General features: G+C 48.3%; 99 protein-coding genes, 2 tRNA genes, 1 rRNA gene and 1 pseudogene (1 of these 103 running past the window's edge). 44 read left to right on the top strand and 59 right to left on the bottom strand.

Features of this window, described 5'->3' with window-relative positions; all coding sequences use genetic code 11:
* Positions 1-105: the 3' end of a diguanylate cyclase domain-containing protein gene (locus BUB59_RS08790; RefSeq protein WP_234980008.1), read on the top strand. Its footprint begins 1,470 nt before the window's first position; 105 of the gene's 1,575 nt are visible here — the last part of the coding sequence; its start codon lies off the left edge, out of view; its stop codon occupies positions 103-105.
* Here the strand turns inward: BUB59_RS08790 and BUB59_RS08785 are convergent.
* From BUB59_RS08785 to BUB59_RS08775, 3 genes are all read right to left on the bottom strand, one after another.
* Complete coding sequence (locus BUB59_RS08785) at positions 102-1,241, bottom strand: acyltransferase family protein (RefSeq protein WP_073228677.1); 1,140 nt, start codon at positions 1,239-1,241, stop codon at positions 102-104. The genes BUB59_RS08790 and BUB59_RS08785 overlap by 4 nt on opposite strands.
* 88 nt (positions 1,242-1,329) lie before the next feature.
* Positions 1,330-2,430 carry a Fic family protein gene (locus BUB59_RS08780; protein WP_073228674.1) on the bottom strand — a complete coding sequence of 367 codons (1,101 nt, stop codon included), beginning with the start codon at positions 2,428-2,430 and terminating at the stop codon, positions 1,330-1,332.
* Positions 2,431-2,594: 164 nt separating this feature from the next.
* Positions 2,595-3,239 carry a class I tRNA ligase family protein gene (locus BUB59_RS08775; protein WP_234980007.1) on the bottom strand — a complete coding sequence of 215 codons (645 nt, stop codon included), beginning with the start codon at positions 3,237-3,239 and terminating at the stop codon, positions 2,595-2,597.
* Between the two features lie 683 nt (positions 3,240-3,922).
* On the opposite strand from BUB59_RS08775, the pseudogene BUB59_RS08770 reads away from it, so the two are divergent.
* The 3 genes and pseudogenes from BUB59_RS08770 to BUB59_RS08760 form a co-directional block, all read left to right on the top strand.
* Positions 3,923-4,498 (top strand): annotated as a pseudogene (locus BUB59_RS08770) (site-specific DNA-methyltransferase); the annotation flags it as partial.
* 431 nt (positions 4,499-4,929) lie between these two features.
* Positions 4,930-6,051: a DNA methyltransferase gene (locus tag BUB59_RS08765; protein ID WP_073228665.1), complete on the top strand. Its 1,122-nt coding sequence runs from the start codon at positions 4,930-4,932 to the stop codon at positions 6,049-6,051.
* Positions 6,052-6,060: 9 nt separating this feature from the next.
* Complete coding sequence (locus BUB59_RS08760; RefSeq protein ID WP_073228662.1) at positions 6,061-9,015, top strand: type III restriction-modification system endonuclease; 2,955 nt, start codon at positions 6,061-6,063, stop codon at positions 9,013-9,015.
* Between the two features lie 26 nt (positions 9,016-9,041).
* Here the strand turns inward: BUB59_RS08760 and BUB59_RS15005 are convergent, their stop codons facing one another.
* Positions 9,042-9,638 (bottom strand): hypothetical protein, encoded by a 597-nt coding sequence (locus BUB59_RS15005; RefSeq protein WP_083540250.1) that lies wholly within the window; start codon positions 9,636-9,638, stop codon positions 9,042-9,044.
* 167 nt (positions 9,639-9,805) lie between these two features.
* Here BUB59_RS15005 and BUB59_RS15505 point away from each other — a divergent pair, with 167 nt between their 5' ends.
* The 7 genes from BUB59_RS15505 to BUB59_RS08720 all read left to right on the top strand — a co-directional run bounded on the left by BUB59_RS15505 (position 9,806) and on the right by BUB59_RS08720 (position 13,796).
* On the top strand, positions 9,806-10,183 hold the full coding sequence (locus BUB59_RS15505; protein ID WP_200778821.1) for a hypothetical protein: 378 nt from the start codon (positions 9,806-9,808) through the stop codon (positions 10,181-10,183).
* An 8-nt stretch (positions 10,184-10,191) separates the two neighbouring features.
* Positions 10,192-10,518 carry a hypothetical protein gene (locus BUB59_RS08745; RefSeq protein WP_073228718.1) on the top strand — a complete coding sequence of 109 codons (327 nt, stop codon included), beginning with the start codon at positions 10,192-10,194 and terminating at the stop codon, positions 10,516-10,518.
* Between the two features lie 32 nt (positions 10,519-10,550).
* A complete protein-coding gene (locus BUB59_RS08740) occupies positions 10,551-10,949 on the top strand; it encodes a hypothetical protein (protein ID WP_073228658.1) in 399 nt (132 codons plus the stop codon).
* Positions 10,940-11,482 carry an RNA 2'-phosphotransferase gene (locus tag BUB59_RS08735; protein ID WP_073228655.1) on the top strand — a complete coding sequence of 181 codons (543 nt, stop codon included), beginning with the start codon at positions 10,940-10,942 and terminating at the stop codon, positions 11,480-11,482. Before BUB59_RS08740 ends, BUB59_RS08735 begins: the two co-directional genes overlap by 10 nt.
* Before the next feature lie 98 nt (positions 11,483-11,580).
* Positions 11,581-12,738 (top strand): ATP-binding protein, encoded by a 1,158-nt coding sequence (locus BUB59_RS08730; RefSeq protein ID WP_073228651.1) that lies wholly within the window; start codon positions 11,581-11,583, stop codon positions 12,736-12,738.
* Between the two features lie 107 nt (positions 12,739-12,845).
* Positions 12,846-13,358, top strand: coding sequence for a hypothetical protein (locus BUB59_RS08725; RefSeq protein WP_073228648.1), 513 nt, complete (start codon positions 12,846-12,848; stop codon positions 13,356-13,358).
* 186 nt (positions 13,359-13,544) lie between these two features.
* Positions 13,545-13,796 (top strand): hypothetical protein, encoded by a 252-nt coding sequence (locus tag BUB59_RS08720; protein ID WP_073228645.1) that lies wholly within the window; start codon positions 13,545-13,547, stop codon positions 13,794-13,796.
* Between the two features lie 379 nt (positions 13,797-14,175).
* On the opposite strand, the gene leuS is transcribed toward BUB59_RS08720, so the two are convergent.
* Positions 14,176-16,863 carry a leucine--tRNA ligase gene (gene leuS / locus BUB59_RS08715; RefSeq protein ID WP_073228642.1) on the bottom strand — a complete coding sequence of 896 codons (2,688 nt, stop codon included), beginning with the start codon at positions 16,861-16,863 and terminating at the stop codon, positions 14,176-14,178.
* A 169-nt stretch (positions 16,864-17,032) separates the two neighbouring features.
* Positions 17,033-17,596: a hypothetical protein gene (locus BUB59_RS08710; RefSeq protein WP_143160301.1), complete on the bottom strand. Its 564-nt coding sequence runs from the start codon at positions 17,594-17,596 to the stop codon at positions 17,033-17,035.
* A gap of 85 nt (positions 17,597-17,681) precedes the next feature.
* On the opposite strand from BUB59_RS08710, the gene BUB59_RS08705 reads away from it, so the two are divergent.
* Complete coding sequence (locus tag BUB59_RS08705; protein WP_073228635.1) at positions 17,682-18,611, top strand: outer membrane beta-barrel protein; 930 nt, start codon at positions 17,682-17,684, stop codon at positions 18,609-18,611.
* A gap of 147 nt (positions 18,612-18,758) precedes the next feature.
* Positions 18,759-19,571 carry a porin family protein gene (locus BUB59_RS08700; RefSeq protein ID WP_073228633.1) on the top strand — a complete coding sequence of 271 codons (813 nt, stop codon included), beginning with the start codon at positions 18,759-18,761 and terminating at the stop codon, positions 19,569-19,571.
* Between the two features lie 553 nt (positions 19,572-20,124).
* Here BUB59_RS08700 and BUB59_RS08695 read toward each other — a convergent pair.
* From BUB59_RS08695 to BUB59_RS08660, 8 genes are read right to left on the bottom strand one after another with little or no spacing between them, the layout of a single operon-like run.
* Complete coding sequence (locus BUB59_RS08695) at positions 20,125-23,079, bottom strand: fused MFS/spermidine synthase (RefSeq protein ID WP_073228629.1); 2,955 nt, start codon at positions 23,077-23,079, stop codon at positions 20,125-20,127.
* Between the two features lie 46 nt (positions 23,080-23,125).
* Entirely contained in the window at positions 23,126-23,596 is a 471-nt protein-coding gene (locus BUB59_RS08690; protein WP_200778820.1) for a P-II family nitrogen regulator, read from the bottom strand.
* Complete coding sequence (locus BUB59_RS08685; protein ID WP_143160300.1) at positions 23,593-24,021, bottom strand: hypothetical protein; 429 nt, start codon at positions 24,019-24,021, stop codon at positions 23,593-23,595. The genes BUB59_RS08690 and BUB59_RS08685 overlap by 4 nt, the downstream gene beginning before the upstream one ends.
* 7 nt (positions 24,022-24,028) lie before the next feature.
* Positions 24,029-25,561 (bottom strand): DUF1538 domain-containing protein, encoded by a 1,533-nt coding sequence (locus BUB59_RS08680; RefSeq protein WP_073228622.1) that lies wholly within the window; start codon positions 25,559-25,561, stop codon positions 24,029-24,031.
* Positions 25,562-25,577: 16 nt separating this feature from the next.
* Positions 25,578-26,198, bottom strand: a complete 621-nt coding sequence (locus BUB59_RS08675) for an ABC-type transport auxiliary lipoprotein family protein (protein ID WP_073228619.1) — start codon at positions 26,196-26,198, stop codon at positions 25,578-25,580.
* Positions 26,199-26,200: 2 nt separating this feature from the next.
* Positions 26,201-27,232, bottom strand: coding sequence for an MlaD family protein (locus BUB59_RS08670; protein ID WP_083540249.1), 1,032 nt, complete (start codon positions 27,230-27,232; stop codon positions 26,201-26,203).
* A 14-nt stretch (positions 27,233-27,246) separates the two neighbouring features.
* Positions 27,247-28,029, bottom strand: coding sequence for an ABC transporter ATP-binding protein (locus tag BUB59_RS08665; protein WP_073228612.1), 783 nt, complete (start codon positions 28,027-28,029; stop codon positions 27,247-27,249).
* A 7-nt stretch (positions 28,030-28,036) separates the two neighbouring features.
* Entirely contained in the window at positions 28,037-29,029 is a 993-nt protein-coding gene (locus BUB59_RS08660) for an MlaE family ABC transporter permease (protein WP_143160299.1), read from the bottom strand.
* 157 nt (positions 29,030-29,186) lie between these two features.
* Between BUB59_RS08660 and BUB59_RS08655 the strand changes: the two genes are divergently transcribed.
* The 3 genes from BUB59_RS08655 to BUB59_RS08645 are packed head-to-tail and all read left to right on the top strand — an operon-like array spanning position 29,187 to position 30,710.
* The gene (locus tag BUB59_RS08655) at positions 29,187-29,765 is read left to right on the top strand and encodes an RNA polymerase sigma factor (RefSeq protein ID WP_073228609.1); all 579 of its coding nucleotides are present in this window, start codon (positions 29,187-29,189) and stop codon (positions 29,763-29,765) included.
* Positions 29,749-30,114, top strand: a complete 366-nt coding sequence (locus BUB59_RS08650; RefSeq protein ID WP_073228606.1) for a hypothetical protein — start codon at positions 29,749-29,751, stop codon at positions 30,112-30,114. The genes BUB59_RS08655 and BUB59_RS08650 overlap by 17 nt, the downstream gene beginning before the upstream one ends.
* Positions 30,114-30,710, top strand: a complete 597-nt coding sequence (locus tag BUB59_RS08645) for a Spy/CpxP family protein refolding chaperone (protein ID WP_073228602.1) — start codon at positions 30,114-30,116, stop codon at positions 30,708-30,710. The genes BUB59_RS08650 and BUB59_RS08645 overlap by 1 nt, the downstream gene beginning before the upstream one ends.
* Before the next feature lie 86 nt (positions 30,711-30,796).
* Here the strand turns inward: BUB59_RS08645 and BUB59_RS15710 are convergent, their stop codons facing one another.
* Complete coding sequence (locus BUB59_RS15710; protein ID WP_255370639.1) at positions 30,797-30,925, bottom strand: hypothetical protein; 129 nt, start codon at positions 30,923-30,925, stop codon at positions 30,797-30,799.
* Between the two features lie 325 nt (positions 30,926-31,250).
* On the opposite strand from BUB59_RS15710, the gene pgi reads away from it, so the two are divergent.
* A complete protein-coding gene (gene pgi / locus BUB59_RS08640; protein ID WP_073228599.1) occupies positions 31,251-32,912 on the top strand; it encodes a glucose-6-phosphate isomerase in 1,662 nt (553 codons plus the stop codon).
* Between the two features lie 116 nt (positions 32,913-33,028).
* Here pgi and BUB59_RS08635 read toward each other — a convergent pair whose 3' ends face one another.
* Positions 33,029-34,486 carry an RNA-binding domain-containing protein gene (locus BUB59_RS08635; RefSeq protein WP_073228596.1) on the bottom strand — a complete coding sequence of 486 codons (1,458 nt, stop codon included), beginning with the start codon at positions 34,484-34,486 and terminating at the stop codon, positions 33,029-33,031.
* A 333-nt stretch (positions 34,487-34,819) separates the two neighbouring features.
* Between BUB59_RS08635 and BUB59_RS08630 the strand changes: the two genes are divergently transcribed.
* Both BUB59_RS08630 and BUB59_RS08625 read left to right on the top strand, forming a co-directional pair.
* A complete protein-coding gene (locus tag BUB59_RS08630) occupies positions 34,820-35,008 on the top strand; it encodes a hypothetical protein (RefSeq protein ID WP_073228593.1) in 189 nt (62 codons plus the stop codon).
* Positions 34,998-35,588: a hypothetical protein gene (locus tag BUB59_RS08625; protein ID WP_073228590.1), complete on the top strand. Its 591-nt coding sequence runs from the start codon at positions 34,998-35,000 to the stop codon at positions 35,586-35,588. Before BUB59_RS08630 ends, BUB59_RS08625 begins: the two co-directional genes overlap by 11 nt.
* Positions 35,589-35,664: 76 nt before the next feature.
* On the opposite strand, the gene BUB59_RS08620 is transcribed toward BUB59_RS08625, so the two are convergent.
* On the bottom strand, positions 35,665-36,081 hold the full coding sequence (locus BUB59_RS08620; RefSeq protein WP_073228587.1) for a hypothetical protein: 417 nt from the start codon (positions 36,079-36,081) through the stop codon (positions 35,665-35,667).
* Between the two features lie 92 nt (positions 36,082-36,173).
* On the bottom strand, positions 36,174-36,533 hold the full coding sequence (locus tag BUB59_RS08615) for a hypothetical protein (RefSeq protein ID WP_073228584.1): 360 nt from the start codon (positions 36,531-36,533) through the stop codon (positions 36,174-36,176).
* 139 nt (positions 36,534-36,672) lie between these two features.
* Between BUB59_RS08615 and BUB59_RS08610 the strand changes: the two genes are divergently transcribed.
* The 3 genes from BUB59_RS08610 to BUB59_RS08600 all read left to right on the top strand — a co-directional run bounded on the left by BUB59_RS08610 (position 36,673) and on the right by BUB59_RS08600 (position 39,767).
* A complete protein-coding gene (locus BUB59_RS08610; RefSeq protein WP_073228582.1) occupies positions 36,673-37,713 on the top strand; it encodes a Gfo/Idh/MocA family protein in 1,041 nt (346 codons plus the stop codon).
* Positions 37,714-37,808: 95 nt separating this feature from the next.
* Positions 37,809-39,191, top strand: coding sequence for an FISUMP domain-containing protein (locus BUB59_RS08605; RefSeq protein WP_073228579.1), 1,383 nt, complete (start codon positions 37,809-37,811; stop codon positions 39,189-39,191).
* Positions 39,192-39,275: 84 nt separating this feature from the next.
* A complete protein-coding gene (locus BUB59_RS08600) occupies positions 39,276-39,767 on the top strand; it encodes a hypothetical protein (protein ID WP_073228576.1) in 492 nt (163 codons plus the stop codon).
* 23 nt (positions 39,768-39,790) lie between these two features.
* On the opposite strand, the gene dacB is transcribed toward BUB59_RS08600, so the two are convergent.
* The 3 genes from dacB to aroA are packed head-to-tail and all read right to left on the bottom strand — an operon-like array spanning position 39,791 to position 44,932.
* On the bottom strand, positions 39,791-41,989 hold the full coding sequence (gene dacB / locus BUB59_RS08595; RefSeq protein ID WP_073228573.1) for a D-alanyl-D-alanine carboxypeptidase/D-alanyl-D-alanine endopeptidase: 2,199 nt from the start codon (positions 41,987-41,989) through the stop codon (positions 39,791-39,793).
* A 6-nt stretch (positions 41,990-41,995) separates the two neighbouring features.
* On the bottom strand, positions 41,996-43,591 hold the full coding sequence (locus BUB59_RS08590) for an extracellular solute-binding protein (RefSeq protein ID WP_143160298.1): 1,596 nt from the start codon (positions 43,589-43,591) through the stop codon (positions 41,996-41,998).
* 21 nt (positions 43,592-43,612) lie between these two features.
* Entirely contained in the window at positions 43,613-44,932 is a 1,320-nt protein-coding gene (aroA, locus tag BUB59_RS08585; RefSeq protein ID WP_073228567.1) for a 3-phosphoshikimate 1-carboxyvinyltransferase, read from the bottom strand.
* Positions 44,933-45,010: 78 nt separating this feature from the next.
* On the opposite strand from aroA, the gene BUB59_RS08580 reads away from it, so the two are divergent.
* Positions 45,011-45,775, top strand: a complete 765-nt coding sequence (locus BUB59_RS08580; protein ID WP_073228564.1) for an acyl-[acyl-carrier-protein] thioesterase — start codon at positions 45,011-45,013, stop codon at positions 45,773-45,775.
* 15 nt (positions 45,776-45,790) lie between these two features.
* Here the strand turns inward: BUB59_RS08580 and BUB59_RS08575 are convergent, their stop codons facing one another.
* Positions 45,791-46,633: a ComEC/Rec2 family competence protein gene (locus BUB59_RS08575; protein WP_255370640.1), complete on the bottom strand. Its 843-nt coding sequence runs from the start codon at positions 46,631-46,633 to the stop codon at positions 45,791-45,793.
* Between the two features lie 207 nt (positions 46,634-46,840).
* On the opposite strand from BUB59_RS08575, the gene BUB59_RS08570 reads away from it, so the two are divergent.
* The 3 genes from BUB59_RS08570 to BUB59_RS08560 all read left to right on the top strand — a co-directional run bounded on the left by BUB59_RS08570 (position 46,841) and on the right by BUB59_RS08560 (position 48,835).
* A complete protein-coding gene (locus BUB59_RS08570) occupies positions 46,841-47,206 on the top strand; it encodes a hypothetical protein (protein WP_073228561.1) in 366 nt (121 codons plus the stop codon).
* A gap of 107 nt (positions 47,207-47,313) precedes the next feature.
* Positions 47,314-47,387, top strand: a tRNA-His gene (locus BUB59_RS08565).
* 269 nt (positions 47,388-47,656) lie between these two features.
* Positions 47,657-48,835, top strand: a complete 1,179-nt coding sequence (locus tag BUB59_RS08560) for an ATP-binding protein (RefSeq protein WP_073228558.1) — start codon at positions 47,657-47,659, stop codon at positions 48,833-48,835.
* A gap of 254 nt (positions 48,836-49,089) precedes the next feature.
* Here the strand turns inward: BUB59_RS08560 and BUB59_RS08555 are convergent, their stop codons facing one another.
* The gene (locus tag BUB59_RS08555; RefSeq protein ID WP_073228556.1) at positions 49,090-50,883 is read right to left on the bottom strand and encodes an FISUMP domain-containing protein; all 1,794 of its coding nucleotides are present in this window, start codon (positions 50,881-50,883) and stop codon (positions 49,090-49,092) included.
* Positions 50,884-50,928: 45 nt separating this feature from the next.
* A complete protein-coding gene (locus tag BUB59_RS08550) occupies positions 50,929-51,762 on the bottom strand; it encodes a TIGR02147 family protein (protein WP_073228553.1) in 834 nt (277 codons plus the stop codon).
* A gap of 358 nt (positions 51,763-52,120) precedes the next feature.
* Here BUB59_RS08550 and BUB59_RS15370 point away from each other — a divergent pair, with 358 nt between their 5' ends.
* Positions 52,121-52,270, top strand: coding sequence for a hypothetical protein (locus BUB59_RS15370; protein ID WP_159433354.1), 150 nt, complete (start codon positions 52,121-52,123; stop codon positions 52,268-52,270).
* Positions 52,271-52,410: 140 nt separating this feature from the next.
* Here BUB59_RS15370 and BUB59_RS08545 read toward each other — a convergent pair whose 3' ends face one another.
* From BUB59_RS08545 to BUB59_RS08535, 3 genes are all read right to left on the bottom strand, one after another.
* Entirely contained in the window at positions 52,411-53,700 is a 1,290-nt protein-coding gene (locus BUB59_RS08545; RefSeq protein WP_159433353.1) for an LlaJI family restriction endonuclease, read from the bottom strand.
* A gap of 40 nt (positions 53,701-53,740) precedes the next feature.
* Positions 53,741-54,781: an AAA family ATPase gene (locus tag BUB59_RS08540; protein WP_073228548.1), complete on the bottom strand. Its 1,041-nt coding sequence runs from the start codon at positions 54,779-54,781 to the stop codon at positions 53,741-53,743.
* Between the two features lie 362 nt (positions 54,782-55,143).
* Positions 55,144-56,148, bottom strand: coding sequence for a DNA cytosine methyltransferase (locus BUB59_RS08535; protein WP_073228545.1), 1,005 nt, complete (start codon positions 56,146-56,148; stop codon positions 55,144-55,146).
* Positions 56,149-56,836: 688 nt separating this feature from the next.
* On the opposite strand from BUB59_RS08535, the gene BUB59_RS08530 reads away from it, so the two are divergent.
* Both BUB59_RS08530 and BUB59_RS08525 read left to right on the top strand, forming a co-directional pair.
* The gene (locus BUB59_RS08530) at positions 56,837-57,847 is read left to right on the top strand and encodes an ORF6N domain-containing protein (protein ID WP_073228542.1); all 1,011 of its coding nucleotides are present in this window, start codon (positions 56,837-56,839) and stop codon (positions 57,845-57,847) included.
* 351 nt (positions 57,848-58,198) lie between these two features.
* A complete protein-coding gene (locus BUB59_RS08525) occupies positions 58,199-58,438 on the top strand; it encodes an ORF6N domain-containing protein (protein ID WP_073228539.1) in 240 nt (79 codons plus the stop codon).
* A gap of 246 nt (positions 58,439-58,684) precedes the next feature.
* On the opposite strand, the gene BUB59_RS08520 is transcribed toward BUB59_RS08525, so the two are convergent.
* The 5 genes from BUB59_RS08520 to BUB59_RS08500 form a co-directional block, all read right to left on the bottom strand.
* Complete coding sequence (locus tag BUB59_RS08520; protein ID WP_073228537.1) at positions 58,685-59,845, bottom strand: sodium ion-translocating decarboxylase subunit beta; 1,161 nt, start codon at positions 59,843-59,845, stop codon at positions 58,685-58,687.
* A gap of 24 nt (positions 59,846-59,869) precedes the next feature.
* Positions 59,870-60,241 carry an acyl-CoA carboxylase biotin carboxyl carrier protein subunit gene (locus BUB59_RS08515; protein ID WP_073228533.1) on the bottom strand — a complete coding sequence of 124 codons (372 nt, stop codon included), beginning with the start codon at positions 60,239-60,241 and terminating at the stop codon, positions 59,870-59,872.
* A gap of 65 nt (positions 60,242-60,306) precedes the next feature.
* On the bottom strand, positions 60,307-61,086 hold the full coding sequence (locus BUB59_RS08510; protein WP_073228530.1) for a hypothetical protein: 780 nt from the start codon (positions 61,084-61,086) through the stop codon (positions 60,307-60,309).
* 65 nt (positions 61,087-61,151) lie between these two features.
* Complete coding sequence (locus tag BUB59_RS08505) at positions 61,152-63,398, bottom strand: histidine phosphatase family protein (protein ID WP_073228526.1); 2,247 nt, start codon at positions 63,396-63,398, stop codon at positions 61,152-61,154.
* Between the two features lie 60 nt (positions 63,399-63,458).
* Positions 63,459-64,946 (bottom strand): acetyl-CoA hydrolase/transferase C-terminal domain-containing protein, encoded by a 1,488-nt coding sequence (locus BUB59_RS08500; RefSeq protein ID WP_234980005.1) that lies wholly within the window; start codon positions 64,944-64,946, stop codon positions 63,459-63,461.
* Between the two features lie 30 nt (positions 64,947-64,976).
* Here BUB59_RS08500 and BUB59_RS08495 point away from each other — a divergent pair, with 30 nt between their 5' ends.
* The 4 genes from BUB59_RS08495 to BUB59_RS08480 all read left to right on the top strand — a co-directional run bounded on the left by BUB59_RS08495 (position 64,977) and on the right by BUB59_RS08480 (position 68,174).
* Positions 64,977-65,393, top strand: a complete 417-nt coding sequence (locus BUB59_RS08495) for a GtrA family protein (RefSeq protein ID WP_073228521.1) — start codon at positions 64,977-64,979, stop codon at positions 65,391-65,393.
* A 39-nt stretch (positions 65,394-65,432) separates the two neighbouring features.
* Positions 65,433-66,200 carry an ABC transporter ATP-binding protein gene (locus BUB59_RS08490; protein WP_073228517.1) on the top strand — a complete coding sequence of 256 codons (768 nt, stop codon included), beginning with the start codon at positions 65,433-65,435 and terminating at the stop codon, positions 66,198-66,200.
* Positions 66,200-67,414 carry an ABC transporter permease gene (locus tag BUB59_RS08485; RefSeq protein WP_073228513.1) on the top strand — a complete coding sequence of 405 codons (1,215 nt, stop codon included), beginning with the start codon at positions 66,200-66,202 and terminating at the stop codon, positions 67,412-67,414. Before BUB59_RS08490 ends, BUB59_RS08485 begins: the two co-directional genes overlap by 1 nt.
* A gap of 121 nt (positions 67,415-67,535) precedes the next feature.
* On the top strand, positions 67,536-68,174 hold the full coding sequence (locus BUB59_RS08480) for a bifunctional 4-hydroxy-2-oxoglutarate aldolase/2-dehydro-3-deoxy-phosphogluconate aldolase (protein ID WP_073228510.1): 639 nt from the start codon (positions 67,536-67,538) through the stop codon (positions 68,172-68,174).
* 209 nt (positions 68,175-68,383) lie between these two features.
* Here BUB59_RS08480 and BUB59_RS08475 read toward each other — a convergent pair whose 3' ends face one another.
* Entirely contained in the window at positions 68,384-69,244 is an 861-nt protein-coding gene (locus tag BUB59_RS08475) for a GGDEF domain-containing response regulator (RefSeq protein WP_073228507.1), read from the bottom strand.
* 67 nt (positions 69,245-69,311) lie between these two features.
* On the bottom strand, positions 69,312-70,133 hold the full coding sequence (locus BUB59_RS08470) for a menaquinone biosynthetic enzyme MqnA/MqnD family protein (RefSeq protein ID WP_073228503.1): 822 nt from the start codon (positions 70,131-70,133) through the stop codon (positions 69,312-69,314).
* 86 nt (positions 70,134-70,219) lie between these two features.
* Here BUB59_RS08470 and BUB59_RS08465 point away from each other — a divergent pair, with 86 nt between their 5' ends.
* Entirely contained in the window at positions 70,220-70,510 is a 291-nt protein-coding gene (locus tag BUB59_RS08465; protein WP_073228499.1) for a hypothetical protein, read from the top strand.
* A 52-nt stretch (positions 70,511-70,562) separates the two neighbouring features.
* Positions 70,563-71,636: a glycoside hydrolase family 5 protein gene (locus BUB59_RS08460; protein ID WP_073228497.1), complete on the top strand. Its 1,074-nt coding sequence runs from the start codon at positions 70,563-70,565 to the stop codon at positions 71,634-71,636.
* Between the two features lie 249 nt (positions 71,637-71,885).
* Here the strand turns inward: BUB59_RS08460 and BUB59_RS08455 are convergent, their stop codons facing one another.
* The 9 genes from BUB59_RS08455 to BUB59_RS08415 all read right to left on the bottom strand — a co-directional run bounded on the left by BUB59_RS08455 (position 71,886) and on the right by BUB59_RS08415 (position 82,359).
* The gene (locus BUB59_RS08455; RefSeq protein ID WP_234980004.1) at positions 71,886-72,350 is read right to left on the bottom strand and encodes a hypothetical protein; all 465 of its coding nucleotides are present in this window, start codon (positions 72,348-72,350) and stop codon (positions 71,886-71,888) included.
* 12 nt (positions 72,351-72,362) lie between these two features.
* A complete protein-coding gene (locus BUB59_RS08450) occupies positions 72,363-73,520 on the bottom strand; it encodes a glycosyltransferase family 2 protein (RefSeq protein ID WP_073228494.1) in 1,158 nt (385 codons plus the stop codon).
* On the bottom strand, positions 73,517-74,005 hold the full coding sequence (locus tag BUB59_RS08445) for a thioredoxin family protein (RefSeq protein WP_234980003.1): 489 nt from the start codon (positions 74,003-74,005) through the stop codon (positions 73,517-73,519). Before BUB59_RS08445 ends, BUB59_RS08450 begins: the two co-directional genes overlap by 4 nt.
* The gene (locus BUB59_RS08440; RefSeq protein ID WP_073228490.1) at positions 73,998-74,441 is read right to left on the bottom strand and encodes a hypothetical protein; all 444 of its coding nucleotides are present in this window, start codon (positions 74,439-74,441) and stop codon (positions 73,998-74,000) included. The genes BUB59_RS08445 and BUB59_RS08440 overlap by 8 nt, the downstream gene beginning before the upstream one ends.
* A gap of 13 nt (positions 74,442-74,454) precedes the next feature.
* A complete protein-coding gene (ftsY, locus tag BUB59_RS08435; protein WP_073228487.1) occupies positions 74,455-75,381 on the bottom strand; it encodes a signal recognition particle-docking protein FtsY in 927 nt (308 codons plus the stop codon).
* A 1-nt stretch (position 75,382) separates the two neighbouring features.
* Positions 75,383-75,964, bottom strand: a complete 582-nt coding sequence (locus tag BUB59_RS08430) for an ATP-dependent Clp protease proteolytic subunit (RefSeq protein WP_073228483.1) — start codon at positions 75,962-75,964, stop codon at positions 75,383-75,385.
* 100 nt (positions 75,965-76,064) lie between these two features.
* Positions 76,065-77,498, bottom strand: a complete 1,434-nt coding sequence (locus BUB59_RS08425) for an SUMF1/EgtB/PvdO family nonheme iron enzyme (RefSeq protein ID WP_073228479.1) — start codon at positions 77,496-77,498, stop codon at positions 76,065-76,067.
* Between the two features lie 9 nt (positions 77,499-77,507).
* Positions 77,508-79,346, bottom strand: a complete 1,839-nt coding sequence (locus BUB59_RS08420; protein WP_143160297.1) for a hypothetical protein — start codon at positions 79,344-79,346, stop codon at positions 77,508-77,510.
* The gene (locus BUB59_RS08415) at positions 79,333-82,359 is read right to left on the bottom strand and encodes a carbohydrate binding domain-containing protein (RefSeq protein WP_083540245.1); all 3,027 of its coding nucleotides are present in this window, start codon (positions 82,357-82,359) and stop codon (positions 79,333-79,335) included. The genes BUB59_RS08420 and BUB59_RS08415 overlap by 14 nt, the downstream gene beginning before the upstream one ends.
* Before the next feature lie 163 nt (positions 82,360-82,522).
* Between BUB59_RS08415 and BUB59_RS08410 the strand changes: the two genes are divergently transcribed.
* From BUB59_RS08410 to BUB59_RS08395, 4 genes are all read left to right on the top strand, one after another.
* Positions 82,523-83,278 carry a type I 3-dehydroquinate dehydratase gene (locus tag BUB59_RS08410; RefSeq protein ID WP_073228469.1) on the top strand — a complete coding sequence of 252 codons (756 nt, stop codon included), beginning with the start codon at positions 82,523-82,525 and terminating at the stop codon, positions 83,276-83,278.
* Between the two features lie 101 nt (positions 83,279-83,379).
* Positions 83,380-83,844: a PTS sugar transporter subunit IIA gene (locus BUB59_RS08405; protein WP_073228465.1), complete on the top strand. Its 465-nt coding sequence runs from the start codon at positions 83,380-83,382 to the stop codon at positions 83,842-83,844.
* Positions 83,845-83,958: 114 nt separating this feature from the next.
* Positions 83,959-84,033 (top strand) — tRNA-Val (locus tag BUB59_RS08400).
* A 120-nt stretch (positions 84,034-84,153) separates the two neighbouring features.
* On the top strand, positions 84,154-85,452 hold the full coding sequence (locus BUB59_RS08395; protein ID WP_073228462.1) for a TolC family protein: 1,299 nt from the start codon (positions 84,154-84,156) through the stop codon (positions 85,450-85,452).
* 76 nt (positions 85,453-85,528) lie between these two features.
* On the opposite strand, the gene BUB59_RS08390 is transcribed toward BUB59_RS08395, so the two are convergent.
* Positions 85,529-88,504: a diguanylate cyclase domain-containing protein gene (locus tag BUB59_RS08390; protein ID WP_073228459.1), complete on the bottom strand. Its 2,976-nt coding sequence runs from the start codon at positions 88,502-88,504 to the stop codon at positions 85,529-85,531.
* Positions 88,505-88,619: 115 nt separating this feature from the next.
* Positions 88,620-89,966 (bottom strand): MATE family efflux transporter, encoded by a 1,347-nt coding sequence (locus BUB59_RS08385; protein ID WP_073228455.1) that lies wholly within the window; start codon positions 89,964-89,966, stop codon positions 88,620-88,622.
* 272 nt (positions 89,967-90,238) lie between these two features.
* Here BUB59_RS08385 and BUB59_RS08380 point away from each other — a divergent pair, with 272 nt between their 5' ends.
* Together BUB59_RS08380 and BUB59_RS08375 are read left to right on the top strand one after the other, a co-directional pair.
* A complete protein-coding gene (locus BUB59_RS08380; protein WP_073228706.1) occupies positions 90,239-90,646 on the top strand; it encodes an Hsp20/alpha crystallin family protein in 408 nt (135 codons plus the stop codon).
* Positions 90,647-90,962: 316 nt separating this feature from the next.
* The gene (locus BUB59_RS08375) at positions 90,963-92,282 is read left to right on the top strand and encodes a CE1 family esterase (protein WP_143160296.1); all 1,320 of its coding nucleotides are present in this window, start codon (positions 90,963-90,965) and stop codon (positions 92,280-92,282) included.
* 106 nt (positions 92,283-92,388) lie between these two features.
* On the opposite strand, the gene glmM is transcribed toward BUB59_RS08375, so the two are convergent.
* The gene (glmM, locus tag BUB59_RS08370; RefSeq protein ID WP_073228450.1) at positions 92,389-93,729 is read right to left on the bottom strand and encodes a phosphoglucosamine mutase; all 1,341 of its coding nucleotides are present in this window, start codon (positions 93,727-93,729) and stop codon (positions 92,389-92,391) included.
* A 144-nt stretch (positions 93,730-93,873) separates the two neighbouring features.
* On the opposite strand from glmM, the gene BUB59_RS08365 reads away from it, so the two are divergent.
* Positions 93,874-95,034: a GGDEF domain-containing protein gene (locus tag BUB59_RS08365; RefSeq protein ID WP_073228447.1), complete on the top strand. Its 1,161-nt coding sequence runs from the start codon at positions 93,874-93,876 to the stop codon at positions 95,032-95,034.
* On the opposite strand, the gene BUB59_RS08360 is transcribed toward BUB59_RS08365, so the two are convergent.
* The 10 genes from BUB59_RS08360 to BUB59_RS08315 form a co-directional block, all read right to left on the bottom strand.
* Positions 95,035-96,066, bottom strand: a complete 1,032-nt coding sequence (locus BUB59_RS08360) for a tetratricopeptide repeat protein (RefSeq protein ID WP_073228444.1) — start codon at positions 96,064-96,066, stop codon at positions 95,035-95,037.
* Positions 96,059-96,703: an energy transducer TonB gene (locus BUB59_RS08355; RefSeq protein WP_073228440.1), complete on the bottom strand. Its 645-nt coding sequence runs from the start codon at positions 96,701-96,703 to the stop codon at positions 96,059-96,061. The genes BUB59_RS08360 and BUB59_RS08355 overlap by 8 nt, the downstream gene beginning before the upstream one ends.
* Positions 96,704-97,108 (bottom strand): ExbD/TolR family protein, encoded by a 405-nt coding sequence (locus BUB59_RS08350; RefSeq protein WP_073228436.1) that lies wholly within the window; start codon positions 97,106-97,108, stop codon positions 96,704-96,706.
* Between the two features lie 9 nt (positions 97,109-97,117).
* On the bottom strand, positions 97,118-97,780 hold the full coding sequence (locus BUB59_RS08345) for a MotA/TolQ/ExbB proton channel family protein (protein ID WP_073228433.1): 663 nt from the start codon (positions 97,778-97,780) through the stop codon (positions 97,118-97,120).
* On the bottom strand, positions 97,781-99,337 hold the full coding sequence (locus BUB59_RS08340; protein WP_073228430.1) for a MotA/TolQ/ExbB proton channel family protein: 1,557 nt from the start codon (positions 99,335-99,337) through the stop codon (positions 97,781-97,783).
* Positions 99,337-100,191 carry a DUF3450 family protein gene (locus tag BUB59_RS08335; protein ID WP_073228703.1) on the bottom strand — a complete coding sequence of 285 codons (855 nt, stop codon included), beginning with the start codon at positions 100,189-100,191 and terminating at the stop codon, positions 99,337-99,339. The genes BUB59_RS08340 and BUB59_RS08335 overlap by 1 nt, the downstream gene beginning before the upstream one ends.
* Positions 100,192-100,230: 39 nt before the next feature.
* Positions 100,231-101,877, bottom strand: a complete 1,647-nt coding sequence (locus BUB59_RS08330) for a hypothetical protein (RefSeq protein WP_073228428.1) — start codon at positions 101,875-101,877, stop codon at positions 100,231-100,233.
* A complete protein-coding gene (locus BUB59_RS08325; RefSeq protein WP_083540244.1) occupies positions 101,861-104,398 on the bottom strand; it encodes a TonB-dependent receptor plug domain-containing protein in 2,538 nt (845 codons plus the stop codon). The genes BUB59_RS08330 and BUB59_RS08325 overlap by 17 nt, the downstream gene beginning before the upstream one ends.
* Positions 104,399-104,503: 105 nt before the next feature.
* Complete coding sequence (locus tag BUB59_RS08320; RefSeq protein ID WP_083540243.1) at positions 104,504-106,609, bottom strand: M6 family metalloprotease domain-containing protein; 2,106 nt, start codon at positions 106,607-106,609, stop codon at positions 104,504-104,506.
* A gap of 115 nt (positions 106,610-106,724) precedes the next feature.
* Complete coding sequence (locus tag BUB59_RS08315) at positions 106,725-107,117, bottom strand: co-chaperone GroES (protein ID WP_083540252.1); 393 nt, start codon at positions 107,115-107,117, stop codon at positions 106,725-106,727.
* 35 nt (positions 107,118-107,152) lie between these two features.
* Here BUB59_RS08315 and BUB59_RS08310 point away from each other — a divergent pair, with 35 nt between their 5' ends.
* Together BUB59_RS08310 and BUB59_RS08305 are read left to right on the top strand one after the other, a co-directional pair.
* A complete protein-coding gene (locus tag BUB59_RS08310) occupies positions 107,153-108,079 on the top strand; it encodes a hypothetical protein (RefSeq protein ID WP_073228419.1) in 927 nt (308 codons plus the stop codon).
* Positions 108,080-108,133: 54 nt separating this feature from the next.
* Positions 108,134-110,014 (top strand): ABC-F family ATP-binding cassette domain-containing protein, encoded by a 1,881-nt coding sequence (locus BUB59_RS08305; protein ID WP_073228416.1) that lies wholly within the window; start codon positions 108,134-108,136, stop codon positions 110,012-110,014.
* A gap of 3 nt (positions 110,015-110,017) precedes the next feature.
* Here the strand turns inward: BUB59_RS08305 and BUB59_RS08300 are convergent, their stop codons facing one another.
* The 3 genes from BUB59_RS08300 to rrf form a co-directional block, all read right to left on the bottom strand.
* Positions 110,018-114,277 (bottom strand): fibro-slime domain-containing protein, encoded by a 4,260-nt coding sequence (locus BUB59_RS08300; RefSeq protein WP_073228412.1) that lies wholly within the window; start codon positions 114,275-114,277, stop codon positions 110,018-110,020.
* Positions 114,278-114,418: 141 nt separating this feature from the next.
* Positions 114,419-114,952, bottom strand: a complete 534-nt coding sequence (locus BUB59_RS08295; RefSeq protein WP_073228409.1) for a hypothetical protein — start codon at positions 114,950-114,952, stop codon at positions 114,419-114,421.
* Between the two features lie 301 nt (positions 114,953-115,253).
* A 5S ribosomal RNA gene (gene rrf, locus BUB59_RS08290) occupies positions 115,254-115,343 on the bottom strand; the annotation flags it as partial.

Here is a 115,343-nt window from a genome sequence, read left to right as displayed (position 1 = left end):
ACCGTCTATCGCGGCATAAACGACTCCATCAACGCCATGCTCAAGCGAGCCGACGAAGCCATGTACCAGAACAAGAAAGAAATGAAGGCAGAAAAGCAGGCTTAAGCAGCCTTCTTTGCACCCTTGATTTTATTGACAATAAAGCTTGCGCAGAAATCAATAATCCAGGCGCAGGCAAAAGACATCCCCAGCACCAGCAGGAACACCAGCACGGATTTTTTCGGAGCGTAGGAGAACTGCTGGAAATAATAGAAGCAGAAGAAGCTGTGAATCAGCCAGATGCCTGTGGATTGATTTCCAATCACTAGCAGGGGTTTCTTGAGGACATTCTGTCGGCACGTCACCATCACGATTCCCAAGCAAAGAGACGCACCATAAAGAGCATCAAACTGGTCAAAACCCCAGACATTAGACTGCACCCAGCCATCTCTCAAAATCAGGGGAAGCAAGATAAAGACAAAGCCAGTCAAGACGCGGGCGACATTCTTCCCCTCAAACCTTGCCATGATTCGTTCCATGATCTCGTACTTAGCCATCCAGGCGCCCAGCATAAACATGGGTAAAAGAATCAAGGTGGGGCTCATCTTGATCCAGATAAAGGATGCACGCAGATAGATCAGCTTATCCCAGGTCAGAACCACATGCAAAAGCACACGTTCGGTAAAGACCGCAAGAATGGTAATCAGCACGATATCGGCATAGAGGGAACTGCGCTTCCGACTAAAGAAAGCCATCACCATCGGTGACATCAATACCAGAATCAAATAGGATGTCAGGAACCACCATTCCGCATTGAAGGTGGAATCAATGAGAAGAGCATTCTTTACCCAGCTTGCCAAATCCTTCGTAATGAAGGGACATTTCAAATACAGCCCCATGGGGATAAACACCAGGAAAACAGGCCATACTTTAAAGTAGAGTTTCTTCAGGCGGCGAAAAATGAAGGAAAGGTAAGCTTCCGTCTTATCCCCATCACCACAAGACTGCAGCTGCTTGGAGAACCCGCGATAAATGCCAAAGCCGGCCATGACCGTAAACATGGCAACGCAAACTTTTCCCAGCAGGGCCAAATGCCAGATGACAGAAGTGCCATCGCTCATGGGAATCATCGGTTCGTAAGAAGCGCCGTTTACCAATCGATAGGGGAATGCAAAAACATGATGGACCAGCATCAACATCACGGCAATGCCCTTTACTGCAGCGGTATCATCCCTACTAACACCAATGTTCCATTTGCTCATAGTTTTTCCAGAAGATAAAATATGAGGGCAAATATAGGAAATCTAAAAAAAACATACAGATGAATAAAAAAAATGTCCAATCTTCAAGCTAAACCAGCACATAGCTAGTGCTTCGGCCGCCGGCATCTTCTTGCTTCAGGATATTCTTTTCCACAAGATCCTTGATATCACGAAGTGCCGTATCCTCGGAGCATTTTGCCAACTTCGCCCACTTGGATGTTTTCAGTTTTCCATCAAAACCGTTCAGGAGTTTATTAATCATTACCCGCTGACGTTCATTGATTTCAACATCCTTGATGCGTTCCCAAAATTCAGCCTTACCCAAAGTTTTCGCTACGTACTGTTCGCTGTTTTCTAAAGCGTGCATTAGGCAATTCAAATACCAGACTAGCCATTCGGTTATATCCGCATCGTTTTGTTGGGTCAGTGCAAGAACGCGATAGTATTCTTTCTTTTCCGCAAGGATTTGCGCAGAAAGGCTATAGAAGCGTTTTTCCGAACGATCAGACTTCGCAAGCAAATAATCAGAGATTGCTCTAGCGACACGACCATTTCCATCATCAAAAGGATGAACAACAACAAACCAGAAATGAGCAACGGCAGACTTTAAAGTCAAATCCATATTGTCGTCGTCATTAAGCCATTTCAGGAATTGATCCATTTCTTTTTTCAAGACGTTCGGCAAGGGAGCCTCATAATGGACTCGTTCTCGTCCAACGCCACCCGAAACAACTTGCATTTCATGCTTACGATATTTGCCAACATCAACCTTATAAATGCCGCTATATCCCGAAGGGAACAAAGACGCATGCCAACCAAAAAGCCTTTTTGCATCAAGTTTCTTTTGGTAGTTCTGGGTCGCATCCAACAACATGGCAACCACCCCATCAATATCGCGACTTGAATTCACCATGCCTGCAAATTCAAGCCCAAGCTGACGCGCGATCGAAGAATGCACTTGCTCATAGTTCAATAACACGCCTTCAATTTCAGAGGAACGAACTACGTTCTCCGTCAAAGTTCTAATCAAAGAATCTTCCTGCTGAGAAAAGCCTACAGCACTCAACTGCCCCAGAAGTTTCCCCTGCAAGTACCTTACATTGCCAAGTAACACCTGGATCTTAGTTTGATCCCAGGTAAAATTCGGCCAGCTTTCATATTGATAGATGTACTTTACAGGTTGACGCATGCGGTAAATATACAAAATATTCACCGCATTTTTGCGGGGAATAGAAATTTAATCACCGCAAAAAAATGTTAATACAAAAAACACCCCGAAGCATTTTGATTTGCTTCGGGGCGTTTTTGTTTAAAAGCCAGATCCTCGATCAGGTCGAGGATGACATCCAGACCTTATTTCACAACAATGTTCACCAGCTTGCCAGGAACAGCGATGACCTTTACCACAGTCTTGCCGTTGGTGAATTCCTTAACGCGGTCGTTAGCCATGGCGAGGGCTTCGAGGGCGGCCTTGTCCATGTCCTTGGCGACGTTTGCCTTGGCGCGGAGCTTGCCGTTCACCTGGAACACGACTTCCACGGTGTTTTCCACAGCCTTAGAAGCGTCGGCTTCAGGCCATGCCACGTTGGTGAGGCTTTCGTTGTGGCCCAGGATGCTCCACATTTCTTCAGCGATATGCGGTGCAAAGGGCTGCAGCAACTTCACGAAGGTTTCGCAAGGTTCGCGGTAGCGCTTGTCCATCTTGATCATTTCGTTATTGAAGATCATGAGCTGGCTAATAGCGGTATTGAAGCTCATGTTCTCAATGTCAGAGGAGACCTTGATGATGGACTGGTGCATAATCTTCTGGATTTCTTCAGGAGCGGCTTCATCAGCGTAAACCGGAGCGCCGGTTGCTGAGCCTGTCGAAGCATCGTCGCCCACAACAGAACGCCATGCGCGGCCCAGGAAGCGGTTCATACCTTCGATGCCCTTGGTCTGCCAAGGCTTGGTTGCATCCAGAGGGCCCATGAACATTTTCTTGAAGAACTGGCGCAAGCGCCATCTGCTACGGCTCGGTCATGTCCGTGAACAAGTTCCCGTCCGCGACACTCGCCTTAGGCAGCAGTGCCGTTCTTTTCTTCCACTTCGTCTGTAAGGCATATTTTTTGCCGTACCCCAGATTCAATCCATCATACCAGCCCTAACAGGGAAAATGCAGACTATTAAACGGACCTTTATTGACCTAAAGGACTGCTTTATGTATATTCGTGTGCAAATAGTTTGAATCGTTCAACTCGTTTCAAACGCATGTTTTTAAGGGTATTTGCTCTTATTCTCTCGACTGAAAAACGACCAAAATTTCAAATCTTCCGAGAATAAGGCAGACGCTCACGTCCCTATTGGGGCGTGGGTTGTTTGTGCTTATGGAAGATTAAGGTTTCTTGGTCGTTACCGCAGTCGATGTAAGCATGAATGATTCCACGCCTTTTTTCGTGGCCATTTAGACTCCAGAGTAAAAGTGATATCCGATCATTCTTTTGAAGGAGCCATCGATGATTCGCCAAATCCAGGAAGCAAACGAGAAAATTAACGCCAATGTAGAACTGCTTAAAGCGTTAAAAAAACTGATTCCCAATGCTATTGGCAAAGACGGATCCATTGATGTGGATACAATTCGCTATTGGGCACAAAAAGCAACCGGTGACAAAAGCCTCGTTACCGAAGAAAGAGAAACGTTCAATTTCTTGGGAAAAGACTACGCACGACTGTTGTACTCGCTGGATACAGAAACTGTGATTGTCCCCGACAAGGAGAACAACAAGAAGTCTGAAAACAAGGACAGTGAAAACCTCTATCTTTCAGGAGACAACCTTGAAGTCTTGAAGCATCTGCGACGTTCCTATGAAGGACAGGTAAAGTGCATCTACATCGATCCTCCCTACAACACTGGGTCCGACGACTTCGTCTATAACGATAGTTTTGATTTTTCCGAAAAGGACATTGAAGAAAAGTTGGGAATCAACTCTGACTCCGAATCCGCTAAACGCATTCACAAGATGATTAGCCGCAAGTCTTCGCGTTCTCATGCAGCGTGGCTTACCTTCATGTACCCGCGCCTCAAACTAGCCCGCGACTTGATGAAAGACGACGGAGTCATTTTTATTAGCATCGACGATAATGAACAGGCAAACCTTAAGATTTTATGCGATGAAATTTTCGGAGAAGAGAATTTTTGCGGAAACCTCATTATTGAAACAGCAACAGACAACAATGCTCGGCAAATCAGCACTGATCATGAGTACATGCTATGCTGATTATTCCGGAATACTTTGAGCCATCAGTCCGGTGTCAGAGAGCCAGTGTTCCGGAGAAAGAGAGCCATAGCTATTAGCAAGGAAAGCTTATGGCAGGATAAAACTAGATGTTGGTCATTCAAAGCATTGCGTGTGCCTTTAAACTGATTGTAGGCAGGCGGCTCGCGCGAATAGGCTTATAAAATCCCGCGCGGTCCCAACATACTGTATTTGACCAAACAAATGAGCTATAAACAGGTGGCTCCACAGGTCCGGAATGATGGCTCCCATTTTTCCGGACTGGCGGCTCCGCCGCTCCGGAATAATCACTATGCTACACCAATGACGTTTTACAGCAAAAACCTTGGGTAAGAAAAAGCGAAAACGCAGAGAAAATCAAACAACAATATGAAAAGTTAAAAGCAAAAGGTCTTTCTGTTGAAAATATTGAATTGGAATTAAGAAAATGGATAAAAACACACAAGGACGAGTTATCTCAAGTAACTCATTATGACAACGTTGATGAGAAGGGCGTTTACCATGATGCAGACGTTGCTAACACAAAAATGGGCGGCTACAAATATGAAATTTTACATCCCGTAACACAAAAAGCGTGTAAAGTACCCGAAAAAGGGTTTCGTTATCCAGAAAAAACAATGCGCGAAATGATAGCAAACAACGATGTTGTTTTTGGCGATGATGAAAATGTCTTGATTAAGCCCAAAAAAAGAATTGAAAACGCAACAGAATTATTACGTTCTGTGATTTACGAAGACGGAAGAGCGGCAACAAAAATTGTGGACAATCTTTTAGCAAAAGGAGTTTTCAACCATCCAAAATCCCACGAACAAATTGCACGGATTTTAGATTTTACCACAACAAAAGACTCCATAGTTTTAGATTTCTTTAGCGGCAGCGCAACAACAGCTCATGCAGTAATGCATTTAAACGCATTGGATAAAGGCTCTCGAAAAATAATAGCTGTTCAACTTCCAGAGAATCTTGACGGAATAGAAAAGCCTAACGACACAACCAAAAACGCAATCAAGTTCCTTGACTCCATCAACAAGCCACATACGCTTGATCAAATTGGCATGGAGCGCATCCGTCGTGCAGCAAAGAAGATTAAGGAAGAAAACCCAGATTACCAGGGCGATTTAGGTTTCAAGCACTTCACCATCCAAAAGCCGGCACAAAAATCCATCGACAAAATTACCAAGTTCGACATAGGCACAAATATCGGCGACGCATCCATTTTAAAGGAATTCGACGCAGAAACCGTTCTCGCCACATGGATGGTCAATGACGGCCACACTTTCAATGCACAAGTCGAAACGATTGACCTTAAAGGCTATAAAGCATTCCGCATCAAGGACTATCTGTATCTTATTGATGAAGGAATCAGCAACGAAAATATCAAGTCTCTCTTTCAGAAATACGACGAAGACAGCAGTTTCAAGCCCAAACACATTGTTGCGTTCGGCTACAGCTTCGGCATGACAACCCTTGAAACCTTGAAGGCCAACATCAAGGGCATTAGCGACATCAACATTCAACTGGAAGTTCGTTACTAGGAGTTCGTCATGGATTTTCAGTTTGAGCAAAACCTTCCCCACCAGCAAAGGGCTGTTGATAGAATCCTGCAGGTAGTAAATTCCATTGAAAGTGAAAATTCTCTGGATTATTCCGCCAACAAAACTTTTCTTCCCAAAGATGATGAAATCAAAAAAGCCCTAGAGGTGCTACAAAAAGATTTTGACAAAGGAATGAAAAAGTTCGCTTCGGCAGAAAATCCCGAAGACAATGCCGAGAATCCCTGCATCTACATTGACGTAAAAATGGAGACCGGCACCGGCAAGACTTACGTCTATACAAAAACGATGTACGAGCTACATAAGCAACATGGAATCAGTAAATTCATCCTTGTAGTTCCTAACCTTGCCATCAAAGCTGGTGCTGCAAATTTTCTCAAGAGTCCCGATATAAAAAGGCACTTTGAAAAAGACTGCGAATACGGCACAGAAATTCGTCTGTTTGAAGGAACAGGGCAGAAAAGCTCCGGCAAAAGAAAAATGTTCCCTTCCGTCGTTTCGGGTTTTTATCAAAATCCCGGTCAGTCCGATAAGTACATTTCCGTATTGCTACTGAATAGTGCTCTACTCATCAATTCCAACTACATCAAGGATGATTTTGATTACGGCATCGGGAACTATTATTGTCCATTAGACGCACTCAAGGCGACAAGACCTATAGTAATTATTGACGAACCCCATCGTTTTTCATCAGAAACGAAAGTCATCAATTCCATCATGAATAAGCTTTGCCCCCAAATGCTTATTCGTTTCGGAGCAACGTACCCCGAAGTCGTTATCGGCAAGGGAAAGTCAAAGCAAATTGTCAAGGATTATAAAAATCTCGTCTATAATCTTGACGCCTATGATTCATTCCAACAGAATCTTATTAAAGGAATCGCCAAGGAACACATACCTCAATCTAAAGATGCTGAGAACATCAAAATCCGCGTGGATTCCATAGATTCGAAAGCAGGAAACATCAAGTTCACCAGGAAGGATGCAACCAACAAAAATAAACAGAAAACGCTGATCATAGACGAACTTCTCTCCGAAATTCATGATGATTTCGGCAACCTAAGAATCGATTCCTTTGAATCCAAGAACTCTGTTCTGCTCTCCAACGGCGTAATCTTGAAAGAGGGCTCGTACATCACTCCAGATATGTACGCAACACCCTATCAACGATCCATGATTCAGATGGCAATCAGCAGACATCTAGAAACGGAACGTCAGAACTTCAAACGAGAAGATAAAATTAAAACGCTAGCCCTATTCTTCATTGATGATATTTCCGCATATCGCGAGAAAAACGGCTACATCAAAAGAACTTTTGAGGAAGTTCTAAAGAAAGAAACCAAGTCCCTCATAAGCAAGTTGGATTCCTCCGAAAAAGAGTATAAAGATTACCTGGAAAGCTCCCTGAAAAACATTGAGGACTCCCACGGTGGTTACTTTGCTGAAGACAATTCTTCTAGCGACGAAGAAATTTCCAAGCAGGTGAATGAAATTCTGAATGACAAAAAGGCCCTTTTGTCTTTTGATAATCCAAGACGTTTCATCTTCTCGAAATGGACTCTGAAGGAAGGCTGGGACAATCCTAATGTTTTCACAATCGCTAAACTTCGTTCCAGTGGAAGCGAAATCAGCAAGCTCCAAGAAGTCGGTCGCGGCCTCCGTCTGCCCGTAAACGAATCCGGTAAACGAATTACCGACGAAGAATTTACACTCAATTACATCGTGGACTATACGGAGCAGGATTTCGCAGACAAGCTTGTTGCCGAAATCAATGGCGAGCGAAGCGAACTCATGTTCATAACAGAAGAACAGCTTCAAGCTTATGCAAAGAAATTTGGTCTTGACGTAGATGAATTATACGATGAACTTTATGGAAAGAAATTCATTGGTCGTCGCAAAGACGATATGCCCGGCTATCCCGTCAATAACGACAATGCCGACGCCTTTGAAAGCGAATATCCAGATTTGTTCAAGCATAGCGCCACAAAGAAAAAGATTGTGGACCGCAACAAACATCCCGAAAAGAAGAAAATCGGAATTCGCAATGAGAACTACAAGGTTCTAAAAGATATTTGGCTCAAGATGAACGAGCATTATATGCTCACTTTCGAAGAAAGCATCAATAACGAACTATCCAAAGCCTTGCCAGGGCTCATCAAACAAGATCTATTCGGGAAAACCGTTCTTACAAGTTCCAGACAAGAACTTGTTACCGAAAATGGTATTGCAACGTTGAAGGACTCCAGTTCCAAAACATACGAAACGGAGAAACCTATTCCTTACGGAAAATTTCTGCAACGTATTCAAGCCAAGGAATCTATTCCTGTCGTAGAAATGCACAAGGCGATATGTGATTTTGCAAAAAATGGCGGCGAGCCAATGTTCAACGAGAAATCGCTTTATAACATCTGCCGCGCCCTCCATGACTGGAAAATCGCAAACTTGATGGGTCGATTCAGCTATCAGAAAATTGAACGAAAGAGAATCAAGAAGACTTCTCTGAATGACGATAATGGCAACGCAGAAAAGTTCATTCAGCAAGGTCTCATCGGAACGCAAGCAGACAACAGTAATGTTCCCGAAAAATACCTCTATGATGCCATAACCTTTGATTCACCCTTGGAAAAGGAAGATATTCAAAACGACATCGATGGTGTAGACGTATTCGGCAAAATCCCTCGCAAGACAATCCAGATTCCAACAATACTTGGCGAAACCTACAGCCCCGACTTTATGTACATAGTAAAGCGAAAAGACAAGAAGGAGCTCAATCTCATTGTGGAATGCAAGGATGTCAAAGACGCAGAAACAGACCTGCGTGGCGGAGAGAAACTTAAAATTGAATCCGCAAAGATATTCTTCGAAAGTCTCTCTTCAGCAGGGGTCAAAGTTCACTTTGAAAAACAGATCAAGACTCAAAATCTGAAAGAAATTATTGAAAACCTTTAAGAGCAAAAAGCACGTAGTCCAAAAGACTACGTGCTTTCTACTTCCACGCTTTCAATTTCGTGTTCAAAATATTCCTGAAGTCCGATCAACGTATCAAGGAGAATTCCCTCTTCGCCATTGTCATTATCTCCAGGACTGGATATACTATCAACCTTCCCCACCAACACATCGCCATCCGTTAATTTCAACTTGATAGTCTTACCAACATATTTGCGATATTTCCATTGGTAAGTGCAAGCCGCCTGTTGTTTTTGCGTCATTCTTTTCTTAGCACGATTCTTTGCTCTAAAAGAGCGGAGATCGTGTTGCCAAGACTTCAGCAACTCGTACAATTCCACCGTGTCAACAACAGTCTTGAATTCTTCTTCCTTAGCATCGTCCTCGTGGAAAAGCTGCTCAATGGTAGTCTTATCCTTATTGATGTCTATAACAGACATATTTGCACTAGGTCCGCCATTTTCTTTCTTGCCATCAATAACTTCTTTGAAGTCATCCATATACCATTTATGGAATTGCCTAAAGTCATCGTTCAACCAATCTTGCAAAACCGGATTTTCATGATCCAACACAGCATCTATTCTTTTTTCGTTGAATAGTTCGTATTCTTCTATATGGTATTTCATCTTTCAAGCTCCAGATATGCGAATATCATTTCATAATCTAATAATATTTTATTGACATCTTTTGTCATTTACTTTTATATAGATTTCAATCAAGGCACAACAGATGTAGGAAATAGAGATAGGTTATGTGACAAGTGCCCGCCAATTATTCTGTGGAGGAATAAATAATGAATATTCAAGCTTTTAAGGATTCAATTAGAGAACGTATGTCCACAGATGATAATTGGGATTTTGCAGTGAACAAATGTAATGAAAAAGAGATTGAAATTCTGTGCGAAGACATTGAAGGCACCGCCGCATACATTGAAACGCAATGCACTGCCGACGAACTTTCCTGGATTTCTGAAATTTGGGACCATGTCGCCGCCAAAACACAAAGTATTAGATTTATCCGCAGCCTCGAAGTGGCCATCAAGAAATATCCTGAAGAGGATGAAAATATCATCTTCGAGAAAACCTTCAATGCGCTTATGGAGCCATTGACGAAGATTTTGAAGCGGAGTTTTAAGAAAATAAGAAGCATTTTACATTCCGTAACTAAATGAGGCTCAAAATGCAAACAGTAAAAATCATGCTCGACTTTTTACAAGGTCCAATTTGGACAAGTGATGTAGAAACAGGCAAACCTCAAACAGGCATTTCTATCATTGATGAAAACGAAGAAATCCGTCAACTGAATTTCAAGATACAAGATATGTTTGACGGGTATTACGAATTCAACTCTCACGATCAAGCTTGCTGGTTTAACAAAGAGCAAGAAAAGGCTGATAAAGAAAAGATGCTAGCCATGATGACAGAACTCATTGAATTGCTGAACAAAATCAACGACGGATCATTCACCATCGATGACCAGGAAACCGAAAGAATTAAGGCATTGTAATTTAGAAGGAAAGGTTAGAAAATGGAGGAAAAATGAGTTTGATCCATTCTTACGGGCGTATCATCAACAGCGAATTGATACAATCTCCGTATAAAGAATCCATTGATTGGAATGCAAGTGGATGGTGGAACGGACACTTCATCGTCATTGACGAAAAAGAGGACATCCTCGTTCTTCAATCAACAAATGAGGCAACAGGGTATGCGACAATTGAAATCAAAAGTGACGGTTTCAATGTTATCGGCAAGCCTTCTTTTTATACAAACGACACTGTAAAAATCAAGGCAAAGAATAAAACAGGGCGCATATACAGCGTTACCTATCATTTCGCAAAGGAATGTTTCCGTTATATGGTAGATTACGGAGATCGGAAATCCACCTGCTGGTACTATGACAACGATCTGGAAAAGGCAAAAGTTGAATGTCCATAAACTACACCGAACTTTCCAAAGAAATTTCCTACGCCCTGCGTCACGCACCTTGGGAATACGAACTTGAATTGGACGCAGAGGGATTCGTTCCCATCAAGCAACTGTTGTCCGCTTTGAATGAATCTGGTCAATACGAGCGAAACATAGTCCAGGCGGACCTCGAACATATCATTGAAACTTCAGAAAAGAAACGTCATGAGATTGTCGGAGACAAAATTCGTGCATTGTACGGACATTCTGTGCCCCAGATGATTCAGAAGATTCCAGGAATTCCACCAGCAATTCTTTATCACGGAACAACGCATAAGGCAATCGCCACAATTATGAGCGAAGGTCTGAAGCCAATGCAACGCCAATATGTTCATCTTTCCGTAGATACCGACATGGCAACGCAAGTGGGAAAAAGACGAGACTCTGAGCCCATCATTCTGCAGATTGATACTGCAAAAGCCATCATTTCAGGAACCAAATTCTATATCGGGAATGATAAAGTATGGCTCTGCGATTTCGTGAAGGCGGAAGCTATAAAATAACCTTTAGGTTATATTTCCCAAAAAATTTATAATAGATTTACATACTATTGACTAATAGATTTACATAAATTATATTAAGAGAAATACATAGGTTTTTTATGTTAAATCGAGATATAACTATCGCAATATTGGACAAGGCAGCCAAATTTCCCGTAATCACGCTTACAGGCGTTCGCCAGTGCGGCAAAAGCACTTTGCTCAAGCAATGTTTTGCGAATTACACTTACGTTTCTTTGGAAGATCCAGACGTTCGCACAATCGCACAGGAGGATCCTAGAGGATTTTTAAAGAATTACGGAACCAATGTGATCATAGATGAGGCACAACGTGTTCCGGAACTTTTTTCGTACATACAGACCGCCGTCGATTCCAACAGCAAATGCGGTCAATACATACTCTCCGGGTCCCACAATTTTTTGTTGATGGAACAGATTTCCCAAAGTTTGGCTGGTAGGGCATGCATTCTGGAGCTAGCTCCGTTCTCAATCGGCGAGCTTTCAAAATCCAATGTTCGCCCACAAACCCTAAATGAATACCTGCTAAAAGGAAGTTACCCAAGGCTGTACGACAAAAAAATATCTTCAAAGGAATATTTTTCATCGTATACGCGGACTTACGTTGAACGAGACGTTCGCCTACTACGAAACATTTCCAATGCCGCAGCATTCACCCGTTTTCTAAAACTTTGCGCCTCACGCGTAGGGTCTGTCCTCAACATTGCAGAACTGGCACAAGATGCAGGCATCAACGTAGCGACAGCCAATGCGTGGATTTCCATCCTCGAAGCCAGCTTTATCGTGTTCAAGCTCCAGCCCTACTACCGCAACTTTTCGAAACGGCTGATAAAATCTCCCAAACTGTATTTCTACGACACCGGTCTGCTTTGCTATTTGCTGAATATTTTCAACGAAAAACAGTTGACCCAATGCGGCATAAAGGGAAACATCTTTGAGTCCATGATTATTGCGGAATGTCTTAAACAGCACAGGTTTGCAGGCATTGAACCCCAGGCTTATTTCTGGAGAGATTCCAATCAGCAGGAAGTGGATTTGCTCATTGAAAACGAAGATGGACTATGGGCCTACGAAATCAAGTCTGGAGAAACAATGAACAGCAAATTCTACGATTCGCTGAATAAGTTCGCAAACCTTTCTGGAATTGAGTCCACCCACACTTCGGTCGTTTACGGCGGCGACAAAATGTTCCGTGGGGAGAAAGCCAACTACATTCCATGGGATAAAGTACAGTTCGTTTAAACGATACAAAAACACCCCGAAGCATTTTGATTTGCTTCGGGGCGATTTTGTTATCTATAGTCGCTTTAAAGAATTTATATTACACTAGTGTAAAACCGGAGTTTCCCATGAAAGAACTTTATGCAGAAACCTATTATATCGAAGACTCTCGAAATAATAGCGAGTGGGATAGAGAGCCAAGCCTAAATAAGGCCAACACAAAGGCCGCCAACGAATTTTTCTGCGATTTCTACAACTTAGTAAGAAAGTTTGAAGATTCATTTCGGTACAGAGGCTTTCAACTAGATATCTTTGAAACTGACAAATCAGAGAATATCTGGACACTCGCCAAAGAATATGCCGGATGCGAACTACCACCTAGTTCCGCCATTTTAAAAGAGATCCCTTTCGCAAACATGTTCAGTCGAATAATTTATTTTGGAGACAACGAAGCACATTCCATTTTAGCCAACAGCTTTAGAGAAAAATTTTGCATTGACGACAAGGAAGAACCTTTTGAAATCTTTGAGGCAAATACATTTGACAATCACAATTCGGCACTTTGGTACATTGTTGAAGGACTTTGGATTTTAAGATTCGAAAAATTTTCCTTGATAGTTTCTCTAGGAACCGATGAATAACATCGTCTACAAGGTTGGAAATTATAACGAGGTCTAAGTATGGACATAAACATTTTCAGCAATATTTCATGGCGCGGCAGGGTCGCATATGCAATCATGTGTTTGGAACAATATCTGATGACAAAAGAGCCAGATAAAGATTGGACACCATTGTCTAGGAAACTTTGGACAATCACAGATGGAAAAATGTTTCTTGACGAGTGGTCCGATAGAATTGTCGACCTGCTTCCGGAATGCATTTTTGCATTCAAGGACTACGCATCTTCCGACTTCACCTATCTTTCTGAAGAAGAATATAACACCTTCAAAAACCTGTATGATGGTTTAGACGAAGACTTCGCTCAACTCATGGAAAACATCCACGAAATGGAAGAAGTCTATGCATACACTGTCATAGACGATAACGGCGAAAATGCGCAGAGGTTCTTGAAGAGATAATAAGCATTCTTGAAAAGAACAACATCCCTCTTCCAGACTACAGCCTTGTTGCATTTTCAAAGTTTGATGAAAAAGAAGGACGAGGAGAAGCATTTGACGGAACAAAACTTTCCATCGTATTAAACAAAAACAACCCGCAATAAAGCCAGGGCGTTACGGGGGCGGCGATTGAGCCCCCGTTAGAAGGGGTAGCGGAAGCCCCTGGGTGGGTGTATAGAAAAAGGCCCGCCGAAGCGGGCCTGATTATAAGGGCGGGAGGGGCTGAAGCGAGGGGGAAACCTCCCCCCCACCTCAAACCAACTTATTGGCGCTCTTCGAGCGCAGTAATCTGCGGCTCGGCAATGCCCACGCAAGCGTGGTCGCTGCACTCGCCTTGCGATTACTTCACAACGATATTCACCAGCTTGCCAGGAACTGCGATAACCTTAACAACAGTCTTGCCGTTAGTGAATTCCTTCACGCGGTCATTTTCCATGGCGAGGGCTTCGAGAGCAGCCTTGTCCATGTCCTTGGCGACATTTGCCTTGGCGCGGAGCTTGCCGTTCACCTGGAACACGACTTCGACGGTGTTTTCCACAGCCTTGCTTGCGTCGGCTTCAGGCCATGCAACATTTGTCAAGGAACCTTCGTGACCGAGGATGCTCCACATTTCTTCGGCGATGTGGGGTGCGAAGGGCTGCAGGAGCTTTACGAAGGTTTCGCAAGGTTCGCGGTAGCGCTTGTCCATCTTCATCATTTCGTTGTTGAAGATCATCAGCTGGCTAATGGCGGTATTGAAGCTCATGTTTTCAATGTCGCTTGTGACCTTGATGATGGACTGGTGCATAATCTTCTGGATTTCTTCCGGAGCGGCTTCGTCAACGAAGATGGGAGCTGCATCGTCGTCGCCTACCACAGAACGCCATGCGCGGCCCAGGAAGCGGTTCATGCCTTCGATGCCCTTGGTCTGCCAAGGTTTCACGGCATCCAGAGGACCCATGAACATTTCGTACAAACGAAGGCTATCTGCGCCGTAGTCGCGAACCACGTCGTCCGGGTTCACAACGTTCTTCAGGGACTTACTCATCTTGGCAACGATCTGCTTCAGTTCGATGTCGGTACCCTTCTTGAAGAACTTGCCGTTCTTTTCTTCCACTTCGTCGGTGGGAACCTTGGAGCCGGCTGCGTCTTCGTAAGCGAAGGCAAGGATCATGCCCTGGTTAAAGAGCTTCTGGAAGGGTTCGTCGGTAGAGACGAGGCCCAGGTCGAAGAGGACCTTGTGCCAGAAACGGCTGTACAGCAAGTGGAGCACAGCGTGTTCTGCACCGCCCACATACAGGTCGACAGGCATCCAGTACTTTTCAAGTTCCTTGGCCAGGAATGCGTCGCCGTTGCAGGCGTCGATATAGCGGAGGTAGTACCAGCAGGAGCCAGCCCACTGCGGCATGGTGTTGGTTTCGCGAACGCCCTTACGGCCGTTCTTGTCTACAACGTTAAGCCATTCGGTTGCGTTGGCCAGCGGAGACTGACCGCCGTCACCCGGCTTGTAGTCCTGCAAGTCCGGCAGCTGAACCGGCAGCTGGTCGTCATCGACGGTAGAGATTTCGCCATCTTCCCAGTGGATGATGGGGAACGGTTCGCCCCAGTAGCGCTGACGGCTGAAGAGCCAGTCACGGAGCTTGTAGTTCACGGTAGCCTTACCGATCTTGTTGGCTTCGAGCCATTCGATTACCTTAGCCTTGCCAGCTTCCTTGTTGAGGCCGTTGAGGCAGAGGGTGTCGTTCTGGCTGTTGATGTAGGTGCCGTCGGCAGCCCAGCATGCTTCGCCAGCGAGAACCTGAGGCTTCACGTCTTCCGGGCAGGATGCGTCCGGTTCCATGATGCAGATAACAGGCAGGTTGAACTTCTTTGCAAATTCAAAGTCGCGGGTATCGTGGGCGGGCACTGCCATGATAGCGCCGGTGCCGTAGCCAGTCAAAACGTAGTCAGCCACCCAAACCGGAATCTTGGTGCCGGTCAGCGGGTTGATGGCGTAGGAGCCAGAGAACACGCCGGTCTTTTCCTTGGCGAGTTCGGTTCGGTCCAGGTCGCTCTTGAGGGCGGCGGCATGAACGTAGGCTTCCACAGCATCCTTCTGTTCCGGGGTAGTGAGGGTCGGAACCAGCTTGTGTTCAGGAGCCACCACCATGTAGGTTGCACCAAACAGGGTATCGCAACGGGTGGTATAAACGCGGAGCTTGTTTTCGGTAGCGTTGCCGTTGGCATCAGCAATGGCGAAGTCCACTTCTGCACCCTGGCTCTTGCCGATCCAGTTCTTCTGCATGTCCTTCACGCCCTGGGGCCAATCCAGCTTGTCCAGGCCCTTCAGCAAGCGGTCGCCATAATGCGGGATGCGCATGAGCCACTGCTTCAGGTTACGGCGTTCCACTTCCTTGGTGCCGCACTTTTCGTGAGAACCGTCGTTCAAAACTTCTTCGTTAGCGCAAACAATCTTGCAGTGCTTGCACCACCAGACCTGAGCGTCGGCGTAGTAAGCGAGACGCTTGGAATCCTTGAACTTGCGAACTTCTGCTGCACCCTGAGCCTGAACGTCGGCGGGAATAGGCAGTTCTTCAATGGGGCGGCCCTTCTGCTGTTCGTCATCGAACCAGGTGCCGTAAAGGCGCTTGAAGATCCACTGGGTCCACTTGTAGTACTTGGGGTCGGTGGTGTTCACTTCCTTTTCCCAGTCATAGCTCAGGCCAAGGCGCTGGATCTGACGGCGGAAATTGTCGCAGTTCTTCTTGGTGGTGATTGCCGGATGAGTACCGGTCTGGATTGCATACTGTTCTGCAGGCAAACCGAAAGCATCCCAACCCATGGGGTGCAAGACGTTAAAGCCCTTGCTGCGCTTGTAGCGGCAAATGATATCCGTTGCAGTGTAACCTTCCGGGTGACCCACATGGAGGCCTGCGCCGCTGGGATACGGGAACATGTCCAGGCAGTAGAACTTGGGCTTAGACTTGTCGGTGCCAGTCTTGAAGGTCTGATGTTCAGCCCAGTAAGCCTGCCACTTGGTTTCAATTTCTTGCGGATTATACTTTGCCATTTTTAAGACACCTCTTGCGAACCATCCTGGAAGCTGGATCCTTCGACTTCATGCCTACGGCATTTCGCTCAGGATGACACGCGGGATAAATTTTACGGCGAAAAGATAGAAAAAAGGAATCCCGCCTAGCAGGACTCCCTTTTTTGAAAGCACATAAACCACTCTGTTGTTATTCTTCCTTGCATTCGCCATTAGCAGCAAGTTGGCAAACGGGTTCCCATTCTCCCGCTTCTGTGTAGACATACTTTACGCTGGTTCCCGCCAATCCAAGGGAGCCTTCGTTTTCCGATGGTCTATAAACAACGCAGGTATCCCCCACCTTCGTATCTTCCTTGGTGCACTGTTCACTTACACTGGGGCCAGCAGGTTTTCCCGTTTCCTTCCAGACTCCGCTATTGCAGATAAAATAATAGTCCGTATGAAATCGGCCGCTATAAACGGTAAAAGTATCCACCACACCTTCGTTTTCTGCAGTACAGGATTCTACAGGATCACGATATTCAGACGGTTGCCATGTTCCTTCTGTACAGCGGTAATACTCATCTGTCCCCCCAACCTTATCGCTCTTAACAGTTTTATAGCTACCCTCTTCACCACATTTTTCCGTGGTTTGGGGAAGGTCATTTGACGCAGAAGATGACGAATCGTCACCACAGGCGGCAAGTGAGAAAACTGCCCCAGCAACAAAAGTTGCACAGGCCATATAATTCAAAAGACTGCGTAATCCTCGCATAAATCCTCCTAAATTTTCATGCAGTTAATATACAAAGCTACCATTTCACACACCACCTTTTACGAAAAAAAGTTATAATTCAAGTATGATGATTCGCAAGTCTTCCAAGTCGGCACTTTCCATTCTCGTCCTCACTCTTTTTGGGGCAGCCTCTGGTGTATTCGCCCAGGGCGTTTTTGAAGGTTCCGGTGAAGAAGAAAGCGAAGTGTCCAATTGCGTCGGAGACGGCTGCGGAATTGAATTCCCCACGGAGCCCGCACAAGAAGACCCGCAAGTGATGAATACATACGGCGAGGATACAACCGCCGTTCAAATCGCAAGCGATTCCCTCCAGCAGGATTCTGTTCCAACAGCTCATCTTGACGACGAAGAAGATGCCCGTGACTATTTCGTCGAGTCCGCCAGTGAATTTAGGGCCCGTAAGGAAGGTTTCTCCCGCCGCATCCGTTTTGGCGTGAGGGCAGGAGGCGGAATCAACATCCCGTTCGGGGATAACGATGGCTGGAAAATAGGCTACGGTTTCGGTGGGGGCATTGCAGCAAGGCTGCCTCTGACCAGCGGCGGCCTTGGAATCGCCAGCGGTATTGAATTCGGCTACCGCCAATTCAATTACGACGGAAAGACCGAATTCAGTAAGGACGAGGCTACTGTCAGCCAATTGTTATTTGAAATCCCCCTCACCTTGCAATACGCCTTTGACGAAGAAGGATTCTTTTTCGGGGTAGGTGGAAACATCCAGCTGAAGATGGCCGGTGAGTCTGATTTTACCCAGAAAATCGATACCGACCAAATCCAGAGCAAGGATAAACGCCATAATACGCTCCCCTCCACAGGCGTTGAGGCAGGCGTCACCGCGGTTTTGGGCTTTACTTTCAACGATTGGAGCCAGCTGGACGTTCGCGGCACCTTCAACTTCACCAACCTGCTGGACCAAGACGTGATTGCGGAGTCCAGCCTGATGGGTACGGCCCTGCACGTTCTCTACGTGAATATAGGATTCACATTCCTCCTTTAAAATCGGAGCATTTAGTTCCAGTTCTACGATTGACGTTTACTTATGCGAGATTCCTCGCATAAGTAAACTTTTTTTTAGGGGCGTTTTAATAGCTAATAAAATATTTTTACCCACAAGTGTGCAACAACCTTTTGTTATTATTTTAGCATGAATTTCTTTAAACTGCCTGTTTTAGCTCCTGTTGTATTGGCTCTGTCACTGAACGCATTCGCCCAGGACGACGATGGAGAATGGGTCTCCGCCGAAAGCGCACCGGAAGCATCTGAATCCGCCCCCGCCTACGACGGCTCTACCGATAGCGAATTCGCAAACGACGAAGAATACGCCAGCGCTTACGCTCGCTACAAGACCCAAACTACAAAGAAAGCCGATATTAACCGTCAGCGTAACGAAGGATTCTCCCGTACAGTGATGCTTGGCGTTCGAGCACAGGGTGGTATCAACACCTTCTACGGAGAAGGTTCCGATGGCTGGGGCATGGGTTTCCAGGGTGGTGCAGGTCTTATGCTGAAGATGAACCTAGGTATCAAGAACTTGAGCCTGGTTCCGGAACTGACCTTCAACTACCGTCGCTACAATTTCGAAAAGGATATGGGCGTCTACACAAACGAATCCCAGATCGACATCTACATGTTCGAAATTCCCTTGATGGTCCGCTACACCTTCGAAGACTACAATCTCTTCGCCGGTCTGGGCGTGAATCTGGGTCTAAAGCTGAAAGGAACTTCCGAATTCAGCAGTAGTGGCGGAACCCGCTACAACACCGTGGCAACCTCCGGTATGGAAGTGGGTGGCGCACTGGATCTAGGTTACATGTTGAGCCGTTTCATTCACATCAACCTCCGCACGGTCGTTTGCTTCACTAGCCTGCTGAACGATGCACTGGTCGCAGAAGAACTGTTCTACGAATCCAAGTTCAACACCATCTATACATCCTTCGGCATAAGCTTCTTGTTCTAACCGCTCACTGGACCACCCAGGACGTTAGAAAAAAGACGACTTTATGAAAATAACCCGTGGATTTGTTCCGCGGGTATTTTTTTATTTCATAAAAAAAAGAGGGGGCAGAGCCCCCATGCATCATAACCCATCCCGAGGTCCCTTCCTTCAATATTTGAGGAGGCGCTTCAGCGTCCCTCAACGAGCAAGGCTAGGCAAGCAAGTGCACAGCGCTTGCGATGCCGACGAATTGCGACGGGGGTCTAGGGGGCAATGCCCCCTACATCATAAACTCCCCGACGATTTATATATGGCTGGATTTGAGTGGAAGCTTCGCTTCCCTCAAACGAGCAAGGCTAGGCAAGCAAGTGCACAGCGCTTGCGATGCCGACGAATTGCGACGGGGTCTAGGGGGCAATGCCCCCTACATCATAAACTCCCCGACGATTTATATATGGCTGGATTTGAGTGGAAGCTTCGCTTCCCTCAAACGAGCAAGGCTAGGCAAGCAAGTGCACAGCGCTTGCGATGCCGACGAATTGCGACGGGGGTCTAGGGGGCAATGCCCCCTACATCATAAATTCCGAAGTTTCTGTAATTCTCTCTTGATGAGTCTGCGTTCAACTCCAAAGAAGCTTTCATTTCCTTCGATGGCATCCTTATAGATAGCCATAGTCAGTTCCGGTTCATTCGCCAGGAGAGACAGCACAATGCAGCTTCTCAAGAACAGTTCGTCCATAGCTCGCATTTCATAGTTGTCGTAGAACTTGGCAATATGGATAGCAGCCTGGGCGTAATCCTTGGCGCGGGCAGCTTCCATGATGTTGAACTCATCACGGAAGGATGCGGGTAGGCCGTTCTTCTGGACCAGCTCACGAACCTTCACGTAGACCGCATTGGTATCGCGAGTTTCCAGCGGAATTCTGCGAATCCATTCCACGTACTCATCACGGAATTTCTGGAACTCCGCAGATTTTTCAAGAGAATCCGCCTTGACGGAATCTACCGCAAGTTCTTCTGGAATACGGGCAGAACTATCCTGCGCTTCCTTCTCAAATTCCTTCAACAGGTATTCCGCATAGCTCAACAGGCCGCGGGCCACAAAGGGATCTGCACCCTGCTTCAGCATGGCTTCCACGCGGGCGGCACGGCGGGGCTCGTTATCCTTGGGGTCAAGGTACTGTTGCCAGCAGACTTCACAGGAGTCGAACATCTGGACAATGTGAGCCTCAGAGTGGGTAAAGCGGGCTTCCTCGGCACGGTTATCCACCATGGGGACGAACACGCTGTTAGGCTCCACGCCATCCAACAGGGCGGAAACCATCTTGTTGGTGAACAGGAAGTTTCTTTCGCCAAAGAACTCAGGTTCGCGATGAATGCGGTTGAATTCCTCCACCAGCTTGGGGTCCGTGCTGAAACGTCCAATGCCCTTCTGGAAAACGGGCTGGTCGCTGGCGATCATGATGATGTCCGGTTCGTCGGTAGACTTGTAGAGACTTACATAGGGGAAGTTCTTGTCCAGAGCCTTCAAGATGTTCAGGAACATGAGATCGTTAAATTCGTAGGTCTGAATCCACTGCACCCAAAGTCCGCCCGGTTTCATGTAACGGCGCATCTTGGCGTAGAATTCATCAGCGAAGAGACCAGCCACACCGCTCACCCAGGGATTGGAGGGCACGCTGATGATCATGTCGTACTGGCGACGGTTAGTATGGAAGAAGGTGGTGGCGTCATCAATAAAGATATGAATGCGGGGATCGTCGTAACCGCGGTTGTTCCAGGGGTAGAAACCCTTGGCCAGATCCATCATGGCTTCTTCAATTTCAACGCAGTCGAAATCCTTCAGCAGCGGGTCAGCCAGCAGGTAATGAGCGCCCATACCGCTACCGAAGCCCACCATGGCGGCATCGTAAGGTTTATCCATCACAGCCATGGGCATGAAGGCGGTGGCAGCCTGAGTCAGTTCGTCACTGGCAATGGGAGCCTCGCGATCCTTACTCATGCTGGCGTCAGCCTTACCATTGGTCTTCACGTAATAATGGACCGGAGATTCATGGAAACTGATGGTCGCGGTTTTTCCATCGATGACTCGAATTTTCTCGTCCGGATGCAAGTTCTTGTATGCACGGAAAGCGCCGGAGGTAATAAGAGAGGGATCGAACTTCACGAATAAAGCGGGTAACACCATCACAGCGGCCACCACATAGAACATAACGCTACGGCGCCAACGCTTGCGGTAGACTGCAATCAGGATAAAGCCGATGGCAAAATCCAGAATAGCAGCAAGAACCAGAGCGCCCTTCAGCTGGAGCAGCGGGAGGAGCAAGAGGCCACCGCCAGCGGAACCGAGAATGGAGCCCAGAGTGTTCCAGCCGTAAACCTTACCGATGGGAGCTTCGCTCTTGAAGGCGCGGGTCAGAATCAAGGTGATGAGCGGGAGCGTCATGCCAGCGAAGAAGCTGGTGGGTACCATCCACAAGAGGGACAGAGCGTACTTAAAGAGACTCCAGCAAACGTAACCATCAGAAGTGGGATTGAAAATCTGGTTGGCCTCATTCATCATGGCCCAGAAAGGCTGATGGAAGTACAGCGTACACAGGGCAAAGAAGGCCATGAAAATCTGCGCCAGAGACAACACGATAAGAGAGTCCTTCTTCAGGAGCTTACCGCTAACAGCGCTGCCCAACGCAAGGCCCAGAATGAAGGCGGAAAGCATCTGGTCAAAGCTATGGCTAGAAGACCCCATGAGCAGGGACAGCAGACGAGTCCAGACGATTTCGTACACGAAGGAAGTCAAGCCCGTGATGGCCGCAATCCAGAGCCAGGTGGTCTTGGGAGGCATGGGCAAGTTATGCTTTGCCACATAATCTTCGTTGGGATCTTCTTCGGTAGCGTCCACCCCTTCGGATTCATGAACGGGAGAAGTTGAAAGCCCGATAAAGCTAAAGATGGCAGCCAGCAGGAAGTTAATGCCGGCGGCAACGCACAAAGTTGCGTGGTTCCCTACGTTAGGAATCAGCAAGTAGCTGGTAGCGAGAATACCGATGGCAGAACCCAAGCTATTGGTGAAGTAAAGCATGGGCAGGGAGACTTCCGCACCGCTCTTGCGCATGAGACCAGCAGCAATGAAGGGGAACGTCATACCCACCGCAATAGCAATCGGCAAGGTGGAACCTGTTGCCAGAAGCACCTTCACGATTTCTGCCCCGCGGGAGCTAAGACCTGCGGTAAATTCCGAAGTGAAGAATATTCCCGTTAAAAGATTGTACAGCGGGTGGTACGCCACACCGCCAATACCGATGGCAAGTTCCACCAGGCCGTAACCCAGGAGGGGGCGCTTGGTTTTCGTCACCAGCCTGCCAGCCACAAAGCTACCGATGGCAAGGCCACCCATGTAAATACACAGGGTCAGAACCTGACCATAGCTGGAATGTCCCAGGAACAGCTTTAAATAGCGAGCCCAGGAACCTTCGTAAATCAGGCCTGCAAAACCCGACAACGCAAATAGAAAATAAATGAGAATATTCATGGCGTAAATTTATACAAATTACGTCACGATAGATGCAAACAAATGTTTATGCGTCTTCTTTCTTATCGGACTTATCAGAGCGAACAATAGAAGCCATCTTCTGAGTCAATCGAGCCGCAATGGAGGCGTCTTCCTTATCGCTCTTTTCGGCTGCAGCCTTTTCAGCAGCGGCGGCCTTAGCGGCGGCAATGGCTTCCTGAGTCCAAGGGGTGAGACCCACCACGTTATCCACGGGAAGAGAGAATGCAATGCCCTGGCCCATAGTGTCGAGACCAGCCTTCTGGTAGAGAGCATGGAGCACGGCATCCTTAATTTTCACATCCACCAGAATCATGACGATTTCCTTTTCCGGCTGGATTGCAATCTGGAAAAGGGATTCCGCTTCCTTATTGGCGGTACCACGAGCATTCAGGATGGTGCCACCGCGGGCGCCTGCTTCCTTGGCGGCGTCCATGACAGCTTCAGAAAAACCAGCGTTCACAATGCAGAAAATTACTTCGTGATTGAATCCGTTCATTTTTCATTTCTCCGAACCGCATCGCGGTTGTCACTTAAAAAATTAAAGATGGACTTGCCAATAACACTTGCCATGGGAATGGTATAGGCAATGCCTTTTCCGCCCACGATGGTATTGAATTTTTCTTCCAAGCTTTCAAGAGCAGCCTTCAGTTTATCTTCACCGATAATGCTGAAAATTGCCGCACGGTCCGATTCCGTGAGGCCCATAGCGGAGGCAATTTCACGAGGGGCAGTGCCCTTACCGTAAATCACCATCTGCATATTGACGCCAAAGCTTTGAATGTGGTCCATATAGAAATCCGCCTTGGCGCGGGTCACCACCGTAATCAGGACCTTAAGTCGGTTCATGGAAACGGCGGAATGTCCATCGGGGACAACGTGTCCTCGCCTTACGCTAGCAAATCTTTTCCCAAAATCAGCCATTTCCTACCTACACAAAATCGATGATCTGTTCGTCATCCGCATCCTGAATGCGGCGCATCATGAGACGGTTACGAACCATTCTGGAAACAACAGCCTTAAAGCCCAATACCTGAATGGTGATCAGCGGAGTCATGGCCACCATGGCCACAATGCCAAAAGCATAATTCAAGACTGAATCCCCTCCACCGTGAATACTGGCGCAAGCACCAATGGCAAGAGGCAAGATAAAGCTGGAGGTCAAGGGACCGCTTGCCACGCCACCGGAGTCAAAGGCAATGGCCGTATAAAGTTTAGGCACAAACAGGGACAGGGCCAAAGAAATAAAGTAACCCGGAATCAGGTAATAGATAATGGGGAATCCCATCTGGATTCGAATCATGGAAAGCCCAATGGAAATGCCCACACCAACGGACAAGGCGATTAACATGGAGCGCTTGGTCACAAGACCGTCTGTAATTTCTTCGACCTGCTTGTTCAAAACGTGTACAGCAGGTTCTGCAAGCACCACCACCATGCCAATGACAAAGCCTGCAATCACAAGAGCCTTAGGCAGTTGAGCCAGCTGCTGGCCCAGTTCAAAGCCAATGGGCATAAAGCCCACCGTCACAGCGGTCAGGAAAATCACAAGACCTATAAATGTGTAGGCAATACCAAAACCAATCTGGACCAGCTTGGACTTGGAAAGTTTCAGCACCGTCACCTGCAAGATGGTAAAGAAAACCACAATAAGGCTCAGGGCCACAATCACTTCCTTCGCCACCGCAAGAATGGTAGGCATGAAATTCTTGCCCAGGCTCGCATCAATGGAATAGGCGCTTTCGCTCAGTTCGTAAGACAGGTCACCCTTGGAAAAAAGGATCAAGCCCATCAAGGCGATAATAGGTCCAATAGAGCAAAGGGCAATGAGGCCGAAGCTATTTTCGTTGGAATTCTTACCGCCAATGGCACCAGCCACACCCACGCCCAAAGCCATGATGAAAGGCACCGTAATGGGACCGGTGGTAACGCCACCACTATCAAATGCCAGCGGAACAAAAATATCCTTGCCCATGGAGACCATCAACATACCCAGCATAAAGAGGGTCATGTAGAAGAAGGTAATCATGGCGGACAAATCGTAACGGAACACCACCTTGAGAATGGCAAAGAGCAGGAACAGACCAACGCCCACACCAATGGTTCCAATCAGCATGGCAGGTGTCACTGCGTTTTTCACCTGTTCGGCCAAAACGGACAAGTCCGGCTCCGCAATGGTAATGAGTACGCCCATGATAAAGCAAATGGACACCAAAAGAATCAAGCGCTTGGATTTTGCAAGACCGGATCCAACATGTTCTCCCATGGGAGTCATGGCCAGGTCCGCACCCAGGTTAAAAAGTCCAATGCCAATAACCAGGAAAATGGCGCTTACGCCAAAGACCAGCAATTCCTTGGGAGTCAAGCTGACTAGGGGCGTAAAGGATACCAGCATGACAATCAGCGTTACAGGTAACACTGATTCAAAGGATTCCTTTAACTTTCCTAGCAAGATCTTGAACATTGCGGAGGCAATATAGCTATTGTGCGCTTTCAGTGGCGCTATTCAAAGCCTGTTGGATTTCCTGAAGTGCGGTCTCGGTATACTGTTCCAGCAATTTGGAAATGGCGGTAGCGAATTCTCGCATGTCATCACCGTCATAAGACTTCTTGGAATCGAAACGCCTGCTCCAGAGGTCGCCATCGCTATCCGTCTTCTTGAAGGACATGTTCATAGCCAGATGAGCTTCGCGGCCGTTGTCCCCGTCGATTTCTTCCACGGCAATTACGTGCATGGAAAGTTCATAGTCGGGCTTAGCCGTAGGGACGCTTTCTACAAACTGGAAAAGTCCAGACTGTTCCAAGCGAAGGCTTACGGCCTGTTCCATCAGGTATTCCGGACGGGTTGCCCAGGAGGAATAATTGTAGAACATGAAATCGTAGGCAGATTCACGATAGACGATGTTATTACGGCGATAAGCGGGATCGATGGAAGCCTTCTTCACCAGGATACGGGCAGGAACAGGCTTATCCGCAACAGCCTTACCAGCGGGCAGTACTACCGTATAGTAGCGCATCGGCTTCTGGGAGCCGAAACATCCCGTCAAAGAAATGGCGATAGCCGCAATGGCACATGCAATAAAGAGTTTCTTAAACTTCATTTTTAGTCCCTCCCGGATTCACCGCTACCGCGAATGAGGCTAGACGGATTATTCTTGATCTTCTGGCTAAATTCGTTGATGTTATCCAGAATTTCGTTCATCTGGCTTACCCCTTCAGAGAAGGAGTTCTGGTTCTTGTAAAGGAACAGGTCGATACGTTTGGACATATCCTGAACGGAATGCAACGTCTTTACCAGGTCATCGTTCATCTGCTTGGTATCCAGAGCGGCGAGCTTCGTCTGGAATTCATCCAAAGTCTTCTTCAGTTCTTCCGCCAGGTGGGCTTCCTTCATTTCTGCAGAAACCGTCTTGAAAGCCTGGGTGATGGAATCCAGATTGTGGATCGGAGCATCCAGAGACTTCACGAAGGCACGACCATCGCCAATCAGCTGGCTGCCGTTTTCCACCATGCGGTTGCTGTTGCTAACCAAAGTGTTGCTGTTCACCACGAGGGTATTGGTATGCTCCATCAGCTTTTTACCACCAGCAGAAGCGTTCTCCAGATTGGAAAGTGTGCGGCTGATCTTGCTTGCATTTTCCGAAGAAAGAATAGTATTCAGGTTGTTCACCAGAATTTCTACACGTTCCAGCATGCTTTCTGCCTGGCCAGTAATTTCGTTAATGCGGTTCTTGCCCACTCGAATCTGGGAGCCATCGGGAAGGTTCGCTTCCATAGCTTCACCACCAGAAAGAATCAGGTAGCGGTTACCCGTTAATGAAATTCCGCTAGTCATCTGCACCGTAGTACCGGCCTTGACGGGAGTCTCGGGATTGACTTCAAACCACACCACCACCTTATTCAGGTTCATGGGATCAATCTGAGTCTTGGTGACGCGACCCACATCAATACCGTTCAGCATGACGCGTGCATCTAGGGACAGACCTTGCACAGATTCAGAGAAAATGGCAAAGTAGGCAATCTTCTGTTGGCGGACCTTCTCCCCAATGAGGTAGCCCGCAAAACCGAGAATACCCACTATACACAATAGCAGGAACAATCCCAGTCTTATTCGTTCAGCTCTTGTAGTTTCCATAATACTCCAGCCTTTTAATCCACAAAATCAAAATCATAGTAGCGAGCGCCAGCGGCTTCGTCAGGGCACTTGCGGTCAAAGAAAGTTCTTATCTCGGGAATATCCGATTCCAGCCCCTGCTTTAGGGTACCATCCAGAAGAACTTCTCCTTCCTTCAAGAAGACGAACTTGTCGCAGATGGTCTTAATACTCTCTAGCTCATGAGTCACGATGACCACAGAAATCTTCAAGTCATCTCGCAAAGTCAAAAGCAGTTCATCCAGGGAGCGGGCGGTAATGGGGTCCAGACCCGCAGACGGTTCGTCGCAGAACAACAGTTCCGGTTCCAGAGCCAATGCGCGGGCGAGGGCCGCACGCTTTTTCATACCGCCGGAAAGTTCCGAGGGATACTTGTTAAAGGCATGCATCATGTGGACCTTTTCCAGTCGATCCGCAATGATTTCGTCCATCATCTTCTTAGGCATTCCGGGCTTGTGCCTCTGCAACGGGAGAGCCACATTTTCCGCCACCGTCAGGCTTGTCAACAAGGCGCCCCCCTGGAACAGAACGCCCGTACGCTTACGGACTTCATCGGGAATGGGCACCGTGGCAGGATATTCCTGGCCGAAGAAGGAAATACTTCCGCCCAGGGGTTTTTCCAGCTGGAGGATGTTATTCAATAGCGTGGACTTACCGCAACCGGAACCGCCCAGAATGACGCGGATTTCACCGGCATTCACCCCGAAGCTTACGTCCTTCAGGATTACGCGGTTTCCATAGCCCGCCTTCAAATGTTCCACTTTCAAAATCTCAGTCATACAACCTCTAGTAGAACACAAAGGAGAACAAGGCGTCGGCAAGAATAATGCCGGCAATGGAATAAACGACACAAACCGTGGTAGCCTTACCTACGGCATCCGCACCGCCGCTGGCCTTAAAGCCGCGATGGCAGGCAATGAGGGTCACGATCCAGCCAAAGACCATGGACTTGATGACACTCTTGAAAAGAAGAATCAGAGGCATGCTGGTGCGCAGGCCTTCCCAATAATTGCGGGGAGAAATTTCACAGAACCAGAAAGCCACCAGAAAACCTGCAACGCAACCAATAATACTTGCCACAAAGGAGAGCAGGGGAACCGCAATGGTCATGGCCTTGAAACGAGGCACAATCAAATACTGGATAGGGTTAATTCCCATGGTGCGCAAGGCCTTGATTTCTTCCGCCACGTTCATGCTGGCAATTTCTGCAGTAATGGAGCTGCCGGAGCGGCCCGCCAGAATGATAGAGGTCAGCATGGGACCAAGCTCTGCAAACATCAAAAAACCAACGCCCACAGAGAGATATTCACCCGCACCGAAGGTATTCAGCTGGGTTGCACTCTGGAGGGACAGGGTAAAACCAATCAGGAAAACCAGCAAGAAAACAATGCCGGCGGCTTCGCTACCCAGGCGCAACAAATGCTTGGAAACGCCACCAAAGGGAAGTCGATGCTTGTCGAACCTGCCAATAAAGGTCCAGTAAATACACTCACTGAGCAGGTAGAAGAGGGTCTTCATGGTTCCGCAGACCGCAAAACCGGCCCCGCCGATCAGTTCCAACGTCCCTGCAGATTCCTTAACTTCTGATTTCGGGATGTCAATTTTGCGAATTTTCGCCAATTCTTCACGAATTTCAGGGGAAAAATGGCTCAGGCGCAATTTTTTGCCCTGACGCTCCGCTTCCGAGGCTACAGCAGCAAAAAAGGCCTTCCCTTCCAGATTCAGGGTCAAATATCCAGACCCATCCAATTCCAGGTCCGATTTTTTAAGTATCCGCACACAACGAGATACCCAAGAATGGCAATCCCTAGGTTCAAATTCGGCAGGAAGAGTTAAAACGACAAATTCGTCCACATTTTAAAGGTAGCAAAACTTTTACATTTGATTGCAACCGATTGTTTTTTGCGTACATCTAATGGGTATAATGAGTTTCAGTATGGCCGAATCCACAATCATCCGAAAACTTAAAGGTGGCAGCCGCGAGGCACTGGCCCTGCTCTGGCAGGATCATAGCGCAAACGTGCTGAACCTTGCGTTCCGTTTCATGAAGGATCGCGACCAGGCAGAAGATATTCTGATGGATGTTTTCGTTCAGGTTCCCAAGGCAATCCAGAGTTTCCAGGGAAATTCCACCCTAGGTACCTGGCTGTTCAAGCTTACCGTAAATGCCTGCCTCATGAAGCTGCGGGCAACCAAGCGCCACGGCGAGCTGGAGGAAGAACATATCGATATCATTATCGAAGATGCCCTGGGTAAAACTGGCGACACCGACCGAGACAAGGTCCAGAATGAGGCAGAACATTTTGACCCGGAACTTCTCGAAATGGGGTTAAGCCAGCTCCCCGCGGAAACCCGCAGCATGCTCTGGCTCAAGGACAGCGAGGACCTAGACATTAAAGACCTTTCGGAAATCTATAAGACGCCCGAAGGAACCATCAAGGCAAGGCTCAGCAGGGCCCGCCACTATATCAAGGACTTTATTAAGGAGCGTATCAGCCATGCAAAACAAGCTTGATTTTTCTGGTCTGGAACGACTTACCCCTAGAGCCGATTCCTGGGAAAAAGTCTGCGCCCGTCTGGACGCGGAATCCCTGTGCATGAAATCCAAAAAGGAATCCAAGCGCAGCAACATCATTCCCTTTCGTCTTTTGAGCGCCATCCCTCTGGCAGCAAGCGTTGCCCTGGTGGGTCTTAGCGTCCTCATGACAGCATTCTCTAACGCATCCGACGAAATCTCTGTCAACAAGGTGACTTCCACTGAAGTGGCCAGCTGGTACAGCAACCTGGGCAATCACCAGAGCGATGATTTCGACACACTGGATGAAAACGTAACCCTCAGCTATTTCTATAAGGAGTCCAAATAATGAAAGGTTCTGTAAAGCTCTTTATCGCAAGCCTGATCGTGTTTGCAGCCGCCATCGGATTCTTCGTTGGATCCGTATGTGTTAAGCCCTGCCCCAAGGGCCCCATGGCCATGGAAGGCATGATGCCTCCCCCGCCCCCGGGATTCAACGGCCAGGTTCCTCCTAATTTCGATGGCAAGATGCCTCCTCCGCCTCCGGGCTTTGACGGCAAGGGCCCCAAAGGACACCACGGTGATTTCAAGGGTCACGGCCCCGAAGGTGAATTCGGTAAGGGTCCCGCCCCCGAAATGATGGATTCCTTGCTGCAGATTACCGCAGACCAGAAGGCCACCCTGGATAAAAATCGTATCACTGTCGAAGAAACCATGAAGGAACTTCGCAAGAACAAGCACGAAGCAGAAAAGGCTCTAGGCGAAGCTCTTGATTCCGAAGACGCAAAGGCTATCGAAGCAGCAAAGGCAAAGGTCCTTGAAGCAGACAAGGCTCTGCTGGACCACCGCATCAATTCCATCAACGAATTGAACAAGATCCTGACCAAGGAACAGCGTGAAAAGTTCCGCGCCTTCCATAAGGATCATATGAAGAAGCGCAAGTAGAAATTCCTTGATAAACCACAAAAGGTCCCGGCGAAAGCCGGAGCCTTTTCTGTATGGGATAAAAATGTGAGTGGCAAAATTGAGAATTAAACGAGATTAGCAATCAGCAGAGCAGCGCTGGTTGCAACCAGCAGCAAGCCACTGAGGATCGCTTCGACCTTGGGACCGTACTGCTTAGAGATCGTACGAGTCTGAGCTTTGTAACGCTGTTCCATAATTTTACCTTTTCCTTTTCACCAAAACAAGTTTATAGGTTTCCCAATCCCTATGTCCTTAAAGTACCTAATCCAGTGTGAGAAAAACCACAGTGTGATATAGGTTTCATGGACGCATTGTCCACGTCTATTTGCACTTGGAATATTCGTCCGTACTTTATTCCCCTCAATTTTATTCCATGTAAGAATATCGTAATAAGGTCGCAAAGTAACTCCGAAGCGGCCCCTCGGCAAGCTTCCAGAAGGTTGGTGAGCCCGTCGAACCATATAACTTTTCTATATTTCCACCCGTATTTAAACACCCGCTTAGCGGAAAGGATAAACTATGTCTAAACTGACTGATTCTCAGGAATGGAAGGCTCTTGAAGCCCACTCCGAAGTTGCAAAGACTTGGCACATGAAGGAACTCTTCGCCAAGGACCCGACTCGTGCTGCTAAGTTCAGCGCTGAAGCCTGCGGCATCTTCCTGGACTACTCCAAGAACATCATCACTGACGAAACCATGGCTAAGCTCCAGGACCTCCTGAAGTCTGCCAATTTCGAAGAAATCCGCGCTAAGTACTTCGGTGGCGAAAAGATCAACACCACCGAAAAGCGTGCAGTTCTCCATACCGCACTCCGCTACAAGGGTAACGATCAGATTTGCGTCGACGGCAAGGACGTTATGCCGGAAGTTCGCGCAGTTCTCAAGCACATGGAAGACTTCACCAAGCTGGTCCGTTCCGGTTCCTGGAAGGGCTTCACTGGCAAGTCCATCAAGTATGTTGTGAACATCGGTATCGGCGGTTCCGACCTGGGTCCGGTGATGGTTACCGAAGCTCTGCGCCCCTATGCTGAAAAGCCGGCTGCAGGCGAAACTTCTCCGGAAGTGTTCTTCGTTTCTAACATCGACGGCACTCACATGGCAGAAACCCTGAAGAAGGTCAATCTGGAAGAAACCCTCTTCATCGTCGCTTCCAAGACTTTCACCACTCTCGAAACCATGACCAACGCACAGACCGCTAAGGAAGCTGTGCTCAAGGCTTTCAATGGTGACGAAAAGTCCATCGCCAAGCACTTCGTTGCTCTTTCCACCAACACCGAAGCAGTGTCTGCTTTCGGTATCGACCCGGCTAACATGTTCGAATTCTGGAACTGGGTTGGCGGCCGCTACTCTCTGTGGTCTGCAATCGGTCTGTCCATCGCTCTGCGTATCGGCTTCGACAACTACATGAAGCTCCACCAGGGTGCTTACGAAATGGATCAGCACTTCAAGACTGCTCCGGTCGAAAAGAACCTGCCGGCTATCCTCGCTTTGATCGGCGTTTGGTACAACAACTTCTTCGGCGCATCCAGCTACGCAATGCTCCCCTACGACCAGTACCTCCATCGCCTGGCTGCATACTTCCAGCAGGCTGACATGGAATCCAACGGTAAGACAGTTGACCGCGACTCCAAGCGCGTGAACTACCAGACCGGCCCGATCCTTTGGGGCGAACCGGGTACCAACGGCCAGCATGCCTTCTACCAGCTGATCCACCAGGGCACCAAGATGATTCCTTGCGACTTCATCGCTCCGGCAAACAGCCACAATCCTGTTGGCGATCATCACCAGAAGTTGCTCTCCAACTTCTTCGCTCAGCCCGAAGCTCTCATGAACGGCAAGACCCTCGACCAGGCTGCAGAAGAACTCCGCAAGGCTGGCAAGTCTGAAGAAGAAATCGCTTTCCTCGCTCCCCACAAGGTGTTCGAAGGCAACAAGCCCACCAACTCCATCATGATGGACTACGTTTCTCCGGAACGTCTGGGCGCTCTCATTGCCATGTACGAACACAAGATCTTCACTCAGGGCGTTATCTGGAACATCAACAGCTACGACCAGTGGGGTGTTGAACTGGGTAAGCAGCTCGCCATGAAGATCCTCCCGGAACTGAAGGCAGACACCGAACTCAAGCACGATTCCTCTACCAACCAGCTCATCAACTGGTTCAAGAAGAATCAGAAGTAATCATTAGGATGTCATCCCGACACTCCTAATGTCATCCCGGACTTGTTCCGGGATCTCCTTAACAAAACAACCCGTCCGGTTTATGCCGGGCGGGTGTTTTTTTTCATTAGGATAGTTCACTTCACGATAACCCAAGTGCCGTTCTTGTTGGCACCATCGCGAGCAATCAGATTCTTCTTGGTTAACGATGCTATTGCACGATCTACAGAAGCGGTAGAACAATTCAACACTTGAGACAAGCTGCTTTTTGTCCAGTTTTTTTGCTGAGACAAGCAATGTAATAGTGAAACTTCCCGAACCGTCAGAGAGGTTGTGTCATAACCCGCCACAACATCACGCAAGCCACTTGCGGTATTTTTTACGTATGCAGCGGCACCACTAGAAGTTCTCCCATTCAAATCTATCGAACAATTTATCACATCACGTTTTTTATTCTTTTTGACGCGATAAAAATTGAATCGAAGTACATTGCCCAATTCAAGAATCTCAGGAAAGTCAACACCAGCTTCCGTACACAAAGTTTGAACACGTTTTAGTCCCGAGCCCCAGCCTTCAACAACGCCAATCTTTTCCAAGGTTCTTGCCAACACCCTGTTGCGGGTAGCGGTCACACCATTAACAGCATCACTGACCGTCAAGGAGCCATAAAGCATTCCCGGCGAAGTAATTTCAACACGATTATCGTATACAGCAACCTGCACTGCTGATGGCAACTGGTAATTACGATGAACAACCGCATTAACAATCAATTCACGTAAAGCAACCGTAGGGAGTTCATACACCTTCTTATGAGTCACTCCTTGAATATCTAACCCCATGTTGATGTGTTCTAGCACAAACTGAAACGCGCCATCAATTTGCTTGCACAACGGACCTTCAAAATCCTTCTTGTCAATAAAGACGGTTCTGTCATTTCCCTTAAATCGGGCACATTGTATTCGTGACGAAAAATCATGTTTTCCAACAAGAATGGCGTAGGCGTTTGTTGCTTGTAAACCACTTTCAAATTCTCGCAGAACCTTAAAGTTCACAAGATCTTTCTTCTGGATGCGGCGTTCCGCACGTTCCGAAAAGTCACGACACAACTCAGATAAATCAGACTTTTTCACAGGAATATCTGGACGAGGGAATTCGTCATAGTGAATATTCTTTCCGCGGAAACGAAGCTCATCTAGGATGGCTTCATCCGCTTCACGACTGGTCGCCCCCATGCGCACAAACGTACCTCGTTCCAACCCATCGCTTTTGATGTGATAAGGCGTTCCATGACCAGGATAAACCTGTATTACGACAATCGTTTTGCCTTCCAGAGATTTCGCATAGACATTGGGAAAAATCATGGGTTCACAGGATGTTGCCACCACATCCACAATCTTATCCTTGAATTCAAAAACATCGATATCATCAGAAATGCCCAAAACACGCCTTTGATCGTCCACGCCAACCACAAGCTTTCCGCCAGCACCATTAGCAAAGGCAACGATAGTCTTTAGCCATTTTCTGGAATCCTGCGGAAGCACCGCTTTAAATTCCAGTGTTCTAGACTCCCCTGCAGCAATTTCATCAAAATTCATAATCCCCTCCACTTATCACATCATTTACCACTTCTTTATCACATCACAATATACAATTTATCACATCATAAAGCAAGTATGATGTGATAAATCGTGATGAAAAACATCCCAAAAATTTTGTTAACTACTGTTTGCAAAAAAGAACAACCGACATACTCATCCCTTGCTTTTATATTCCTCAGATTATATATTTTCTATAGATAGAGAAATCCCCTTACGAGGGGCAAGTTAAACTCTCTGCTTGACGTCGTTGCTTTGCAACAGAAAACCCTATGGGGAGTCCGGCCCCTGGCGCTCAACGTAGGGCACTAATGTAAAAGTCAGGGAGATATTATGGCAACCTCTAGCATTACTCACAACTTTGTGATTGATAATCCCGAAAGCGTTAAACGCTTTGTGGATTCCTTGGATGCTGCAGAAAAATTTGCTGGACAGCCTTTACAACCATTGAACGGGCGCATTTTGACCGAACAGGATGACATCCTTGCTTTTGCAGCAAGGATAAAAAGCAATGCAAAATGACTATTCAGTAATCTCAATAGCGAGATTTATTGAAAATAGTGAAGAACGCTCATCCGATCTTCAGAAACTAATAAACACTTTCGGTTGTCCACAAAATTCTGACGTGGAACATTTTTTGCATTTTAATGCCATTGACTTTTCACGGCGAAAAATGTCTGGAACACATTTGGTATGCAATTCTAATGCTGAAATTGTGGGATACTTCTCATTGGCAATGAAACCAATTGTATTTCATGCAGAAACGATGTCAGGAACTTCCAAGAAGAAAATTGAACGTATTGCAAAATTTGACGATTTGTCAAACACATATACAGCAAGTGCCTTTCTAATCGCGCAACTTGGAAAAAATTACAATCTTCCAAAAGAAAACAGAATTGAAGGGAATGAATTGCTACTCTGGTCAATAAATACAATCAAGCAGCTCCAATACGAAGTCGGCGGAGTAATCGAATTTTTAGAATGCGAAGACAATCCTTTTCTAAAAAATTTTTATGAAAGCAATGGATTCGTTTATTTTGACAGCAGAAATACAAGTGATTTAACTTCGAAAAAATTTTTGCAGTACTATAAATTCGTCTAATTTTTTGCGATTACTTAAAGTCTGCACAAAAAATCACCCCGCCCAACGATGTATTGGACGGGGTTCATGTGCTAGATTACACTGCTAAGTGTTGCAGCAGGGTTTGGGCACAGTCGCCTTCAACGAAATGGAGCTCGCTGACGGGGCGGTACTCAAAGCCTAGATATTTGGTGAGCTGCAGGGCGGCGAACTGGTGATCCTGAGAGTAACAGAGGGTCAAATCGTACATACCATTTTCTGCGGGATGGAGCATTCCCAAATCCTGGGAGACCACCGTCAATTCCATATTGGACATGTGTTCCAAAGGTCTGGACAATAGTTTTTCCAGCTTTTCTCCATCGGTAGGACTAAACTCTAGATCGCAACCTACCACGGGGGAATTCGTGTTTTTGTACAGGACTTTTTCCTTGAGGCCAAAGAAGGATTTCTTGACTGCGATGCAGGATTTTGCGAACAGGGCCTTTGCCATTTCCATATTGTTGATGAGACTCATTTTTCTTTCTCTTTGTTAAGGTGATGCGCACACGCGCGGAAACCGCGATGACATATATCGCGGGATATTTCATGCTGTAAGAGAAAGAACGGCTAACAGAGTATGCGTTCTAGAGTATAGACGTAATAATCCTTGGGGAGATCGAAGGATCGTGTCGGGGCGATACCGCGTACCGCAAGAGAGAGCTGGCTACGTCCGCTGCGGAATCCACTCCAGAAGGAAAGCGTCGGAGGAACGTCACGACCTTGAGGCCCACCAAAAATACGAGCTTCAATAAATGCAGACGGAGAAGAAGGCGCTTCCGCATAAAAGGACTGTTCCTGCGGGGCCTGGATTTCCGTAGGCACATCTCTAGAAAAGCTATCCTGCCCGGATACAAAAAGACCCAGACCCGCCAGCAGCCCGAAGACCACTACCAGAACTGAGAATGCTTTTTTCTTTAGAGACACCATAATGAAGTCACCGTTTTTAAGCCGCCATTAATATACAACATTTTCAAGGAAAAAGCTAGGGTAAATCAACGGGTACATCGGTAAACAGGATTCATAAAAAAATACGGGCGTTTACATACCTACGATTTATATTAAAGGCATGAAAAACATGAAATTGGGCATTCTCGGATGCGGCTATATTGCCGGTAAGATGGCTGAAGCTATTAAGGTTCTGGAAAACAAGGGCATGGGAGTGGAGCTGCACGCTGTTGCCGCTAGAGATTTGAAAAAAGCCCAGGCTTTCGCTGAACAATATGACGTCCCAAAGGCCTACGGAAGTTACAGCGATTTGGCAGCCGACTCGGATGTGGATTTAATCTATATCGCAACCCCTCATTCCCATCATTATGAACATGCCAAACTTTGCATTGCCGCGGGTCGCAATGTTCTTGTAGAAAAAGCTTTTTGCGCCAACGTGAAGCAGGCTACGGAAGTCATTGCCATGGCTCACGACAAGGGAGTATTTTTGTGCGAAGCCATGTGGACCCGTTTCCTGCCGGCAGTTGACGTAGTTCGCGGTTGGATTAAGGAAGGTCGCATTGGCGAAGTACAAAGCGTGGAAGCAGATTTTTCACAGCCGCTCACTCACGTTGACCGCTTGGTAAATCCCGAGTTGGCTGGTGGAGCCCTGCTGGACTTGGGTATTTACAGCTTGACCTTCGCGGATTTATTCATCGGTGCGCCGATCGCCAGTCTGGATGCTCGCTGCATCAAGACGGAAACTGGGGTGGATGCAACCGACTGGATCAACATCACTTACAAAAACGGCAAGAAGGCTTATCTCAAGACGTCCATTGCAAACCCCTGGCATAACGAAGGGATTATCTACGGTACAGCAGGATACATTCGGGTCATAAACTTGAACGACTTGGAAGAGTTGCAGGTTTACGATACCGCAGGCCTGCTGGTGGAATCCGTGAAGCCGGAAAGGATTTGCAACTGCTATGAGTATGAGGTACTGGCTTGTAAGAGGGCCTTGGAAAGCCAGATCCTTCGACGCGCTTCGCTTGCTCAGGATGACATTCGTGTACAAGAATGTCCCGAGATGCCGCACAGCAAGACAATGGAAATGATGGAGTTGATGGATTCCATCCGGGAGCGTTTTGGCGTCAGCTATCCTTTCGAGATTTACGAGAAGTAAGGAATATATTCCAAAATGAAATAATCATGAGGCATTCTAAAGCAACATTTTAATTTAGTTTTTATAGGTTAAAAGTTCTAGCGAAGGAGTTTTTCATGAAATTTCTTGATTTAAAAATCATTGCGCCTCTGACGGCGGCTATGATGGCAGCACTCTCTGCATGTAGTAGCGACAGCTCCAGCTCTGAAGAAAGCGAAGATTTAGATCCCATCGTGGACAGTTATGCCGATCTTCCCACCTGCGATGAAGAGGAGTCAGGCTCCCTTTATATCGTGAGGGACGAGATGGCCGCATACCGATGCAGAAAAGGCAAGTGGACTTACCTTTCCAACTATGAAATTCCCGAGACCATCCGTGACACGACCATCATCCACGATACAACCCAGGTAAACGTTCATGACACAACCTTGGTCAACGTCCACGATACAACGCTGGTAAACAAAAAGGTCTATCTGTGCGGTGAAGATGAATACGATCCTAAGACGCAAAGTTGTCAGGATAATGTTATCATAGATGGGCTTTGCAACAACGATACCAGGGGTTCTATTCAAGCTAGTTCCACCGAAGACAAGTATACCTGTACCGTCGATTCCAAGGGTAAACTCGTTTGGCGTGTGGTCACAGAAGTGGAAGAAGTTCTAAACAGCAACGAATGTGACGAAAGCAAAGCCGGCGAGACGACAACGTTCGGGTACTCCAACTATATCTGTGACGGAGAAAACGGTTGGACATTCGACTATGACAACCTGAAAAAAGGCGAGTTGAAGATTGGCGAACAAGTATACGCAACAGTCGGCATTGGCAAACAGATGTGGATGGCGCAAAACCTGAACTACACAGACTCAGTCGCACATCCCAACTTGAAGGGCGAAGTTTCTTGCTACGGCAAGAACGACGACACCAACTGCGATGCTCTTGGCGCCTACTACAGCTGGACTGCAGCCATGGACTTCCCTGCCGATTACGCTGATTCCGTTGTTGGGGACAAGATCAAGGAACCGCATCAGGGCATCTGCCCCGATGGTTGGCATATTCCTTCCCTCAAGGACTGGGACATGCTAAATGATTTTGTAATCGGCACCAATGCTACAGACACCACCGCAGGAACAGGCCTTAAGGCTCAATCCAGTTGGAGAGACGTAGTCACGAGCATCGACACGACCACCAACGACACAAGCAAATACAGTGGCAACGGAAACAACGCATACGGATTCAACGCATACTCCGGCGGAACAATTAAGTATACAGACGGCAGTTACAAAAGCACCGAAAAGGGAACATTTGCTCTTTTCATCGTCGCTGACGAACTCGTCTGTACATACGACTATATGGACGGCGGCAAGTGCCGAGACTACCTTACCCCCATTCGTGCAGACCTGCGCTTTGACAAGCTCACTCTACGCTATCTGCAGTCCGATACTTACACCCGCAAAACCCGAATGTCGGTACGCTGTGTAGCAGATGAATACAAGGACTAATCCAGTATAACATCTCATACGATTATAGAGTCCCGCTGATTAGCGGGACTTTATTATTTTTATCCATATAGAACGGGACTCCCCATGGAAAATATCGCCGACATCATCAAGAAACTTTCTCCCTTAATGGATGAATCTTCCGAAATTTTTCGGGAGCTGTCCATCTTCTTTGGGGCGGGTTCCAAGGTGGATGTCCACCAGGGGGATCTGGCAAAGTTTCTAGGTCACAAGCGTCTCTATCGAGTGATTAGACTGAAGGGTGAATCCTACAAGGATTGCGTCTACCAGCTGGTGGACGACCATCCCGAATCGATGGAAGCCTTGGGCATGTTACGCTACTATCGGGCTCCCGCAGGAAAAATCAAGTGGGAAGAAATCGAGAAGGCGGAAACCGCCATAGGAAACGAGCTGACCACAAATGCATACGGCTGGATGCCTGACGCATGGACCGTTTTTGAAGCGGATTTAAACAGCAAGATCCCCGATCAAGTCGGGGATGACGGCAATACTCAAGTCGGGGATGACCGTAATACTCACGAGCTTGTAGCCATTCTGGCTTTTGACTTCGGGGATTAGCCCCTCGGCTTTGCTCGGGGGCCTTATTTCTGAATAAATTCGAAGAGGGAAATTCCAGGAAGTTTGCCCTTGCTGGATTTCAGATAATCCACCATATTCATTTCCACCACACGTTTCTTTAAAGAAGAAGCGTGACGGACTCGGGGAAGTTCACCTGGAATGAAAACCACAAAGCCAGTGTGGTAGGCATCGATAATGGATTTCTTGGAAATGAAGGCAACACCCAACACAAGCAGAGGGCCTTCGTAAGGCTTGCTCATGAGCTCCACGGCCTTGTCATAAGGCAAGTAGCGGATGTCCACCTTGGGGTCTTCTGCGGGAACGCCATTTACCAGATACTTCAGGTTCTTCGCCTTGAAGAAAGCGTTCTTCTGCATGGTACGAACAATAGTGGTATCTCCCGGCATTTCAACCACACGGGCGAAATCACCTGCGCCGACCCAGTCCGCAATGAGGTAATGCTTGCGGTAGCTGAAATCAATCTGGCCGTCGTAATAACGAATTTTCTGGTGGGTGCTGAAAATAGAATCAGCGCTTGGAGCAAGAGCCATTGCCAGAGCGTGTTCCACGTAGGTAACGCAATCCAGAGAATCCATGTACACCAGAGGTTTGCTATCGATATTACCCAGATAGCTTTCGCCCATAGGACCAAGCAAATACGGACGTCCAATCAATTTACTGGAGAAGAAATCCAGACGGGCCGGCAAATCACCAATGCCGCGGGCTTCCTGCCACATGGACTTCATTTCCATCAGGGAACCGTAATTGTCATTGGTCTGATTAATGAGACGCATCCACAAAGTGTCCAGAACGTCCTTACTGATGACGTCAGGATTCTTGTTGGTTTCATTCAAGTACATGGCCACCGTCAGGGTATCTCCATCCATGGTCTGGATGTAACCGGCAAGTCCGTGGACTTCGCCAATAAAGCCGGTCTTGAACTGAGTGAGCCAGGGATACTTCAGTTCCTTCATGCGGGAGCTGCCAGAGCCCACACCCGGGCTTGCAAAACTACGGATGTAGTATTCGCCCTTGGGGTGTCTTGCCATGAAGGCCAACAGCTTGGTTTCGGATGAGGGCTTCAGGCGGTTTCTGAAGGAAAGGCCGCTGCCGTCATACACCTCAAAGTCTTCGCCGCTAATGCCTGCTTCTGCCAGGAATTTCTGTTCCAGCGTCTTGCCGCCTTCCACACTTCCATCATTTGCAAGTTCCGCTCCCATATTGCGCAAGAGGGTTTCTGCATGATAGTTCTGGCTCTTCTGATTGATTTCATCCAGAATGCTCAACAGCGGAGCGGCAGAGAAGACGAAACGCTTCTGCATTTTTGCAGCACTATCCGCAGCACCTTCAGGAATTTCAGCAGGAACAAATGTGAGACCGCGATCCTTCAAGGCCTGCTTGAAGGCGGCATCAAAATACAGCACCGGATTACGGATGGGGAATGCCACCTGAGCAGAATCACTTTCAATATCAAAGTCACCGCTTACCGTCACGATGTTACGTTCCGGATCCAGGGCATATTCCCACTTCAGCTTACGGCGGCGCTTCTTAGGTTTCTGAGCGGTCTTCAGTAAGTTGCGAACCTCGGTATACCCGATGTCCGGTTCCACCGTTACAATAGCGGGATCACCCACTTTCTTGCCGGGCTTAATCTTCAGCAAGCCGCAGTTGTCATTGAAATTGAGCGGGGCAATTTCGGCACCATACCAAGCGTCAAAAAAATTCTTGCGCCAGTTGTCCGGATTGGATTTCCAAGGGCCCTTGTAGTAAGAGGAATCCAGGTTGATGTTTCCCTTAATGGAATCAATGCCCAGAGCCTTGATAGAATCCGCCATGGCATAGAGCATGTGAAAAGGATTGGCATAGAAACGGCCGGAGAAATTCGGATCACCCTGACCGCGAACATTCACGACTCCATTAAAAACTTTACCATTCTGCACACCATCCAAGGTGATAAAGGTTTTGGGCTCATAATCCAAGGGCAGGTAATGAATGGCCGTCGCAGTAGTTAGGGTTTTCAAGGTGCTGGCAGGAGTGAACTTTTCGTAGCCGCGAATATTGACCAGTTCTTCCCCGGTCTTTACGGAACGAACAGAAAGTCCAAAGCGGGACTCCGGAACCATGGAATCCACAATTGCTTGAAAATCAGATACATTCAGCTTCGCAAAAGAAGGAACAAACAGCGAAGCACACAGGCCAATCCACATCCAAAACTTTTTCATAACACCCTATTTATTCTTACGCTTCATAATCCTGCGAATTTTCTTGATGCGGGAACGTAGTTTCCACAACATAAACAGGAGGGCAACACCAATCAGGCAGCGAACAACAAACACCTCATGATCTCGAGTATGAGATACCGGAGACGGCTTAAGGTTCAAGTTGGTAGGTTCGATTTCTGCCGGCAAATCCGAAAGACGCTTTGCGATTTCTTCCAGGGAAGGCTGATTCTTAGTGGAATCAACAGGAGCCTTCAGGATATCGTTCACAGCCTTGTCTGCAGCCACCAGCAACTTGGCAATTCCCATGGCGCGTTTCTTTGCGTCCAAGGTCTTAAAGTTCACTCGCCCCACGTCACCTGCAAGATTATTCATCAGAGCTTCGATGGCGCCCCATTCTGGAATGTTCAGGAAGGTCTTGCCCCTTTCCAGATTATTGACCAGCTGGGTATAGCGCATATCCTTCATCCAAATGCGGACCAGGCCCTGGTCTGCGGGAAGGAAGCCAATCTTGCGGGAGAAAGCATCCATGTTATCCGCACGGAGGAGATACACCAGAAGTTTTTCCGCCTGGGCGTGACGGAGAGCATCGCCCCTTTTGGAAAGAGCCAGATGGCTACCGCCCACGAAAGCGGCCTTACCACCAGGACCAATCGGGAAGGGGATAGTCATAATGCCATCTTCTGCGATGGGCGTGGTACGAAGGCCTCCTTCCGACGGGAAAAATTCCAGCAAGCGAATCAGCTCGGAGGTGCCGTACACCATCAGCTGTTCGGAACGAACAAAGCGATCTGTATTTTGGGAAGAGTTGTCCTGCAGGCTGTTGGGAGCCATATCCACATCCCCCATGATGGCGGCGTATACAGCAAATCCCTTCAGGAAGTTGGAATCCAGAAGGCCGCTACGAAGTCCTGCACTATCACGAACGATGAAATCGCCCCCGAAGTTCCAGATTACAGGCGCCATCTGCTGAGCGCCAGACCAGTCCCCTTTGGACGGGAATGCGAAGGGAGCCACCTTCTTTCCAGCGACGTTCTTCAAGTCGCTCTTTCCAATGGCTCGCAGCGTTCCCATGAACTTGCCAATAGAATCCACGTTGGATTCGTTGACGTTCAGTTCTTTCCACAGGCGTTCATTCACAAAAAGGCCGCGAACGTCCATGAACCAGGGCATGGCGTAGTAATTCGTATCCCCTTCCAGATGAGCACTTCTTAGGCCAGCCTCCATAAAGCGACTAAAGTCTATCTTGAAAGACAGGGAATTCAAGGAGCGCAAGCCACCGACAGAGGCGAAGTAAGGAACCCAGGTAGACCCCAGCTGAACCACATCAGGAGAGTCTTCCATGCCTGTCGTATCCAGCAAAGCCTTCTGGATTTTTTCAAACGCATCAATCCATTCCAGGATAACGATGTTAACGGAAACACCAGTCTCCTTCTGGTAATTGCGCATCAAACTTTTCAAGCTCCCCTGAGCTCCAGCGCCATTGTTAATGGCCCAGATGACCAGAGTGTCACTTGAACGCACTGCAGAATGAGTCGGCCCGCCAAAAGACAAGCCAAAACTCACCAGGAGCACCAACAAAACACTAGACAAAAACTTCGTCACTAAAACTCCAACCCTAAACCATTACTTAGAAAGCTTCAAGAAGTCTTCGAAATACTTGGGGTACGTCTTGTTCACGCAAGCCGGATCCAGAATCGTTACCGGCACACCGCCCAAGGCCACCAGACTAAAGCACATGGCCATACGATGATCGTTGTATGTTGCGATGGAAGCATTTTCCGTCGGTTTTTCCGGAGGGGTGATCTCGATGAAATCGTCACCGGCAACCACCTGGGCGCCCACCTTACGAAGTTCGTTGGCGATGGCGGTAATGCGGTCCGTTTCCTTCACCTTCCAGCTGGCAATTCCACTAATGCGGGTCTTGCCCTTGGCAAAGAGTGCCAGAGGCGCAACCGTCATGGCAGCATCCGGAATGTCGTTCAAGTTCATGTCCACACCCGTCAGCGGAGCACCAACGCACTCCACCCAGTCGGGGCCCATGGTCACCTTAGCGCCCATAGCGGTAAGAACCTTGGTAAAGGCAATGTCACCCTGACGGCAGTCAGAACCCACACCCAGCACGCGAACCTTACCGCCAGTAATGGCAGCGGCAGCCAAAGGATAGCTAGCGGAACTTGCATCACTTTCCACCATATAGTCACCTGGGCTTACATAATTACCCTTCGGGACGTAAAAGTCAGTGAGGCCTTCGCGACGCACTTCGATACCGAAATGTTTCATCACATCCAGAGTGAGCAGGATGTAAGGCACAGAAATCAGCTGGCCTTCCACATGAATATGCATTTCGCTTTCGGCGTAAGGAGCACAAATCAAAAGTGCGGTCAGGTACTGGCTAGAGATGTTTCCACGAACACTGACGGTACCGCCCTTCAGGCCATGAGCCTTAATACGAACCGGGGGGAAACCATCCTTTTCCGGATAGGATACGTCTGCACCTAAAGTCTTCAAAGCGTCCACCAGATCGCGGATAGGACGCTCCTTCATGCGGTCAATACCGGTCAGGTTAAACTCGCCTTCGCCCAGGGTCAAAGCAGCACAAAGGGAACGCATGGCAGTTCCCGCATTCCCTAAGAACAAATCCGCCACAAAGTCGCCATCCGCATTTTCCGGAGCGTTCAGAGGGCCACCGTTACCTTCCACCACCGCTTCCGTAAAGTCTTCGGACATCTGGATATTCACGCCCAGTTCCTTGAGAGCCTCGCCCATATAGCGGGTATCGTCACTGCGCAGCAAATTGTGCAGCTTGGTCACACCTTTAGCCAGGGCGGAAATCAAAAAGACGCGGTTGGTAATGCTCTTGGAACCCGGAACGCGGATTTCGCCGTTATAGGAACTAAGGGCCGGCAACTGGATGGATTCAGGACGTGTATTCGAATTAGCCATAGACCGAAAAATTATATAGTTTCAATGAGTAGCCCAAAGATAGAAATTACAGCGCAAGTATTTTTTCGAGAGGTCCCGATGAATCACGAAATCACAGAACTTAAATTTTCTGTACGTTTTTCCGACTGCGACGAATATAGCCGACTTAAGCTTTCAAGACTTTTCCAGTTCACCGAAGAAGCGGCTCTCGCCGACGCCGAACGCAATGGATACGGCCTCTGGAACATGATGAAGGCTGGAGTAGGCTGCGCCATTACCCGCATGAAACTTCGTCTCAATCATTTCGCCCCGCTGCTGGGAGAAAACCTCACCGTTACCACCTGGGCAAAAGAGAACTATAAGGACAAAGTAATATACAAAGACTATATCATTCGAGATGGCCAGGGAAACATCATGGTGGAAGGAACTTCCTCCTGGCTTCTGGTGGATCTTAAAACCGGAAAGGCGCTCCCGCCCTCCGCAAGTCCTTACCCCATTCCCATCATAAAGGAAGAAGCCCTGCCCGAAAAGCTGGACATTCTGCCCATCGGATTTTTCCCGAAGAAGGTGGATCAGGTCCAGGGCAAAAATACGGACATCGATATTAACCATCACGTAAACCACTGCCGTTACGTGGACTGGGTCCTGGACGCCCTGACCAAGGAAGAAATGAAGGAACGCGGAGTCCGTTCCATCCAGCTGAACTACATCCATCAGGTTCCCCTCCACGAAAAAGTGGACATCCTGCGATTCAAGGACAGCAAGCATCACGCCGTCTTCTTCGGCATGAATGCCGAGGACATGAAAGGCAATCCCCTCAAAGCCCGCTGCCACTTCCAAGCCCGCGTCGGCTTCGGGGAGTAAATTATTAAGGTCCCTTTATTCCTTCAAGATACCCACCCCGGGGATGATCTGGTAGGAAACGGTTCCTTCCCGATCAGTCCGTGAGATGGGCGAATCGAGGGTGGAGTCCGTCGGGGCTTCTAGAACGTACTGCAGTTTCCGCAGTACGTTTTCTGTTGGGTGGCCATACCCGTTATGAGACCCCACGCTGATGACCGCCAGACGAGGCGCCACCCGGGAGAGGAACCGCAGTGAGCTGCTACCCGCGGAACCGTGGTGCCCTACCTGCAGCAAATCAGACATCACATCGGTTGATAGCTCCAGCAGGCCCCGCTCTCCCGCGGAGTCCAGATCGCCTGTCAGGAGGAAAGAGGCTTCCTCCGCGGTTCCCCGCAGGACGAGACTCGCCCCGTTGTCCCCTACCCGCATAAAACTTGCAGGCCAGAGCACCTTCAACTTCAAGCTCCCTAGGGAAAGTTCATCCCCACGGTAGAGGGTATCCACGGGAATCTTCAGGCGGTCAGCCACCCGAAGGACACTGTCCCTCACGAAACCGCCGGCAGTATCCGGCCCCACGTACAATCTGCGGACAAAAGGCGCCGCTCCTTGGGTCATTTCCAATACTGAACCTCCGTGATCCCGATGATTATGGCCAATAACCGCCCATTCCAGAGTATCAACGCCACGCTCCCGCAGGGTATCCAGCACCCCCGCGGAATCAGGCCCCATGTCGTACATGGCGAACAGTCCGTCCTGCTCCAGCAGCACCGCCAGCCCCTGCCCCACGTCCAGGAACGTCACCCGCCCAGGCGAGCCCTCCTCCTCCCCCGTCTCGTTGTAACACCCCCACAGGCAAAGTACCAGGGCCGCCACCAGCATCCAACCCACCGTGCAGAACATCACCCAGAAAAAGGGCCCTGCGACCGCTCGACCAGCTCGAAAAATCATGAAAAACCTCGTATCAAAAAAATGTCTCCCTATATACACGTTGTAATGAAGCCATTTGTACGACTTTTTTTCATTTTTTACTATCTTTTAACAAAATGGAAGGGGTCGCACCCGCCTGTTTTCTTAAATGAGGTCTTTATGCAGTTACCTAAGTACAAGAAAAAGAAGCGTATTAAGTTGAAAGTCTGCCAGGAACCGGGCTGCGGCCGCGAATTCTGGGGCCATCCGATCGCCAAGTACTGCGAACTGCACCGCGACATCAAGCAGCGTCAGAAGCAGAAGAAGGACATCGAGAACATCGAGTCCAAGAACATCATCTTCCGCCACAACTACACGGAATCCATGGACCTGACCTTCAAGTGCTGTCTGGAAGGCTGCAACGAGAAGTTCACCATCCGCATCTTCCCCAAGCAGTACATCTACCCCCGTTTCTGCGACGAACATCGTAACGACTTCAAGCGTTCCAACTTCCTGCGCATCATGTCCAAGATGAAAAACGCCTAATTCCTTGAAATTTGGCCCTGCAGGCAGTAAAAGCAGGTTTTTCAAAAAAAAGTATGAGTCACCCTTGAAATTCGGGGTGGCTTTTTTATATTTGGCACACATTCATGGTGGATGTAGCTCAATTGGTTAGAGTCCCAGATTGTGATTCTGGATGTTGTCGGTTCGAGTCCGGTCATCCACCCGAAAAAAGAAGCACTGCAAAAGCAGTGCTTCTTTTTTATCACTCAGGGGCTACGCCCCCGAACCCCTGAGCAATCGCAAAGCGATTGCGAATTCCGGACGTTCATTAGGTTTTTCTTCTTTTCTCCCCTTTACCAAGGGAGGACCGTCCATAACCTGCAACACGTCCATCTGAAAACTTTTCTTCGTATTTAAAAAAGTTTTCACTTCAACTGAAAACTTTTGTATTTTTATTAAAAAGTTTTCACTTTCTTTTCCCGAGGGATTTCTATGATTTTCCGTGAAAAATACATTGCGCCCATACGAGAATTCTACAGCAGCGACCTGGTAAAAATCATCACCGGGATCCGTCGGTGCGGTAAATCGGTGGTTCTCGACCAGGTCAGGGAAGAAATCGGGAAAAAAAGCAAGAACATCATCTACCTCAATTTCGAGGACCGAGCAGTCGCCAACACCATCAGCGATTGTGACTCGCTGCTGGAATACGTAGAGAAAAAAAGACGCAAGGGTTTGTGCTACCTTTTTCTTGACGAAGTCCAAAACGTGAGGGACTGGGCACAGGCATGCAAAACACTTCGCCTACGGGACTGCTCCGTTTTCATCACGGGCTCCAATTCCAAGCTTTTGTCCAAGGAATTTACGAAGGAACTCAGCGGCCGCTACGTTGCTTTTCAAATAAATCCGTTCGTATACAAAGAAATCGTAGAGTACTGCGATCAACTGGGGAAAACGGCCACCATCCCGGACTACCTTGTCTATGGCGGTTTCCCAAAGCGTCTTGAATTTGATTCCGACGACGCTACTCGCCGATACCTGAACGATCTTGACCAGACAATCGTCTTGAACGACATCATTAACCGTTACAAGATCAAGAAACAGGAACTGTTTAAAAAACTAGCCAACTACGTTTTGATTTCCAACGCAAGGATTTTTTCAGCAAAAGCAATCTACAACTACATCAAGGGGCAATTCTCGGAATGCTCCATTAACACGGTCACAAAATACCTCGCCTACCTTAAGGAAGCCTACATCATAAGTTCCATAAGGCAATACTCCACCAAGGCCAAACGGGAACTCAACTTCTTTGAAAAGATTTACAACGCCGACGTAGCATTCAATTCCATCCGCGTCATGGACAACCGCTTTGACCTGACCCACAATTTGGAGAATGTCGTCTACAACGAATTGCTCTACATGGGCTATTCTCTAACCGTTTATTCAGGCAAACAAGAAATTGACTTCTGCGCACAAAAAGGTCAAAAAAAGTACTTCATACAAGTGGCCTATTCCGTCGTTGATCAAGGCACGTACGACCGCGAATTGGGAGCATTCGCCGAACTTGACAATCTCCACGAAAAGATCCTTATCACAAACGACGAAATTGACTATTCCACAAGTACAGTCCGGCACATCAAGCTAAAAGACTTTTTGTTGATGGACGAACTGTAATTTTTCCCGAGCATCACTCAAAGCATTTTAAGCGCGTTTTCGCTAGATATAGCCGCATTATTTCGCGAGATTTCCCTTTTCACAATTTTCGCTTCTAATATTCTACAATCCCGATTTTAATTGTACCGAATTCGGTATAATTAAAAATGCAGCTGCTAAACCAAATCGCCATTTCGCAAATGACCGTTTTGGAGAATGTCGGAGAAAAAATCCCGCGGACGCATCCGCGGGACTCTTCCTCCTAACCAGTTCTTTTATTCCGCCTTGATGCAGCGGACGCCCATCTTTTCGAGTCGGCTTCCATCGTAATAATTCATTCCAACAGAGATCCTCTTGATGGAAGCAATGTTCGAGATGACGTTTAACAATTCAACGTTTCCATCGTCATCCTCACCAGTTTCTCCTCCATTGGGGATGGTCGCATAGAAACCATTGCTAGAAGAAACATTTGGAACCGCAGAAAATTCAATGGCATCGGGCGCCCTCACTTTCATCTGCAATTTGCCATACTCATCTAATCGAACTTTAGTTATCCCCCACTCTCCATCCTTAAGGAGATTCTTGACTGCAAAAACATTCCCTCCCGCATATTCCACTAAAAGCTCCCAGTCCTTTGCCGTAGGAATTCTCCAGCCATCGGGGCAAATGCCTTGGTGGTTTTGAACATTCACATTTTCTAACATTTCCTGATAACGTAGCCCCCATCCCACGCATTCCTTGTAGGCATCAAGACTATCGTATTCTAAAGCATATTCGGAATCATTGACGTAGTCGGCATCATAATACTCTTCCATGTCTTCCCTAAAAAGCTTCAGATTATCTGCAACGCACTGGTTCACTTCTTCTTTATCAGATACATTAGCAACAGAACCATGTCCTTCAATGGGTCCAGTAAAGCCAGTTGTATCCAAAAGCATTACATCTGGCCAGGTGTAAAGGCGGCCATACTTTTCGCAAAGACTGTCGGCGCCCAGCAAGCAGACGGAGCCCTGTAATTCGTACTTCAAGTCTTCTGCCATCCAGGTTTGAACAACACCGTTTACCGTAAAGGACGTAGTCTTATAAACACGACCGTCACGTGAATCCTTCATCGATCCTGCCGTATGTTCAAGTTTCTGGGAGGTCCATCCCCAAAGACCATCTTCGCACACCAAACTATAATCTTTGGCATATCGTAATCTTCGGGCAAGATCACCCGTTATAGGCAAGTTCTCACCTTCGTTTTCTTCATTACAACGGGCAAAATCAGAATACTCCGCTATGTAATTGGACACATATTTTTCCACAAGATTTACAACATCTTCATCGGGACGTTCCACATTCAGATACTGCCAGAAAATAGGACTGCGAACAAAACCAAACAAATAATCAACTCTAACCATTCCAATACTATAGTCCGCAACATTTTCAAATTCACCCGGTTTAGGTAACAGGAAGGTCGCTGCCATCAATACAGCATCAGACCTTGTTCCTCCGCTCAAATCCATTTGACCAAAGGAACTGTATTCTCCGTAAACACCAATCGATTCAAGAATATCGCGTTCTGCATGTCCCATTGCCTGCTCAACTGTGGAGCCGGATTCCACCAGTTTCTGAACCTGATGGTACTTCCAGTCCGTAAGCGTATTCACATTGGCGACGGAAGGATTATTTCTTTCAACAACAGCCTGATAGGCCGTATTTTGTTTCCCCGCCCAGCTTCCGATTACCCTAAGGAGCCCGTATTGCCAATCAACGTTTCCGATTTCCAGACTAAAATCCGTCTGGCCATCCATTTTTAACATCAGGCATTCCTCAGAGACAGCAAATGTTTTGGCGTCCAGAACACAGAATTCAATTTTATCGACCTTGTAGGATTGGACAGCAATGTTCCCGCTAAGAACCAGGGAATCCGGCGAAAGATTAGATGTATCTTCCAAAAATCTAGCCACCTGCACAGATCCACGCAGTGCAATACCCGTTTCTTCGGACACGCCATTGTTGGCCATGTCGCTTCCATTATCCGCACAGCCCATCAGCGCCGCTGTTCCTACGGCAGTAACAGTCATTAGGCCTGCACCTATTTTATTAAACCATTTTTTCATAACATCCTCCTATTTATTTTCCCCAGAAATTTTTTTTGACAACGGAAACAGTTGCAGATTCAAGCGATAGACCCGTTCCATCTTGTCGTCAGCCATAACAATGTCCGCCACACTTTTTCTGAACTCAGCGGTTTTCTGAACAACCTTCTTGTAGGACTTTTCGGAAAGTCCCATGGTAAGTCCAGAAAAGTGACGTTCCTCCTGAGATACGCCCTCGATGGTTTCCAGAGCAAGTTCACCCATCTGACGGTGAAGATTGCGAACAGCCACCGGAGTCACTTCCATGGGTCCCGTCGTCACAAACTGTTCTGTCTGGCGGTAGCTTCCGTCGGCACTCTTTTCCAGAAGACCCGTCTTTACCAAGAAAGCCAGAGTTTCAGAAACTTCAGCAGCCGTAATTTTCGGCAGCACCGCATGCGCCATGGCCAAGGGTTTCGCACCAGCCATAGCAGGAGCGAGTTCGCGAATCACAGGATTCTTCCAATCGCTAAAATATCGGAAGGAATCCCCTTCTACGACGGTCGCCTTGTGGATCGCTGCAATACGAAGCATCTCGTTGAAGAGGTTTCTTCTGGATTCGTCGTCCTTCGCGTGATTCAAGTTGACCAGAGTTCTGAAGTAGTCGACTTCCCAGTCCTTCAGTTCCATAGCAGCGGCAACCCGTTCAACAGCGGCGTCACTCAAGTTATACAAGCCCTGGGCAACCAGCTTTAGATAGACTGGCGAAGAGAATCCGGCACTCTTGGCAAACTCGCGCCAGGTAAATGACCGACGGGTTTTCCGATCCGCATAGTAATCTGCAATGTATCTGCGGTAATCCGTATATTCAATGATTTTTTTCATGAAGACCTCCTAATCTCCAAGAACAAATATACCTAGCAAAATTAAAAAATCAATGTTTTGACAACACACAAACGTTAGATTTTTAAGAATTTTAAAGAAATTTTGTATCGTTAAGAATTTTTTGTTCAAAAATACGATACAAGAACATCAAAAGAAATGCCGGACTTAATCCGGCATAACATCCCCATATCGCAGGTATAGAAGCACCGCTTCCAAGTAACGCCAGGGTAGGCCCCTGCCAGTATTTTTGCAGAATCATCCCATCACATTGTTTTCGATTCGATGGCGACGGCCACCAGAATTTTCACGCATCACGCATAACCGCATTTAGGTCAAGAAAGCATCAAAAGGAGGGCTTATGAAAAAATACGAAGTGATAGACAAGCCTCTTGACGAAGAAGAAAGAGTGCTCATGGAGGCTATCGAAAGAGGCGATTTCAAGAGGGACTACGAGACCGAAGAAAGATTTCGCAAAATGAAATTGGTTGTCAAAGGTCCTAGACGCTGATCAACTCAGTCATCCATCGATACTTAAACGGCGGAATCATCTTAAAGGACGCCATCTAAACCAATCTTATAAAACACAAGAAACCTCGCAGAAATGCGAGGTTTTCTTTTTTTTCACTTAGGGGGCTTGCGGAGTCGCGATTACATAACCACATTTTTTGACACATCATCACTATTCCTTTGACACAAAGCTTCTTTCACGATTTCCGCTAATTTGTATTGCGCGATGTCGTTTCGGCGGTAATCTCGCATTACGGATCTTACGTCTAGTTGAACACCGATGATTTTGTGGTAAGGTTTGGAATTGTCAACCCAGTCGGCATGGGCGGTCCCTAGGAAGTTCATTTTATAGTGGCCGGGGTTCTGCGAGACGTCTTCTCTGTCACAGCAATACGGCAGCAGGAATACGTTGAAAATTTTGTCGGGATTCGCGAAGCCCTTTTGCTCCACAAACTGCGCGTACACGATTTGCTTGCTGATGGAACTCGACGTGGGAAGATTGTTCCTGGTGTAGAATTTCGCATCAACTACAAAGAGCTCTTCGCCAAGCCGCATGATGGTATCTGGACGCATGGCGAATTTCTGGTCGTCTGCATTTCTTGTACCGCCCGCGAGACGCCATTCGCAATGTGGATTGAAATTCTTCTTTTCACATTCAAGAATGTTGCCGAAGATGCGGTCCAGCATTCTTTCCCAGACCGGGGCAAAACTGGATACACCGTAACAATACTCGCTTAAGGCGCCATCAACCGCATTCCCTTGCAAGTATTCTACAATCACTTGCATGGCATGGAAAAGCCGTAGCTTGCGATCGTTAAACGTCTTGGAACATTTTTCGTTGAGTACCGCAGAGAAAAGTTCGTAGTCAAAATCAAGAGTGGGTTCAACATCCGCATCGATGCCATAAAGCGGACTAATCAGCCTTTGCGCCTGGGCCACGCAGAATTCATGAATCAAAGAGACAAGCTGATTTTCATTTTGAGAATTGCAACTTGAGATCAAGTTCAGATAAACTATTTCCGTGCCTCGCTCACTTTCGACAACCTGCGGACGGATATGCTTTATGGTTCGGCTCCAATTGACTTTTCCGTGAACGCCCTGCTTGTAGATTTTTTCCGTTTCCTTGTACAAGCCAAAGTTCAAGTAATAATCAAGGACATAGAAAAATTCCTGGAACGGAAAATCCAGTTTGGCTTCAAATTCAAGAGACGAAGCGTAGTTGGAATTCTCCGCGTCGCTTATCAAGCTTTGATCCGAGAGAACGTTCATCAAGCTGGCGAATGCTTGGCGAAGTTCTTCATCAGAAGGAGCGTTATCGGATACGATTTCAAAATTCTGAAAACATCCGTAGGGGAAATAGATTTGCGGTTTACCTTCCGCAAACTTTACTCCTACGAATCCTTCATTTGCATCCTGCAAATCATTTTGCAAAATGCAAAAGTTTTTGAAACCGACAGACATTTACGTTTTCCTAGAATTCCAGATTTTTGAACACCGCAGGAAAACCACCGCTGGTAAATTTTTCAATCAGCGATTCAACAGACTTGCATTCTTCCTTAAACACTTCCTTACGCTTGTATTTGAAAGCATCGTCCCAAAGATACTCCAGCACCTTCTCGCCAAAGAGTTTCTTCAAAATTTCGCGATAGGTGGTCCCATCTTCCGCAGTCTTTTCTTCGCCCACGATGAAATAGGCGCCAAGGCGTTTGTCTTCGGAGCTGGTCATGGAAGAATGCTTTTCAAGAATCAAATCATTGATTGCTTTCCAGAATTTACCCCAGGTCACTTCCGTGCCTTCAATCTTCGTTTCACGCTGGGCATCATGTTCGGCACCTTCCAGGGAATTCCTGATGAGTTCGGAATCAAAGCGACGCTTAAAGGCGTTATCCAAAGTGAACACATTCTGGTCGCTGGTGTTCATGGTGGCGTAGATGGAAAGATTTGGCGGGAGACGAATTGCCGTATTCGCAGTGAAATTGACGGTCGGCTTTTCTGCGTCCGATTCATACTGCGTGTCTGAAATTTCCTTGCGAATTATTCCGTTCACGTCCACATGATCCACAAAGTATTTGCTCCAGCCCGCCGTATATGTATTGCCGCCTACAGAATCAGACTCACCTTTTTTATGACGGTCCAAAAGCTGGAAAATTTCACCGAAGATAGCAGCCGCATTTCCGCGGTTGATTTCTTCAATAATCAAATAGTACGGTTTAGTAGGATTGGCATAAGCACGAGCAAGAATGCGAGTAAAAGGACCTGCTGCAAAATGATAATCTACACCGCCCGCGGGCTTGACCATCGGCATCACCTGCCCCACAAATTCCGCATTGGTGTATTCCGGATGGAACACCACGCGAGCAACCTGAGTTTCCTCATCGGTAATGTCGCCATGCAACTTTGCAGCCTCAAGCAAATCCGTAATCTTCTTGGACTTGCCGCAGCCAGGAACACCATAGTAGATTAGTTGGGTGGGAGTAAGAGAGCAAGCAGAAGAATTTCGTTTATTAAGCACATCAATAATATCTGGAGTGTGCCTAACAATATTTCTCAAAGATGATGTTTTAACAAACTGTCCTTGAGCGTCATACACATCAAACAAATCATCATCCGTTGGAACACACAATTTTTGAATTGCGCTAGGTAATGGGTCCCTTTCTGTCAGACGTTTCCAACCATTTAAAATGCTATTAGACGCAGGAGAATCTGTCAGTATTATATATTCAGCTTTTTTCCACGATGCTGAATCACGGTTATTCACTTGCTGTGCTAGAAAACTAGCTCCGCTAACAAGGCTATATGTATTAGGGTACGTTTCAGCCTTAGTTTCTCTAACACCAAGACGTTGAAGTAGCGACTCTATTTCATAAGCAGTCATTACGCACCCCACTTTTTCAGATTGTTCTTTCCCTGAGGTTCAGGAGAACTTGCACCAAGCGGGAAACCCATAAGATATTCAGCATTCTTCGGAGATGGCTTTTCAAACACTTTCTTGAAGTTACGACAGCCCTGATGTTTCATCATTGATGGTGCAGAATAATTAGCCATCGTTGTCGGCGTATGAACCAAGCCCATTTCTTCACCATAGGTATCCTTAATCCAAGTTTTCTGAATTTCAAAAACCTTTGCGATTTCTTCGTCAGATACAACTTCCGTATAATTGCGGTTTTCAATATGACGATTTACCAAAACTCTAAACGCAGATGCGGCAACAAACGGAGACTGAGCATTTCCCACACCCTTCAACTGTTCTCGACGATCCGTGACAATGACTTCTTGACCTAATGCATCTGGATTTTTACTCCAGTACTTTCCCTTGAAAACCGGTAATGACAGAATGTGTTTTTTCAAACGTTCAAAAGCATTCTCATCTTTGACAGCCAAAAGCCAAAAACGATTTCTTTGATGGTCGGCTCCCAAATCAGAACAACTTAATCTACAATACTTAACCTTGTATCCAACAGATTCTAAATCTGACTTTGCCTTGCTAATTGCACGCAAGACCACATTTTCGCCAAAGACAATTGGAGCATTAGATTCCTTTACAAATCTGAACATTTCATCCCAAAGGTTCTTCTCTGCAATATTTTTCCCATGCGCAGCAGTGCTGAAGGCCTGACATGGAAATCCACCACACAGGACATCGAACTTTCCTTTATAGTCCTTGCCATTTAAAGCACGAAGATCACCATAAATTTCAAACTCATTCATCCAGCCATCTTTCTGACGCTGCTTCAGGACCTTTTGGCAAAACTCACTAATTTCAACTCCAGCGCAACATTTATGACCAAGGAGTTCTCCTCCATAAATGCCACCACCTATACCAGCGAATAAGTGAAATTCCTTAATGGGATTTTCGTTAGCATCATCCTTGCCTGCCATGTATCTCGTTCCTCGAGTTGAAGGTGAACGAGTTCACCCTCAGTCGGGAGCAAGAAACCGCGATGTCAAAACAAGCAAAGAAAACGCCCGAAAACGCACGTGTGGATACACGCACGAATCCCCCAGGCACTGAATGGATACAATACGCCCAGGGTACAATACGGCCTATGCAATCATAGGTCAACGAACGTTTGTCTTATTCTATGTCCAGAAAGTGTCGAAGTTTCAGCAGCGAACAAGAGCAAACCCAGCAAGAGCAACTCTTGTCGTCATTCTTCCACATCGATTTAAATAAAAAAGGCGTGAGGTTGAATGCACTTACCTACTGAGGCCTTCGACTGCCCGGACAAATAAACGCAAACAACCCACGCCCCAAAAGGGTCGTTTGCACAAGCAGATCTATTAAATATGCGCGTAGCAAAACGATGCCACCAAGCAAAGCCTAGCAGCAAGCGTGAGCGTCGCCTTATTCCTTATCCGTGAAAGTGTCGAAGTTTCAGTAGGGGAACAAGAGCAAAACTCTTTATGTACGTAATGAATATAGATAATCCCAAATGTCAGTAGGTGTCACTGGATTTTTTTCGCCACCCTATTGCCTTTCTTTGTAGTTTTAGTTATATTTTGTGCAGTAGCACATTTGTGCATTTTATTTGTGTTTTTCCGCAGCTTGTAACACAAAGGAGTAACGATGAGTAAAAAACTTGATATCGCGACGGAATCCGGTTCCAAGGTCGCGCTGATTGACGAAAATCTCCTGAAATCAAAGGTCCATACCATTCGTGGAGTCAAGGTAATGCTGGACGCTGACTTGGCTGAGATTTATGGGTATGAAACGAAGCGCTTGAACGAACAGGTAAAATCCAACATAGAACGTTTTGATGAGGACTTTCGCTTCCAACTAACAAGGGAGGAGTATTCAATGATTCTAAGGTCGGAAAAAACGACCTTAGAACAAGGGAAGTATTCAAAATTTACTCCGTATGCTTTTACCGAACAAGGCATTTATATGCTTATTAGTGTTTTGCGAGGGAAACTTGCAGTCTCACAAAGTAAGGCCCTAGTTCGCCTTTTCAAAGAAATGAAGGATTACATTGCCGCCGAGAACCAGCAGTTGCTTGGTTGTGCCAATTGCGCACAAATCGCCGCACTCACCGCTCAAAACACCCGAGAAATTGCGGTCATGCGATCCGATTACGAAATATTGAAAGCCACAACTCAAGAGAATAGCGACTCCCTGAAAAAGGTTATGGAAAACTTCATTGATCCAGCCACTTTCAAACATTTTCTAATTCTAAACGGGCAAAAGCTAGAAGCAGACATCGCCAACTCCCAAATATACAGCATGGCGAAGAGATCTATTTTCGTCATTGACAATTACGTAGATGTCAAGACCCTTGATTTACTCAGGAACGCTCCTGCAAATATCCAGGTTACGATATTTAGTGACCAATACGCCGGCTGCAGAATCACTCAATCCATGGAAAATGATTTTAAGGCCGCCCGTCCGGACGTTTCGTTTGAAATAAAGCCCGCGGGCAACAAATTCCACGATCGCTATGTCGTACTGGATTTTGATACTGAAAGCGAACGCATTTTTCATTGCGGAGCATCTTCAAAAGATGCCGGCGGGAAAATCACCACCATTATGGAAGTTGAATGCCCCGAAGTGTATCACAACGTAATAAGGAGCTTATTGTAAAAGGCCTCCCCCCCCTTAAAAACATGTCTTTGATGTCCAAAAAAATGGGCATCAAAATTTGAGCCAGAGGTTCAAGAAAACTTGAGGTGCAAAAATTCCACCTCAAGTTATGGCAGAATTCGCACCCACAACTTCGCAACAATCCGTCTTTTAATTATACCGAATTCGGTAACATTAAATTATCGGCATTCAATTTCCTCATACATAGATTGAGGTCGATTTTTCCGACCTCGATGCAGACTAAACATTTAAACCCCTCGAATTCGATAGGTTTAGAAAGGCGAAAAGGGGTCGAATTCGACCCCTTTAAAACTTGTGTTTTTCCGCAACTTATAACACAAAGGAGTAACGATGAGCAAAAAACTTGATATTGCGACGGAATCCGGTTCCAAGGTCGCACTGATTGACGAAAATCTCCTAAAGTCAAAGGTTTACACCATCCGTGGAGTCAAGGTAATGCTTGATGCCGATTTGGCAGAGATTTATGGATATACAGTAAAGCATCGCCGCACTCACCGCTCAAAACACCCGAGAAATTGCAGCCATACGTTCCGATTACGAAATACTGAAAGCAGAAACTCAGGAGAATAGCGACTCCCTGAAAAAGGTTATGGAAAATCACCCAGTCCATGGAAAATGATTTTAAGGCCGCCCGTCCGGACGTTTCGTTTGAACTAAAACCCGCGGAAAAATCACCACCATCATGGAAGTTGACTGTCCCGAAGTGTATCACGCCGTTATAAGGAGTTTATTGTAAAACACAAAGAAACCCCCGGTTCATCACCGAGGGTTTCTTAATTTCGAGTGCTTTGACTTGCGGCGATTTGCCGCCACACACTAGCTAAGTCTGCTAATCATGTAACCAGCGCAAACTGCGGTACCGATCACGCCAGCCACATTGGGGCCCATAGCGTGCATCAGCAGGAAGTTCTGCGGGTCGTACTTAGCACCTTCAACCTGAGAAACGCGGGCAGCCATAGGCACTGCAGAAACGCCAGCAGAGCCAATGAGCGGGTTCACCGGATTCTTGGGAGAGCACTTGTTCATGATCTTTGCGAGGAAGAGGCCTGCAGCGGTAGAGAAGCCGAATGCAACCACGCCCATAGCGATGATCATAAGGGTCTGGGGACGCAGGAAGATGTCAGCAGACATAGTCAAGCCCACAGAAGTGCCAAGGAAGATGGTCACGATGTTCATGAGTTCGTTCTGACCGGTCTTGACGAGACGATCAACAACGCCAGATTCCTTGAAGATGTTACCAAGCATAAGCATGATGATCAAAGCGGAAGCATCGGGCACAACCAGGATGCAGACAACCATGACCATGACTGCGAAGGCAATACGTTCGGCCTTGGAGACCTTACGGAGAGACTTCATGCGGATCTTGCGTTCCTTATCATTGGTCATGAGACGCATGATAGGCGGCTGGATCAGCGGCACGAGAGCCATGTAGGTGTAAGCAGCAACGGCGATGGGGCCGATGAGGTGCTTTGCCAGCTTGTTAGCAGTAAAGATGGAGGTCGGACCATCTGCACCACCGATAATACCGATGGAAGCAGCTTCGCCCAGAGTAAAGCCACCGAAAGCAACGGCGCAGAACATGGTAGCGAAGACGCCGAACTGAGCACCACCACCCAGCAACAGAGTACGGGGGTTAGCAATCAGCGGTCCAAAGTCAGTCATGGCACCCACGCCCAGGAAGATGATGGGCGGGAAGAGTTCCAGGTGGATACCCTGGCTGATGTAGTAATAGAGGCCTTCGGTCGGGACAAACATGCCCTCGATGCTCCAGCCACCATCGTAGAATCCCTTGGTGGGGATGTTAACCGCAAGAGCGCCCAGTGCGATCGGCAAGAGCAGCAGCGGTTCGAACTTTTTCACGATTGCCAAGTACATCAGGACGAAGCTGACAAGCCACATCACGATCATAGACGGAGTGATGTAAGCAAAGCCAGTGTCGCCAGCGAACTGGGCAACGGAGCTAAGGATTGAACTCATTTATCTATACCTCAGTGGGCTAAATTAAGCGATGGTGAGGAGAGTCTGGCCGTCAACGACGGTATCGGTTTCCTTGACGGAAACAGAGTTCACGGTACCTGCGCAAGGAGCGACAACCGGGTTTTCCATCTTGAGAGCTTCGATGATTGCGACTTCCTGGTTAGCTTCAACCTTATCGCCAACCTTGACCTTCAGCTTGAACACGGAACCAGCGAGGGGGCTCTTCACTTCGGTGCCACCAGCAACTGCAGGTGCAGCAGCGGGAGCAGGAGCGGCAACCGGTGCGGGAGCAGCGGCGGGAGCGGGAGCTGCAGCAACTGCAACATTGGAATCAAGAACTTCAACTTCTACATCGTAGCTCTTGCCTTCGAAACTGATACGTACGGTCTTCTTCATTTTGTTATTTCCTGGCTATTATAGCCTGTTGAATTTTTAAAGGTTTTCCTGTTTCTTAGACGGAGTTAGACGATGGTCCAAGCAGGAGAGTTAACATTCTTGTAAGCGGTAACGCGGCAGGGCTGACCCAGAACCTGAGTTGCAGCAGCGGTCATGATTACCACCAATTCATCGTTGGTAAGGCCCGGGTGTTCTTCCAGAGCGGCAATTGCAGCAATGGAGAGGAATGCCTGGAGTTGCTTGTTGGTCATACCCGGATGAACGCTCTTAGCATTGGGATCCCAGTCGCAGTGTGCGGGGCCAATGGTGCGAGGAGCGGCAGCAGCGGGTGCAGCAGCAGGAGCGGCGGCGGGAGCAGCCTTGACTGCGGGTGCCGGAGCCTTGTCCACGTTGAGGCCAAGCTTTGCCATGATGAAGTTCATCAGGTAGCAGAGCAAGCAGAGGCCGATAATAACAGCCATCACTACGATAAGGCCAGTTGCCTGGAATTCGGCAAGCTTACCCAGAGTGAAGGTATCCTTTTCGCCCTGGCAAACGCCTTCTACGACGTCGCCATTGCAATATTCCTTGCCCAAAGTAGCCTTGGCAATGGGGAGCACCTTGGCAGATGCATCGTCCTTGGCCTTAAGAGCATTACGGGCGGTTACAGACTGATCATAAGTCTTATAAAGCACCTGGTATCCACCACCGTGAGCTTCGACAATTTCGAAGACAGCGGAATCGCCACCAGGAGTAAGGTCAAGCTGAGCCTGAACCTTAGCAGCATCTGTAGGAGACATCAAGCCGATCTGCTCGTCGAAACGTCCCTTTACCGGTGCAGCCTGTTGTGTTTGCGTTTCATTCATATTGGATTTTATCCATTCTTTTAGGTTTAAGTTTGATAAAAATCAACGTTGGAAATGTAGTATTTTTAAAGTTTCATGGTTCCAGAATCCAAACCGCGGACAGGAACATAACGAACCTTTCCGGCGCTATCGAAAATCACAGCTACGCCAGCCAGGAAATTGATCCAGTTGCGGGTACCCATCACGTCAAAGAACCGCAGGTCCACCTTGCCCTTGGAGGCATATACCGCAAAAGGCAGGATCATTCTATCGTGGGAGATGTAGAAGTTGACCTTCTGCAATTTACTGCGATTGGCCAGGATGTAATCGGAAACCAGTTCCTTACTGCGTTCTTCCAGATCGTAGAAGCTGCCTGCAGGAGATCCCGTGTAGGCCCAGCGGCTCACATCTTCAATAGATGGTTCACCAGACTTCACAAACCACTCGCCATTAAGGCCAGCAAGGCTATCGGGAGATGCGCTTAGGCCTGCGCCAGCTGCAATGCTTTCGCAGGTTTCCAAGGTACGGGTATATCCGGAGTATGCGAAATACATTCTACCGGCACTCTTAAGCTTGGCACCAACGCTCTTTGCCTGAGCCTTTCCGTTATCCGTCAGGTGGCCCTTGGAACCCGTCTCGTTGGTACGTTCAGCATGGCGGAGCACGAACACAACAGATTCGTCTGCGGCCAAGCCCTTGTAAACATCTTCCACATCCGTAAAGTCCATCACGTCATCGCTGGAGGCAAGACGCCATGTGTTTGTAGACTTTTCGTAGATGTAAGTCTTGTCGTTGTTAATGACACCAGGACGGAGAGCGCCATCGTACTTGGAGGTATCTGCACCCAAGCCCACCGTATCCTTTTCGATGTCGGTAGCGGCGCGCCAGCGACCCAATTCTGCATCGCAGGTAAAACGGACCTTAGTCTTGGTGGTATCCTGGTAATTACAACCAAAGTAATTAGACTGGCTGTAACCGATATGAGTTACGACGCCTGCGTTAGACTTGCCACAAGTGGGGAACTGGTATTCGTTGGTCCAGAACTTACGCAAGTGCTTTTCAAAATCAGGTACGTCACCCAAGCCCCAGCTGGACACGTTCTTGCGGATCTTATTAAACTCTCCGTTAATATCCAGAGCCATCAGCCAGTCTGCCAGATGAGCGCGAGAAGTCCAGTCGTCCCAGTTGCCGCTTCCTGCAATCTTTTGGGCGATGGAGTCCGCAAACAACAGCATTTCCTTGCCGGAGCCATGACGCTGGAGCATCACAGAAATTGCCATCAAGGCGCTACTGAATTCGTCCCCGGCAAATAGGCTCACCTCGTCTGCAGTCTTGTTGATGGTCTGTGCCGCAGAGGACTGTCCACCGAAGCCGAAACCGCCTTGGCTCTGGGCAAAGAGGGCGTCGTTAAAGCCTTCGATCTTGATGCCGAATGCATAAAGGACCTTCATCAAGGACTGTTCCTTGAACATGCGGATGGGAGAATTGTAACCACTCTGTTCTACAAGTTTCAGAGTAGGCACAGCCTCCAGATGAGTCAAAATATTCACGTTCACGGAATCACGTTCCGTAAGATCCGTAACGGACTTCAACGTGACGGGTTCAGAAGAAAGACCGCCTGTCAATTCGTTCTTATAGTAACCTGTAGTTTCCACTCGGACGTAGGGAGAAACGATATCGAAAGCATCAAAGCTATAGGAACCGTTGCCGGAAGTAATGCAAGCCTTGTGCTTACGGTCGGAATCAGCCAGTCGTGCAGCACTATCCAGTTCCACCACAGTTACGGAAGCGCCATGACGGAACGGGCCCTTTTCGGCAATGCCGGCTACGACAACTCCTTCACGACGATAGACGATTTCGCCGGTGAGGGTATCAATGCCAAATACGGACTCGGAGGGAACTTCTTCTTCGGCACCGATGGAAAGGGAGCCATCGTTACAGGAAACACCAATCTGTTCAACCACATCGGTACGCCATTCTCCGCTGACGCAGAAATACAGAGCATTCTCGGCAGCCACAAAGAAGGATTCCCCATCGTTGGAAGAGGTACACTTGGGCAGCGCACTGGCATCTTCCACGGCAGTGGTGTCCTCCACCACTTCTTCGTCACCAGAGGACGGGCCTATGGGCTCAATAATTTCGACGCCTTGAGTGTTTTCAGGGTCGTCAGGATCAACCGAATTGGCGGGAGAGTTAGAGCTGTTAGGATCACTGGGGTTACTGGAGTGACCCGAGGAACTGGAAAAGTCCTCATTCAATTCGGACTCGACACCTGTATGTCCTTTACAGGCGACGAAAATAAGGGGCAAAATCAGAAAAACCAAACGATACATTTGTGAGCAATATAAAAATGCACCGTTTTTTTTCCAATAAAAAAAGTTTTTACAAGGCCTTTAAAGCATACTGCCGGTTTCGAGGAACTTCTGGTGCATTTCGAAGGCGCGGTTGATGGCTAGGGGCATGTGGATGCCCTTGGCGTGCTTCAGGCTGTATTCCAGGAAGTCGCTCAGCGGTTCCTTGAAGTTGGGATGAGCGCAGTTCTTGATAATCAGGCGGGCGCGATCTTCGGCAGCCAGGCCACGAAGGTCCGCAAGACCCTGTTCCGTCACGAAAATCATGGTGTCGTGATCCGGATGGTCCACATGGCTTACGTAGGGAACCACAGAGCTGATGGTGCCATTCTTCGCCACAGAAGGCGTCATGAAGAATCCCAGCAGGCAGTTGCGAGCGAAGTCTGCAGAACCGCCGATGCCGTTCATCATGGCAGAACCCGTCACAAGAGAACTGTTCACGTTACCGAAGATATCCACTTCAAGAGCGGTGTTCATGGAGATGACGCCAATACGCTTGATGACATCGGGGCTGTTGCTCACTTCCTGCTGGCGGATTACCAGATGTTTCTTCCATTCTTCAGCATTAGCAACGAATTCCTTCTGGGTACTTTCAGACAAAGTAAGAGCGGTACCGGAGGCGATGCCCAGTTTGCCGTTCTTCAACAGCGGGAGAACCGCTTCCTGGATGACTTCGGTGTAAAGATCAATCTGGTGGAGGCGATCATCGGCGGCCATGGCGCTCAGAACCGCATTGGCAACCTTACCTACGCCACTCTGATAGGCCAGTCCCTTCAGGAGGCGACCGCGGTTTTCCTCATAGCGAATGAAGTCCAGAATGCGTTCGCCAATATTGCGGGAAATTTCATCCGGTTCCACAAAAGGCGTGACTTCGTCAAAGCGGGACTGCTCCACAATGGCAAGGACCCGATTGGGGTTCACGCGGGCAAAGGTTTCACCTACGCGATCGCCGGCGGCATCAATAGCCAAGGCCTTGGCGTGAGGAGGCAATTCCGGAAGAGCCACGTCGTGAATACCTACGCAGGCATCCCCAAAGCGAGTATTCAATTCCAGAATGACCTTTTCTGCGGACTCCAGGAATGTGACGGAGTTACCGCCGGATGTAGAAAGGCAAACTCGACCGTCAGGCAAAATGCTGGTGACTTCAATAATGGCAACCGTAGGACGGGGCAGTGCGCCCGTGCGGATCCAGTAGCCCATCTTACCAAGGTGGGCGTCAATGTACTTGATGGCACCGGAGTTAATGGCCTTACGGAGAGCGGGATTGGACTGATAGGGCATGCGGAAGCTGACGGCATTTGCGCGAGCAAGGGCGCCATCGCAGGAATCGCCGGTAGAGGCTCCGGAGAAAAGAGTTACCTGGAAGGGCTTTCCCTCGGCGTGGAGTTTTTCTGCACGAGCCGCAAGCGCGGTAGGCACCACCTTGGGGTACCCTGCCAGCGTAAAGCCGGAAACACCAAGAACATCACCATCGTTAATCAGGAGAGCAGCTTCTTCTGCGGTACACTTTTTGTCTTCAATCCAATTCATGATGCAACAAAATAAATATTTTTTCACCCAATGCTTCATTTCGTCAAGTACAATCTCATTGGAATTATGAATACCTTGATCACCCTAGTGGTGTCCTGGGTGCTTTTTGAAATACTGGACTGTAGCCTCGTGCTATCCAATTTTCTGGGCTTTATCGCCGGCGGAATCAACAGCTACGTGATGAACCGCATCTGGAATTTCAAGAGCAACAACGAAAAAAAAACCGAAATGATTCGGTTCCTTGTAGTCTTCCTTTGCGCCTACGGGTTGAATCTGCTAGTATTGAAAGGCTGCGAATACGCTCTGATCAACTTCAGCATTTTCGATGGGATCTGCCAATTTACCGCACGATTTACAAAGCCCACCTTCCTTGCGAACATCGTGGCAAACGTGGTCTACGTGCTGGCAAGCTACACCCTGTACAAGAAATGGGTTTTCCGAAAGTAACTGCAACCTAGTTACAGAATCGGGCATCTAAAAGGTACTATGGAAAAATCCCCTATTTTATCAATCCAGAACATCCGTCGCGACTTCAAGATGGGCGACGAGACGGTCCACGCCCTGCGCGGAGTCAGTTTTGATATTCACGAAGGGGAATTTGTGACCATCATGGGTACCAGCGGCTCCGGCAAATCCACCATGCTGAATATTTTGGGATGCATGGACAAGCCTACATCCGGCCACTACATCCTGGATGGGGAACATACCGAAAAATTGAAGAGGGACGCTCTCGCAAAGATTCGAAACCAGAAGTTGGGTTTCGTATTCCAGAGCTACAACCTGCTGAGCAGAACTACCGCTCTTGAAAATGTGGAACTGCCCCTCCTGTACAATTCCAAGATTTCTGCAACGGAACGCCACAAGCGGGCAATTCGAGCTCTGGAAATGGTGGGACTTCAAGACCGCATGAATCATTTGCCCAACCAAATGTCCGGCGGTCAGCAGCAACGTGTGGCCATCGCCCGCGCCCTGGTAAACGACCCGGTGATTATTTTGGCAGATGAAGCTACCGGTAACCTGGACACTCGTACCAGCTACGAAATCATGATGATTTTCCAGGAACTGCACAGACAAGGCAAGACCATCGCATTCGTGACTCACGAGCCGGATATCGCTACCTTTAGCGGCCGCACCATCACCCTGCGGGACGGCCTCCTGAAAAAAGATGTTTTGAACGTGAATGTGGCCGACGCCAAGGCCGCCCTGGAAGCATTGCCTCCTCCAGAAGTTTTTGACGATGAGGAGGATGCCTAATGAGTCCGTTATCCCTAATTAAAGTTGCCCTGAAGGCTCTTTTCCGCAATCGCATGCGCACCTTCCTTTCGGTGCTGGGCATCGTCATCGGTGTTGCCGCCGTGATCGCCATGGTGGCTATGGGCGAAGGTTCCAAGCAGTCCATCAAGGACCAGATGACCTCCATGGGTACAAACGCCATTATCATCATGCCCAACAGCAACCGCCGTGGCGGCGTGCAGATGAGTTCCGACAACTCCTCGGAATATCTCGAAGAGGAAGATGTTAAGGAACTTCGCGAAAAAGCCCAGTACATTAACGCGGTCTCCCCCATGATCAGCGCCAACGGCCAGGCCATTGTGGGCAATAACAACTCCCCCACACAGCTCAGCGGCATTTCCAGCGACTACCTGAAGATTCGCAACTACGAGATTGCCGACGGCGTCATGTTCGATGACGATGCAGACCGCATCGCGAAAGTCTGCGTCATCGGCCAGACCGTGGTGAAGAACCTGTTCCCTGATACAGACCCCATCGGAAAGACCATCAGGTATAAGAGCATCCCGCTGAAAGTCATCGGCGTTCTAAAAGGAAAGGGCAGCGGCGACTTCGGCCAGGACCAGGATGACGTGATCTTCACGCCTTACCAGACAGTGATGAAACGCTTTAATGCCACTACGGAAATCCGTCAGATTTTCGCCAACTCCATCGGTGAAGGCTATGCGGAAAAAGCCACCGAAGAAATTATGGGCATTCTCAAGGAACGTCGCAGCTGGACCAAGCCCACAGATCCCTTCCGCATTTTTACCCAGGAAGAAATGATCACCATGATGACCACCACTTCCGACATGCTTTCCCTGGTGCTTACGGCAATTGCAGGCATCAGCCTTCTGGTGGGCGGCATCGGCATTATGAACATCATGTACGTTTCCGTTACAGAACGTACTAAGGAAATCGGCCTCCGTATGGCTATCGGCGCCCGCGGCCGCGACATTCTTCTGCAGTTCCTTTTTGAATCTGTCGCCATCAGCCTGCTGGGCGGCCTCATCGGCATTGCCCTCGGTATCGGAGCTTCAGAAATCGTGAAGAACGTCCTGAACTGGCCTATGAGCGTTTCCATTACAAGTGTCGTCGCAAGCTTTAGCGTTTGCTTCATTACAGGCGTATTCTTCGGCTGGTATCCGGCACGTAAGGCAAGTAGGCTCGACCCCATTGAAGCGTTGAGATTCGAATAAGCCTCTAAAGTTACATCAAGTGTAAAAAGTGCCGGCGGTCAAACGTCGGCATCTTTGTTTTTATGAAATTGTAAGCATTTTTCTCTGAACAAAAACATTCATTATCGTTTATATTTGAAATATGAATCTACTTGAATTTTTAAAAGACATGCCGGTCATCGGCATCCTCCGCGACATTCCCCGCGGTTCCGAAGAACTGTGTGCCAAGACTGCCGCCAAATGCGGTTTGAAGGCAATTGAAGTCACCATGAATACAGATGGTGCAGCAGAAATCATTACTTCCCTGAAGGCAGCTTGTAAGCCCTATGATATTACCGTAGGCGCAGGCACAGTACGTCATGACAAGGATCTGGAAAGAGCGCTACTTGCAGGAGCCGCATTCATTGTCACGCCCAATACCCGCACCAACATTATCCGCACGGCAGCAGGGTCCAACACGCCTATCATTCCAGGAGCGCTCACTCCCACGGAAGTCCAGAAGGCTTATGACCTAGGGGCAACCGCCGTGAAAATCTTCCCGGTGGATTGCGTTGGCGGTCCCAAGTATATCAAGGCACTTCGCGGTCCTTTCCGTGATATTCCCCTGCTAGCTTGCAGCGGCGTGAATGCAGAAAATGCAGGTGAATACCTGAAGGCAGGCGCCAACCTGCTGGCCTTTGGCGGAAGCATCTTCAGCGCCAAACTCATGCAGGAAGGCAACTGGGATGAAATCGGCAAGCGTCTGACGGAACTCCTAGACGCTGTCCGCAAAGCCCTCTAATTACTAGCAGAAACAATTACGGAATAAGCAAAAGACATCGGTAAACCCGATGTCTCTTTTTTGAAACCATACGCACTCTTATCTTGAATACAATTTGAGGAGGTACTTTAGTACCCCTCAAACACGAGAAAGCTAGCCGAACAGGCAACGCCTGTGATGGCGACGTGAGCGAGTGGGGGTTCCAAGGGGGCGGTAGTCCCCTTGCATCATTATTTCTTCATCTTCTTCTTGCATTCGTACATGGATACATCCGCACTGTGGAGCATGTCGTCCATTTCCGCATAATCTTCGGAAGAGTGAGCAATGCCATAAGCGAAGGAAACCTTCTGGTCCACGATGGTAATATCGTCCACCGCCTTACGCATACGATCCACGCAGATGAATGCGCCCTTCTTGTCCGTTTCGGGACAGATGATCATGAACTCGTCACCGCCCATACGGAACAGCAAATCGGATTCACGAAGAAGAGCCTTTACGGAATTCACTACGGAACGGAGCAGCAAGTCGCCCGCCTGGTGGCCATAGCGATCGTTCACCACCTTCAGGCCGTTTACATCGAAGTAAATCAGGGAGAAACTATTTCCGTAACGACGGCTGCGGGAGAACCATTCCCTGAGGGAATACATGCCATGACGACGGTTGTAGCAGCCGGTCATATCGTCCGTAAGGGAAATGTCACGGAGGTGGCGCAACGCACGAGCCAGACGGATATGCACGTTCACGCGGGCAAGAAGAACGTCGGACATTGCATTCTTGCTTACAAAATCGGAGGCGCCGGAATGGAAGCCCTTGGTAATACTATCGGTGTCTTCGCGGCTAGTCAGGAAAATGATGGGAAGATCATCCAAGGCAAAACGCTGGCGGATGCGCAAGCACACTTCGAAGCCATTCATGTTCGGCATGTTGATATCGAGAAGGACCAGGTCAACTCGGTTGCTGTTCAGGAATTCCAGAGCTTCTTCGCCGGAAGTACAGCAGGTCACATTGTAACCTACGTGGGATAACAGTTCAGAAGTCTGATTCAAGACTTCTGCATTGTCATCGACAATCAGAATTTTTTCTTCAACCATGTATTTACCCTTTCCCAGAATCCACACACCAAATGGACCTGGTACAAAAATATAAAATTAAGGGGTTTTATGGATGTAAAAATTCCAACACAGGAGCAGACCCCACCAGGCCCAATTTTTTCGATAATTCAAAGAATTTGCTTAAGGAATTCTTACGTTCTTCTGTAAAACGATAATCCAAAGCACTATAATAATTTTCCACCACCGAACGCGGCAAGTTTACGGGATACTTGGCAAGCCATTTATCCAACGCGCGAGACGGATTGTTGCGGAATTTTTCAATGCTTATTTTTGTGGCCTCAAGATATCGATGCAAGGATTCCAAGTGTTCCGCATCCAAGGCAGTCTTGGAAATAATCCAGGCGCCAAAAACGAAGGGGGCTCTCTGCCATTCCTGCCAGAGAGTTCCTAAATCGTAATCATAGGAAAAACGGTGGCGTTCATTTTCTTCAAGAGCCTGATCTCCAATCAGGAGGCAGGCGTCATCCCCATCCTCGTAGGCGCCATCCACATAAACAGGCTTCACGCCGAAGCGCTCTTCCAGAAGGATACGCAACAGAGTTACCGAAGTCTTGCTCTGGGCGGTCATCCGAATCCGCTTACCATCTAAAGAATTTATCTGCAATTTAGAGAACAACTTAACGGAACGAACTTCAAAGGAACAGGAGGTGCAAAGATCCGGCGACAGGACAAATGCGCCCGGTTTTTGTGCAAAAGTAATGGAAGAAGCCGGAGAAAGATGGATTGATCCATCCTTCAGCCCCGCACAATGGGCGCTGGGAGGTCCATCCACAAACTCAATGTCACGAAATTCCGATTCACGCCCAATAAAATCATGAAAAAAGGGCGCACAGACTAAAAAAGGAATTCGTCCAACTCGTAAAGTCATGCAAAAAAGTTAACTTTTCTTGCCGTGATCAAATTGTGATCATAGAGGAAATAGAAAGAAAACAAAAGATAATTGGCTAAGGTATAATGGCTGTATTCCACGTTAAGAAAACATCGCTCGGTGAAGATCCTAATACTCTGGTTTTCAAGGGCAAGATTGTTGAAGGCCCCATCAGCAAGGGCATGACCATTGAAATTCCCGTCACACAGGAAGCTGTGGTTTCTATGAAGATTTACGATGTCGTTCTTTTTGAAAAGCAGAAGGACGACGAGAAGAAGGTCGGTCTGGTGATGGACTTTGACGGCCTTCCGGATGACATGGAAGTCATCATGGGTCTGAACATCGCCGAAGAAGACCTGAAGATCGTTAACGAATAAGATTTCCTAAAACGGCGGTCAATTCAGGCCGCCAAAAAAATGGGATGGTACCATGAAAAAAGAAAGACTACGGGGAGTGAATTTGGGTGGCTGGTTCAGTCAGGTTGACTGCATTCAGGAAAAAGATCCTGTAGGTTTTCCTGGACTAGTACCTCACATCCAGACCTTCCTTAGCGCAAGCGATTTCAAGCGCATCCGCGAGGCGGGGTTCAACCACGTTCGCGTGCCGGTGGACTACTTCAACGTATTCAACGGCCCTGAACTCAAACCCAACGAAGAAGTGTTCGGACTTCTGGACAAGGCCCTAAAGGAAATCCAGGCAGCAGACCTGGACGTGATTCTGGACCTCCACAAGTGCCCCGGACATGACTTCCATCTGGCTAGCTACGAAGAACAGGCTTTCTTTGTCAGCGCAGACGCCCGCAAGGACACCAACAAGGTGTGGTCCTACATGGCAGAGCGCTATAGCACTGAGTCTCGCGTCATGATGGAGCTGTTGAACGAGCCTGCCGCCGGCGACTCCAAGGTTTGGGACAAAGTAAAGGATGAAATTTTCTGGACCATCCGCAAGCACGCCCCCAAGAACACCATCGTGGTGGGCGCCAACAAGTGGAACAGTGCCCGCGAATTTGAATTCCTTACCCCGCTGGACGACGACAACGCCATCTACAGTTTCCATACTTACACTCCGGTGACCTTCACTCACCAGGGTGCCGAATGGATTCGCGATCCCTTCTTCAAGATTGAACGTCCCTGGCCCGGCGACTACGCCGCTCCTGCCGATGACGGTTGTACCCGTCTGGATGTAGAGTTCGGTAAGTGGGACAAGGCCCGACTCCAGGCAAGCATCCAGAACGCTCTGGATTTCCGCGCCAAGTACGACCTGCCCGTCGCCTGTAACGAATTCGGCGTCTACGTTCAAGTCGCCCGAAAGTATCAGTTAGCCTGGATGCGCGACTTCCTGGACATTCTCCGTGAAGCCGACGTAGGTTACAGCTACTGGAACTACAAGAACCTGGACTTCGGTCTGGTATCCAAGGGCGAATCCCTCCATAACGATCTGCCCCAGTACAACAACGCAGACCGCCTGGACACCGAACTCATGAACCTCATCGCTAAGGGGTAATTAGTTGCAAGGGGCTCTGCACGTCCACAAAGTGGATAATTCTCACTAAGGGCTAAAGCCCTAAGTGTTCATTTACCTTGGAACCCCGAAAAAAGGAGCGCACCATCGCAAGCCAAGCTTGCTTGATGCGCTCCTTTTTTGTTTGAGTGGAGGCAAAGCCTCCTACTCAAAATCTGCCCGATAATTATCTCAGAATATTTCTTGCATTCTATTTTGAAGAGGCGCTTTAGCGCCCTTCAAACGAGCGCCTTATATTTCGATTAGGATGCCGGCCTGGATGTAGGCGTAGCCTTTTCCGTAGTGGTCCAGGAATTCGTAGCCGCCCATGACCATGATGGAAGACAAATCCCCATTCTTAATATCCAGGCCGCCGCCGGCACGCCAAAACATCTGGTGATCGCTTCCGATGAGATAGCCGAAGTCACCTGTAGCTACAGGCAGGACCGTGCGACCGAAGGGCAGGCGAACCCACAGGCTTCCGGACACCGGAAACAGCCTGACGTTATCGATTTCCTGATAGCCCGTTCCCACGCCTACGAAAAGCATCTGGTCAATGGGATACCACCAGTGGCCATAGACATTCAAGTTGAACTTACTGATTTCGCTGACGTAGTTCACCACACCGCCTTGTAAATCTAGCGTAAACGCACCGGCGGGGGCACCGCCGAAGGCTAAGGCGAAAAGAACTGCAGCAAAAACTTTCTTCAACTTCATAAAACCACTCGATTACGCGTCGTCGTCACTGCGGGCTTCGCGTGCCCAGCCACCGCTCTTTTCGCGGGTGAAAGACAGGAAGAAGCCCTTCAGCAAAGCCACATTCATCAGCAGGAAATAGTAGCCCGCAGGAATAAGCTTAAAGGCAAATGCCAAGAGACCCAAGGTCATGAGGCCAAAGAAAATCTGGTACACCAGACCGCTGGTCAAAAGCAAGCCGCAACAGATGTACAGCAAGATAAAGATGTGGGGAGAGAACCAACGCAGAATCTTGTGGGAGAAGAACAGATAAGCCGTCAGGGGACGGAAGGGATTCAGCAAAGGCAGATAGGAGAGCAGGAAGTTGTAGTTTGCACGGCCAATGCGAACCTTACGGCGGAATTCACCGCTGGATTCCTTGGAGGTCTGTTCCGTACCGATAGCGCTGGAAACGAACGTACAGAAGAATCCCTTCTGCAGAACCTTCGTCGCAATGAAGAAGTCATCCATGACGCTCTTCTTGACGGGCAGTTCCGTATAGAGGCTGCGACGGATGGCATAGAGAGCGCCGTTACCGCCCACCAGGCGATCCAGGATACCTTCGAACTTCTTGATTTCAGATTCCAGATCCCAGTAGGAACTTTCACCACGACCCAGCACGCTTCCGCTCTTGTCGGAAAGGATCAAGTGACCACAGGCGCAACCAATCTTCTTGTCCTTGAACGGCTGCACCAGCTTACGTACCACGTTGGGGAAGAACATAGTGTTGGCGTCGCAGAACAGCAGGATGTCGTTCTTTGCAATGCCGTGGAGGCGGTTCAGCATGGCAGCCTTGCCCGCATTCTTGGGAGCCTTCACCAAGGTGATTCCCTGGTCGGCATAGCTGGCGATAATTTCGGCGGTACGGTCTGCGGAACCGTCATCGCCAATAAGAACTTCCAGCTTGTCCTTGGGATAATCCAGTTCCAAAATGTTCTGGATCTTACGTTCAATCACCGCCTCTTCGTTGAAGGCGGAAATCAGGATGGACACCGTAGGCAGTTCATCGCTTTCGTCCAGGTCCCTCTTGCGGCGCTTGAAAAGTTCGCTAATGAAGGGCAGGGAAACCAGGAACAGGAAATAGCAGTGGACCACCAGGAACAGCAGAACCCAGAAAGCTATCTGTACGTAAAAAAGGAATTGTTCGTTCATCGTGCAATCCACTCCTTCTCTTTTGAAAGGAACTGATTCAGCAGGTAAAGCATATCTTCCACAGTCATGGACTGGGTAACCGTAAGGATGGACATTCCCTTAGGCGCCACCAGCACAAAGGAGGGCAGGGCCTTCAGTTCCCATACTTCGGAATAACATTTCTGAACAGTCTTCTTCTTGCCATCGCAGGTAATCTTTTCCTGAGAATCGGCATCCAGCTTTACGGGAAGAAAACGCTCATTCAAGACTTTTGCAACAGCGGTGTCGCCATAGACGTTTACGTCCATGATCCGGCAGGGCACACACCAGTCCGCATACATATCCACAAAGATCAGCTTCTTCTGGACCTTGGCAAGATTGAGGGCCTGGTTGTAAGAGAACCAGTGAACCGCCGAACTGTCCGCAGCCTTGGGAGCCTTTTCCGCGGGAGCGGCAAGAGCCAGAGAGGCGAACAGCGCAAGGAGAATGAAGACGTGCTTAATCACCTTCAATTACCCCCTTACGAGTCCGGGGCGGTGTATTAGGAGCAGGCTTCATAGCCGGAGCAGAGGGGCCGGACTTGGGCACGGAAGGCTTCGCCTGTTCCATTTCCTTTCTAACAGCAAGCAAGGTATCGATGCGATCGTTTACAGCCTTCTGAAAAGGAATCCACTGGTCCGGATCGTCCAGTATTTTATTGACTTCGTCCAGATACTGTTCGCGGGTATAGCCAGCCTTCTTGAGAATGTCCTGACGGGAAAGTCGAGCCATGGGAGAGTCTCCCCCATAGGCCATATCCATCAGGCGCAGTTCCACAAAGGTGTCCACCAGCTTCTGGTCCACCACAACTTCGCCGGAACAGCCCACACCCAACAATAAGGCAAAGGCGAGACAGCCGAGCCGCCCCACCCTAAAGCACTTGTTGTTGAAAATGCCTGCCATCTTAAAGAAGTTCCTAACTGTCGGACTTCTCTTCCAGAGCGTTCTCGAAAAGACCTTCCACGTATTCAGACTTGCTGAAGGGAACCAGCTGGTCGATGCGTTCGCCCATACCAATCCAGCGGATAGGAATCTGCAGGGAGCTGGCGATGGAAAGTACTGCGCCACCGCGGGCGGTACCATCCAGCTTGGTCACCACGAGACCCGTCAGCGGGAAACTCTGGTTGAAGATCTTGGTCTGGTTGATGGTGTTCTGTCCGGTATTGCCATCGATGACCAGCCACATGTCGTGAGGCATGCTGGGGTCCACCTTCTTGATGACGCGGACAATCTTCTTCAATTCTTCCATCAGGTAGTCTTTATTGTGCAAGCGACCAGCAGTATCGATCAGCACTACGTCGCAACCACGGGCCTGTGCGGCCTGGCAGGCGTCAAAGGCAACTGCTGCCGGGTCGGAGCCTTCCTGATGTTTCACAAATTCTGCGCCAGAACGTTCAGCCCAAGTTTCCAGCTGGTCAATGGCTGCCGCACGGAAAGTATCGCAGGCGGCAATCATCACCTTCTTGCCTTCGCCAATGAGACGTGCGGCAAGCTTACCGATGGTTGTAGTCTTTCCAGCACCGTTCACGCCAATGACGAGAACCACATGGGGCTTCCCCTTCAGTTCAAAGGGAGGAGGATCCTTCAGAAGACGTTCCGCTTCGGAGCGCATAATGTCCAAAACCTGTTCGGTAGTGAGGGACTTGCCCAAAGCATTTTCGCGGAGAGCATCCGTCAAGAGGAATGCGGCTTCTACGCCCACATCCGCCTTGATCAGGTGTTCTTCCAGTTCTTCCAGAGTATCGTCAGTAATCTTGCCTGCACCGACAATGCCCTTCAGTTCTCCCATAAGGGCGTCGCGGGTCTTGGCAAGACCGCTCTTAATCGCAGAAAAAAATCCCATATTACAGCTTGCTTTCTACAACGTCCACCAGGCCGTAAGCCTTGGCTTCTTCTGCAGACATAAAGTTATCACGTTCAGTGTCGCGGTCAATTTCTTCCATGGTATGGCCGGAAGTTTCAGCCAGGATCTTGCCGGTGATACCGCGGATACGCAGCATTTCTTCGGCCTGAATCTGGATGTCGCTGGCAGGAGCCACAATTTCACCGTGAATCAAGGGCTGGTGAATCATGATGCGGGCATTGGGCCATGCATAACGCTTGCCCTTGGCACCAGAAGTCAACAGCACAGCGCCCATAGAGGCAGCCTGGCCACAGCAAACGGTCACCACATCACTCTGGATGGCGTTCATGCAGTCATAAATAGCAAGACCGCTGGAAATGACGCCGCCCGGGCTGTTGATGTAAAGAGTAATATCGTCGTGGTTCAAGGAATCCAGATAAAGAAGCTGCTTCACGATGCGTTCCGCACTTTCGTCATCCACACCGCCCCACAGGAAAATGCGGCGGTTATTGGCCAGATATTCTTCGGCCTTCTTGATCATGTCCGGATTCTGAGCTTCTTTCTTTTCGTTACAATCTGCCATAAATAGCATCCTTTATCTTGTTCGTCGGTTAATGTAGAAACATTCCTCATCATATATCGTCATAAAAAGGCAAATTGTACAATAATTAAGAATATTTTTTTCAATTCAATTTCCGTACTAAACGTAGGCCACGAAAAATGAAATCATTTGAAACTTTATAATCACAATGCGCACCAAGATTCAATGCACCTAACGAATCCGACATAAACCCACCTTTACATGTCAAAACTTCATTGTCAAAGATGCTTTTCCCAGGCAACATCACGCTTTCACAAACCAGCCCAGAAATATCGTAAAGTCCAAAATCATTCGGTTTTAGCTTTCCTACCGGACGAGAGCTTTGTAACCAACGTCCGCAAGAATTCTTCAACCACTTTCTTTCATAAGGTTTCTTCGGATTTATTTTTTTTAAAGGATCTTCAGAATCTTGAATACCAAACCATGCATATTCTAAAGCCAAAGAAGAGTCTATTTCATTACCCCAAACGAATTCAGCATTCGCGTGTCCTCCACGAGCCAAAGCCATCCATTCATCGTAATAGGGTAATCTATAGCCATTTGCTTTTTCATCCACCCTAACAACAACATATCCTGAAACATCGCTATTATCCAAAGCAAAGACCTCATGTTTTATACCAAATCGTCCGTCATCAAAAAATTTTAATGAGCGCCAATCTTTTGAGAAATCAAAGCTATATACGGGAACCAATCCATCACGACGACTTCGTTCATTTGCATAAAGCAATGCATAATAAGGTGAAATCCGTATTGCAGCGAAGTCATGTGCGTCACAGGCCCCCTTTGTCATTCCCTTTTTTACTGAAATCCAATAATTTTGATTTGCAAATATATCAGGCAACAATTGATTTGGAATAGAGTCCCACAACATATTGACAAACTCACATTCCGTCACTTTGTACTCATCAACAGCAAGAACCTCCTGAATACGTTCAAATCGCAAAGAATCAAGATAACCACCTTCTGCATACTTTAAGCCTATGTTTAAAACACGGGAAGACGCATCCTTTTTTTGTTTCCTTTTTTCCGATCCATTGTATCCCAACAAATGTTCTTTTTGTGAAAGATCTATATATTTCATCCCTACCAAAACGTTAATATTAACAACCTCCTCTAATGAACGATCGTACCTTACGACGGCAGATTTAACAAAACTACCAGACTGCAACAATACACAATCTCCTTGCCTCTCAAATAAGATATTTTTTACATTCCACTGTCCATCACCAAAAGATTTTTCAAGACAAATCGAATAATTTTTATTTTTTTCTAATTCAATCCATTGAACTCTCTTATCTAAAACAATTTCAACTTTGTTCTGTGAGTAAACAAGAGAATCCAAGGACTTTGTCATTTGGCGATTATCCAACACAGACACAATCGCTTTAGGGCCGTTCGTTTTATTTTGAGAAACAAAAGGTCTACCATCTAGCTCATAAGTTTTTTTTTCGCCCGAAAGAGCAACATTGAAAGCGATTAACAAGACGCAAGTGACTTTAATACTGAGACTGAACATTTTTAACCCCTATTGATACACACACTTTGTTCTATCTCGCATACATAACCATTGACTTTCTGTAGCATATTTTCCATTTTTCTTAATTCTTTCATTTTTTGATGTGTAGACAACCTGTTTAGGTCTATATGCTATTTTGGGCCCTATGGGAGTAGCATAATTCATTAAATTCGTTTCTTCTGTTGACTTATAGATAAACGGATCGTCATTAGACATATACGCATCGGACATTCCATATGTATGAGCGATTTCATGATTCAAAGTATTGTACGAATTTTGCCCGCTAGTATGGGCTCCCCAGACAAGACCTCCAACAACCGCAGAGGGCCCATCCTTTCTTGGGAAACCATTTACAAAAGTACCCGGAATCTGCGCTGCATATGCAACAGCATATGGAAAACCAGGAACAATCGGATAGACATCGGCAACAAGAGTATAGCGATAATGGCCAGAACCGCTTCCTACATTGTACAATTTCAACAAAAAAGAATTTGATTCCTTATCAAAATCAACCATTTCAGCTTCAATACGCTTTTGTTGAATATTGGGATCAGAACTCACCAAATACATGGGAAAGCGTTTATTCAGACACCCCTCATCATAAGTCAATTTATAATACTTTGTACATACATTATTGTAATCACTATAATTTTGCAAAACAATAGTTCCTGACAACGCATTTGACGGTAAATCCCATCCAATCGACATCTCATTGATTCCCAAAACCACATTGACGCTCCAGTTATCAATATGAGATACAGTCATAAAACTCAAGTGTGCTGCTTCAATTTTTTTACGCAACGATTGAATTTCACTGTTCATCGACACAATCTTTCTTTCTAATGGCTCACAAGCATATTTAGACGAATTTTTGTCATAACATTCGTTTAATTCTACTTTTTTTTCATCACGCTGCACAATTTTTGCACTTTGTTGTACCATATATTTTTGATAAACTTCATATTTACTTTTCATATCTGGATTTTTTTCCATAACGATTTGCGTAACAACGTCCGATAAATAATCGTTAAGATTCATTGGTTCCGTCAAATCTACATACAAAACATCATCGAGTTTAAAATCTGATGGTTTCCGCTCAACAAAGCGTCCTCCAACTACCGCCTGCGAGAACACTTCGTTAAAACTTTCCTCTACGTTATCCCTATTGTAACAGCCATTTTCTTCTCCAAAAAAACAATTTGAGTTATCTGCGTCACCATACTGCACGAAATCAATATTTTTTTCATCTTTTGAAAATTCAATAACATGGACATATCTCTTTTTATCAACATTCCCATAGTACACAGCATAATCACCTTTAGACAGTTCAATTTCTCTAAGACAAATGTCCGCAACACAAATGTCCCCTCCCTGATAAACATCTGAAGAGATAATCTGTTTTTTTTCATCAATTTGATGAAGATGAAAATCGTCTTTTATCTTAGGATCTACTCGTATTCTTAACTTGGCAAGCTCTCCACGTTTTACAGACATATAAACATCTTGTCCCCTTTCAACATTATCTGGATAAAATGCTAAAGGGTCCACATCAAAACCATAAAGATGATCATACGACTTAAGAAACCATGATACCGTTGTTTCCCAATCAATTTCTTCAATTTCTCCGTTTCCAAAAATGGCATTGTCATTAGAAACTCCTCCAACAGGTCCGACTAGAGGATTAACTTCAGTACAACTAACAACCTTATTTTCTTGGTGACACTGCAAAGAATTCCTTCCCGCATACGCATCGCCACGTTCAACATCATCACACGCAAAGACGCCCCATAAACATAGGAAAAACAAAAAAAATCTCAGCATGCTTTTCCTTTTTTTATTGAGCTTCATAATAAAAATAATCCGAAACAGAACTCATGTATATCACTATTGCCTCATCAAAATTTCCCGCGTCCTGAGGGCGTTTCGTAAATAATACCGGTTTGCCTGCATTTTTTGTCATAGTTTGAAAAACATATTGGCCATGTTCTTCACCATTTTTATAAACATCAAATTCAATAGGTTTCTCATCTATTTTTTCCCCATCCCTATTTTTCACCCACAACTTTACCCTTGCCCTCTCCTTATTCGTTTTTTTATGTTTTTGTACAAAAACCTTCCAAACTCGCGAGTAAGGAGTCGAAGCGATATACTCTCTGTAATACGCTCCAGAAACCGCGGTAATCAAAGGTATTGCAGGCATCTTTTCAACCACATTTCCATCATCATCCAACACGCCAAAAAATGCATTGCTTAATGCATTTGCATAGGCGTAGGCTCCCAAAGCAATTTCATCGTTAGGGCGATTCATATTCAAAATATCAAACCTCAGCATACTTGTACTTTGTATGCCAGCTTTTAAAAGAACGGACTCTTTGCTTAAATTAATGCCAGCATCATAACCCATATACATATTTTCACCAGCAGGTTTACTTTCATCAATGAACTTCGGATCACCAGCGAAGTTATTTGTACCAGGATAAGCCTTCGTGAAGGAAGAGCTCACTGCAGAATAACCGGAAACGACTTCTCCACCACATTCCGCAGTGTTGCAACCAGCAGTATTCTTCCAGAAAATAGAGTTTCCAATCACACCATTCGCAGCACCACCAATAGCACCATTTGCAGCGCTAGCCTTATTTGCAAAGAATGTCGCATTCCAGAGATTCAGTGTTGCACCAGAATTGTAAAGAGCACCACCATTAACATCAGCACCATTGCTATAGAAAATGGCATTTGCAATATATGCATCAGCAGCATACACAGAAATTGCACCACCATTCTTTGCCGCTGAATTACCAAGGAATAGCGTATTGATCGCGCTAACCTTTCCTGTTGAAAATACAGCACCACCATTTTCTGCGGCATAGTTGTTCGCGAAGCGAACATTTTCAAGATTAAGTGTATCCATGGAAAAAATAGCACCGCCATTTTTTGCAGACCCAGAATTAGAAATCAGCACATTCTTCAACGATATTTTCTGATTACCTGTATTCAAGGCGCCGCCATTTTCAGAGTTGATGCCATCGGTCACGCGAAGCCCCTTAAGGCTGCGGGGAGATTCTCCTTCTATCTGAATATGAGAAGTTTTTCCCAGGTTAATCATTGGCAAATCATTTTCAGAATTCAATTCCCAAAGGTCCGTGGTATTACCGACAATTTCAAAACCTACCATCCATGGAACTACGCCATCTTTGTAGTTGTCAGCCGCATTCCAAGTACCACCAGCCATATTGATTTCCCTACCAGTAGATTTGGCGATGGAGAGAACGGTTTCAAAATCACCAATCGCAGTTGTTGCAGAGGAGCCATCACAGCCCTGTTTGCACAGAGTTTGAGGATTCCAATAAACCCTATAGTTAGAACTCTTAGAGAAATCAAAGACATAGTTACTATAGGAAGCCTCCACCGGAAATCCAGAAATCATATCACGAGTAAGAGACACTACGACAGACTGATTCGGAGAAGAAAGTTCCACCAGCTTGGAAGAGCCACCATTCACCTTCACATTCACATCATCTGCATACACAAACATTTCAATATTGGAAGTTTGGGTCGAAACAACAGAATTGTAGCGGTATACACCAGAGTTAAAGAACGGGCCAAAATGTTCTTCGCTATGGGAAATTTCGTCAGCACGAGGCTCCTGCGATACCGTAGACTGAGGTTCCATCAAGAACTTATTCGCATAGACTCCACCGACCAAATGAGTTCTAGACGGGATACGCACAAATGCATTCGGAGCAATAACCTTACCAAAATACAAGCCATCAGTACCGAAATCAACCGTTTCACCAGCGACATTCCAAGTTATTTCACTTGGATTTCCTCCAACAATGGAGATTTTATTTCGATCACCGAACCTGACATTACCGGCAACGGCAATGGAAATCGGACCAGAGGTCATGTCAAAAGCGATTTCTGCATCCGGTTCTGTATAGAAGTTCTGGAAAGAGTATGTTCCCGCAGAAAAGCGCACCTTTGCACGCGTATTTGCATAAAATGCGCCATAGTTACCCGGAACAAGCTGCAAAGAGCCGTCAAGATTTACAGACACTGGCGTGGTTCCCAGGACAATCTCAGGCAACTGAACAGAAGGCTTTTGGACACCCGCCTTTATTTTTGTCGCAGCATAGACATCATTCTGCTCTGTACACGAAGTTGCGAAACGCAAATCACCAACAACGTAAGCACGCTCACGCAAGAAACAATTGTCAGAAACGCTTACATCACCGTAAATTTTTGATTCAACACCTAATTCTACATCCCCACCGACAACATTGCCCAAGGCTTTGGAATTATCGCGAAAATCGATTGTATTTGCAACAACAACATAATCTAAATAACCGGATTCTGTTTGTTCCGTGCTAGGCTTACTGGGTGTGACAACCGTATTTCCACAATCGAGACAATTAAGACTTACGTCCGAAAAATAGACGGATCCGGCACTCTTACCAAAATTGAATTCCAAACGAGCATTACTTACATTGCCAGAATTCATCCTAAAGGTCTTGGTAACCTCACGGCCGTTCACGGTAGCAACAACTTCACCAAATTCAGCAAATGCATCATAAGGGAAGCCATCTCTGCCAATACGGATTTCTGTATAACGACGTGCACTGACGCCCTGCAAGAAAAACTTCACTTCATATGTTTTACCAGATTGAAGTTCAATATTCTTACGCGTTAGCTGAACATTCCAATAATCAGATCCACCATTATTAATAGAAACTAGACCATCACTGAACGTTGCAAAGGCACCATTATAGTTTGCAAGATTCCATTCTGAATACGGGAAATTTGCAGCAAGAACGCTTACTGACAACACACCGCACAACACAAGATAAGTGAAAATCTCTTTCACTTCGCCTCCTAGCCCTCAAAAATCAAAGGGAAATAGTAAAAATCGGCGAACCATTTGTCAATAAAAAAAGAAATTTTACTATCATTGCACACTAGGCAGGGACATCTCCATCCTGTCTAACACAAAGCAATTTGTCACAGTTCACTCTTTTTTCTTTGTCTCCATGAACGAAAAGTACCTCGTAGGCCTCATCGGGCCCGAAATTCTGGAAGCTGCCGAAAAGGATTCCATGCACCCGGTCCACCTGGATCTAGGCGCCTGCACCTCCCTGGAAATCCGCTACGATTTCTTTGACGAAAAGATGTGGCCCGAACTTTCCGCAAGAGTTGAAAAAGTTGCCCCCGGCAAGTTGCAGATTGGCACCATCCGCCTCAAGCGCGATGGCGGCACCTTCCCCGATGCCCGCGAGATAGAACGACTGGACCTCTGGAAAAAAATCCTGGAAGCACCTGTAGTTCCCCAGTGGCTCGACCTGGAGCGCGATTGCCTCCATCAGTTCGAAAATTTGAACAAATTAACCGCAGGCCGCAAGGTTCAGTTATTGATTTCTGAACATAACTTCTCTCGGGTTCCAAGTGATTCCGAGCTGGAAAACTTCGCCAAGGACGTTCTCCGTTTCAAGGCTCCGGGTTTGAAAATCGCCGCCATGAGTAACGACACCGAAGATTGCGGTCGACTGTATAAGTTTATCAAGAAGAATTTCAAAAAATTCAAGCTTTTTGCCGCCTTCGGAATGGGCGAAACGGGCAAGGCCAGCCGCCTCTGGTCCCTGAAGGAAGGGGCGAATTTGACCTACGGAGCCATCGGATGTGCCCACGCCCCTGGTCAAATTGACGTCATGACCATGAAAACCGCCCTAGACCAATGGGAATCATTCCAATCCGAACTAGAATTATCCGCTTTTTTAAGCAAATTTTAGCGTTTTTTGATATTTTGAGATTACATTAGGTTTTTGACCCTCCCCAAAATTGAAATAATTGCTAAAATATTCTATTAGTACTTAATAAAGGATCGGTAAAAATGCGTCTTTCCGAAAGGTTTGTCGACAATTGCATCATCATTAACTCTTCCAGCACCACCAAGGAAGCTATCCTGAACGAGCTGGTAGATACTCTTTGCAGTGCCTACAAGCTGGAACACCGTAACGAAATCTTTGACGCCGTCTGGAGCCGCGAACAGAGCCGTTCCACCGGTATCGGTTGCGGTCTTGCCGTCCCCCACGCAAAGATTGACTATGTAGACCGCATGTGCATGGTAGCCGCTACCATCGAGAACGGCCTGGACTTTGCCTCCTTCGATGGGGAACCGGTCTATTTGATTATCCTCATCGTGAGCCCGGGCAATACCGTAGGTCCTCATCTGAAGGCCCTGTCCTCCGTCAGCCGTCTGCTGGCCGATGGCGGTGTCCGTAAGGACCTGATTGCCTCCAAGGACCCCTCCGAATTCCTGACCATCCTCAAGGCCGCCGAAGACAAGTATTTATAATGATGCAGAGGGGAGCTGAAGCTCCTCCTCAATTACCTCAAGAATTTCTCTGAGGAGGGACTTTAGTCCCCCTTGACAGATTATCCTGCGCATTCTATATTTGCACCCACGCTTGGACGGTTAGCTCAGTTGGTTTAGAGCGCTGCTTTCACACGGCAGAGGTCACTGGTTCAAATCCAGTACCGTCCACTAGAAAAGGTTTGGTTCCACCAAGCCTTTTTTTGTTTCCTTACAAGTAACGTTTTTTCTATTTTGGGCGTAACTTAAGCCTAATGGCAACGAATTCACCTTATCAAGCATCAAAAGGGCATGATCAAGTCTAGAGCAACATTATTTGGAATCCTTGCAGCGGCATCCGTTGCCATGGCAGGTGAAACCTGGACGTTGGAACAGTGCCTGGATAAGGCCAAGAAGTCCAGTCTCTCCCTGGAAGCCGCCAAGCTGAAGGAACAGTCTGCTGAAATTTCCGTAAAGCAAGCCAAGTCCAGCGGCGGCCCCACCGTCAGCGCCAACATCGGCAATACCCTCTACGACTATCCCCTGGCAGCTCATCCCCAGGACCATTACCGCTTTAGCGTTGGCATTTCCGGTTCCTATACCCTGTGGGACGGCGGATCCACCAAGCTGAATACGGAAGCTACCCAGTTATCGAAGGAAGCTACAATCCTCGCTACCAAGCAGACGGAACGCACCATCCAGGAAAGCGTCCTGAACGCCTATATCAACTTGCTGGCCGCCCAGGAAAAGCTCCGTACGGCAGATGCTTCCGTAGAGCTATCCCAGGCAGAATTCGATCATTACTCCAAGCTTTTCGAGGCAGGCTCCATCACCAAGAAGGACCTGACCCAATCCCAGTCCAACGTTCTGCAAAAGCAGGTGGCACAGCTTACCGCCCAGCTGAACGTGAACACCAGCAAGACGACCCTGCGCCAGCTCCTGGAACTGGACGCAAGCGACAGCATGCTGGTCTCCGCACCGGAAGCAAACATTTCCTCCCCGGACTCCCTGGAACCGCTTCCCGCATACGCCCAGCTGATGGACGATGCCCGAGCCGCAAATCCGGGACTCAAGTCCGATAGCATTTCCGTGAAGGCTGCCAACAAGAATGTGGAAGTAGCCGGCAAGAACAGTTCCGTCACCGTGACTCTAGGCGCCAATTCCTCCACAGGCTTTACCGCCTGGGAATCGGACCGTTACGCCCGCCAAATGAAGAACGGTTGGCAGAACTCCATCTCCCTAAATATTAACATCCCCATTATCGACAACGGCTCCACGGAAAACAAGGTCCTCCAGGCGCAAGTCAACGAAGCCTCCTCCCAGGTAGCCCTCCAGGAATCCTCCAAGAATCTGGAAAATAACATGGAGAAACTCTATCTCAACGCCATGAGCGCCGATATGCAATGGAAGGCCGCCATCCTCCAGGTGGAAGCGGAAACGGAAGCCCTGGCAGTCGCCGAAGAACAGCGCAATGCAGGCGCCATCACCTACACGGATTACCTGACCCAGAAGAACAATCTGGAAAGCGCCCAGGTGACACTCACCAACGCCAAGTACACAAGTCTCCTGGCCCGCAAGCTCCTGGAACTTTACCAAGGCAAGTTAGACTAACCCCGCAGGGAACTAGAACAAGTATAAGCAAAAAGGCGCGGCATAAAGCCTCGCCTTTTTGCATATCCATAAAGCCCTAGAAAGACAGGCGGGCACGCCCTGCTTCCTTGGACTTGTACAGCAACTTATCTGCAGCCTGGTACAGGGCGTTGAAGTTATTCATGGTCATGTTGGCTATAACTGCACCCATGGAAATACTGGTGCTATTGGCAGCCACCTTCAAGGACATGGTAATCTTGTCGAAAATCTGCTGGGCACGCTGGTACATAAACTCATCAGTACAGGCGGGATCGAAGAACAGTGCGGCGGCAAACTCCTCACCACCCATACGTCCAGCAATATCATCGCGACGCAAGGTAGACAGTAAGGTCTGCCCCACCAGCGTCAGGAATTCATCCCCTTCAACGTGTCCGTGGTTATCGTTGTATTGCTTGAAATGGTCTACGTCCAACATTAAGAGCATGACCTTGGTCTTGCCTTCCAGAAGCTTGTATTCCGTATCGCTCTTGAAGGCGGAACGATTCAAAAGCCCCGTGAGGGAATCCTTACGGAAGGCATTTTCCCACTGTTCCTGCTGGATACGAGCCTTGTTACGTTCGGTACTTACCATGACTCGCAGGGAGTAGGTGTCAGACACGTCTGCCACCACGATTTCTGCACGGCCCGCCCGAACTGCGGAATCGAAGTAGCGGCGACCAAAGCACAGCACGTAGATTATCGAGCCATCCTTACGACGGATACGATGTTCAAAGAATGCCTGGGGAGCTCGGCCCAAATGTTCCATCATCTGGGTCACGTATTCCATACGGTCTTCTTCGGGAAGCAAGTCCACCTGGTTCATATGGCGGGCTTCAATATCTTCCTTGGTAAAGCCAGTCAACTTTTCAAAGTCACCATCAATGCCTACAATGAAGTTCTGTTCGTCCAGAGTATAGCGGACATACTTCAGAGCATGTACCGTATTCACCACACTTGCCACCACCGTATCGCCCTGGGCGATTTCTTCACGAACCAACTCTCTAGAAGGTTCGTCTACAGTGGATACCTTTTCAGTGGAAGGCATGGAATCCAGCATCTGGATAAATTCCGAAACGATGTTGGGGTCAAACTGGGAACCCGCACAACGTTTCAGTTCATCGATGGCAACCCTCTGAGGTAATGCCTTGCGATAAACACGAGTGTTGACCATGGCATCATAAGCATCCACCACTGCAATAATACGAGACAGCAGAGGAATGGCTTCACGAGATAGGCAATCAGGATAGCCTGCACCATCCCAACGTTCGTGATGATGCAAGATCATATCCGCAATGCCCTTCAGTTCCTCAGAGCTATTGGCAATCTGGAAGCCCTTTGCGGTATGAGTTCGCATGACCTCCCATTCCTCATTGGTGAGTTTGCCAGGCTTGTTCAGGATTTCAAGAGGTACGCCAATCTTGCCGATGTCGTGTAGCAGGCACAGCAAGGAGAGGTTACTCTGATCCACGTCAGAAAGACCAATGCGACGCCCCAGTTCTGCACCTAGGGTCTGCGTGCGGCGAACATGTTCTTCCGTATCGGAATCGCATTCCTGCAGGGCCTGCACTAGGGAGTTCAGCACCACAGAATGGGCGGAGTTACGGTCCAGAAGTTTCTTCTGGCGAACGCCCCTGACTGCAACGGCAATGGATTCCAGCAAGACGGCATCAGGCTCACAGACACTTACCGCATACTGAATATTATGTTCAAAGTCCTTTCCAATCTGGTCAAGCAATTCCAGAACGGAAGCTTCCTGACCGCGAATGCAAAGGGCGATCAGCATGGCATCCTGGCCGCGGATGAAGTAAGTTCCAGAGGGGAACTTCTCGCGGAACTTGTCAGACAGATTCTTGATCATCTGGTCGCCCGCATGATGGCCCTTGGAGCTATTCAATACGGAAAGGCCCACAATATCACAGGCTGCAACCACCAAGCTTTCGCGACGAACGTTCTTAGTTTCATCTGCATAAACACAGAAGTCGTCCCAGTTATGGAAACCGGTCAGAGGGTCAGTGGTAAGCACTGCGTTGGAGAACATAAACAGATGGCCAATGACACGACGGCGCTTATTCTGCAAAGTTCTAAAGTCACAGCGAAGGGGCCTGTTCACGTCGCCATCCTTGGCATAACACTGGACCACCATGTTTTCGCAGCCCTCGTCCATGCGAATTTCACACTTCCTAAGGAAGTCGTCCATACGCATGTATTCCTTCAGTTCTACCTGAGGAAGAAGGGTATGAACCATATCGTTGTGAAGAATCATCCTGCCATCGTAATCAAACAGAACAAGACCCTGATCCAGATTTTCAAAAACGCTCATCTTGAACAGTTTCAGCATGCCCTTGGCGGAATACTGGAAACAAGCCCAATAGAAGATATAAGTGCCAATACTGTAGGCAAGAATGGAGTAATCCAGGAAATTATAGAGCTGTAGACCAGGGGCAAACAGGAAAATGCCATTTACACCGACGATGACCACAATACCAGTGATTGCATAAACATACTGACGCTTGTATTCCATCGGAAGCACAATCAACTTGTGGACCAGGAGCGTAATAGCAGCAGCCACCATCGCATAGCAGAAGAACAGGTGCACGTAGTAAAGTGCATGCATATCATAGCTGAACTTGGCAAACTCCGATGCGCGGGGGACGTAGCTAATGACAAATTCCTTGAAGGGATTAATGCCAAAAAGAACCACTTCGATACAGGCGTAGACGACACAGAACTTAAGGGCAAATCCCCCAACCTTATTCACCTTTCGCCTGGTAAAACGGGTCAGGAAGAACAGCAGGCACACCAGCATGGCATCCACACAGACAAAGTAGATGCTGGACATGCAGGAATTCACAAAATAGTCTTCACTCCAGATACTGGCCAGATAGCTCAGATCCACAAGGGCGCAGCCTACACAAGTCGCAGCTAGACTTTTTCCCAGCACGCCTTTCTTGCTAAAGGCAAGTTTTGCCACCACCAAGTCGATAACGGCAACCACCAGGGAAATTACCGAATAATAAAGCAAAAAAGAAGACAAAGATCCCTCCAGGGAACGTCAAAACCATACACGAAAAACCCTTCCGCGGAAGGGAGCCCTCAAAAAATATATTCGTTTTATATAAATGGAAAAGAATTATTCCGTTGATGTGCTTTTAGTTACGTATTTTTCGGCGACGTTCGATGACCAGGTATACTCCAAGACAGATTATTACCGACAGGAAGGAGCCGCTCAGAGTGGCAATACCCATGGGGAACAATGTATCGGGATACCAAATGGATGCCAGATAGGCGCCAGGCACACGCATGGTCACGATGGAAATGGCATTATGGATAAAGGAAACGAGGGATAGCCCGCAAGCGCAGAAATACCCGCTAAAGCAGAAATGGATGCCCGCCACCATACAGTCAAAAACATAGGCGTGAAGGTACTGTGTTCCAAAGGTAATGACCTGCAGGTCGTCCGTAAACAGGGCCAGCACCGGCTCCGAGACAAACTGGAAGAGGATTCCGCAAACAAGGCCAAAACCGGCGGCAATTCCCATACCGCTGTAAAGCGTCTGGCGAGCTCGATCGTAGCGGCCAGCCCCAATGCACTGGGCGCTGATGGCCGATACAGAGGACAACATGGCGGATGGTACCAGAAAGAGGAAGCAGATAATCTTTTCCACAATGCCAACGGCGGCAGCGATTTCCAGCCCGCGGGAGTTTGCGATGAGGGTAATGAACAGGAAGGAGACCTGAATGAACCCTTCCTGACAGGCGATGGGGAAGCCGATCTTCGTCAAGGACCAGAGAAGAGCCTTGTTGGGACGTAAGTCACGGCGGGAAAGGGTAACGCCAAAGTGGACCCGCTTTACCCACTTGATGGAAGCCAGGGTAAGAGCGATGCAGAAAACCTGGGAGAGGACCGTGGCCAGAGCCGCACCAGAGGGGCCCATCCCCAGGGGACCTACAAATAGGAAGTCCAGCCCGATGTTTACCACGCAGGCGGCAGTGACGAAATACATGGGGCTCTTGGTATCGCCTAGCCCGCGGAAGGCGGCCGCCACCACGTTATAGGCCGTAATGAAAGGAACGCCCATAAAGCAGATCACCAGATAGCGGATGGTACCTTCTACGGCTTCCGTCGGGGTGGACAGGAGGGAGACTATCTGAGGAGCGCAGGCCAGCAGTACCGCCATGAGGAGGATGGACACCACCGTAAAGATCACTATGGTATTTCCCAGGATGCGACTGAGACTTCTGTGGCGCTTGCCACCTACAGCCTGCCCCATAAGCACCGTGGTACCCATGGTAAGCCCGATGAGAATCACCGTCACGAAATGCATGACCTGGCTACCTACCGCTACGGCGGTAATCCCGGCGGCATCGGTAAACTGTCCTATAATAAATAGGTCGGCCATGCCATAAAGAGTCTGCAGGAAGTTCGCGATCAAAAACGGGATGGAGAAAATCCCGATATTCTTTAAAATGTTTCCTTCGTACAGATTTCTTGGCATTTTTCAATGAACAATTTAGAAAATGGTTCGGCAAGCTCACCAAACTTGCAAAACGAAACATCCTGTGTTGCAGGGGTGAAACGGTCTGCGTTTCTAATTGAAATTCCTACCCCGAATCCGCGGTTTATTCCTGCCAGTTTTTAAAATACTAGCCTATTTTTCCCGCTTTTCAAAAAGTTGGCACGGCATTTGCAATAGGGGGTATGTAAAACAAGAAAACAATGGATCACGAATCAAAAAACGGATCCGCAACTCAAAACGAGGTAAAAATCATGATGAACGCAAACGTAATCCCCACCGCTTTCTATGGTCTTCAGAACCTGATCGACAGCCTGAACAACCTTAGCGCCAACGAAAAGGCAGACAAGGCTGAATGCGTCAAGCGTGAATACACCTACAGCCCCAAGGCAGACTTCTACGAAGTGGAAAACGGTTTCACCCTTGAAGTGGAACTCCCGGGCGTCAAGAAGGAAGATCTGGACATGCAGATCGAAAAGAATATCCTTACCGTCAAGGCCAGCCGCGCCCGCAAGGACAACAAGGTCAACTACGAACGCAGTTTCCGCCTGGCCGACGACATCGATACCGAAAACATCCAGGTTTCCCTGGAAAACGGCATCCTTTCCTTCGGCCTCACCAAGAAGCAGCAAGCTGCAGCCCGCAAGCTGAACGTGGTTTAATCCACACCTCTCATTTTAGACATCTCTTCATTACTCCTCCTTAAATCCACCCAAAGGGTTCCTCTCACGAGGAACCCTTTTTATGATGCAGGGACTCCGCACCTGGCCCCCAAAAATTCATTAGCAAATTGCTAATGGAGTTGGCGAAATTTCGCAAAAAACGGCAATCATGGACATAATGTCCACAGCAAAAATCAAAAAAATCGCTTTCTGAGGGAGGCAGAAGGTATATATACCCTTGGCGTGTTTTGGCTTTGTACTCAAAACATAAAGAGTGTGTAACATCAATCTCTTCCGTCTTAAAAAAGGAGATTATATGAAGAGACGTTTTTTGGGATTAGCCCTGTTAACAACAGCAGCTATCTTTATGGCTTGCGATGACGATTCCGGCGTTAGTCCGAAGACCGACGAGCCGATTGTTTCCCTTGAATCCTCCAGTTCCGTGGACATGGGAATCCCCGGTTCCAGCGCAACTGATCCAAACATCGGTGGTGACCCTATCGTTGCAAACTCCAGCAGCGATGCCTTGGTTCCGGTCCCCACTTCCAGCGCTACCATTCCGGGCTCTAGCGCAACCGTCCCGGCAGTTTCCAGCAGTTCTGTCGCTCCCGTAGCAAGCTCTGGCAGCATTGCCCCCGTGGCAAGTTCCAGCAGCAAGACTGTGGTTGCAAGCTCCAGCAGCGCCAAGGTAACCCCGTCTAGCAGCAGCGCAGCTCCCGTTCCTAGCTCCAGCAGCGTTGCTCCCATGGCAAAGATCGAAGGCGTTTACGATTACCAAAAGGGAAACGCAGCTGCACCTTCTAGAGGTTGCGGCAAGAATTCCACCCTTCAGAAGACCAAGAGTGTCGAAAACGGCGACCGTTTCGAAATGAACGTCAACGGCCTGAACCGTGAATTCTTCATCACTCTCCCGAAGAACTACGACAACACCAAGCCTCATAAGTTGCTCTTCGCCATGCACTGCATGGGCTCCAATGCCGAAGACTTTGTACACCATTCTCCGGATCAGGACCATCCGTCCCCCTACTATGGCCAGCAGAACCTGGACAAGAATGGTGACTATATCTTCGTTGCTCCCCGCGGCGATACCGATGGTTCTCCCTGGGCAACTGCCGACGATAAGGACCACAAGTTCTTCGACAAGCTCCTGACCACCATGGAAGACAACTACTGTATCGATACTTCCCGCGTATTCGTTACCGGCTTTAGCTTCGGCTCCATGATCACCAACTCCCTGGCACAGGTTTTCCAGCACCGCATTCGCGCCGCTGTAACCTACGCCGTGGCAGACTGGAACATTTACATCCCCACCAACAAGGGCAAGCCCATCGCTTGGATGGACGTTCACGGCACTCAGGACAACCTCTGCTCCTACAGCCGCTTGAGCAGCTCCATCACCCGCATTCTTAAGAATAACGGTCCTAACGGTACTGACGTCAGCAGCGAAATCAACGATTGGCAGAAGTATACCGGTGGTAACACTCACGTATGCTATGACTTCAAGAAGGTGGACCCCAACCATCCCGTACGCGTATGTACTTGGGGCGGTGGCCACCAGTGGACCGCTAATGACAATGGCGGCTGGCAGAACACCTGGGTTCCCGAAGACGTCCATAAGTTCCTGGAACAGTTCTAAGACGTTATAGTTTTCTCTATCTAGAAACCAAGAAACCCCTGCCGAATGGCAGGGGTTTCTTGTACACCTCGGCGAGAGCGGGGCGAGCGACGCACTATCGCGACGATTAGATGAGCTTTTCCACCTTGGAGCAGAGGGCTTCGGCCTCTTCTGCAGTGGGAGCTTCGGCAATCACGCGGATGACGGGTTCGGTATTGCTTGCGCGAACGTGAACCCAGGACTTTTCGGAACCAAGCCATAGGCCGTCACGTTCATCCATCTTCCAGCCGGCAAATACTTCCTTCACCTTGGGGAGAATGTCAGCCACCTTCTTGTCACCAAGTTCGAACTTCTTCTTGGGCATGACATAGGCGGGATTTTCAGCCACAAACTTTTCCGGACCACCATCGTGATGAGCCATCCAGGAAAGGACGAGAGCTGCAGCCACCAGAGAGTCACGACCGTAGTGGAGAGCAGGCAGAATCACGCCGCCATTGCCTTCGCCACCGATAACGCAACCGTTATCAATCATCTGGAGGCTAACGTTAATTTCGCCCACCTTAGCACGGCTGAATTCACAACCATACTTGGTTGCCACATCTTCGTTCATGCGGCTGGTGGAGAGGTTTACGCAGACGGAGCCCTTCTTCTGGGAGAGCACTTCTTCGGTAGCGATTGCCAGAGTGTATTCTTCGCCGATGCTACGGCCGAGGCCATCCACCAGAGCGCAGCGGTCTGCATCCGGATCTACAGCGAAGCCCACAGCGCAACCGTTTGCCTTTACGGCTTCACGCAGGTCGCCCAGATTTTCGGGGAGAGGTTCTGCACCGCGGGGGAACGTACCATCGGGTTCGCAGTGTACGCGAACCACTTCGCAGCCCAACTGTTCCAGCAGGCGGGGCACAATATAGGAACCGGCACCGTTGACGGCGTCTACGGCAACCTTAAACTTCTTGGCCTTGATGGCTTCTACGTCCACAAAGGGAATCTTCAAGGTGCCATCAATATGGACGCCATCAGCATCGGGAGCCACTTCGTACTTACCCATAGTGCGGTAGTCGGGATAGCTAAACTGGTTTGCATCAGCCAGTTCAAAAAGCTTCTTCACGTCATCGGGACCTAAGAAAAGGCCCTTGTTGTTCAGGAACTTCAGGGCGTTCCATTCCAGGGGATTGTGGCTAGCGGTAATGATAATGCCAGCGTCAGCCTTATTTTCGGTGGTAAGGATTTCCACAGAGGGAGTGGTAGACAGGCCCACGTCCACAACGTCTACGCCGGAGAGACGGCAAATGCCTGCCACATACTGGACGATTGCATCGCCGGTGGGGCGGCTATCGCGACCGATGACCACCTTCTTTGCCTGGGTGATTTCCAGGAAGGCACGAACGTGAGACTGCAAAACCTGAGGGGTCAAGGTATCGCCTACAATACCGCGAATACCCGAAATAGAACGCATTAACTTAGACATAAAGTTCCTTTTTGACTCTTTGTTCCAAAATATAATAAGCGTGTCCCCCTTCTAGCCCCCGTTTATATGAAAAATACAAGGTTTTCCTTCCCGATGGGTAAAACAATTATTTAGTTTTTTAGCGGATGGGATAAAAGGAGTTTTATGACATCGGGAATTGACATCAGGAACGCACTGGGATCAGACGTCATCGGCATGGTCCTGGTGGTTGCCATGATTATTGGAAACATTTGGCGTCTTCGCTTGAAAAACCGCGAAAGCAGGGTATTAATTGCCATGCTGGCTATTTGCTTCGTCTGCTGCCTTTCCGATTTACTCTCTTTCGCCTGGGATGGCGGCGCCAGTGTTTATTCCAGAGTGATGGTCCATGGTGCCAACACCTTGCTTTTCGCAGCCAATGCAGCCTGCGCCTTTAGCTGGTTCGTCTTCCTGAAGGAGCATTTCCAATTTGAAGTTGGAAGCACCCAGCGCTGGATCCTGTTTTTCACCATGTTCACCTTGTTCGCCCTGCTGGCGGCCAACCTTTTCGAGCCTGTTCTTTTCTATGTCAACGAGCACGCCGTATACGAGAGAAGGTCTGGTTACTGGGTCTATATCCTGGTGAACTACGGAGTGATCATCAATTCCCTGGCCTTGTACTTCAGAAATTTCCGCCAGGATGGATTTATCCGATTCTTCCCCATCTGGCTGTACGTCATTCCCATTGTGGTGGCAACGGTGGCCCAGACCTTGTGGTACGGCGTCTCCCTCATGGCTCCCAGCTTTGCAGTGGCTATTGCAGGTGCATTTACCAGCCTGCAGAACGAACGTGTTTTCAGAGACCATCCTACCGGCCTTTTCAACCGAACCTTCCTGGAATACGTCCTTAACCTTTATTCCCAGAGGGGACGCAGGGCCAGCGGCCTCATGATTAGCCTCCGTGGGTTCGAAGAGATCAACGAGAAGCATGGTCACAACGTCGGCGATTTGGCCCTGTGCAAGGCTGCCGATCTCATCAAGGCTTCCGTTGGGGACTGGGGATCTATCCTACGTTACTCCGGCGATGAATTCATCATCGTTGTGGACTCCCAATACGACGAGCATATTTCCAACTGCATTGAAAAGCTGAACATGAACTTCGACAGGTTCAACAGAACCACTCTTGGTCCCTACAAGCTGATTGTCGCCATTGGATATAAAAAGTACGACGAGAAAAAGGAGAACGTCGATACGTTCCTCGACGGCCTGAAGGCTGCCGTAAAGAAAGCTAGAGTTGAACAGGACCAAGCCAAACTGGAACAGGCTGAAGCAGCCCAGGAAGCCTAATTACTCTTCTGACATGCTCAAAATGTCCGCCTTTAAAGTGGCGTCATCGGGATAATACTTTTCAGCGATTTTTAAAATACGCAGGGCCTCGTCGTCTCGCTTCTGGGCGTGGGCGTCGTAAGCCATATTCTTGAATCCGAAAATAGCTTCGGCATTGCCGTTCTTTGCGGCAAGCTCATAGGCAAATTCCGCACGTTCCAGGAACTTGGCGTCATAAGCCAGATTTCCTAGGAAGATGGCTGCATCCGTAAAGTCCGGCTTGATCTGGAGAATGCTATTGAGAATGTCCATAGCGACAAACTGCTTTTCGTCTTCCACAAGAACGTCTGCCAGCTTGTACATGGTAGCCACATCGTCTGCCCTGAGGGAAAGGGCCTCGCGATAGGCGCCAGCGCTCTGCTCGTACTGTTTTTCCAGACGATAGACATCTCCCAGATAGACCAGAAAATCGATTTCTTCGGGATTGGTGGCGTATCCCTCACGGATGACAGCAACCGCACGGTCGAAATCATCTACGGCAATATTTGCTTCGGACAGCTGGTACACGATGCTGATATCAGTCTTGTCCAGAGTGTAAGCCTTCTCGATGGAACGCAGCGCTCCCACCTTATCGCCGGTCTTGCTATAGGCTTCGCCCAGGTACAGCCACCCACTGATATTATCCGGCTCCAGCTTTAAGGCGCGATGGTAGGCGGCGACACATTCCGGATATTGCTTCAGCCGGAAGTAGACGGAAGCCATATTGAAGAGGGCCGGAGAGAATTTCCCGCTGGAGAAGTCTACAGCCTTGCGGTAACCTGCAGCAGCTTCCGCATACTTTTCCATCTGGTAGTAGGAATTGGCGATATTGAAACTGACGGCCACGGGATCGGCACCGCGGTCTTCCGCCTTGCGGTACAAGGTAATAGCCTGCTTAAAGCGGCCATCGCGATACAAGGCGTTTGCACGGTCCACCAGGTCGGCCGCAGTCTGGGCAGCAAAAGCCGGAATCGCCAAAGCGGCCGCAAGGAGAAATGCAGAATACTTAGTCATGGAATTTCACCTCGAACGGTTGTTCCATACCGCAGAAGGGCACCGACTTGCCATCCTTTTCTGCAGGTTCAAAACTCATGCGGCCTAGAGCATCCTTACCCGCCTGGGCAAGGCCTGTTCCCGCAGGAGTTTCTTCAATCACGCGAATGTCATAAGCACGACCCGTCACATCCACACAAAAACTTAAACGCAGCATAGCGTCAATTTCACGATCGCGAATCTGGGGCGGCACCTGAAAATTGGGCATGGCTCGACTGGTAGGCTTCTTGTCCACATCACCGCTTTGGGTAGACATGGCGCCCCCGCGGAAATCCGCCACCAGGTTTTCGCTAATGGCTGCGCCACCGGCGGCACCTGCAGTACCCAAGTTCATTGCCATACGAGGACCTGCCTTAGGGCTGCGGGAATTAGACTTCTGACGGTTAGGCTTGCGGGAAGGCTTTTTCTGTTCCTTCTTCTTCTGGACTTCATCCGGTTTCTTCACCGCCACTTCCGTCTTCACGAATTTCTTTTCCTGGAACATCTTGCCATTGATGAACAGGTTTGCAACCGTCACGGAAAACACCAGCATGAGGCTGCTGAGGATCGCTACCGTGAGGATCGAAAAACGCTTGATGATTTTCAGAATGACGTTCATCTAATCTGCCTGAGCTGCGATGGATACTTTCTTGACGCCACTCATATTACAGGCGTCAATGACCTGGACGAGTACACCCGTTTCGGCGCCCTTATCGGCAATTACGACGGCTTCACGGTCCGGAGTTTTTGCCAAGGACTGTTTGAGAATATCCTGGAGGCTAGCCAAGTCCACCTGGCGTTCGTTAATATGGATCGTCCCTTCGCGAGTGATGGCGATGAGGATGTTTTCCTTTTCCAGTTGGGAAGCACTCTGGGCCTGGGGCTTGGTAACGTCCACGCCAGTTTCTCGTGTAAAGCTGGAAGTAACCACAAAGAAGATCAACAAGATGAACACGATGTCCATCAAGGGGCCCATATCGATGCCCATGTCTTTTTGCTTTCGCTGCGGGAGGTTAAAATTCATTTCTTGCCTTTAAATCTTGCGGGATTTGTTCCCAATAAAATTTTCAATAACGGTTGCGCCTAGCTGCAATTGCTGGGAAAGAATCTCAATTCGTTCATCCAGGCGTTGCTTCAAGAGGGTGAGAGGGAATGCAATGAGCAATCCGCTCTGTGTAGAAATCAATGCTTCGGAAATACCATCTGCCATTAAAACTGGATTCTGGTTTCCGTAAAGGGTAATCACTTCGAAGGTGGATACCATGCCCGTCACCGTTCCCAGCAGGCCCAGCAGCGGAGCGGCCGCAGCCATCACGGAAACAATGTGATTGCCCTGCTGCATGTAACGCAAGGTCTTGATCATGCGCACCTGCATATAGTCTTCATATTCCGAGGGAGTTTCGATGGCCACTTTCAGGGCGAGATGCAGCTCTCGGGCAAGAATTCCACCACGCTTTTTCAGGCGGCCCCGAGCAGTGCGAGCCTCCCCCGTCTTGCTGTTCTGCAAATCTTCCCGCAGGTGCTTTACCACCCTGTGGGAATCCTTGCGGAAGTAATCACGACCAATGCGGAACCAGGCAGAGTACAGATAATAGAAGCCAATGGCGCCACACAGCAGGATGGGCAACATTACGATGCCGCCGGCACCATAAGTCTTCTGCAAAGCTTCTATGACTATGTAAACGCTGTTGTTCAATTAATCTTCCTTCGGGAAAATTTTATTCAGGAGGCTGGTGCTCTGGACGTAAAGTTCGCTGGTGACCTTCTCGATTTTTTCGCTGAGGAGGCCGTGGAGAATCATGACGGGGATTGCAATGATCAAGCCCGTTTCCGTGGTGACCAGAGCTTCGGAAATACCGCCAGCCAAGACGCGGGCATCATTGGTACCTACTTCCGTAATCACGTTAAAGAGGGTAATAATACCAGTCACCGTACCCAGCAAACCTAACAGCGGTGCGATGGAACCCATGGCAGCCAGCAGGCCCATGCGGCGTTCCAATTTGGGCTGTTCACGGAGCAGAGCTTCCTGCAGGGACTTTTCCGCTGCATCACGAGTTTCGCGGGCCTTGTTCAGGACGGAGAACATAACCATGGAGAGGCTGCTTTCCTTTTTGAGGCAAAGGTTGGCGGCATCTTCATAGCGATTTTCACGAACCATGCCTTCCACCTTCTTGACGAAACGCTTGCCGATGCGGCCGCGGATGGTCAGCACGATGAAACGTTCCAGAGAAAGGAGCAGTGCAAAAATCGCCACCAGCATGAGGGGGTACATCACAATGCCACCCTTCTTGAAGAAGGCCTGCAGTTCTTCCTTCCAGGTTAATTCCTTAGTGTCTGTAATGGAGTTCTTCACGGCCTTATTCTGGAGCACATCTAGAGGGATGATTGCAGATTGTGCAGCAGATTGGGATTGCGCGGCACTTGCCTGAGAGACGGCGGAGCGGATGGTAGCAGACATTTCCGGAGGGAGCGTATTATTCCATTCGAAAACCTTACCCTGCAATGCACCGGAGCGGAGCAATGCCTGAACTTCACCCACACCACCTGCGGAACCATCCGTAGCCACTTCGCCTAGGAAGACGGTGCCCAGGCGCAAGCGATTGACATTTACATCGGGACGGGAACCCACCTGAGAGAGGGTATTTCCGTAGGACTGAGTGTAGGTCATTTCGTGACGCTTCAGCTGGTCTTCCAGGAAGAGACGGGTAACAGAAAGCGTATTCGGAGTCTTGGCGTCGGCTTCATCCTGAGCCTTCTTCAAATTCACCAGACGGTCATTCATCCCCACGGGATAATCACCAGTGATTTCTCCGAGGGACTTATCCACAGAGAGTTTCACCTGAGTGTTCAAGGCATCGTAGGCGGATTCATCGGACTTTGCCTTTTCTTCGGCATCCGTCGTCACGTCCTTGCTGGCCATGACTTCTTCATTCACGCGGCCAAGGTCAGTAGACAACTTGGAGTAACGGCCATCCAGCTCGCGAGTTTCAGTCTGATGTTCTTCCGTCAGCTGAGTTTCGTTATAACGCTTGCGCCAGTGTTCCGCTTCCAGCTTTTCCAGAGAGTCGGCCTTCTGCAGGCGAATGCGGGTCAATGCATCCACTTCACGCTGCAGCTCCTTGTATTCCACCAACTTCAGGGAATCGCGGATTTTGGCACTATCTACAACAGCTTCCTTCGAGGACCAAGGCCAAGCAAAAGCAGAACCAGAAAGAATCGCAATTAGCAGCAGAGTATTCAAAAGATTCTTCATTACTTTTCCTCCCTAACAATAGAGAGACTTACAGGCAGGTTCACCATCTGAGGGGGCTTCTTTGCCTGCTTCACATCCAGAGCAAAACGGATGGCATCACGTTCTGCCAAGTTCAAGTCTTCCACCCATTCGTAGGTGACGGCGGCACGATTATCTCCAGAAGAGGAAGCAGCTACCTTACGAACCAGGGCGCCGTAAACCGTTCCGTTTTCATCGCTATAAATCATCCACTGGTTGCCAATGCGGAGAATCTGGGCGTTAATCAGTTCCCCGTTCTTGCGAGTCAGCGGAGAATTAATAATGGCGACTTCATCACCGAACTTGGTTTCTTCGGCAATGAGAGCCTTCAAGCGGGAGAAGGCTTCTTCTTCGGAAGCGTTCCCACTTTCAATATCTCGAGTCAAGGATTTTGCACGGTCCAGACGGGTCTCACGTTCCCAAGGCAGGGTCTGGGAAATCTGAAATTCCAGTTGCTTACTGATGGTCACCAATGCAGTGCTAAGAGCCTTGCGCTTGGACTTCACGTTTTCGCTACGATTCTTGGCACGAGCTTGTTTATTGCGTTCCTGCTGGAGCTGTTCTGCAACATCCTTGATCTTGAGATTCAAGGAATCTATTTCGGACTTGCGGCGTTCCTTATCCTTCCTGTAACGTTCCTGCAAAGTTTTGAAACGTTTGTCATCCGCTTTCAGCATGGAATCGGTTGCGGAAATCTGGGAATTCAGTTTTGCAATTTCGCTATTCAGCTTTTCCTTTTCCAGCTTCATGTCCCGAATGTCGGAATCCACATCGGCAAACGCATTGCCGGCGAACGCCATGGCGAACAATAAAATCACTAGAGTTTTCTTCTTCATATTCATACTCTTCTTTAACACTTCAATTATTAAAAACTGTTACCTCTTGCATTGAGAATCTTTAGGATTCTTTTCGCACCAGTTTTCGATGACCCTTTCCAGGATGGGAGAGTTCATTTCTTCTAGGTAGTAGCGGCTCACCAGGGCCGTTCCACACTGGGGATACTCTCCAATGTTCCAGTCACGATCGGAGCACCATTCCCACAGATATTCCTTGCAGTCTGTTTTTTCCAGACTGACCTGGCACTGTTCTCGTAGGTCATCACAGCTGGCCACGTCGTTGTTTTCAAAGTTACTTCTTGCACAATACATAAGGAGTGCCTTATGATTGATAGAATCCTTGTGGGCAATCAGTTTCTCTCGGTCCTTATCACGATTCTTAAATTCGTCATAGGTAACCACCTCGTCCACATAGTCATACCAGGGTACATTCCCAAGATAGCGATCAAACAATTCTATCCGAACTCTTTCCGCAACAGAAATACAGTACTCTTTGCTATTCAGAAGGTTGACCTGCGCACTATCACCCTCTTCCTTCACCTCCACACAAAGGGATTTATCGATGAGGCGGCACCACTTGCTTTCAAAGGGCTTGTGATTTGCCATGCCACCTTCCTGAGAGCAATCCCAGCCTCGCATATGAGAGTAAGTCACGAAGGTATCCGCAGTCACTTCCAACAGTAGGGAATCCTTCAGCATGCCGCTGAACACACCCATGCCATTTTCCACGTTGCTCTTGGCCACCACGCGGGAATCGCTAATAGCTGCGATTACCGTATTTTCGTAATCCATGTACGCCTGATCCGTAGCATAGAAATAGACGGTAGACTTTCCGATGGGAACAGTCATGCCCGGATATTCCATAGTGTCCAAAGTATTCTGGCCGCCCACCATCATACGGGAAGTGACGCCCATGCTGGCCGTACTTTCTTCCGGCTTTTTCGAAGAAACGCCGCCATAGCCTGTGGAATCCGGATCCAGGAAAGCGCCCATCATATTGTTCAAGGTAGTGTTCATGGATTCACCACCTTCAATCTTGTCGTAAGACATGGTCATGAGAATACCACGAACACTTTCGTCATATTCCATAGGAATCTTATATGTCAGCACATCATAGGGGAAAGCCAAAAATTCCGATTCAAGATACTCGTATTCATTAGGTAGCAATTCAGCATCGCCCTTGACGCTGGGAGGAATCACACCCTTGGCATGAACCTTGGTAGGAATTTTTGCCACAGCCTTGAATTCCGTCGTGACCATATGACCGGCGCTATCCCACTTGAATGCTGCGTTCAAGGTGTAGGATTCCCCTGCGAGACCAGCATATCTAGGATATTCCCCGGAGACTTCACTCCTAAAGCAGTTGGGCTTCCCTTCGGATTCCAGAGAATAGAGGTGGGCAACCGTATCCCCATCGTCATGAATGGAAGGACCGAAAAATCCAGACACCGTCACGGATGCGCTATTATAGAAAGCAAAGTTTTCCGCGGAACTTTCCGTAAGGCCATAAACCTTGGAGAAGCACACGTAAGGGCTTTCGTCGGCCACGATATAGCCGAAAGTATAAATTCCCTGATACACTTCCGTTTCTTCCGGATAATAAGACCAAGGCCCCTGAAAGTCACAACCCGCCAGTAAGAATGCGAGAAGCAGGAATACAAGGTTCTGTTTAGAAATAGTATTCATAATTCAACATAATCGGCAAAAAGGGGAACTGAGAAATAGTCTTATACTCTGGCGGGTTCTTATTGGTATCGTAATAGGTATAGAACATGTTTTCGTGATCGGTCAAGTTAATGATGGTCCAGCTAAAGTTCCACTTGCCTTCACGACCAATATCAATAGCCTTCACATCTATACGAAAGTAATCCGTCTGGCGGCCTGCATTGCGGCTGCCGGGAATAACCTGGACATTATCCGTATACTTCTGGTCTTCCATTTTCTGCTGGTAGAAGTAACCCAGATATTCACTGATAGGCATACCTGCAGAATACTTCACCACCACAGAGGATCTGAAGTAACGGCCCTTCTTCGGGTGAGGCCAGATACCGTCTTCACCCTTCCAGTTGATGCCAAGATCTGCCTTCACAGCATAGGGCTGATGCCAGCTGGGGAAATAGGCTTTGGTACCGTCGTTACTTTTCAGCACACTTAAACTCTGGCTCCAGTTGATGCCGCCAAAGACAGCCCCCTTTTCACGACGGAGTGAAAGTTCATAACCAAAGGAATACCCTTCAGCAGTTCCAAAGTTATCCGCCAGCAGAAAATCCGAGGAGGATGTTTCGTCTGTGGAATCCATCTGCATCATGAAGGTATTCAAGTTGTTCTGTGTCTTGAAATAGGCACCTGCCGTAAAGTCGAATTCATCCAGAATCTGGGCCTGCTTATACTCCACCGCAAAAAGATTGGAGCGGGCTGGTTCCAAATGCTTACCCTTGGAGGTTGTGACTGACGGGTAGTAGAATTCATTGAGGGATTCACTGTCGCCGAACATGATGGAGTTCATGTACTGCAGGTAATGACCGCCATAGAATTCAAGAGTCTTCTTGTCGTCAATATTCCACACCAGGGAGAATCTCGGTTCAATACCGAAATCTCGGGAAAGATCCTGATAGTTCAAGCGAAGGCCATAAGTCAAGAGCCAATCATCATTGATTCGCCAAGCGTCCTGACCGTAAAGCACATGATGGAACGGCTTCTGGATATCCACAGCCTTCATGCTGGAAATGTATTCGTAGAACTTGTCCCAGTCATATTCCAGCTCGTAGCCCATGGTAAAGGTATGGTTGTCCACACCGCGATAGTTCAGCCACTGCTTTGCGGAGAAGGTGTAAAGTTCCTGACCGATGTTAATCAAGTCCGTCAGTTTCATGGTCTGGTAGAACTGACTGAAGGAGAAGGTGGCGTTATAATCCCAGTCACCAAAACGATGGCTCAAATTGATAGGAATGGCAACGTTTCCCCAGTCCACATAAAGGGGGTCAAATTCCAGAACATCCTGACCCACATAGAAACTGAACTTAAGTTTCGTATCCGGGGAGAATTCATACATAAAGTCTCCCTGCAGGTCCGTGAATTCATAATCGATATTCAGATCCAAAAGGCCAATGGCATTGCACAAATCCAGAATGTAGCCGATATAGGTCGTACGTCCAGCGAGAACCCAGCGGGCGTTACCCTTATGTCCTTCCGTATGTGCCTGAGCCGCAAAAGTACTGATCTTAATGCTACTCTTGCTAAACCATTCCTCTGTTGTATCCTGACCGCCGGCGCGTCCATCCATCTTTAGCACGGAACTCAAACGGTTACCGTACTGCGCAGGGAAACCGCTCTTGTAGAATTCCACACCGTCGATGGTTTCCACCAGGAAGGTACTGAAAAGGCCGAAGAAGTGCGTAGGCGAATACACCACCGCATTATCGTACAGGAACAGATTCTGGTCGGCCGCCCCACCGCGGACATAAATTTTCGTGCTAAAGTCGGAACTTGCCACCACGCCAGGCAACTGCTGGATACTGCGGATTACGTCCGCTTCACCCAGGCCCGGCATACGCTTGATGGACTTGGCGGAAACCACAGATTCACCCGCCTTACGCTTGGGACGGCGACGCAACTGCACCACCACCTTCTTCATTTCCGTCACCTTGCCGCTATCCTTACCGGCCGCCAGCAAGGCGTCCACATCCACATCATCAGACTTGTCGGCAGAGTCACTGGATGCAGCCGAAGTGTCCTTTTCAGCAAGGTCACCGGGCGCCCCTCGACTTGGTGACTCGGCAAGCTCGCCATTGACATCGGGGACCTTTTCAGCGGTTTGCTCGGGAACCTGGGTTGTGTCCGTCACGCCGGCATCTCCCAGCACATGGCTAAAGACGCTATCCTTCCCTAAATACACCAGCTCGTAGCATTTTTCCTTCTCGGCGCCGCTAGTGTCGGAATTGGTAACGCAAACGTTCCACAAGGTATCTTCGGGAAGTTCCACCTGGAAAGGCGTCCCAACAGTGGTCTGGAGGGCCTCACCCGTTTCCAGGATTTCCACATTCAGCTTTTCATCAGCGGCAAAGGAAGTATCCTGAACAACGCCCTTAAAGAGAATGGTTTTCTCCTTAGGCAAACCCTCCGGGGACGCACCTTCCTGAGCCACGGTCCACACGGGGAACGCAACCAAAAGCAAAATAAGAATGTTTATGATTCTCAAAAGGGGCATGTCTCTTCTTCGTATAAATTTAGAAATTACATGCATTAAACACCTGAGCCATGCCCAAGTGTTACCCCTAATTAAAATTTTTCTGCAGGATTCCAGAGCACGTATTTAAAAACGCATCTGGACAAAGGAATCCACCTTGACGACAACAGGAATATTCCCGAAGGTACGGGCCTTATCCAGCGTAATCGTGCCGCCCGTTACCGGCTGGGACATCAGCAGGTTACCATTCAAGGAAAATACCCGAAGGACCTTGTTTCCCTGCGGCAGGCCGGAAATAGTCAGAACGCCATTAGCGCGGGAAATCTTGACGCCAGCCCTCACGCCATTACGCACAGGGAGCGCACTATCGGAGCTGCCGACTTCTGCAATGACTTCGCTGGAGCTGCTCTCCAGAACCTGTTCAGAACTACTGGACTGCACAACGGGCTCAACCACAACTATTTCACTGGATGAACTTTCAATAATCACTGGCTCCTGGCTACTGGACGAGGCAACCTCTATTTCTTCACTAGAGGAACTTACAATAGGTCCTTCGTAGGAATCCCCGAATTTCACATTGAACGTGACCTTGCTATAATCATTGGCTTCCGTAATATTAGAAAGGGAAACATCCAAATCAGAGCCATCCCAGGTCACAAACTTATTGAAGGAATTATACCTCTTCGACCAGGAAGTTCCAGGGAACACGTCGGCAGTAACAGTCCACTCGTCAGCAACCCCATCCGCTTCCACCACGTCTACGTGAAGTCTTTCGGAAGTGTTGACTTTCGCATTGTACCAAGTCAAGCTGTCGTAATCAATGTGCCAAATCAACATTCCGTGATTAGGCAAACCCACATCCCACTTGGAGCGGTTTCGATATTCAAGCACATAGAACTCATCCGTATTTTTCGGATTGACCACCTTGACGGCCTTATTCTCCTGAACAGGAAGTAACTCAAGTCCGTCTCCTTCCACGATTTGATCCGGTTTGGACCAGCCCAGATATTCCTTTTCAAAGGCGGAATAATAGGGAGGGGCGGTCGCCATTCCTGCGCCCTGGCTTGCGTAGTTATAAGCGCCAGCATCCATTACGTCCCAATAGGTCGCTGTAAATACACTTGAACCATCTGTAGCATAATGATCCCCCAGGCCCATCACATGGCTGAATTCATGAACGAAGGTTCCCACGCCAACAGTCTGTTTTTGCTTGTAATCATACCAGAGGGCTCCATCCAATTCATTGGAACACGCATATTTATCCACGTAAGTATAAGTCTTCCGGAATCCACTTCCCGATGAAGCGACAGCCTTACCAGCAGACGACCTCCAGGTCAGTTGATAATTGGCCAGGGACAAGTACCACATGTGAGGCCATATGGCAGAATCCTGCCCGGAGTCATTGGAGCCAAGACCCGCATAAATCATATGGACAAAGTCAACGTAGCCATCCTTATCGCTATCATACTGGGTAAAATCAATGGTCTTACGGTTCACCAGAGTGTCAAGGGCTTCCATCAGGGCAACAGCTGCACCAGCCTGAGCATATCTGGAATGTTCGCCATAAGTCTTGTAGGCACTTCCCGAAAGAGTAATGGGGCCTACCACATCGAAGTTGGGAATAAACTTTCCAGAGGAATTATCCTTAAAGTAATCCCTGACGCTTCCAATATTCCCGTTGTCACTATATCCCTCTGCGTTGAGGTATTTCTCAAACTGGGATTTCGGATCGCTGGACGAGAACTTGATATCGCTGAACTGCACCAGAATTACGAGAGCCTTAGCCTCCCCGCTATTGAGAACGCCCTTAGCCTTCGGCATATATCTGGGGCTAGGCGTGTTTGAATCCACAGATTCAAAGCTACCCTCTGCCTTATGGATACTTTCATAAGTGCGAGCCGTTTTTTGCTGGTTCAGCAAATTCAGAACGGCATCTTTGTTGAGTGAACTCAGGAATTCTAGTTCCTGGGCGGTACGATTTTCGCTTTCATGGGCATGAACTCCCGAATTGGAGCCATCCTCCCCTAGGTACGAAAAAAATCCCAGACTGTCGCGGGCCACTACGTAGCCGTCCGCGGTTACCTTAAAATTAAAGACCTCATTACCTACGGAGCGGACCCGTAAAGAACTACCATCCGGCTGATTCAATACAAATGCACGATCCAGGGCAGGCATGGCCCAAAGACTTCCACAAAACACCAAACTAATGAAGAAGTATTTTAACACGCCCATGCATTCTAAAATAAACAAAAAAATCCTTTGTAGCAACAAAACCTACAAAGGATCCGTAAACTAATTTTTTTCCAATTCTTTCTTTGATGACCCAGCGGGTAGAATCGTTTCGTATTTAAAGGGAATCGATGGAAGAAACGTCATCCGGAACTTCGGGGCGCACCACCAATAATACCGCATTCTGGGAGATAATGACGTAGCGTTCGCCGCCTACTTCCAGTTCAGTGCCGTTAGCGTGGAGATACAGGGCCTCGTCCCCTTCCTTCACCTGGAGGGGAACGTAGTTTACAGCGTCACCCGCTTCACCGCGGAAGGCTGCGTCCGGATCCTGATTTGCAGGGATGGGATAGCCAGGGCCCACCTTTACTACCAGGCCCGTATGGACGGAATCGTGTTCCTTGACGCTGGGAGGCAGGTAAAGTCCGCTGCTGGTCTTGTTGGCAGCTTCCAAGGGCTTGATCAAGATACGATCACCAATCACTACAATATTCTTAAGGGGATTCAGCATAGCCCAAAGATACATTTTCTTTTTATATTGAAGGCGTGATATTCGCGGTTTTATGGTTCTCGATTTCTGCAGTTCTGGCGCTTTACCTGCTGCGCAGTCCCAAGGTCAGGGGCTGGCTTCGCGTGCTTAAGAGAGCAAAACTTGTCTGGCGAATTCCCCTTTCCCTCGTGATCCTGGTGGCTGGTGTATATGGGGGCTACAAGGCGCTCCCCAAGGGCGAAACCCACACCACCAACGTTCAGACCATCTTTGAAACCTACTCCGCACAGACCATCCAGAAAATGATTGACGCAGGCATCGTGAAGAAGGATTCCGCCTGCGACATGAGCCACGCCAAGCCGGAAGTCGCCTACATTTTCCCTCAGGTCATCAACAGCTACAACGACATTGTGGAACGTCCCACCAAGCCCATCATTACCCGTCTGGATGACACACTCCATTTCGCTATGGTTGGCTACAAGCAATTCAAGAACCGCGGCATCCTCATTAACAAGCAACTGCGAAAAAAGCTAGGGAACCGCTACGCCTTTGGCATTACAACAGACAGCACCAGCAACATTCACACCCTCTGGCTCACCTACACCGGGGAACCTTGGACCGTTGAACAGCTCTGCGCCCTGCCCGTCATTGAAATCGCAAATAGAAACCAGGTGGATCCATCCCTCCTCATGAGCCTCCTCCGTCACGTTTCCAACTTCAACTTCGATTACCAAGGTCAAAAGGACGCCCGTGGAATCCTGGCCCTTCACGATGGCGAAGGCCTGGAACAGATCGAGCTTGGCGCACAGAAACTTCACAAGCTTCTGCAAATCGGTCTCAGTCGCGAAAACGCAGTAGCCACCTTCTACCCGGATCCAGAACATGGGGCAAAACCAGAAGACTGGATGCGAAGCCCCCTGACCAAGAGCTGGGTGGACCAGGTTCTAACCGACGTCCAGTACTATCACGAGAACGGCCTTTAAAATAAGGTTTTCGCCCTTTGGATAAACGGGGCATTTTTTCTATCTTGTACCTCCGTGATTCAAGTACAGAATGTTTCCAAGTCTTTCGGCATGCAGGTCCTTCTGGACCAGGCAAGCTTTCTCGTAGCAGACCATGAACGCGTTGGTCTCGTAGGTCGCAATGGCTGCGGCAAGTCCACCCTCTTCAAGATGATTCTTGGCCAGGAATGTTTAGACGGTGGCGTCATCGATATCCCCAAGAAGTATACCATCGGATATCTGCAGCAGCACATCAACTTCACTCACGCAACCGTTCACGAAGAAGCCTGCAGCGTGTTAAAGCCCAATGAAGACGGCTGGCTGGAAGAACACAAGGTGGAAGCGATCCTCTTCGGTCTTGGTTTTGATGAAGAATCCATGCACAAGGATCCCATGCTCCTTTCCGGCGGTTTCCAGATTCGTCTGAACCTTGCCAAGGTGCTGGCTTCTGAACCCGACATGCTTTTGCTGGACGAACCGACCAACTATCTGGACATTGTGTCTATGCGTTGGCTCAGCCGCTTTTTGCGCAACTGGAAAGGCGAAGTCCTGCTTATCACCCATGACCATCACTTCATGGATGAAGTCTGTACTCATACGGTGGGCATCCATCGTCACAAGATCCGTAAGGTGAAAGGCACCGTGGAAAAGCTCCGTGAGACCATTGCCGAAGAAGAAGAAGTGGCAATGCGCACCCAGGAAAATGAGGCCAAGAAAAAGGCCCAGCTGGAACAGGTCATCGAGCGATTCCGCTACAAGGCCGCCAAGGCAGCCATGGTGCAGTCCAAGATCAAGGCTGCAGAAAAATTGGCAACAGGCACCCGTCTTTCCCACGAACGCAATTTGGAATTCAGCTTTACGGAAGCACCCTTCCCCGGCAAGCGCATGCTCCAGGTTCACAATCTGGCCTTCAAGTACGGCGACGGCCCGGAACTTTTCAGCGACCTGGAATTTGAAGTTTTCAAGGGCGATCGCATTGCGATCATCGGTCCTAACGGACGCGGTAAAACGACCCTGCTGAATCTGATCGCCAAGGAATTAAGCCCTACCACAGGTGAAATCTGCCATAATCCCAACTTGCAGATCAACTACTTCGGACAGACCAACATTAACCGCCTGAATCTGGAAAATTCCGTCGAGGAAGAAATCGCCAGCGCCATCGCGGAAGTGTCCCAGAAGAGCCGTGCCCGCGGGCTTGCAGGTCTCATGATGTTCAGCGGTGACAACGCCCTGAAAAAAGTGAAGGTCCTTTCTGGTGGTGAACGTAGCCGCGTGCTGTTGGGAAAAATTCTTGCCAGCCAGTGCAACATGCTGCTGCTGGACGAACCCACCAACCATCTGGACATGGAATCCATCGAAAGTCTCATTGACGCTCTGGACGACTACGAAGGAACCGCCATGGTGGTCACCCATGACGAAGAACTGCTTCACGCCTTCGCCAACCGTCTGGTGGTTTTCGATGGTGGCAAGTGCAGGATTTTCGAAGGCACCTACAAGGACTTCCTTGAAAAAGTGGGCTGGGCAGCCGAAAAGAAGCCCGGCGGAATGGATGGCGAAAACGCCAAGCTCAGTAACATCGACGTCACCAAGGACGCAACTCCTGCAGCCTCCCAGGCACCCTCCGCCAAGATGGACCGTAAGGCTCGCGCCGACTACATCGCCGAACGTTCCAAGGTCATCAAGCCTCTGGAAAAGGCCATCGCGAAAATTGAAGAAGATATCGCCAAGGCCGAAGAACAGTCCGGCGCACTGGAAGCAAAGCTGGTTACCGCCTCCGAATCCGGCGACGGCAATGCTATTACTTCCATCGCCAAGGAAATGGACGACATCAAGAAAAAGATCGACGATCTCTACACTCAATATGAGGTAAAGAACGCCGAACTGGAAGCCGCCAACGACAAGTATCCGCTGGATTAATTTTTATTTTCCGCGCTTGATGCCTAAGGTATAGGTGTCTTCAGATCCTCCAGCCTTCTCGGCACCGGAGTAAATCTTCACCTTCATCTTGACAATGTAGGCACCCGTTCCTACCAGGCGTCCATCTTCGCTACGGCCGTTCCATTCAAAGAACACATTGCCGGGATTATCGTAGCAGTTAGACTGTTCCGGGCTCGCTGCATTATAGAATACAGACTTATCGTTACAGCGGATCGTTCCTCTGGAGGAATTCACATAATTGCCCAGAGTGGTATAGTAGTAGGCTTCCCAATTAATCTTAATCTGGGCCAAAGCAGAATCGCGATTGCCACCGCTAGACAAATTCATGATTGCAGTGGTAGCCAATTCACCAATGTCAAAGCCCATCAGCAATCCAGGAACGCCAAGGCTATCCACAATTTCCTTAGCACTCTTGTTGGTGGGTACCACAACAGGAACAATGGGGTCAACATAAGGCCATACAAATTCCTGGCTACCAATAGTCACTACGCCCGGTGCAGAAATTTCAGTACGCTGTTCACCCACAATACGAACCTGGGGATTATTCAAGTGTGCAAAGTTACCGCTGCGGTCCTTGATTACGCCAGAAACAAGCTTCACGTAATCACCCACCTGGGGCAATACACCCGTGGGCATACGAGAGAAGAACACCTTGATTACGTTACCCTTGGAATTGACCGTTGTGTTGTTGATCGTCAGGGAGTCTCCCAGGAATTCACCCGCTCTATACCATTCAAACGCGAGAGAGCCGTTCACATTTCTATCCGAGATACCTTCACTTAAGTTAACGATAACGCAACTAGTATTCTCGCTGACGGTTTCAATAATAGCACTGAGAATAATGGGGCCCACATGATCTTCGATGGAAGTGCTCATGTCAAGCTTCACCGAGTCTCCCGTATCTTCATCCATGTAAGTGTAGTGGTACAGCAGTGAACCCAAATATGCTTCATCGGCAACACCTGTAAATACAGTCTTCTGAAGGCCCGCAGGATCAAACAACACGATAATGGAATCATTTACCACCAAGGGCCATACATTCTCTGCATCCGTCACCTTATGGAATGTGGGTTCCCCAAAGGACCAAGCAAGAGTATCAGGCACAGCCTTGTCAAATGCCTTACTGAAGGGAATTGCAAGACTATCCACAATGCCATCGCCATTCACGTCGTACATCATGCCGCGGGTAGCGAAAGGTACAGGAGGTTCCTTGAAGTGGATGTTGCTCCACACCAGTTCATTGGCTGCCCCTTCACTAGTAATCCTGAAGGAAGCATTTTCCATGGCAGTTTCGCCCACCACATAGAAATATGCGTATCCCAGAGAATCCGTCGTGATGGAAGTAACCTGCTGGCCATCCTTACTCAGGAAGCTGATGGAATCAGCAGAAATCAAGTTCAGGTCAATAACGCAATCACCGCAAGGCTGACCCACATATAGAACAGCAACCGCCAGCGGCTTACCATCAGGATAAGTCACATGAGCAAGCAGCGTATCGTTTTTCGGATTCACACCAATAACGTCCCCCCTCAGGGTGCGTCCCGTAGGATCCAGTTCCACGAAGGAATCTGCAGGATTGAAAATATCCACAAAGCCAATATCCGGCAGAGGATATTCAGGCACCGTGAAAGGAATCACCTGGTACTGGCTCAAGTCAGATGCCAGATAGCAAACCAGGGCGTAAGAGCCCGAAGCCAGAGAACGAGAGCGGACAATCGCAGTCGTATCAATGGTAAAGCCAGCCATATTTTCGTTAATCAGGATGCCGCCATAATTCAGGCCCGGATCAAGAGTCTTGCCATCCTTCGGCAGGTTACCGCCAATCAGCAGGAATACGGACTGAGCCTCCTTCTTTTCCACCTTGGTCACGCTGGACACATCGCAGCTCAAGGATTCATCCACCAGCAGCTGCATCAAGTTGTACGAGATGGTGCCATCAGACGTCTTCACCTCTTCGGAATAGTAAGTTCTCTGAGTCTGCAGGTTAATAGACGTACGCATCTTGAAGTTGGAACCCGTAGCGTTACGTTCCGAGAAGAAGATATGGAACGGATATTCCGTACCTTCGGTAAGACCCAGAGTATCCAAATCCACTGCACCTTCCACAGGGCTATGACAGCCACCAATGTCCACCACCAGACGGTTATTGATGAATACCCAGACGTCATCGTCCCCACGGAATTCAAAATACTGACCCTTGATATATTTGAACTGGGCCGTGATCTTCATGGAGAAACTGTAGTTGTGCTTACAGCCCTGAACATCCCAGTCAAACTTGGGATTCTTAATAGTCTTTGCGGAATCCAGGTATTCGAAATCGTCCAGAGGATAGAAGCCAGGATTGGTGGGGTCATTACAACCATTGGGAGATTCCGTCACATCCGCAAGCCAGAATCCTTCCGCATCCAGCTTCAAGTCGATATCGCGACAGGTGGCGTTGGTATACTCGCGGCCATCGGGACCAGTAGCAAGAACTTCCGGAACAAACCATTTATCCACCTCACGACCAGCAGAGCACTGATCCCAGGGGAACAAGGTAGAGTCCACACGCACCGGCAAGCCATCCTTGCTCAGGTATTCTTCCACCATGCCCAGCACATGGCCGCCGCAAGTCTTGTATTCCTGACCATTGTGTTCCACGGTAGTGTAGGCGTTACCCCCATAAATACCACCGAAGTCAATATCAATATTGTCAGCGTAGGATTCGCCCGCCCAGTCTAGAAGCATGGCAGAAATCTTCATGGTGGGGCAAATTCCCAGACGTTCCGGATATACTTCCTTGAACCTCGGCGCGCTGGAAGAAAGCGGGTAAGGATACACCCACACCGTGTCATGGAGCGCCACCATGGAATCCAGGGAAATAGGCGTACCAAATCCACCATCTTCGCCCATCAAGCCTTCCAGACTGTAGAATTCTGTACCGAAAGACTGCCTAAACTGAACAGACCAATCATCCGTGTGCTTAAAGTACGTTCCCTGATACCAGCCACAAGTATCACTCTGAGTGGTATCCAAGATGTTGGCTGTAATTGGTCCCATACGAACCGTATCCCCATCCACGATCATCATGGGAGACATATTGTCCCACGGGCTCATCAAGCGAATGGTCTTCGGTTCCAGCGGGCTGAACAGGAGTTCGTAATTTCCACTAGTCGTCGTATAAAGCCACGTCTCATACACTCCCGTCGGGAATAGCGATGATGCCAGGGGGCGAGACATCTCATTAAAGAAAGTCACCTGGGGCCATTCATTCTGGCGGCGGTAAATATTGAACTGTGCCATAGTGGAAGCCCAGTTGGTGGAACCCACCGTGGCCGCATCGAACTTATAGTTAAACCAGTAAGGATAATACACGTCCCTTTGAGTGGCGGTAGGATTGTTCAGGATGTTGTTCCCAATAGAAATATAAACCAGGCTATCCTTGAATGTAGAGTTGGTCCTCCAAGGATGATAAATATGGAGAACACGAGTAGAATCAAAACATTCACCCAGTTCACCCATCTGGTATGCAGGAGCTAGAGTGTTGACGGTTCCGTCAATATAAATCGTATCCGCAGCAGACAAAGCATCGCCCAACTCAATGACCCCGGAAGTGGGCAAGGACATGTAAGGCGTACGGTTACGCATGAAGTGTGCTGTCATCGCAGGATTAGCCTTGATCGCAGCAGGAGAAACAGCGCCGTAGAACCATCCGCACATAGATTCATCATCCTGCGCAAATCTCATCAGAATAGAATCGCCGCCAAAAACCATCAAGGGCAAAGCTCTCTTACCCCAGGGACTCTTGAACCACACCATCTTGGAGCCAGGAGCAACAAAACTCTTCTCGTAGGTCATATCCGTGGTGTTGGTGTAAAGCCAAACTTCTACATCCGTCCCGAAGATGTCGCCCACATTCATGTCGCCGGCAACTTTCCAGGCAGCTCCGTTATTGTTGTTGAAATTACCGTCAGCAGTATTCGGGTAAATCTTGATATTGAAAGATTCCCAGCTCTGGAAATCAGACACATTCTTATCCCAGGTATAGCTAAACCAGCCATCCCCTTCATCCGTCATGCGAGTTGCAGAAGTTTCGTCAAAGCTAGGGTTGTAACCGCCACCGGCACCACCCAACATATGCAAGAAATATCCCTCTTTCGAAGGATCATCACGCCAAGGACTTTGAATATGAATAGTCAGCTTCGCCTGAGCGAAAGCCGCAAAAATCAATAGATATAAAACAACCCATACATTGTGTCGCATAAACACAACTCCTTATCTCAAACACTCCAGCAATGAAAATAAATTCATTATTCCAAATCGGAATGAAAATAAGTGTTTAAAAAGAAGTTGTGTTGAGAGAATTACACCTCAAATGAAGTGTTATCGGTGCGAAACTACGGGCTAGGGCATTTTCCATCCGGATTCGGCACTATTTGCCATGATTTCATCCATCAGAGCTTTGTCTTCGTCTGACAGAGTTTCATCTTCCCAGGAAGCAACCTTAAGAACAGTGCCATCTTGCTCTGTTTTGATTATGAATTTACCGACGTAGTTCACATCGGGCCTTACAGAAAGGTAAAGCCTATGATTGCCAAGTTCAACCTTGACAGGAGTCCCTACGATAGGCTGCTTGAGAGGAGAATTTGCAGTAGTCACTTCGTATTCGCCCGCCGGAATATTAGCGGCGACGCAAATCTTATCGTTGAAGCGCCTGCATACATATTCCTTGTCAGAATTCTTGCTCTTCAAGATAAACTGCAAGGGTTCATCACCAAAGAAGCCTCCCCCAAGTCCCATAAAGTAAGAACCACCTGCCTGACTTCGAATGGCTACCAAGGCATTATTTTCCCCAGGCTCCTTCATAGGGAGAGTGGATGCACAGCCGTAGAAAAAAATACAGCTAAGGACAAGAATGGTAAGAACTTTGAACTTCATTTAACCTCCATTTGAATTGAAAAATTTTTCCAAAATATAGTCAAGCGCCGAAGCCTCCAGACAATTCCAGATACGAACCCGAAGGTTTTTCGTCCAGAGCCTAGCAGGGCAAGGCGCGAGGCCCCGTGGTGTACTCAAGACATTTCCCGCGGGTATTTTTCTCGGGACCAAGCAGGACGAGGCGCGCGCAGCGAAGCCGTAGCACGCTACGGCGAGAGGTTTGCGCGCAACGAAGTAATGCGCCGGTCCCGGGGAAAATACGAAAAAGGGCCCCTCGAGGTTTACCTCAAGGGGCCCGTGAATCCAGCGGCGACCTACTCTCCCGGACCCGTAGGCCAGGTACCATCGGCGATGCAGGGCTTAACTGCCGTGTTCGGAATGGGAACGGGTG

Source organism: Fibrobacter sp. UWEL (assembly GCF_900142535.1).
Taxonomy (GTDB): domain Bacteria; phylum Fibrobacterota; class Fibrobacteria; order Fibrobacterales; family Fibrobacteraceae; genus Fibrobacter.
This window is presented reverse-complemented; position numbering and strand designations above follow the sequence as displayed.

Coding starts and splice junctions, on each gene's coding strand:
- BUB59_RS15710 (WP_255370639.1), bottom strand. CDS start 30,925: ATGGAACAGCGTTACAAAGCTCAGACTCGTACGATCTCTAAGCAGTAC.
- BUB59_RS08300 (WP_073228412.1), bottom strand. CDS start 114,277: ATGCGACACAATGTATGGGTTGTTTTATATCTATTGATTTTTGCGGCT.
- BUB59_RS08330 (WP_073228428.1), bottom strand. CDS start 101,877: ATGAATACTATTTCTAAACAGAACCTTGTATTCCTGCTTCTCGCATTC.
- aroA (WP_073228567.1), bottom strand. CDS start 44,932: ATGGCTAATTCGAATACACGTCCTGAATCCATCCAGTTGCCGGCCCTT.
- BUB59_RS08470 (WP_073228503.1), bottom strand. CDS start 70,133: ATGACTTTACGAGTTGGACGAATTCCTTTTTTAGTCTGTGCGCCCTTT.
- BUB59_RS08575 (WP_255370640.1), bottom strand. CDS start 46,633: ATGCTGGTGGCGGCCCTGGTACTTTGCCTGTGGGGGTGTTACAACGAG.
- BUB59_RS08430 (WP_073228483.1), bottom strand. CDS start 75,964: ATGGCAGATTGTAACGAAAAGAAAGAAGCTCAGAATCCGGACATGATC.
- BUB59_RS08450 (WP_073228494.1), bottom strand. CDS start 73,520: ATGAACGAACAATTCCTTTTTTACGTACAGATAGCTTTCTGGGTTCTG.
- BUB59_RS08405 (WP_073228465.1), top strand. CDS start 83,380: ATGCGTCTTTCCGAAAGGTTTGTCGACAATTGCATCATCATTAACTCT.
- BUB59_RS08555 (WP_073228556.1), bottom strand. CDS start 50,883: ATGACTGTTACTGCCGTAGGAACAGCGGCGCTGATGGGCTGTGCGGAT.
- BUB59_RS08650 (WP_073228606.1), top strand. CDS start 29,749: ATGCAAAACAAGCTTGATTTTTCTGGTCTGGAACGACTTACCCCTAGA.
- BUB59_RS08365 (WP_073228447.1), top strand. CDS start 93,874: ATGACATCGGGAATTGACATCAGGAACGCACTGGGATCAGACGTCATC.
- BUB59_RS08780 (WP_073228674.1), bottom strand. CDS start 2,430: ATGCGTCAACCTGTAAAGTACATCTATCAATATGAAAGCTGGCCGAAT.
- BUB59_RS08760 (WP_073228662.1), top strand. CDS start 6,061: ATGGATTTTCAGTTTGAGCAAAACCTTCCCCACCAGCAAAGGGCTGTT.
- BUB59_RS08340 (WP_073228430.1), bottom strand. CDS start 99,337: ATGAAGAATCTTTTGAATACTCTGCTGCTAATTGCGATTCTTTCTGGT.
- BUB59_RS08425 (WP_073228479.1), bottom strand. CDS start 77,498: ATGTTCAGTCTCAGTATTAAAGTCACTTGCGTCTTGTTAATCGCTTTC.
- BUB59_RS08535 (WP_073228545.1), bottom strand. CDS start 56,148: ATGGCAGGCAAGGATGATGCTAACGAAAATCCCATTAAGGAATTTCAC.
- BUB59_RS08520 (WP_073228537.1), bottom strand. CDS start 59,845: ATGAGTTCAATCCTTAGCTCCGTTGCCCAGTTCGCTGGCGACACTGGC.
- BUB59_RS08440 (WP_073228490.1), bottom strand. CDS start 74,441: ATGGCAGGCATTTTCAACAACAAGTGCTTTAGGGTGGGGCGGCTCGGC.
- BUB59_RS08625 (WP_073228590.1), top strand. CDS start 34,998: ATGCAAAATGACTATTCAGTAATCTCAATAGCGAGATTTATTGAAAAT.
- BUB59_RS08605 (WP_073228579.1), top strand. CDS start 37,809: ATGAAATTTCTTGATTTAAAAATCATTGCGCCTCTGACGGCGGCTATG.
- BUB59_RS08620 (WP_073228587.1), bottom strand. CDS start 36,081: ATGAGTCTCATCAACAATATGGAAATGGCAAAGGCCCTGTTCGCAAAA.
- BUB59_RS08740 (WP_073228658.1), top strand. CDS start 10,551: ATGAGTTTGATCCATTCTTACGGGCGTATCATCAACAGCGAATTGATA.
- BUB59_RS08670 (WP_083540249.1), bottom strand. CDS start 27,232: ATGGAAACTACAAGAGCTGAACGAATAAGACTGGGATTGTTCCTGCTA.
- BUB59_RS08455 (WP_234980004.1), bottom strand. CDS start 72,350: ATGAAGTTGAAGAAAGTTTTTGCTGCAGTTCTTTTCGCCTTAGCCTTC.
- BUB59_RS08375 (WP_143160296.1), top strand. CDS start 90,963: ATGAAGAGACGTTTTTTGGGATTAGCCCTGTTAACAACAGCAGCTATC.
- leuS (WP_073228642.1), bottom strand. CDS start 16,863: ATGGCAAAGTATAATCCGCAAGAAATTGAAACCAAGTGGCAGGCTTAC.
- BUB59_RS08355 (WP_073228440.1), bottom strand. CDS start 96,703: ATGAACGTCATTCTGAAAATCATCAAGCGTTTTTCGATCCTCACGGTA.
- BUB59_RS08465 (WP_073228499.1), top strand. CDS start 70,220: ATGGCTGTATTCCACGTTAAGAAAACATCGCTCGGTGAAGATCCTAAT.
- dacB (WP_073228573.1), bottom strand. CDS start 41,989: ATGAAAAAGTTTTGGATGTGGATTGGCCTGTGTGCTTCGCTGTTTGTT.
- BUB59_RS08475 (WP_073228507.1), bottom strand. CDS start 69,244: ATGGTTGAAGAAAAAATTCTGATTGTCGATGACAATGCAGAAGTCTTG.
- BUB59_RS08530 (WP_073228542.1), top strand. CDS start 56,837: ATGAGTAAAAAACTTGATATCGCGACGGAATCCGGTTCCAAGGTCGCG.
- BUB59_RS15005 (WP_083540250.1), bottom strand. CDS start 9,638: ATGAAATACCATATAGAAGAATACGAACTATTCAACGAAAAAAGAATA.
- BUB59_RS08675 (WP_073228619.1), bottom strand. CDS start 26,198: ATGAAGTTTAAGAAACTCTTTATTGCATGTGCCATTGCGGCTATCGCC.
- BUB59_RS08505 (WP_073228526.1), bottom strand. CDS start 63,398: ATGTATCGTTTGGTTTTTCTGATTTTGCCCCTTATTTTCGTCGCCTGT.
- BUB59_RS08315 (WP_083540252.1), bottom strand. CDS start 107,117: ATGCTGAATCCCCTTAAGAATATTGTAGTGATTGGTGATCGTATCTTG.
- BUB59_RS08460 (WP_073228497.1), top strand. CDS start 70,563: ATGAAAAAAGAAAGACTACGGGGAGTGAATTTGGGTGGCTGGTTCAGT.
- BUB59_RS08360 (WP_073228444.1), bottom strand. CDS start 96,066: ATGACTAAGTATTCTGCATTTCTCCTTGCGGCCGCTTTGGCGATTCCG.
- BUB59_RS08710 (WP_143160301.1), bottom strand. CDS start 17,596: ATGCGAGGATTACGCAGTCTTTTGAATTATATGGCCTGTGCAACTTTT.
- BUB59_RS08705 (WP_073228635.1), top strand. CDS start 17,682: ATGATGATTCGCAAGTCTTCCAAGTCGGCACTTTCCATTCTCGTCCTC.
- BUB59_RS08735 (WP_073228655.1), top strand. CDS start 10,940: ATGTCCATAAACTACACCGAACTTTCCAAAGAAATTTCCTACGCCCTG.
- BUB59_RS08295 (WP_073228409.1), bottom strand. CDS start 114,952: ATGAAGTTCAAAGTTCTTACCATTCTTGTCCTTAGCTGTATTTTTTTC.
- BUB59_RS08630 (WP_073228593.1), top strand. CDS start 34,820: ATGGCAACCTCTAGCATTACTCACAACTTTGTGATTGATAATCCCGAA.
- BUB59_RS08525 (WP_073228539.1), top strand. CDS start 58,199: ATGAGCAAAAAACTTGATATTGCGACGGAATCCGGTTCCAAGGTCGCA.
- ftsY (WP_073228487.1), bottom strand. CDS start 75,381: ATGGGATTTTTTTCTGCGATTAAGAGCGGTCTTGCCAAGACCCGCGAC.
- BUB59_RS08385 (WP_073228455.1), bottom strand. CDS start 89,966: ATGCCAAGAAATCTGTACGAAGGAAACATTTTAAAGAATATCGGGATT.
- BUB59_RS08685 (WP_143160300.1), bottom strand. CDS start 24,021: ATGGCTGATTTTGGGAAAAGATTTGCTAGCGTAAGGCGAGGACACGTT.
- pgi (WP_073228599.1), top strand. CDS start 31,251: ATGTCTAAACTGACTGATTCTCAGGAATGGAAGGCTCTTGAAGCCCAC.
- BUB59_RS08690 (WP_200778820.1), bottom strand. CDS start 23,596: ATGAACGGATTCAATCACGAAGTAATTTTCTGCATTGTGAACGCTGGT.
- BUB59_RS08615 (WP_073228584.1), bottom strand. CDS start 36,533: ATGGTGTCTCTAAAGAAAAAAGCATTCTCAGTTCTGGTAGTGGTCTTC.
- BUB59_RS08395 (WP_073228462.1), top strand. CDS start 84,154: ATGATCAAGTCTAGAGCAACATTATTTGGAATCCTTGCAGCGGCATCC.
- BUB59_RS08350 (WP_073228436.1), bottom strand. CDS start 97,108: ATGAATTTTAACCTCCCGCAGCGAAAGCAAAAAGACATGGGCATCGAT.
- BUB59_RS08635 (WP_073228596.1), bottom strand. CDS start 34,486: ATGAATTTTGATGAAATTGCTGCAGGGGAGTCTAGAACACTGGAATTT.
- BUB59_RS08700 (WP_073228633.1), top strand. CDS start 18,759: ATGAATTTCTTTAAACTGCCTGTTTTAGCTCCTGTTGTATTGGCTCTG.
- BUB59_RS08515 (WP_073228533.1), bottom strand. CDS start 60,241: ATGAAGAAGACCGTACGTATCAGTTTCGAAGGCAAGAGCTACGATGTA.
- BUB59_RS08550 (WP_073228553.1), bottom strand. CDS start 51,762: ATGAAAAAAATCATTGAATATACGGATTACCGCAGATACATTGCAGAT.
- BUB59_RS08695 (WP_073228629.1), bottom strand. CDS start 23,079: ATGAATATTCTCATTTATTTTCTATTTGCGTTGTCGGGTTTTGCAGGC.
- BUB59_RS08725 (WP_073228648.1), top strand. CDS start 12,846: ATGAAAGAACTTTATGCAGAAACCTATTATATCGAAGACTCTCGAAAT.
- BUB59_RS08485 (WP_073228513.1), top strand. CDS start 66,200: ATGAGTCCGTTATCCCTAATTAAAGTTGCCCTGAAGGCTCTTTTCCGC.
- BUB59_RS08720 (WP_073228645.1), top strand. CDS start 13,545: ATGTTTCTTGACGAGTGGTCCGATAGAATTGTCGACCTGCTTCCGGAA.
- BUB59_RS08490 (WP_073228517.1), top strand. CDS start 65,433: ATGGAAAAATCCCCTATTTTATCAATCCAGAACATCCGTCGCGACTTC.
- BUB59_RS08645 (WP_073228602.1), top strand. CDS start 30,114: ATGAAAGGTTCTGTAAAGCTCTTTATCGCAAGCCTGATCGTGTTTGCA.
- BUB59_RS15370 (WP_159433354.1), top strand. CDS start 52,121: ATGAAAAAATACGAAGTGATAGACAAGCCTCTTGACGAAGAAGAAAGA.
- BUB59_RS08335 (WP_073228703.1), bottom strand. CDS start 100,191: ATGAAGAAGAAAACTCTAGTGATTTTATTGTTCGCCATGGCGTTCGCC.
- BUB59_RS08495 (WP_073228521.1), top strand. CDS start 64,977: ATGCTTCATTTCGTCAAGTACAATCTCATTGGAATTATGAATACCTTG.
- BUB59_RS08730 (WP_073228651.1), top strand. CDS start 11,581: ATGTTAAATCGAGATATAACTATCGCAATATTGGACAAGGCAGCCAAA.
- BUB59_RS08380 (WP_073228706.1), top strand. CDS start 90,239: ATGATGAACGCAAACGTAATCCCCACCGCTTTCTATGGTCTTCAGAAC.
- BUB59_RS15505 (WP_200778821.1), top strand. CDS start 9,806: ATGAATATTCAAGCTTTTAAGGATTCAATTAGAGAACGTATGTCCACA.
- BUB59_RS08680 (WP_073228622.1), bottom strand. CDS start 25,561: ATGTTCAAGATCTTGCTAGGAAAGTTAAAGGAATCCTTTGAATCAGTG.
- BUB59_RS08600 (WP_073228576.1), top strand. CDS start 39,276: ATGGAAAATATCGCCGACATCATCAAGAAACTTTCTCCCTTAATGGAT.
- BUB59_RS08560 (WP_073228558.1), top strand. CDS start 47,657: ATGATTTTCCGTGAAAAATACATTGCGCCCATACGAGAATTCTACAGC.
- BUB59_RS08655 (WP_073228609.1), top strand. CDS start 29,187: ATGGCCGAATCCACAATCATCCGAAAACTTAAAGGTGGCAGCCGCGAG.
- BUB59_RS08510 (WP_073228530.1), bottom strand. CDS start 61,086: ATGAATGAAACGCAAACACAACAGGCTGCACCGGTAAAGGGACGTTTC.
- BUB59_RS08580 (WP_073228564.1), top strand. CDS start 45,011: ATGAATCACGAAATCACAGAACTTAAATTTTCTGTACGTTTTTCCGAC.
- BUB59_RS08480 (WP_073228510.1), top strand. CDS start 67,536: ATGAATCTACTTGAATTTTTAAAAGACATGCCGGTCATCGGCATCCTC.
- BUB59_RS08570 (WP_073228561.1), top strand. CDS start 46,841: ATGCAGTTACCTAAGTACAAGAAAAAGAAGCGTATTAAGTTGAAAGTC.
- BUB59_RS08320 (WP_083540243.1), bottom strand. CDS start 106,609: ATGGGCGTGTTAAAATACTTCTTCATTAGTTTGGTGTTTTGTGGAAGT.
- BUB59_RS08325 (WP_083540244.1), bottom strand. CDS start 104,398: ATGCCCCTTTTGAGAATCATAAACATTCTTATTTTGCTTTTGGTTGCG.
- BUB59_RS08745 (WP_073228718.1), top strand. CDS start 10,192: ATGCAAACAGTAAAAATCATGCTCGACTTTTTACAAGGTCCAATTTGG.
- BUB59_RS08785 (WP_073228677.1), bottom strand. CDS start 1,241: ATGAGCAAATGGAACATTGGTGTTAGTAGGGATGATACCGCTGCAGTA.
- BUB59_RS08665 (WP_073228612.1), bottom strand. CDS start 28,029: ATGACTGAGATTTTGAAAGTGGAACATTTGAAGGCGGGCTATGGAAAC.
- BUB59_RS08420 (WP_143160297.1), bottom strand. CDS start 79,346: ATGAAGCTCAATAAAAAAAGGAAAAGCATGCTGAGATTTTTTTTGTTT.
- glmM (WP_073228450.1), bottom strand. CDS start 93,729: ATGTCTAAGTTAATGCGTTCTATTTCGGGTATTCGCGGTATTGTAGGC.
- BUB59_RS08410 (WP_073228469.1), top strand. CDS start 82,523: ATGAACGAAAAGTACCTCGTAGGCCTCATCGGGCCCGAAATTCTGGAA.
- BUB59_RS08500 (WP_234980005.1), bottom strand. CDS start 64,946: ATGAATTGGATTGAAGACAAAAAGTGTACCGCAGAAGAAGCTGCTCTC.
- BUB59_RS08610 (WP_073228582.1), top strand. CDS start 36,673: ATGAAAAACATGAAATTGGGCATTCTCGGATGCGGCTATATTGCCGGT.